General features: G+C 57.4%; 93 protein-coding genes, 1 tRNA gene and 7 pseudogenes (2 of these 101 running past the window's edge). 62 read left to right on the top strand and 39 right to left on the bottom strand.

The window, feature by feature from the left end; translation table 11 throughout:
- The 3 genes from D4A92_RS22910 to D4A92_RS22920 all read right to left on the bottom strand — a co-directional run.
- Positions 1 to 500, bottom strand: the beginning of a protein-coding gene (locus tag D4A92_RS22910; protein WP_203020162.1) for an ISNCY family transposase. It extends 928 nt beyond the left edge of the window; only the first 500 of its 1,428 coding nucleotides appear in the window; it begins with the start codon at positions 498 to 500; its stop codon lies beyond the left edge, outside the window.
- 238 nt (positions 501 to 738) lie between these two features.
- On the bottom strand, positions 739 to 1,908 hold the full coding sequence (locus D4A92_RS22915; RefSeq protein WP_203020164.1) for a GGDEF domain-containing protein: 1,170 nt from the start codon (positions 1,906 to 1,908) through the stop codon (positions 739 to 741).
- Positions 1,909 to 2,253: 345 nt separating this feature from the next.
- Positions 2,254 to 2,670: a helix-turn-helix domain-containing protein gene (locus D4A92_RS22920; protein ID WP_203020166.1), complete on the bottom strand. Its 417-nt coding sequence runs from the start codon at positions 2,668 to 2,670 to the stop codon at positions 2,254 to 2,256.
- 615 nt (positions 2,671 to 3,285) lie between these two features.
- Between D4A92_RS22920 and D4A92_RS22925 the strand changes: the two genes are divergently transcribed.
- The 6 genes from D4A92_RS22925 to D4A92_RS22950 all read left to right on the top strand — a co-directional run bounded on the left by D4A92_RS22925 (position 3,286) and on the right by D4A92_RS22950 (position 10,016).
- Positions 3,286 to 4,872, top strand: coding sequence for a hypothetical protein (locus D4A92_RS22925; protein WP_210346543.1), 1,587 nt, complete (start codon positions 3,286 to 3,288; stop codon positions 4,870 to 4,872).
- Between the two features lie 15 nt (positions 4,873 to 4,887).
- Positions 4,888 to 5,901: a hypothetical protein gene (locus D4A92_RS22930; RefSeq protein WP_203020170.1), complete on the top strand. Its 1,014-nt coding sequence runs from the start codon at positions 4,888 to 4,890 to the stop codon at positions 5,899 to 5,901.
- A gap of 110 nt (positions 5,902 to 6,011) precedes the next feature.
- Positions 6,012 to 6,515 carry a hypothetical protein gene (locus D4A92_RS22935; RefSeq protein WP_203020172.1) on the top strand — a complete coding sequence of 168 codons (504 nt, stop codon included), beginning with the start codon at positions 6,012 to 6,014 and terminating at the stop codon, positions 6,513 to 6,515.
- Positions 6,516 to 6,581: 66 nt separating this feature from the next.
- Positions 6,582 to 8,333 (top strand): vanadium-dependent haloperoxidase, encoded by a 1,752-nt coding sequence (locus D4A92_RS22940; RefSeq protein ID WP_203020174.1) that lies wholly within the window; start codon positions 6,582 to 6,584, stop codon positions 8,331 to 8,333.
- 209 nt (positions 8,334 to 8,542) lie between these two features.
- On the top strand, positions 8,543 to 9,463 hold the full coding sequence (locus D4A92_RS22945; protein WP_203020176.1) for a hypothetical protein: 921 nt from the start codon (positions 8,543 to 8,545) through the stop codon (positions 9,461 to 9,463).
- A 232-nt stretch (positions 9,464 to 9,695) separates the two neighbouring features.
- A complete protein-coding gene (locus tag D4A92_RS22950) occupies positions 9,696 to 10,016 on the top strand; it encodes a transposase (protein WP_203020178.1) in 321 nt (106 codons plus the stop codon).
- Positions 10,017 to 10,436: 420 nt separating this feature from the next.
- Here D4A92_RS22950 and D4A92_RS22955 read toward each other — a convergent pair.
- A pseudogene (locus D4A92_RS22955) lies at positions 10,437 to 11,061 on the bottom strand (isochorismatase family protein).
- 14 nt (positions 11,062 to 11,075) lie between these two features.
- On the opposite strand from D4A92_RS22955, the gene D4A92_RS25355 reads away from it, so the two are divergent.
- The 3 genes from D4A92_RS25355 (at position 11,076) to D4A92_RS22970 (ending at position 13,544) form a co-directional block, all read left to right on the top strand.
- Complete coding sequence (locus D4A92_RS25355) at positions 11,076 to 11,420, top strand: hypothetical protein (RefSeq protein ID WP_425959426.1); 345 nt, start codon at positions 11,076 to 11,078, stop codon at positions 11,418 to 11,420.
- Positions 11,421 to 11,719: 299 nt separating this feature from the next.
- Complete coding sequence (locus D4A92_RS22965) at positions 11,720 to 12,316, top strand: helix-turn-helix domain-containing protein (RefSeq protein ID WP_203020180.1); 597 nt, start codon at positions 11,720 to 11,722, stop codon at positions 12,314 to 12,316.
- Positions 12,309 to 13,544 (top strand): type II toxin-antitoxin system HipA family toxin, encoded by a 1,236-nt coding sequence (locus tag D4A92_RS22970; RefSeq protein WP_203020181.1) that lies wholly within the window; start codon positions 12,309 to 12,311, stop codon positions 13,542 to 13,544. Before D4A92_RS22965 ends, D4A92_RS22970 begins: the two co-directional genes overlap by 8 nt.
- A gap of 11 nt (positions 13,545 to 13,555) precedes the next feature.
- On the opposite strand, the gene D4A92_RS22975 is transcribed toward D4A92_RS22970, so the two are convergent.
- Positions 13,556 to 14,482, bottom strand: a complete 927-nt coding sequence (locus D4A92_RS22975) for an ArdC family protein (protein WP_203020183.1) — start codon at positions 14,480 to 14,482, stop codon at positions 13,556 to 13,558.
- 423 nt (positions 14,483 to 14,905) lie between these two features.
- Here D4A92_RS22975 and D4A92_RS22980 point away from each other — a divergent pair, with 423 nt between their 5' ends.
- Both D4A92_RS22980 and D4A92_RS22985 read left to right on the top strand, forming a co-directional pair.
- Positions 14,906 to 16,174 (top strand): metallophosphoesterase family protein, encoded by a 1,269-nt coding sequence (locus D4A92_RS22980; protein ID WP_203020185.1) that lies wholly within the window; start codon positions 14,906 to 14,908, stop codon positions 16,172 to 16,174.
- Positions 16,174 to 19,644, top strand: coding sequence for an AAA family ATPase (locus D4A92_RS22985; RefSeq protein WP_203020187.1), 3,471 nt, complete (start codon positions 16,174 to 16,176; stop codon positions 19,642 to 19,644). The genes D4A92_RS22980 and D4A92_RS22985 overlap by 1 nt, the downstream gene beginning before the upstream one ends.
- Positions 19,645 to 20,148: 504 nt before the next feature.
- On the opposite strand, the gene D4A92_RS22990 is transcribed toward D4A92_RS22985, so the two are convergent.
- Positions 20,149 to 20,904 carry a DeoR/GlpR family DNA-binding transcription regulator gene (locus tag D4A92_RS22990; protein WP_246754132.1) on the bottom strand — a complete coding sequence of 252 codons (756 nt, stop codon included), beginning with the start codon at positions 20,902 to 20,904 and terminating at the stop codon, positions 20,149 to 20,151.
- A 243-nt stretch (positions 20,905 to 21,147) separates the two neighbouring features.
- On the opposite strand from D4A92_RS22990, the gene D4A92_RS22995 reads away from it, so the two are divergent.
- The 8 genes from D4A92_RS22995 to D4A92_RS23030 all read left to right on the top strand — a co-directional run bounded on the left by D4A92_RS22995 (position 21,148) and on the right by D4A92_RS23030 (position 33,420).
- Positions 21,148 to 22,113 (top strand): ABC transporter substrate-binding protein, encoded by a 966-nt coding sequence (locus D4A92_RS22995; protein ID WP_006725442.1) that lies wholly within the window; start codon positions 21,148 to 21,150, stop codon positions 22,111 to 22,113.
- A gap of 100 nt (positions 22,114 to 22,213) precedes the next feature.
- On the top strand, positions 22,214 to 23,230 hold the full coding sequence (locus D4A92_RS23000; protein ID WP_203020189.1) for a quaternary amine ABC transporter ATP-binding protein: 1,017 nt from the start codon (positions 22,214 to 22,216) through the stop codon (positions 23,228 to 23,230).
- A 4-nt stretch (positions 23,231 to 23,234) separates the two neighbouring features.
- Positions 23,235 to 25,259 (top strand): ABC transporter permease, encoded by a 2,025-nt coding sequence (locus tag D4A92_RS23005; protein WP_246754133.1) that lies wholly within the window; start codon positions 23,235 to 23,237, stop codon positions 25,257 to 25,259.
- Positions 25,256 to 26,164, top strand: coding sequence for a choline/ethanolamine kinase family protein (locus tag D4A92_RS23010; protein WP_203020191.1), 909 nt, complete (start codon positions 25,256 to 25,258; stop codon positions 26,162 to 26,164). The genes D4A92_RS23005 and D4A92_RS23010 overlap by 4 nt, the downstream gene beginning before the upstream one ends.
- Positions 26,161 to 28,602, top strand: coding sequence for a GcvT family protein (locus D4A92_RS23015; RefSeq protein WP_203020192.1), 2,442 nt, complete (start codon positions 26,161 to 26,163; stop codon positions 28,600 to 28,602). The genes D4A92_RS23010 and D4A92_RS23015 overlap by 4 nt, the downstream gene beginning before the upstream one ends.
- A 9-nt stretch (positions 28,603 to 28,611) precedes the next feature.
- Complete coding sequence (locus tag D4A92_RS23020) at positions 28,612 to 31,029, top strand: GcvT family protein (protein ID WP_203020194.1); 2,418 nt, start codon at positions 28,612 to 28,614, stop codon at positions 31,027 to 31,029.
- A complete protein-coding gene (locus tag D4A92_RS23025) occupies positions 31,026 to 31,955 on the top strand; it encodes a phosphotransferase family protein (protein WP_203020196.1) in 930 nt (309 codons plus the stop codon). The genes D4A92_RS23020 and D4A92_RS23025 overlap by 4 nt, the downstream gene beginning before the upstream one ends.
- A 511-nt stretch (positions 31,956 to 32,466) precedes the next feature.
- Positions 32,467 to 33,420, top strand: coding sequence for an NmrA/HSCARG family protein (locus tag D4A92_RS23030; RefSeq protein ID WP_203020198.1), 954 nt, complete (start codon positions 32,467 to 32,469; stop codon positions 33,418 to 33,420).
- On the opposite strand, the gene D4A92_RS23035 is transcribed toward D4A92_RS23030, so the two are convergent.
- Positions 33,417 to 34,358 (bottom strand): LysR family transcriptional regulator, encoded by a 942-nt coding sequence (locus D4A92_RS23035; RefSeq protein WP_203020920.1) that lies wholly within the window; start codon positions 34,356 to 34,358, stop codon positions 33,417 to 33,419. The two genes, D4A92_RS23030 and D4A92_RS23035, sit on opposite strands and share 4 nt — an antisense overlap.
- A gap of 919 nt (positions 34,359 to 35,277) precedes the next feature.
- Here D4A92_RS23035 and D4A92_RS25145 point away from each other — a divergent pair.
- Positions 35,278 to 35,459: pseudogene (locus D4A92_RS25145) on the top strand (transcriptional regulator); the annotation flags it as partial.
- Positions 35,449 to 36,582, top strand: a pseudogene (locus D4A92_RS23040) (type II toxin-antitoxin system HipA family toxin); the annotation flags it as partial. The pseudogenes D4A92_RS25145 and D4A92_RS23040, both read left to right, overlap by 11 nt.
- A 64-nt stretch (positions 36,583 to 36,646) precedes the next feature.
- Here D4A92_RS23040 and D4A92_RS23045 read toward each other — a convergent pair.
- The gene (locus D4A92_RS23045; RefSeq protein ID WP_203020201.1) at positions 36,647 to 37,669 is read right to left on the bottom strand and encodes a LacI family DNA-binding transcriptional regulator; all 1,023 of its coding nucleotides are present in this window, start codon (positions 37,667 to 37,669) and stop codon (positions 36,647 to 36,649) included.
- Positions 37,670 to 37,928: 259 nt separating this feature from the next.
- Between D4A92_RS23045 and D4A92_RS23050 the strand changes: the two genes are divergently transcribed.
- The 7 genes from D4A92_RS23050 (at position 37,929) to D4A92_RS23080 (ending at position 45,305) form a co-directional block, all read left to right on the top strand.
- A complete protein-coding gene (locus D4A92_RS23050; RefSeq protein WP_203020203.1) occupies positions 37,929 to 39,272 on the top strand; it encodes an ABC transporter substrate-binding protein in 1,344 nt (447 codons plus the stop codon).
- 206 nt (positions 39,273 to 39,478) lie between these two features.
- The gene (locus D4A92_RS23055) at positions 39,479 to 40,426 is read left to right on the top strand and encodes a carbohydrate ABC transporter permease (RefSeq protein WP_006725455.1); all 948 of its coding nucleotides are present in this window, start codon (positions 39,479 to 39,481) and stop codon (positions 40,424 to 40,426) included.
- A complete protein-coding gene (locus D4A92_RS23060) occupies positions 40,423 to 41,367 on the top strand; it encodes a carbohydrate ABC transporter permease (protein WP_203020205.1) in 945 nt (314 codons plus the stop codon). Before D4A92_RS23055 ends, D4A92_RS23060 begins: the two co-directional genes overlap by 4 nt.
- Entirely contained in the window at positions 41,364 to 41,552 is a 189-nt protein-coding gene (locus D4A92_RS23065; protein WP_203020207.1) for a hypothetical protein, read from the top strand. Before D4A92_RS23060 ends, D4A92_RS23065 begins: the two co-directional genes overlap by 4 nt.
- Before the next feature lie 3 nt (positions 41,553 to 41,555).
- Positions 41,556 to 42,653: an ABC transporter ATP-binding protein gene (locus tag D4A92_RS23070; RefSeq protein WP_203020209.1), complete on the top strand. Its 1,098-nt coding sequence runs from the start codon at positions 41,556 to 41,558 to the stop codon at positions 42,651 to 42,653.
- Positions 42,646 to 43,641, top strand: coding sequence for an ABC transporter ATP-binding protein (locus D4A92_RS23075; protein ID WP_203020211.1), 996 nt, complete (start codon positions 42,646 to 42,648; stop codon positions 43,639 to 43,641). Before D4A92_RS23070 ends, D4A92_RS23075 begins: the two co-directional genes overlap by 8 nt.
- 11 nt (positions 43,642 to 43,652) lie before the next feature.
- Positions 43,653 to 45,305, top strand: a complete 1,653-nt coding sequence (locus D4A92_RS23080) for a dihydroxyacetone kinase subunit DhaK (protein ID WP_203020213.1) — start codon at positions 43,653 to 43,655, stop codon at positions 45,303 to 45,305.
- Between the two features lie 216 nt (positions 45,306 to 45,521).
- On the opposite strand, the pseudogene D4A92_RS25360 reads toward D4A92_RS23080, so the two are convergent.
- Positions 45,522 to 45,665, bottom strand: a pseudogene (locus tag D4A92_RS25360) (Zn-dependent hydrolase); the annotation flags it as partial.
- Positions 45,666 to 45,870: 205 nt separating this feature from the next.
- On the opposite strand from D4A92_RS25360, the gene D4A92_RS23085 reads away from it, so the two are divergent.
- On the top strand, positions 45,871 to 46,053 hold the full coding sequence (locus D4A92_RS23085; protein WP_203020215.1) for a hypothetical protein: 183 nt from the start codon (positions 45,871 to 45,873) through the stop codon (positions 46,051 to 46,053).
- Between the two features lie 67 nt (positions 46,054 to 46,120).
- Here the strand turns inward: D4A92_RS23085 and D4A92_RS23090 are convergent, their stop codons facing one another.
- The 7 genes from D4A92_RS23090 to D4A92_RS23120 all read right to left on the bottom strand — a co-directional run bounded on the left by D4A92_RS23090 (position 46,121) and on the right by D4A92_RS23120 (position 54,166).
- A complete protein-coding gene (locus tag D4A92_RS23090) occupies positions 46,121 to 47,731 on the bottom strand; it encodes an FGGY-family carbohydrate kinase (RefSeq protein ID WP_203020217.1) in 1,611 nt (536 codons plus the stop codon).
- A 31-nt stretch (positions 47,732 to 47,762) separates the two neighbouring features.
- Positions 47,763 to 48,410 carry a dihydroxyacetone kinase family protein gene (locus D4A92_RS23095; protein ID WP_203020219.1) on the bottom strand — a complete coding sequence of 216 codons (648 nt, stop codon included), beginning with the start codon at positions 48,408 to 48,410 and terminating at the stop codon, positions 47,763 to 47,765.
- A 4-nt stretch (positions 48,411 to 48,414) separates the two neighbouring features.
- Positions 48,415 to 49,416 (bottom strand): dihydroxyacetone kinase subunit DhaK, encoded by a 1,002-nt coding sequence (locus tag D4A92_RS23100; RefSeq protein WP_203020221.1) that lies wholly within the window; start codon positions 49,414 to 49,416, stop codon positions 48,415 to 48,417.
- A 14-nt stretch (positions 49,417 to 49,430) separates the two neighbouring features.
- Positions 49,431 to 50,462 (bottom strand): ABC transporter permease, encoded by a 1,032-nt coding sequence (locus D4A92_RS23105; RefSeq protein WP_203020222.1) that lies wholly within the window; start codon positions 50,460 to 50,462, stop codon positions 49,431 to 49,433.
- Positions 50,459 to 52,003 (bottom strand): sugar ABC transporter ATP-binding protein, encoded by a 1,545-nt coding sequence (locus D4A92_RS23110; protein WP_203020224.1) that lies wholly within the window; start codon positions 52,001 to 52,003, stop codon positions 50,459 to 50,461. Before D4A92_RS23110 ends, D4A92_RS23105 begins: the two co-directional genes overlap by 4 nt.
- Before the next feature lie 99 nt (positions 52,004 to 52,102).
- Positions 52,103 to 53,113, bottom strand: coding sequence for a substrate-binding domain-containing protein (locus D4A92_RS23115; protein WP_203020226.1), 1,011 nt, complete (start codon positions 53,111 to 53,113; stop codon positions 52,103 to 52,105).
- A 30-nt stretch (positions 53,114 to 53,143) separates the two neighbouring features.
- On the bottom strand, positions 53,144 to 54,166 hold the full coding sequence (locus D4A92_RS23120) for an ABC transporter permease (protein ID WP_203020228.1): 1,023 nt from the start codon (positions 54,164 to 54,166) through the stop codon (positions 53,144 to 53,146).
- A gap of 185 nt (positions 54,167 to 54,351) precedes the next feature.
- Between D4A92_RS23120 and D4A92_RS23125 the strand changes: the two genes are divergently transcribed.
- The 6 genes from D4A92_RS23125 to D4A92_RS23150 all read left to right on the top strand — a co-directional run bounded on the left by D4A92_RS23125 (position 54,352) and on the right by D4A92_RS23150 (position 58,796).
- Positions 54,352 to 55,431 (top strand): LacI family DNA-binding transcriptional regulator, encoded by a 1,080-nt coding sequence (locus tag D4A92_RS23125; RefSeq protein WP_203020230.1) that lies wholly within the window; start codon positions 54,352 to 54,354, stop codon positions 55,429 to 55,431.
- 8 nt (positions 55,432 to 55,439) lie between these two features.
- Positions 55,440 to 56,159 carry an aspartate/glutamate racemase family protein gene (locus tag D4A92_RS23130; protein ID WP_246754134.1) on the top strand — a complete coding sequence of 240 codons (720 nt, stop codon included), beginning with the start codon at positions 55,440 to 55,442 and terminating at the stop codon, positions 56,157 to 56,159.
- A gap of 13 nt (positions 56,160 to 56,172) precedes the next feature.
- A complete protein-coding gene (locus D4A92_RS23135) occupies positions 56,173 to 57,234 on the top strand; it encodes an aldo/keto reductase (protein WP_203020232.1) in 1,062 nt (353 codons plus the stop codon).
- 122 nt (positions 57,235 to 57,356) lie between these two features.
- Positions 57,357 to 57,635: a hypothetical protein gene (locus D4A92_RS23140; RefSeq protein WP_203020234.1), complete on the top strand. Its 279-nt coding sequence runs from the start codon at positions 57,357 to 57,359 to the stop codon at positions 57,633 to 57,635.
- A 644-nt stretch (positions 57,636 to 58,279) separates the two neighbouring features.
- Complete coding sequence (locus D4A92_RS23145) at positions 58,280 to 58,531, top strand: ribbon-helix-helix domain-containing protein (protein WP_203020236.1); 252 nt, start codon at positions 58,280 to 58,282, stop codon at positions 58,529 to 58,531.
- A 52-nt stretch (positions 58,532 to 58,583) separates the two neighbouring features.
- Positions 58,584 to 58,796 carry a hypothetical protein gene (locus D4A92_RS23150; protein WP_246754166.1) on the top strand — a complete coding sequence of 71 codons (213 nt, stop codon included), beginning with the start codon at positions 58,584 to 58,586 and terminating at the stop codon, positions 58,794 to 58,796.
- Positions 58,797 to 58,801: 5 nt separating this feature from the next.
- Here the strand turns inward: D4A92_RS23150 and D4A92_RS23155 are convergent, their stop codons facing one another.
- From D4A92_RS23155 to D4A92_RS23175, 5 genes are all read right to left on the bottom strand, one after another.
- Positions 58,802 to 59,113: a type II toxin-antitoxin system RelE/ParE family toxin gene (locus tag D4A92_RS23155; RefSeq protein WP_203020240.1), complete on the bottom strand. Its 312-nt coding sequence runs from the start codon at positions 59,111 to 59,113 to the stop codon at positions 58,802 to 58,804.
- Positions 59,110 to 59,361, bottom strand: a complete 252-nt coding sequence (locus D4A92_RS23160) for an antitoxin (RefSeq protein ID WP_203020241.1) — start codon at positions 59,359 to 59,361, stop codon at positions 59,110 to 59,112. The genes D4A92_RS23155 and D4A92_RS23160 overlap by 4 nt, the downstream gene beginning before the upstream one ends.
- A 287-nt stretch (positions 59,362 to 59,648) precedes the next feature.
- Positions 59,649 to 60,290, bottom strand: a complete 642-nt coding sequence (gene otnC, locus D4A92_RS23165; protein ID WP_203020243.1) for a 3-oxo-tetronate 4-phosphate decarboxylase — start codon at positions 60,288 to 60,290, stop codon at positions 59,649 to 59,651.
- A complete protein-coding gene (otnK, locus tag D4A92_RS23170) occupies positions 60,287 to 61,552 on the bottom strand; it encodes a 3-oxo-tetronate kinase (RefSeq protein WP_203020245.1) in 1,266 nt (421 codons plus the stop codon). The genes otnC and otnK overlap by 4 nt, the downstream gene beginning before the upstream one ends.
- Positions 61,553 to 61,579: 27 nt before the next feature.
- Positions 61,580 to 62,590, bottom strand: coding sequence for a LacI family DNA-binding transcriptional regulator (locus tag D4A92_RS23175; protein ID WP_425959415.1), 1,011 nt, complete (start codon positions 62,588 to 62,590; stop codon positions 61,580 to 61,582).
- Between the two features lie 187 nt (positions 62,591 to 62,777).
- Here D4A92_RS23175 and D4A92_RS23180 point away from each other — a divergent pair, with 187 nt between their 5' ends.
- The 8 genes from D4A92_RS23180 (at position 62,778) to D4A92_RS23215 (ending at position 70,472) form a co-directional block, all read left to right on the top strand.
- On the top strand, positions 62,778 to 63,896 hold the full coding sequence (locus D4A92_RS23180) for a sugar ABC transporter substrate-binding protein (RefSeq protein WP_203020248.1): 1,119 nt from the start codon (positions 62,778 to 62,780) through the stop codon (positions 63,894 to 63,896).
- A 73-nt stretch (positions 63,897 to 63,969) separates the two neighbouring features.
- On the top strand, positions 63,970 to 65,490 hold the full coding sequence (locus tag D4A92_RS23185; RefSeq protein ID WP_203020250.1) for a sugar ABC transporter ATP-binding protein: 1,521 nt from the start codon (positions 63,970 to 63,972) through the stop codon (positions 65,488 to 65,490).
- Positions 65,487 to 66,455 (top strand): ABC transporter permease, encoded by a 969-nt coding sequence (locus tag D4A92_RS23190; protein ID WP_203020252.1) that lies wholly within the window; start codon positions 65,487 to 65,489, stop codon positions 66,453 to 66,455. The genes D4A92_RS23185 and D4A92_RS23190 overlap by 4 nt, the downstream gene beginning before the upstream one ends.
- A complete protein-coding gene (locus tag D4A92_RS23195) occupies positions 66,452 to 67,420 on the top strand; it encodes an ABC transporter permease (RefSeq protein WP_203020254.1) in 969 nt (322 codons plus the stop codon). The genes D4A92_RS23190 and D4A92_RS23195 overlap by 4 nt, the downstream gene beginning before the upstream one ends.
- Positions 67,420 to 68,334 carry an L-threonate dehydrogenase gene (ltnD, locus tag D4A92_RS23200; RefSeq protein WP_203020256.1) on the top strand — a complete coding sequence of 305 codons (915 nt, stop codon included), beginning with the start codon at positions 67,420 to 67,422 and terminating at the stop codon, positions 68,332 to 68,334. Before D4A92_RS23195 ends, ltnD begins: the two co-directional genes overlap by 1 nt.
- Position 68,335: 1 nt before the next feature.
- Positions 68,336 to 69,103, top strand: a complete 768-nt coding sequence (gene otnI, locus D4A92_RS23205; protein ID WP_203020258.1) for a 2-oxo-tetronate isomerase — start codon at positions 68,336 to 68,338, stop codon at positions 69,101 to 69,103.
- A gap of 22 nt (positions 69,104 to 69,125) precedes the next feature.
- Positions 69,126 to 70,022, top strand: coding sequence for an SMP-30/gluconolactonase/LRE family protein (locus D4A92_RS23210; RefSeq protein ID WP_203020260.1), 897 nt, complete (start codon positions 69,126 to 69,128; stop codon positions 70,020 to 70,022).
- A 231-nt stretch (positions 70,023 to 70,253) separates the two neighbouring features.
- Complete coding sequence (locus tag D4A92_RS23215) at positions 70,254 to 70,472, top strand: hypothetical protein (protein WP_203020262.1); 219 nt, start codon at positions 70,254 to 70,256, stop codon at positions 70,470 to 70,472.
- A 205-nt stretch (positions 70,473 to 70,677) separates the two neighbouring features.
- Here D4A92_RS23215 and D4A92_RS23220 read toward each other — a convergent pair whose 3' ends face one another.
- The gene (locus D4A92_RS23220) at positions 70,678 to 72,258 is read right to left on the bottom strand and encodes a flagellar hook protein FlgE (protein WP_203020264.1); all 1,581 of its coding nucleotides are present in this window, start codon (positions 72,256 to 72,258) and stop codon (positions 70,678 to 70,680) included.
- 594 nt (positions 72,259 to 72,852) lie between these two features.
- On the opposite strand from D4A92_RS23220, the gene D4A92_RS23225 reads away from it, so the two are divergent.
- The 9 genes from D4A92_RS23225 to D4A92_RS23265 all read left to right on the top strand — a co-directional run bounded on the left by D4A92_RS23225 (position 72,853) and on the right by D4A92_RS23265 (position 84,426).
- Positions 72,853 to 73,935 carry a glycosyltransferase gene (locus D4A92_RS23225; RefSeq protein ID WP_203020266.1) on the top strand — a complete coding sequence of 361 codons (1,083 nt, stop codon included), beginning with the start codon at positions 72,853 to 72,855 and terminating at the stop codon, positions 73,933 to 73,935.
- Positions 73,932 to 75,422, top strand: coding sequence for an ArnT family glycosyltransferase (locus D4A92_RS23230; protein ID WP_203020268.1), 1,491 nt, complete (start codon positions 73,932 to 73,934; stop codon positions 75,420 to 75,422). The genes D4A92_RS23225 and D4A92_RS23230 overlap by 4 nt, the downstream gene beginning before the upstream one ends.
- Positions 75,423 to 75,442: 20 nt before the next feature.
- Positions 75,443 to 76,177 (top strand): glycosyltransferase family 25 protein, encoded by a 735-nt coding sequence (locus D4A92_RS23235; protein WP_203020270.1) that lies wholly within the window; start codon positions 75,443 to 75,445, stop codon positions 76,175 to 76,177.
- A 77-nt stretch (positions 76,178 to 76,254) separates the two neighbouring features.
- Positions 76,255 to 77,607, top strand: coding sequence for an O-antigen ligase family protein (locus D4A92_RS23240; protein ID WP_203020272.1), 1,353 nt, complete (start codon positions 76,255 to 76,257; stop codon positions 77,605 to 77,607).
- Positions 77,604 to 78,872 (top strand): glycosyltransferase family 4 protein, encoded by a 1,269-nt coding sequence (locus D4A92_RS23245; protein ID WP_203020274.1) that lies wholly within the window; start codon positions 77,604 to 77,606, stop codon positions 78,870 to 78,872. The genes D4A92_RS23240 and D4A92_RS23245 overlap by 4 nt, the downstream gene beginning before the upstream one ends.
- A 188-nt stretch (positions 78,873 to 79,060) precedes the next feature.
- Entirely contained in the window at positions 79,061 to 80,887 is a 1,827-nt protein-coding gene (gene glmS / locus D4A92_RS23250) for a glutamine--fructose-6-phosphate transaminase (isomerizing) (RefSeq protein WP_203020276.1), read from the top strand.
- 48 nt (positions 80,888 to 80,935) lie between these two features.
- Complete coding sequence (locus D4A92_RS23255; RefSeq protein ID WP_203020924.1) at positions 80,936 to 81,502, top strand: sugar transferase; 567 nt, start codon at positions 80,936 to 80,938, stop codon at positions 81,500 to 81,502.
- Between the two features lie 30 nt (positions 81,503 to 81,532).
- Positions 81,533 to 83,491: a polysaccharide biosynthesis protein gene (locus D4A92_RS23260; RefSeq protein ID WP_203020278.1), complete on the top strand. Its 1,959-nt coding sequence runs from the start codon at positions 81,533 to 81,535 to the stop codon at positions 83,489 to 83,491.
- The gene (locus tag D4A92_RS23265) at positions 83,488 to 84,426 is read left to right on the top strand and encodes an NAD-dependent epimerase/dehydratase family protein (protein WP_203020280.1); all 939 of its coding nucleotides are present in this window, start codon (positions 83,488 to 83,490) and stop codon (positions 84,424 to 84,426) included. The genes D4A92_RS23260 and D4A92_RS23265 overlap by 4 nt, the downstream gene beginning before the upstream one ends.
- 580 nt (positions 84,427 to 85,006) lie before the next feature.
- On the opposite strand, the gene D4A92_RS23270 is transcribed toward D4A92_RS23265, so the two are convergent.
- Positions 85,007 to 86,220, bottom strand: a protein-coding gene (locus D4A92_RS23270) for an IS3 family transposase (protein ID WP_203020282.1) whose coding sequence is annotated in 2 segments (ribosomal slippage) — positions 85,007 to 85,884 and positions 85,884 to 86,220 — 1,215 coding nt in all. Because the reading frame shifts where the segments join, the coding sequence is not laid out codon by codon here.
- 36 nt (positions 86,221 to 86,256) lie between these two features.
- A pseudogene (locus D4A92_RS23275) lies at positions 86,257 to 87,137 on the bottom strand (IS3 family transposase); the annotation flags it as partial.
- A gap of 142 nt (positions 87,138 to 87,279) precedes the next feature.
- Between D4A92_RS23275 and D4A92_RS23280 the strand changes: the two are divergent.
- The 3 genes from D4A92_RS23280 (at position 87,280) to tnpC (ending at position 89,634) form a co-directional block, all read left to right on the top strand.
- A complete protein-coding gene (locus D4A92_RS23280; protein WP_246754135.1) occupies positions 87,280 to 87,627 on the top strand; it encodes a transposase in 348 nt (115 codons plus the stop codon).
- Positions 87,624 to 87,968: an IS66 family insertion sequence element accessory protein TnpB gene (tnpB, locus tag D4A92_RS23285; RefSeq protein WP_203020286.1), complete on the top strand. Its 345-nt coding sequence runs from the start codon at positions 87,624 to 87,626 to the stop codon at positions 87,966 to 87,968. The genes D4A92_RS23280 and tnpB overlap by 4 nt, the downstream gene beginning before the upstream one ends.
- A gap of 73 nt (positions 87,969 to 88,041) precedes the next feature.
- Positions 88,042 to 89,634, top strand: coding sequence for an IS66 family transposase (gene tnpC, locus D4A92_RS23290; RefSeq protein ID WP_203020288.1), 1,593 nt, complete (start codon positions 88,042 to 88,044; stop codon positions 89,632 to 89,634).
- 31 nt (positions 89,635 to 89,665) lie between these two features.
- Here the strand turns inward: tnpC and D4A92_RS23295 are convergent.
- From D4A92_RS23295 to D4A92_RS23350, 12 genes and pseudogenes are all read right to left on the bottom strand, one after another.
- Positions 89,666 to 89,896 (bottom strand): annotated as a pseudogene (locus tag D4A92_RS23295) (transposase); the annotation flags it as partial.
- 187 nt (positions 89,897 to 90,083) lie between these two features.
- Complete coding sequence (gene galE, locus D4A92_RS23300) at positions 90,084 to 91,076, bottom strand: UDP-glucose 4-epimerase GalE (RefSeq protein WP_203020290.1); 993 nt, start codon at positions 91,074 to 91,076, stop codon at positions 90,084 to 90,086.
- An 86-nt stretch (positions 91,077 to 91,162) separates the two neighbouring features.
- Positions 91,163 to 93,184 carry an HAD family hydrolase gene (locus D4A92_RS23305; RefSeq protein WP_203020291.1) on the bottom strand — a complete coding sequence of 674 codons (2,022 nt, stop codon included), beginning with the start codon at positions 93,182 to 93,184 and terminating at the stop codon, positions 91,163 to 91,165.
- On the bottom strand, positions 93,181 to 94,413 hold the full coding sequence (locus D4A92_RS23310) for a glycosyltransferase (protein ID WP_203020293.1): 1,233 nt from the start codon (positions 94,411 to 94,413) through the stop codon (positions 93,181 to 93,183). Before D4A92_RS23310 ends, D4A92_RS23305 begins: the two co-directional genes overlap by 4 nt.
- Complete coding sequence (locus D4A92_RS23315; RefSeq protein WP_203020294.1) at positions 94,410 to 95,681, bottom strand: hypothetical protein; 1,272 nt, start codon at positions 95,679 to 95,681, stop codon at positions 94,410 to 94,412. The genes D4A92_RS23310 and D4A92_RS23315 overlap by 4 nt, the downstream gene beginning before the upstream one ends.
- 48 nt (positions 95,682 to 95,729) lie before the next feature.
- A complete protein-coding gene (locus tag D4A92_RS23320; protein ID WP_203020296.1) occupies positions 95,730 to 97,784 on the bottom strand; it encodes a glycosyltransferase in 2,055 nt (684 codons plus the stop codon).
- On the bottom strand, positions 97,784 to 98,851 hold the full coding sequence (locus tag D4A92_RS23325; protein WP_203020298.1) for a class I SAM-dependent methyltransferase: 1,068 nt from the start codon (positions 98,849 to 98,851) through the stop codon (positions 97,784 to 97,786). Before D4A92_RS23325 ends, D4A92_RS23320 begins: the two co-directional genes overlap by 1 nt.
- A 37-nt stretch (positions 98,852 to 98,888) precedes the next feature.
- Entirely contained in the window at positions 98,889 to 100,250 is a 1,362-nt protein-coding gene (locus D4A92_RS23330; protein WP_246754136.1) for an ABC transporter ATP-binding protein, read from the bottom strand.
- Positions 100,207 to 101,001 (bottom strand): ABC transporter permease, encoded by a 795-nt coding sequence (locus D4A92_RS23335; RefSeq protein WP_203020300.1) that lies wholly within the window; start codon positions 100,999 to 101,001, stop codon positions 100,207 to 100,209. Before D4A92_RS23335 ends, D4A92_RS23330 begins: the two co-directional genes overlap by 44 nt.
- 125 nt (positions 101,002 to 101,126) lie before the next feature.
- Entirely contained in the window at positions 101,127 to 102,260 is a 1,134-nt protein-coding gene (locus D4A92_RS23340; RefSeq protein WP_203020302.1) for a glycosyltransferase, read from the bottom strand.
- Positions 102,261 to 102,654: 394 nt separating this feature from the next.
- Positions 102,655 to 102,744 (bottom strand) — tRNA-Ser (locus D4A92_RS23345).
- A gap of 426 nt (positions 102,745 to 103,170) precedes the next feature.
- On the bottom strand, positions 103,171 to 104,061 hold the full coding sequence (locus D4A92_RS23350; protein WP_203020304.1) for a LysR family transcriptional regulator: 891 nt from the start codon (positions 104,059 to 104,061) through the stop codon (positions 103,171 to 103,173).
- A gap of 94 nt (positions 104,062 to 104,155) precedes the next feature.
- On the opposite strand from D4A92_RS23350, the gene D4A92_RS23355 reads away from it, so the two are divergent.
- From D4A92_RS23355 to D4A92_RS23370, 4 genes are all read left to right on the top strand, one after another.
- Positions 104,156 to 104,419: a helix-turn-helix domain-containing protein gene (locus D4A92_RS23355; RefSeq protein WP_203020928.1), complete on the top strand. Its 264-nt coding sequence runs from the start codon at positions 104,156 to 104,158 to the stop codon at positions 104,417 to 104,419.
- Between the two features lie 538 nt (positions 104,420 to 104,957).
- Positions 104,958 to 107,018 carry an ATP-dependent helicase gene (locus D4A92_RS23360; protein WP_203020306.1) on the top strand — a complete coding sequence of 687 codons (2,061 nt, stop codon included), beginning with the start codon at positions 104,958 to 104,960 and terminating at the stop codon, positions 107,016 to 107,018.
- 244 nt (positions 107,019 to 107,262) lie between these two features.
- Positions 107,263 to 107,805, top strand: a complete 543-nt coding sequence (locus D4A92_RS23365; protein WP_203020308.1) for a hypothetical protein — start codon at positions 107,263 to 107,265, stop codon at positions 107,803 to 107,805.
- A gap of 471 nt (positions 107,806 to 108,276) precedes the next feature.
- Complete coding sequence (locus D4A92_RS23370; RefSeq protein ID WP_203020310.1) at positions 108,277 to 108,951, top strand: LuxR C-terminal-related transcriptional regulator; 675 nt, start codon at positions 108,277 to 108,279, stop codon at positions 108,949 to 108,951.
- Positions 108,952 to 108,989: 38 nt separating this feature from the next.
- On the opposite strand, the gene D4A92_RS23375 is transcribed toward D4A92_RS23370, so the two are convergent.
- Complete coding sequence (locus D4A92_RS23375; RefSeq protein ID WP_203020312.1) at positions 108,990 to 110,744, bottom strand: flagellin; 1,755 nt, start codon at positions 110,742 to 110,744, stop codon at positions 108,990 to 108,992.
- A 362-nt stretch (positions 110,745 to 111,106) separates the two neighbouring features.
- Between D4A92_RS23375 and D4A92_RS23380 the strand changes: the two are divergent.
- Positions 111,107 to 111,712, top strand: a pseudogene (locus D4A92_RS23380) (3'-5' exonuclease); the annotation flags it as partial.
- Positions 111,713 to 111,838: 126 nt separating this feature from the next.
- Here the strand turns inward: D4A92_RS23380 and D4A92_RS23385 are convergent.
- Complete coding sequence (locus D4A92_RS23385) at positions 111,839 to 112,150, bottom strand: helix-turn-helix domain-containing protein (protein WP_203020313.1); 312 nt, start codon at positions 112,148 to 112,150, stop codon at positions 111,839 to 111,841.
- A 364-nt stretch (positions 112,151 to 112,514) separates the two neighbouring features.
- Here D4A92_RS23385 and D4A92_RS23390 point away from each other — a divergent pair, with 364 nt between their 5' ends.
- Positions 112,515 to 112,721 (top strand): cold-shock protein, encoded by a 207-nt coding sequence (locus D4A92_RS23390; protein WP_203020315.1) that lies wholly within the window; start codon positions 112,515 to 112,517, stop codon positions 112,719 to 112,721.
- A 604-nt stretch (positions 112,722 to 113,325) separates the two neighbouring features.
- Here the strand turns inward: D4A92_RS23390 and D4A92_RS23395 are convergent.
- Positions 113,326 to 114,504 (bottom strand): GGDEF domain-containing protein, encoded by a 1,179-nt coding sequence (locus D4A92_RS23395; RefSeq protein WP_203020317.1) that lies wholly within the window; start codon positions 114,502 to 114,504, stop codon positions 113,326 to 113,328.
- A gap of 539 nt (positions 114,505 to 115,043) precedes the next feature.
- Between D4A92_RS23395 and D4A92_RS23400 the strand changes: the two genes are divergently transcribed.
- On the top strand, positions 115,044 to 115,343 hold the 5' portion of the coding sequence (locus D4A92_RS23400; protein ID WP_425959434.1) for a FadR/GntR family transcriptional regulator. The gene runs 432 nt beyond the window's last position; only the first 300 of its 732 coding nucleotides appear in the window; its start codon is at positions 115,044 to 115,046; its stop codon lies beyond the right edge, outside the window.

Consider the following 115,343-nt stretch of genomic DNA (forward strand, 5'->3'; position numbering starts at 1 on the left):
TAGACGAGGAGGGCGCATTTGGGGCCGCGGCTCTCGAACCACCAGTGATGCGATCCATCGATCTGAACCAGCTCACCAAAGCAGTCGCGCCGGCCACGAGGCTGAAAAACACGCTTCTTGCGTTCCCGGCGAGAGACCCAGATGCCGGCCTCGGTCATCCATTGCCGCAGCGTCTCCTTGGATACCGAGATCCGATGCAGCTCAATCAGCTTCTCGCGTGCAAGCGTCGGACCAAAATCCAGATAGCGTGCGCGGATCAGGTCTAGCGCCGCATTGCGAAATTCCTCGCTGTGGCGCCGATTACTTGGTCGAGATCGCTTCTTCGACACAAGGCCGGCTGGACCATCAAGGTCGTAAGACCGCAGCAGCCGATGCACCTGACTTCGACTGAGGTCGAGCAACTCGGCTGCCTGGACAACGCCAAGCCTCTTGTCACGGATCTTTTGAATGACTTCGAGGCGATGCAATTCTTTCTGCGACATGGTGATCAACAAGGACATGACGACTCCGACCGCTCATGGTCTCGACCAAGCTCGAAGTCGTCATCCTTGCTCCCGACGTTGGCATTGACCAGTGCATCAAGAGGCGAGGCTGTCGCATCTCTAACTGGCCCAACTGTCGCATTACTAAATAGCCCCTACAAACAAAGATCGCATAATGTATGTTATGGAACCTACCCATGGGGAATTCGAACGGGATAGAAGACTCTGCCTTCTGAACCCCGGCGCACGTAAAGTGCTAACAAGGTGAGGCAACCGATTGCGTCACACTGGTCGCCAATTCGACCCTGTTGCGCCCCGCGCCCTTGGCCCGATAAAGCGCAACATCAGCTTCACGATAGGCCGCGTCAAGATCAGCGACAGACGAGACAGCTGCTATCCCGAAACTGGCAGTTACACGTAGCGATGGCGGCAGTCCTTCCAGTGACATCGTCGCATGACGTAACTTCAGAGCCAACCGACCTGCCTCATGCACAGAAGTCTCAGGAAGGAAGACGGCGAACTCCTCCCCTCCTAGCCGACCGAGCGCAGAACCTTCCGGCGCCTGAGAGCGCAAGGCTTCGCTAAAGGCCCGGATCACTGTATCACCCACATGGTGTCCGTAGGTATCGTTTATGCGCTTGAAGTGATCGAGATCGGTGATGATGATCGCATGCCGCCCTCGCCCATGCCGCTGAAGCGCTTCATTGACCTGTCTGTCAAAACCGCGTCTGTTAGCGAGCCCTGACAGGCTGTCAGCTTCCGATTCCGTCCTGTGAACAGCCAGTATTTCAAGGACAAGCTTCGCCAGAAGCGTCAAGCCGACGGTTACGATCAAAACAGCCGTGAGGCTTTGCGAAATCAGGGCATAGTTGGTGTGTACATAATCTTTTGCCGTCGCTCCGGAGCCAACCCACACTGCCAACCCGGCTTTACCGAGGAAATGTGCGCTTGTAATGGTCAGGAGGATACCCAGGAAAAGGTCGAGGGTGGTCCTTTGCGGCGCAAGGATCACCGACATCGCGCCCACAAGAACAACCAGCGCGAACGGACTTTGATAGAGCAAGGCTTGTAATGGCGTACCGCGCGGCAGTTCATAGATCATGTGCGCCAGCATCACACTCGCCAGAACATAAACTGAGGCGCTGAGCAGTGAAATACGACGCCCGTACATCTGACCGATACCGATAGTCAGCATGACCATACCGCATAGTACCGTGGCAAAAGCGCAGAGTGCCCAAAAGCGTGTCGGACCGGCATAGGCGACCAGTAGCTCACAGATTGCTGAAAGCGATGCGACACCAAATCCTGCGCCCAGCCAAATGACAGCCGTGCGCGAGTGACTGCGCCTTGCGACGACGACAAAAACCACACTGAATGACAGTGCGACCACAAAGTTGACGACCAAAAAAGATGCTGCGCCGTTCATCTCATCCTGCTCGAGCTTGTTCGGTTCGGTGTCCTCCCGCCCGTTAGTTTTACAAGCCATATGTAAAGGAAATGACCAACTGGTGACGCCTACGGAACAGGGAAAGCCGGTTCGAGAAAAGCGTTCGATGGATCGCTCTAAGGTGAGATCTCCAGCAGATGCCAAACAAGTCTTTCGTTCTGGTATCCTGGGAGATTGGATACTGATCGCGTGCCACGCCTGACACTGCGGGCTGCGCCATCACAAAGTCGTTCTGCCGGCCAGGAGACTGTCAGCCGCTTCAGACCAGAAGTTTCCGGGCAGACCAGCAAAAACCTGTGTTAGAAGAAAGGATCAAGACCTAGACTATACCCAATCCTCAAGCGCATCCGGGGCAGCCTTGCCGGAACCGAGCGCGCGCACGAGCGAGAGCACCTTTTGCTGAACCGTCTCGTCTTTGATGGAAACAAACGCCCGGGCAAGCGCGAGACAGTCCTTTGAGGTCAAAAGCAGAGTTGGTGTATCGTCCTGATGTGCGATTGCACAGGCCGACGGGCTAGGGGCCTCTTCGAAGAAATAGTTGATCGGCGTATCGAGGATCGCCGCGATGTGCTGAAGGCGGCTTGCACCAACGCGATTGGTGCCTTTTTCGTATTTCTGCACCTGCTGGAACGTCAGTCCCAATCCCTCTGCCAGCTTTTCCTGGCTTACCCCAAGCATGTTGCGGCGCAGTCGAATGCGGGCACCGACATGACGGTCGATAGCATCGGGGGTTTTACGCATAGATTTACTCCTAAAACAAAACATCCAATCATCGCGCGAACTGCATCAAGGTGCAATCGAAAGGCCAGAGAGACGCGAGCTCAAGCAGACGCGATGATGCACACAAGAAATCGGATATTTCCATAATTCACAACCAAAACGGGCCTCAGCATGGCAGATTGGATAAATTGCCAAGTGTCATATGGTGACTGTTCTTCGGTGACAGAAATGTCCGGCGACCGACTTAACGCTTGGCGATCAATGATTAGCGTTCACCCGAAAGCAGAACGTACGACCCGAATCTCTTTGCGGCTACGGATCATAAATCTCACCATCACGTAAAAATATCCGTTATTCTGATACCATTATCGAAAATAACGAATTTTTCTATAAGTACGAAACATAAGAATCATGGCGCATACAATAAGATTTATTTCCTATACGCCTCAGCAATTAAGACTAAATAGGAATAATTACTTTAGAAAATCAATACGGATTGGATTTCAGAATTTTTGCAATACTACGTTGCTTAGTTTGGAATTTTCATCAATGATCTACTTACCTATAGGAATAAGAGATCCTTCAATACATCCAGCGCTCAGACCAACTGATACAACACGAAACGACGAGTTCCCGATGCGATCGTCGAGACCCTTTTCAGTAAAAGTCCTTGGCGCCTTCGACCTGGTCGATCGCAGCGGGCGGTCGATCAGGCCGGCGGGCCGAAAAGACTGCGCGCTCATCGCAATGCTTGCCCTGACCCGCAACCATCGTCAGACACGTACATGGCTACAAGACAAGTTATGGGGTGATCGCGGCCCCGCTCAGGCTGCGGCCAGCCTAAGACAATCGCTGACCACACTTCGAACGCTGTTGAATGGCGAGAATGAAGTACTTTCTGCGGATCGAACCTGGATCTGGCTAGAGCGCAACCATGTCGATTTCGATCATCTTGCGCCGGGCTGCCACGGTGAAATCCTGCGCGGATTTGACCTGCGGGAGGAGGGCTTTAATGATTGGCTGCGGCAGACACGCAGCGAATTCGAGATGCGCGGCCTCAGGTGGGGTTTGACCGAGCCCCCAAGTCAGCCGGACAGACGCTGGTATGTGCATTTGTCCATGAGCCCTGCGGCCGATGAGGGGCTGAGCGAGATCGGCGAGTGCTTGGTTGAAAGGATCATCGAAGCACTTTCGATCATAGGTCTTCCCGTGGTGATTGGCGCCGAGCGCGATTGCGGCCCGGTGCGCGCGACAGACCTGGTGACACGTGTCCGTATCCTTCGCATGGGATCCGCTGGCAGCCTATCTCTCTCCGTCACGGACGGGTTTGGCTCCCTCAAGTGGCAGGTCCGACGCGAAATCGCGCCGAAGCGTTGGTATGAGATCAGGAATGTTCAGTACGAGATCGTTCACCTGCTGCAGGACTTTGCCATTCGAATTGAGGCAAAGAGCCTGAAGGGCGCGCAATGGAGCGCCCATGCCAATCGCTGCCAGGCACTCCTGGGCATGCTGGTCCCGGGATCGATGATGCCGCGCGATATCATCGGATGCGGCGAAGCAGCGCTTGCCGCAGAAGAGACCGGGCTCAGTCACGCTTTGCTTGGCATCGGGCATCTCCTGCAATTGAACGATCGCAAGGGGCATCTGGCCCCAGACAGTCATCAAGTCATGGAGTGCTTCCGCACAGCCATACGGCTATCGCCCGAAAATGGCCTGACACTGGCCATGGCCGGCCACAGCTACGGGTTTCTATTACACGACCTTGAACGGAATCTGGCTTTGACCAAGGAGGCCGTACGCTTGCTTCCAGGGCATGGTGCATGCTGGATTTTCTACGCGATTGCGCTGACCTATTGCGGCAAGGCCGGCGAGGCTGTGAGAGCAGCGAGAACGGCAGTTTTGCTGTGCCGCGGCACTGTCGCCCAGGCCTTTGCCCTGGCAATCGAACAATTCGCCAACCTGATGGCCGGTCAAATCCGCAGGGCAATCCAATCTGGGGAAGCCTCGCTTGAGCATATCCTGTTCCGCCCGACCATCATGGATCTGATGACCGGATACGCGCTGCTTGGAGAGACCTCCAAGGGGCGGGACAAGTTGAACGCGCTCATCACGCGCGAGCCAGATCTTTCCATCGATATGCTGCGCTCCAGCGACTATCCGATCGTCAACCCGGCCCATCGGGAGCTGACCTTACACGCGGCCCGGACATTGGGACTCAAGTAACGGAGGAATTCACCGATGAGGCTGGCACCCTATGGCGTCATGCATGACGCACTCAAGCTCCAGATCATGCCGCCAGAGACTGTGCCAAGGGACTGGCCCACGACCGATGACAGCTATCCGACGATCATTACCGCTTGGATGGCCGAGGTCGCAGACAAGATCTGGCCGCGTTGGGAAAATGGCGGCTGGAGGGGAAAGGCTGCCACCTTTGCGGAACATGAAACACAAAGCGAGTTGCAGCTTGCTATTCGCCTATATCAGGGCGGCGGCGACACACTGGGCATCCTGTCTGATTTGACGGGCGCAGAAACCCCTTTCGAAGGGCCGCGCCGGGACCATCTCTGGCATTATCGTGTCGAAGACGCTCGTCTCGATCATCCAGACTATAGTGGCCTTGAGCTGCCAAGTTCCGTATCGACGTCAATCGAATACCGGACGGGCAAGGACGGCACCGCGAACTACCCTTTGTATGGGGGGCCTGAGTTGGAAGCGACTGCATTTAAAAGAATCTTCTTGCAAGATGCTGCAGGCAAGCGACCAGAGGTCCTCGGGTTGAAAGAACTTTTCCAGCGACCGCGCCCCAGAGCGGCAGCGACCGCTTTGAATCTGCCTGGCTTTCGCTGGGTAACGGCCCATCGCAACGTGCATACGGGCCAGCATCCGGCCTTTCCCAGCGGTCATTGCATGCAAGGTATCCTCGGTGGTTGCACGGTTTACGACCAACTGGTCAAGGCAGGACAAAAGCCGACAGCTGCGGAGAGAGAACGGCTGCAGAAGTATATGGTCGATTGGGGCGACAGACGGGTCTTTGCCGGCGTCCACTATATGAGCGACAATATCGCCTCCTGGACGCTTCTGCGCCGCATTATTCCCCATGTGTTCGAAAGCGAGGAAATCACCGAACTCGCCGTGGAAGCCATAATCCGCCATAGTCGCGTATTTGCTGACATCACGGCCCACTTTGACAGGAGCAGTCCGGCACTTTCGATGCTTTTAGAGGATTTCCCGGAAGCCGTTGGCACATCGTGAGATCTGGTCGATCCTCGTCAGCCGATCTGATTTAACGATGTTTTGACGATAGATTGACCGTGAGCTCACGGAGCAAAGGCACAGTCGCAGCAGCTTGAAGGAGGCTGCTGATGACACCCGACAACTTTCGCATCGCAATGCTCAATAGCCTGCGTGTTGGACCGTACGACGCCCCACATCAGACCAATGCTCCCGTGGAGGAATGGTTGATTGCTGAGCGACGGGGTCCAGCGGGCGAATATCTGATCATCTCGGATACCGCCACACCGGTAGCTCGCGACACTCAAGCGGCGCCAGATAACCTCAGCGAGCAAAACTCGATCTTTGCGATCCTCGCGGAGAACAGCGCCGACAGGCCCCAGTTCCTGATGTTGCGGCATCTGCCAGCTGGCGTAACGGTACCGGGCCGCTTCTTTCCGGCAGACGGCATGGCGGTGGTGCACATGGATGGCTCAAAGCTTCAACTGACGGCCATCGGACGCCACGCGCACAGCCGGGGCTCAGTGGATGGCGAGAGCGTCCTTTACGATGTGCCCCATCCTGCCCCCAACGCCGAAGGCGCACTCAATTGGCACTTTCTCGCCCAACAGCAAGCTTGGACACCCAGTCGGTGAATGGCTCGCTGAGATCCACGCATCATTGAAACGCTTGAACAATCGAGCAGCCAGATGGAGAGACCAATGCTTGTTCTACCTGATGTCGACGAACCTGCCGGGCTTAACGCATTTCCCGTCCTGTACTGGAATCATGCCGGCCTTCAATTGAATCGTATCACGCATTCGCTTCGCGGCCCCCAAGGTGGCCCTACCATGAGCTCTCGAGCCCTGGGACTCCTTCATCTTGCCATGCACGACGCTTTCTTCGGCGCTCTAGGCCATGACGAACAGTCGTCTCCGGCAACCTGGTTGCGAGACGTCAATCGTCCGCCACTTGACCGTTCCATCCAGGCAACGGAAGCAAATGCCAATGCAGCCCTTACCGCTGCCGCCATTACAATCCTTGAGCGACTATATTGTGCTCCGGGCGAGGTTTGTGACGCGGCAAGCAATGCGCTGCGCGACGCGATGCGCAACTTCAAGAGCCCATTCGGTGTGGCTCTTGAAGCAGGATCGCCAGCGCATCACTATGGCGTGACCATTGCCGAGAAAGTCCACTCAGCACTTGCGGTATTGCCAGGCGAGCCGGGCGCCGATCAGGGCGACTACCGGCCCCGGGGAGGTCGCTATCACTTCGATGACGAGCCGCTCAACCCTGTCCGCCTTGCGGACGTCGATCCTCGAGACGCTTCAAAAGGACAAAAGGCACAGCGTGTCTACCACGGGCCCTTTTACGGCGCGACCGTGAAAACATTTGCGGCGACCGATCCGAATGGCCACCGGATCGCAGACTGGCCAAGACCACCGGACCCAGAATACATAGCAGCACTCGAGGAGGTGCAGCGGCTTGGTGGCGCACCGCTCTTGAACACAACGCATCGGACGGCAGACGAGACCGTGGCGGCCTATTTCTGGGCTTATGATGGTGCCAATCTCATCGGAACACCTCCGCGTCTTTACAATCAGATCCTGCGCCATATCGCCTGGTCGAGGAGCGATGCCTCGCTGAGCGACTTCGATCGAAGCAAAGAGTTCGTCCGGCTGTTTGCGCTTGCCAATGTGGCGATGGCGGATGCAGGGAAATTCGCCTGGGCCGAAAAATACCGCCACGATCTCTGGCGCCCATTGTCTGGCATTCGCCAACACGACGCAAGTGCATTCGCCTCTGAGACCGGAAGCGCAATGGTGACGCCGCCTGCCGATCCGTTCTGGCTTGCACTTGGTGCGCCAGAAACAAACTCCGACCGTCTGAGCTTCAAACCACCCTTCCCCGCCTATCCCTCAGGCCATGCGACTTTCGGCGCAGCATGCTTTCAGATGGCACGGCTCTACTACGCCTCGAACGGGACGGCCACTGTTGACAGAAATGGGGTCGACGACATCGGTTTCACATTTGTGTCGGAGGAGATGAACGGCGTAAGCCGCGACTTGCATCAGCCTTACGACCCTTCGTCGCCGATCGAGGACCAGCCAGGGCTTGTTCGGACCTATGTGAAACGCAACTTCCCGTCCCTCTGGCATGCAATATGGGAAAATGCCTTCAGCCGGATTTGGCTCGGTGTCCACTGGCGTTTCGACGCCTTTGACTATCAAGATACAGGAAGGGGTCCCGATGCCGACGGGCGCGAGCGCTACAAGGACCCTGCCGATGTCGGCTACTCGCATGTCTGGACTGCAAAGCGCAAGGCCGGCGACCCGCTGCCGATCGGCGGCGTCCCCTTGGGCCTCGGCATCGCCAATGACATTTTTGATAGCGGCATGCGACAGCAAGCGGAGGAGATGCCGAAAGCACGCTCGACACCTCAACAAAGCAAGATCACGGACACCACCTACTGATCGAGACAGGCCGTCTCGTCCAAACGGGGCGGCCCTTGGCGTCACAGGCAGCGATGATCTTCCATGAGGCTCCTTCGCGTCACCAAACGCATCATGCCCCCAGCCGCCATGTGATCTGCCTGTCCACCGAGATCAGGACAAAGATCGTAAGGACAGCGGGTTGCGGGGCGAAGTTGACCAAGCATGGAAAGCTTGAATCGGAGAAACCCATGTTGTTTTCTACCGCCGTGGATACAACCATCGGCTTAATGATGGTCTATCTCATGCTGAGCCTGATCTGCACGAGCATCAACGAAGCAATTGCAGGCTGGACACGATTAAGGGCTCGCAATCTTTACCGCGAGCTTTCGCGCGCGCTCGGGGACGAAAGGTTACGCAATGCCTTTTGGCAAACCAATCTGATCCGAAGTCTGTCGCGGCGAGGTCTGGATAACCCAGGACCCAACGTCGTTCCGGGCCGCGCGATCGGCGCCAAGGAGGCACCGAGCTACCTTGAACGCAAGGATTTCGCACTCGCATTGATCGATGCGCTTGGCAAGTTCGGCAGTTCGGATGGTCAAGATCGCCCAGCACGACCAATCGCCATGGCTTTGGAGAGCATCGACAAGGATTCTCCGCTTCTCCAACTTTTTCAAAGCCTTGGTTTGGATCTCAACTCCTCCATTGAGGAAGCCAAAACGGAGTTGGGTCGATGGTTCGACCAAGTGATGGCTCGTGCCTCCGGCGTCTACAAGCGTTGGATGTCGCTCCTGTCTTTCGTTGTCGCTTTGGTCTTGGCCTCAGCACTGAATGCCGACAGCCTGGAGATCGTCCGCAAGCTCTGGTACGACGAAACCTTACGCGTGGCAGTCGCTCAGTCTCTTGAACAGCTGTCACAGGGCTCGCCTACCCTGCCCTCCATCGCTGAACTCGATAAAGCCCTGCCTCTGCCACTTGGCTGGTCGGAGCCCCTGCCGTTCGGCGATTCCATTACCCAGTATCTGTCGAAATGCCTGGGCCTCGTGCTGACCGCCTTTGCCGTGACACTTGGCGCACCGTTCTGGTTCGATCTCCTGTCGCGTTTCGTTGCCCTTCGAAACAGCGGTCGGCCGGAAGGGCCAACACGCAACGGATCCCCTCAAAGACGCTGATGAGATGCTGATTATGAACGCGCGTTCATACCCTCAGCGCGGCCATGAACAAAAAGAGTTCCACTGAACTCAGCCTCGCACCAACGAATGCCTGGAATCGGAGCTCGAACCATATCCGTGGGCTCTGTCACAAATACGCCGATCGGCTTGACCTTGGCCTTTCCACCGGACCATATCACCTGGGGCCTGACCTGAGGGCAAGAGCACTCCTTATGATCGGAGGGGATCCAGCATGACGAAGAAAGATCAACACGACGTCGAAACCATGGAAATGGCGCTGCAGGCGTATGAAGAAGGCATGCCCGCAGCCCAGTTGTGTCGCAAATACGGCATAGCGAGATCGACCTTCTACTATTGGCTGTCAAAGACGACAGCCACGGGCTCTGCTCAGAAAGATCGTATGGTTGCACTTAAAGCTGAAAACGCCAGGCTGAAGATCATCCTGGCTGAGCGTGTTCTTGAAATGATCCTAGAGCAGGCCGATCTCAGCACCGACCAGAAGTGGCGAAAGACCCTGACAACACTTTTGTCTGTTGACGATATCGACCCATGACGACCAGACATCGGTACTCCCGGGCGTCGCAAGAGCCATGGACCAGATGTCCTGGCTGACGCGGCTTTCGGGATAATCACTCCAGCAAAACTTGGTACCGGTTAAAAAGCACCGCCCTCTCTACCCCGATTTCGAAGTATTGCCGACGGGGCTCAGGCGTTGATGGTTGCAATGATCAGAACAATCGTAATCGCCATCGCGCCGAGGATGCAAAGCGTAAGCAGCCGCATTTCCCAATTCATCAGCTAGGTCCCAGTTGGAGATGCGGATGTCGATCCCCGCGCCACTTGTTTCCTTCGTTTCGAAACAGTCAAGCCTGCAAACTTTACTTTGTGTCAGCCCCCTGAGGGCATTTTGACAGAATACATGTCGTGGAGCATTCATTCCAAATGCCGAAGATGGCAAACGAGGCAGCCAATCTCAAAGCGAAGCAAAGAAGTCGAGAATTTCCGCTACAGAAACCACATCGGCATATTTCGCATTCATGTCGAACAGATTTGCCTCATGCGGAGATGAATGCCGATCGCCGCAGGCATCTCGCCCACCATCGTGATAAAGCCGTGCGACATGGCATCGACGCAGCTCGCACGCACGCAACCGCTTGTCGTCAGGCCCGTGAGAATGACGTTGTCGACACCCATGGAAGTCAGAAGTGGCGCGAGCGAAGTCCCGAAGAATGCGCTTGGATACTGCTTGCCAATTACGAATTCATCGGGATACGGCTCACGCCCCTTCGGCCAGGCGCCGAGCGGATTGCCGGCAGTGAAACAGGCGAGTGGCTTGGCCTTTTGGAAGAAAAGGCACCATCAAGACCGCTTGGATGCAATACGACACCTGTGAATATGACGGACATGCCCTTGCTTCGCGCTGCGGCCCGTACACGCAAGGCGCTGGCGAGCGCTTCGTCAACACCGGCATAGAGCCGGCTTTGCGGCTCGAAATAGGCTTGCACGAAGTCAACAAGCACCAAAGCGGGCTTCTTTCCGAAGCCGATGCGATTGTCATAAGCCTTGGTATAATTGGCGGCAAGATTTGCATCGTTCATGGCAACTCCTCCGTTTGCGCAAATTTCTTCTCAAATGCTCAGACATCCTCGAAACCGAGGAGACTGTTGAATTTCTGGAAGAGATACAGAGGCACGCGTTCGGTCTTATTGCACGGTTTCTGCAATCACCAAGACTTTCTCAGGCAGCGTCGCCTTCCGCTTTGGGCGGTAAAGCGCTCGGCATGAAAACATCTTCTTTTGCCCAGGCCGGGCATCGTTGCAAACGTCACCACTTTCGCGCTGAGATCATCGCTCATGCTGTCTGGCTTTACTACCGGTTTCCGGTGGGCCTGCGTCACGTAGAGGATTTGCTGGCAGAGCGCGGAATCGACGTTTCGTTCCAGACGGTATCGAAATAGGTCGCCAAATTTGGATCCGAGTGTGCGGCTTCGCTTCGTCGGCACTCAAAAGGACAGCTTCGCGCATAAATAGTACCTTGATGAGCGCTTCTTTCTCAGAGGCTTCAAACGATAATGGCGTGGCGCCGCTCGGAGCTAGTTTGAGGAGCACCCTCAATTTCCCGAGTCTCTTCTTGATGCATTACAAATGCATCATATTTTGATTCTGATGCCGTTTAAAACATCACCTTGAGCAACCGACGATATTTTGATATCGTAAACGACATCAGATAAGAACAATGATGCAGACATAAACATCGATGAAATATGAAACCCAGGAGATCGCGGATCGCCTACGCGAAGCCAGAGAAGCAAAACAGCTCAGCCAACGCGAGTTGAGCCGGTTGGCTGGCGTCCCGCAAGCGCAGATTTCGCGGATCGAATCCAACAGCGTTGATCTGCGACTGTCGAGCCTCGTCGCGATCGCCAGCGCATTGAATCTGGAGATCGCCTTGGTACCACGCAAGGCGGTGCCTGCGATCAAATCGATTACGCGTCAGACCACCGATCGCACTGTGATCCAACCGCCCGCGATCAACAAGGAAATGCAGCGATTGCAAAAGGCGGTTCGTGCCCTTCAGATCGAAGCGCCGGGCTTGCCGGAGCTGGATGACCTGCGCAAAGCCACGGCAGCACTCCAGCGTCTCCAGATCGACACGCGGTTTTTGGGCAATCTCCGCTCACTGCGCCAAATGATCGACCACGCCAGACTGACAGAACACTGGAAGGGCATATTAGACGCGACCAACAGCATGCGAGCGCTCCGCAACCAGATCGCCCAATTCGAGCCGAAGAGCGAACAACGCAGCGCCAATCGTCCCGCCTATTCGTTAGATGAGGAGGATGACGATGCCTGACCTATCTGTTTTGAGTGTGCGCCTCTATGGCAAAGACATCGGCACCATCACCCATGTCGGAACCGAAAAGACGCTCTTTGCCTTCAACGATGCCTATGTCGAAAACCGTAAGAGACCGACCCTCGGCCTGCAGTTCAAGGATAGCCTCGGCGACCTGATCACGGACTTCAGGCCGTATAAAATCAAGCTGATGCCCTATTTCTCGAACCTTTTACCAGAGGGGCATCTGCGCCGGTATCTGGCCGACAGGGCTGACATCCATATCGACCGCGAGTTCTTCCTCTTGTGGGTGCTAGGGCAAGACCTGCCCGGCGCGATCACCGTCGTCCCGGCAGACGGTGAAGAATGGCCGGACGAAGCACATAACATCCTGGAAGGCGAAGCCGCAAAGGAAGCTGCCGAAGATGCCATGCGGTTTTCATTGGCGGGTGTGCAGCTCAAATTCTCGGCGGTTCAAAGCGCCAGGGGTGGCTTGACCATTCCGATCAGCGGCGTCGGCGGCAATCGGATCGTCAAACTCCCCTCTCGCGAGTTTGCCAATATTCCGGAAAACGAGTTCTCGATGATGAGCCTTGCGAGGATGGTCGGGATCAACGTGCCAGCGATCGGGCTGATCGATGTGCGATCGATCGGCAATTTGCCCGATGGTATTGAGAGGATCGGGCAACAGGCCTTCGTCATCGAGCGCTTCGATCGCACTGAAGATGGCAGCGTCACCCATATCGAGGATTTCGCGCAGGTCTTTAACGTCTACCCTGAGGACAAGTACAAGAAAGCCAGTTACCGCAATCTGATATCGGTGGTCGCGTCTGAATCCGATCAGGATGATGTCGCCGAATTCATTCGCCGCCTGACATTCAATGTCCTGATCGGCAATGGCGACATGCATCTGAAAAACTGGTCGCTGATCTATCCTGATCGACGAAACGCCCGCCTTGCTCCCGCTTATGACTTCGTGTCCACGATCCCATATATCGCCAATGACAAGTCCGCGCTGACCTTCAGCCGGACGAAGGAGTTTACCGGGTTCACAATAGACGAGCTGGCCCACCTGTCTGCGAAAGCGAAGCTTCCCAAGAAACTCGTCCTTGATACAGCCAAGGAAACCGTCGCACTCTTCATGGAGCGATGGGAGACCGAAAAGGCCAACCTTCCTATGCACCAAGATGTTGTCGAGGCCATCGACAAGCATCTTAAGACCTTGCCTGTCGTCACCGGCAAAGAGTGAAAGAATGGGGCTCACGCCCCATCCTCGATGTCGCGATGCTTGGCAGCCAAAGACATCAACCAATTACTCGCCTCGGAGGCTTTCGACGCTGCGGTGAACACCGCCTTCTTGTCGGACTTCATCACCGTCAACCAGTGCTTGATGTACTGGGCATGATCGAGACGCGGCTCGGGCACCAGACCGAGATCGCTGCATAGGAAGGCAGCCCCCAGTTCGGCGACAAGCTCTTCCATGGCATAGGCTTCAGTGCCAAATCTGCCAGAAAGATCGCGTGAAAGGCGTGCTTTCGAGCCCGACCAGTGGGTGAGTTCATGGCAGAGTGTGCTGTAGAAACCTTCGGCGGCGCTTGTGGTGGCCGTGCCCATAAAGCGGCGACGCTCCGGCATCCGGATGATATCAGCCGAGGGAACATAGCAGGCCTTGTCACCCCCCTCCTCGATGACGGCACCGGTTGCCGTAACGAAGGCTTCGGCGCGAGCGATCGGATCGAATGCGGGCAGATACGGGATATCAACTTGATCAAGCGGAAAGCCATCCACCTGGGCGGCGTTGAAGACCCAGCTGGCACGCAGAACCTTACGTTCGGCCGGCTCGTCCTCGCCGGTCTGGTCATTGACCTGCTCGACGTCGAAAGTCTTGTAGAAGACGACGAGGGAGGATTTCTCTTGCCTCCGCACCTGGCAACCCGCCTCCAGCCACTGGCGGTATGTGCCCCAGACATTGGAGGGATAGTCAGAAGCCTGGGCCGCGACCCAGAGACTGACAATGTTCACGCCGTTATAAGGCTTGCGCGATGCGACATTGACGGGACGTGCAAAGCTTGTCGCTGTGTTGCCGATCCAGGGGAGCTGGAACTCGCCTGCATGTTCGAGGGCATCGACGATGCGGTTGGTGACTTCCTGATGGACATCGAATTTGGATGACGATGATTTCGACATGATTGTCTCCTTTCGCTGTGGAGACCGCGACCATCGCGGCCTGATGGCGTCCGGAGAGACAGACCAAAACAGCCCATGCACCCCGAAGGGGCGGGCGAAGCGAAAAGACGGTGCATACCGTTGCATGGGATGGGCGGGGCTGTCAGGAACGCCTAAAGAAGGCAGCTATGGCCGTGGCTCTTGCGACAGGGACGAAGCTTGATCAGCAAGCATCGAATTTTTGGGCAAACATCATGAAGCATCTCGTCATGTGCACGCGTAGAGCTTAGCGTCATGACATGAGCAACAAAACAACCGACGAGGCCTTGAGACCGCATAGCGCTTGAGCCGGTTTCAGCCACAGCCTGTTGTTGACGTTCGGCAACGAGAAGAACAGAAAGGTTGCACCACACCAACCGCCAATGCACTGGATCCAGAAACGCTTTGCCATTCCGCTTCGTCCATACAGCAGACATTCATCTCGATTCGCCCCTCCGCTCGCTGGCTTTGCGCAATGCTGAGCTTGCGGAGCTTATCGGCGATGCGAGCCGTCAAGCGCTGACAGCAATCATCGATCTTTGCCTCGATGAACAGGTCGACGCCTTGATCATCGCAGGCGATCTCTATGACGGCGATCAGACATCGATGAAGACGGCGCGGTTTCTCGCAGGACAGCTGGAAAAACTCCATCAGGCGGGCATCCGCACCTACCTGATCAAGGGCAATCACGATGCTTTGTCAAAGATTGCCAAGGAGTTGGTCCTGCCGGATACGGTCAAGATATTCGGAGGCAATGCTGAGGCGATTGAAATTACCGCTGGGAGCCTGCCGGTCGCACTTCACGGATTGAGCTTCGCCAAGCCACATGCGCCTGAAACGCTACTGCCGAGATACAGACCACCGGTGCTGGATGCGGTGAACATTGGCATCATGCATACCAGTCTTGCAGGATCTGTTGGCCATGACCCCTATGCGCCTTGCAATGTGATCGATCTTCACGCATCCGGCTTCGACTACTGGGCGCTTGGTCACATCCATCAACGCACCCATCATGCCGGGAAAGCCACGGTCATCATGCCGGGCATGCCCCAGGGGCGCGACATCAACGAGGCTGGCCCGAAGTCCGTATCGATTGTGACTGTGGCAGATGATCGAACGATCACAGTGGAGGAGCGGCTGACCAGCATAGCCCAGTTTCAACGTGTCGAGGTCGATCTCACACATGTTGTGGAATGGCGCGATGCGGCCGGAGCAATCGAAACGGCACTGGCGGCCGAGCGTGAGCGAACCGCATCTGCGCACCTCGTTGCCCGGCTGCGGTTGACCGGTCAGACCCCTCTGGCCTGGCAGGTCCGCCGCGACCTCGATCTCATGCTGGCCGAGGCTGAGCAACGTGGAGATCGGATCGGCAAGACCTGGATCGAGAAGCTGGAACTGGCGATTGACACGCCGCAGTCAGCACCCGAAAGCCTTGCGGCCAATCCCGTCGTTGAACTTGGGGCTCTGATGCGCGAGGAAGTGACCACTCGCAGCAGCTTCCGCGACGAAGTGAGGGATATGGTCCGTGAGCTTCTGAGCGACCTTCCGGCCGAATGCCGAGACTTCGCCGGGCGCGACGAAGCCGCCTTCGAGCGTTTCGTGGACAGTCTTCTTGCCGAAGGGTCCATAGATATCGCGGCTAGGATGATGGCGGCCGAGCGAGGAGGCAACTGATGCGCCTTCGCCGACTTGATCTCAGCCGCTATGGAAAATTCACCGACCATTCCATCGATTTCGGTGCAGCGCGACCCGGCACACCAGATCTGCATATCATCTACGGACTGAATGAAGCCGGGAAATCGACAACCTTTGCGGCCTTCCTCGATCTGCTCTATGGCATCGGCGAACGCAGCCCTTACAATTTTTTGCATCCCTACAATACGATGAAGATCGGCGGGTGTCTCGAGTTCGATGGGGCTGAGCACGAGGTCGCAAGGCTGAAGCAAAGGAGCGGTAGCCTCGTCGACGAGCGTGGTCAGGCTTTGAATGAGGCACTGCTCCTGGGCGCGCTCGGCGGCATCGGCCGGGACGCCTATCGGACGATGTTCTCACTCGATGACCAGTCCCTCAAGGATGGCGGCAATGCCATCATCCAGAGCAAAGGCGAGCTTGGAGAATTGCTGTTCTCAGCAAGCTCTGGGCTGGCAGGGCTCAGCAAGTCACTGGCAGCGGCGGCCGACGAGGCGAACCAGATCTACAAGAAGCGATCGTCCAGCACCAAGCTTGCCGAACTCAAGAGGGCGCTGGACACACTGAAAGTCGAGCGCAACACGATCGATACTTTGGCGTCGACTTATGCAGGCTTAAAGACAGGCCATGACCAGGCCGATATGGCCTACCGCACGGCAACGAGGGAGCTTGGCGAAGCGCAAGCCAGGTACCAGGAACTGATGCGCCTGCTGAATGCTCTGCCTGCTCAGCGTGAGCTCACCAGGCTGAATGGTGAACTGGCTGCGCTCGGCGACGTTCCCCGCCCGCCTTCTGAATGGTTCAACCTGCTGCCAAAACTGTTGCAGGATGAGATCCGTCTTTCCGCAGTCGTTGAGATCGCCGACAGGTCGACTCGACAACTGGTCGAAGAAATCGAAGAGATTGTCCTGGATGACAAGGCCGCGACCATCGCGGCGCATATGGACATGCTGGATCAAGGGCGCGCACGCTACCTGGCTGCGGAAGCCGACCTGCCCAAGCGCCGGCTTGCCCTGGCAGAGCAGGAAGGTGTCCTTGCCCGGCTTCTCAGCGATCTCGAGCAGGCGAAACACCCGGACCCGGCCGCTCTTCTGTTGCCGGCCTCCTTGGTTGGCACACTGAGGGATCTCATTGAAGAGCGCTCCGGCGTCGATGCGAAGCGCACGGCCGCCGAACGGGAACTCATGCGCTCGCGCGAAAATCTCGAACGTCTCCGGGCAGAAAACAAAAGTGCTGGCATTGCCTCGCATATCAATCACGCCCACCTCAGCCGCCTCGAGGCGGCACACGCGCAACTGACCGGCTCTGATCTTCCAGCCAGGCTTGTCATGGAAGAACGCAATCTCGCTGAATACCGTCGTAGCTACGAAAACACGATTGCGCAGCTGGCACCCTGGACCGGAGACGTGGAGGTGCTCAAGCGCACCGCTTCGGCCGAACCGCGTCAGATCGAACTCTGGCGAAGTCAGGCAGTCGCGATCGAGAGACGCATCTTTGACCAAGAGGGCCGGATCCGCGACCTTGAGGTGGAACTTGCGCAAACAAAGGCGCGGCTTGCGACCTGTGCCAGCGACGCGATGCTGGATGACGGCGAGGCTGCCAAACTTCGCGCCGAACGCGATGCAGCTTGGCAGACCCATCTGGCTTCCTTGGATGCTGCGAGCGCGAAATTCTTTGAAGCCCGGATGCTTCGTGATGACGCCATATCGGCCTCACGATTGTCGCGGGCCAAAGAACTGGCTGAGCTGCGCCACATGCGCCAGAGTGAGGCGGCAGCTAACACGGCGCTGGAGCGACAACTCGCTTTGTTGGCAGAGGCGCAAGACGAGCACGACAAACTCGTACAAAAGATCAAAGCACTCTTGCCCGAGGTTATCAGTCATGACTTCAGCGCCAGCGAGGGCCTGGTCACGCTCGAAACGTGGATGGCACGACGGGCCGCAGCGCTTGCCGCCTGGCACAGGATGAACGAGAGCCAGGAGGCTATCGAGCCGCTACGTGCCGAGCTCAAGCAACTGGTCGAAGCCGTGATTGCCAGTCTTGCTGCAGCCGGCATCGAGGCCGCAGATCCGTCGGTCGCAGCGCTCATCCAGACCGCAGCCGGCGCTCTCTCCGAAGCCCGGGCTGAACGCACGGCGCGGATCACACTTGAGAAGGCGGTCGCCGACATTGAGCGTGACATCAGGGAACGGGAGCGTGACAAACAAGAGGCGGAGGTACGCAGTGACGCCTGGCACAAGGACTGGATCGATACCCTGTCTCGCACATGGTTCGCCGACAAGGCCGGCTCGATCCCGGCAGTCAGAGCGATTCTAACCGTTGTTGGCACCCTCCCCTCTGTCTTGAAAGAGCGACAGGATCTCTTGAGCCGTGTCGCGGCAATGGAGCGTGATCAGGTGCAGTTTCGCGAAGCGATGGAAAGCTTGCTGATCGAATGCAAGGAGCAAGCTCCAACCAAGGATATAGTGACTGCAGCCAATGTACTCACGCAGCGCTTTGAGGCAGCGAAGCTGGCCGACCGGCTTCGTGATGGCAAACAGGCCGAACTCGAAAAGCTAAGGGAGAAGCGGCTTGGCCTCAAGGAGGAGCTGGCAATACACAAAGCGCGCCGAAACGAGGTGACCCGCTTCTTCGCGGTGGAGGGGCTTGCCGAGGTCGAAGCCTTGCTGGCTCAGGTCAGGGAGCGTGATCAACTGGAAAAGCGCATCAGCGAAGTGCGCCACCAGATCATGGACGCGCTGAGAATGGCAAGCTTCGACGAGGCTGCGACACGGCTTAGCGAAATCGAGGCCGACCAGTTGGAACGCGATAGCATGGAGCTGGAGCGACGGATCGAGGATTTGGCCGAGCAATCCAAGCAGCTCTACGCTGAAAGGTCTCTGGCACAGCAAAAGCTGGATGCCGTTGGCGGCGATGACGCGGTCGCTCGCATCGAGGCACGGCGCCGCACCCTCCTTCTTGAAATTGAAGACCATGCCCGCCGCCATCTCATACTTCGCACCGGGACTCTTGCCGCGGACCAGGCGCTGCATCTTTACAGGGATCGACATCGCAGCGCGATGATGCGCCGCGCGTCTGACGCATTTCGGTTGATCACCGGCGGCAATTATTCCGCTCTAACGACCCAGCCGGATCGTGACCGGGAGATCCTGATCGGCGTGACGCGGGATGGCGGCTCAAAATTGGCAGATGCCATGTCCACCGGGACGCAGTTCCAACTCTATCTTGCGCTGCGGTTGGCTGGTTACGAGGAATTTGCGGCGATCCGACCGCCCGTGCCTTTCGTCGCCGACGACATTATGGAGAGCTTCGATAATCCGCGCTCCGAAGAAGTCTTTCGGCTCCTGAGCGAGATGGCGAAGGTTGGGCAGGTCATCTATCTGACCCATCACTGGCATCTGTGCGAGATCGCCCAGCGAGTGGTACCCGACGTGACGATCCACCACCTCAACTGAGACTTTGAAGCACCCAAGCCCGATTGCCTGATGAGGCGAAGTTCTGAGCCAGTCATCACATGACCTGGTGCCCCTGATCAGGATCACTCCCATTGAGAAGGGATAGATGCTTGGGCAGTCTCCTTCACGATTTTCAACGGGCGGCACAGTGAGAATGGCCGGACCAGTCCAAGACCTTTTGGTCGGCTGGTTTCTTTGGCGATGTGATCAGCCCGGTCATGATTCTGCTAACCTGGCGCCTCACCGCGCCATTCCAAGCTTGGGGGCCTATCGGGGATCAGAGATCAAAATTCACGCGGCCAATAAGAAGATAATCGTTTTTCGTTGAAAATCATCGAGTTTCACAAACGTACAGACCAACTGAGACATTGCCGGATCCTGAATGTCACAGAGAGGTGGATCGGTCCTGGTCTCAAGGTTTCCAACACATGGTCTTCCAGGCGCATGAAACATGGCTCCCGATCGGAAGTTCTTCTGCCGGCCCAAGACAAAGAGCTTTAGAGTTCAGGCAAGCAACAGACAGGTGCCCGCGGCCGCCATGGCCTCGGCAATGTCCGGTGGAGGCTGTACATCAGTCGCAAGCTCGGCGATCGCCTCGAAGCCACAGACACGGACCAGGCCCTCGCGACCGAACTTGCTCTGGTCCGTCACAACCAGCGTGCGTCGACCGCGCGTGATAACCGTGCGGGCAAATTCCGCCTCATCCAGATCGTAATCCATCATCCCCGTTGCATTGACGGCACCTGTCGAGATGATCGCGTGGGTCACGGAAAATCGGCTGATGAAATCGATAGCCGTACTCCCGAACGCCGCCCCATTGTCGCTGCGCAACTCCCCACCTGCCATGTAGACTTTGTTGTCGTTCACGGTGGCAAGCGTGCGCGCAATGTCGGAAGAGTTTGTCACGACAGTCAGACGCCGGTGACCCAGGAGCTCCCGCGCCAGGAAGCTCGTTGTCGTGCCTGTGTCCATCATGATCGAGTCACCGTCGCGGATAGTCGCTGCAACTGAGGCGGCTATCGCCCGTTTGGCCTCGCTGTTTTCACGCATCCGACGTTCGAACGGCGCCTCGCCGACCATGGAAGTGAGGCTCACTGCGCCATGCATCCTGATCAGACTGCCACCATTTGCCAACGGCTTGAGGTCCCGCCGGATGGTCTCCAGTGATACACCGAGTTTGCGCGCGAGGGTCGAAAGCGCCACGGTTCCCTCGCGATCCAGAAGACGCAAGATCTCTCGCTGCCGTGTTGAAGGGGGCATGACAATCTCCATCCTGCTCGTCACCGCATCGATAGCTCGCGATAGCACCAGCTTCAAGCAGACACCACATAATCGGTCACAAAAACACAAAATGCCACAGATTCGGATTGACAAGCTCTCGCGCTTGACCCGAGACTGCAGCCATACACGCGGACGTCATCAGATACGAAAAGTACGGGGAACGGCGACCGGGTGCCTTGCCAGATTTAAGCAATCTCAACGGGCTCTACTGGGAGAACTCGAATGCCTCACCATGACCGCATGCCGAGAACTATCGCAGCCGCATTGCTGATGAGTGCCGCCTTCTTCACCGCACCGGCATCAGCGCAGGAATCCACCGATCCGATCAAATTGACACTACATGACTGGACAGGCCAGTTGATCACCACCCAGATCATGGGCGAGGTCTTGAAGAAGGCGGGCTATTCCGTCGAGTTTGTTCAGGCCGACTATCTGGCCCAGTTTGCCGGCCTCGAATCCGGCGACCTCCATGTCGCCATGGAAATCTGGGAAACGACCGGCCGCGAGGCGATGGATGCAGCAACCGCAACCGGCAAGGTCGAGAACCTCGGCGAAACCGGCATGCAAGCCAAGGAAGAATGGTGGTTTCCCGAATACATGAAGGAAAAGTGCCCCGGCCTGCCGAATTGGGAAGCACTGAAGGCTGAAGCCTGTGCCGAAGCCTTCTCGACGGCGGAAACAGCCCCAAAGGGCCGCTATCTCGGTGGTCCGGTCACCTGGGGCGGATTTGATGACGAGCGCGTTGAAGCGCTCGACCTGCCCTTCGAGGTCGTGCATGCCGGAACCGATGCGGCGCTCTTTGCGGAGCTTGAAAGCGCCTATCAGCGCCAGGCACCGATCCTCCTCTGGATCTACGCGCCGCATTGGGCGCCGGCCAAATACAAGGGCGAATGGGTCGAGTTCCCGCAATATACCAAGGAATGCTACGAGGACGCCGCCTGGGGTTCAAACCCGGACATGGCCTATGATTGCGGCAAGCCCTTCGGTCCGATCTGGAAGGTCGCCTGGTCTGGTTTGAAGGACAAGTGGCCCGGCGCTCATGAGGCTATCAAGGCCTTCAATGTCGGCAACGACGAAATGGGTGAGATGATCACCAAGGTCGACCTCGAAGGCAAGAAGGTCGAGGAAGTCGTTGCCGAATGGGTCGGCGCCAACGAGGCCAAATGGTCTGAATGGATCAAGAAATAGCCGGACTGGCTTAGGTCGCCCGCGCACTCCCTCGGCGCGGGTGACCCTTCTTTCGAGCGGCCCCTGCGGGCCATCCGTCCTGCGATCCAGCGGAACTGCCATGTCGACTGAAGCCAAACTCGTCTGCCGCAATGTCTGGAAGATATTCGGTGCGCGCGCCCGCGATGCCGTGTCCTCGAATGGTGGCAAGCCGAACGCCGAGACTCTCTCAAGCGCCGGCCTGGTCGGCGCCGTCCGCGACGTCAATCTTGAGGTGAGAGCCGGCGAGATCTTCGTGATCATGGGCCTCTCAGGGTCTGGCAAATCAACGCTGGTGCGCTGCCTGTCGCGGCTGATCGAGCCGACATCGGGCGAAATACTCTTCAACGGGGAAAACCTGCTTTCGGCCAGCGAAGCGCGGATGATCGAAATCCGGCGCCATCAGATGGGCATGGTCTTCCAGCATTTTGCGCTGCTGCCGCATCTGACGGTGCTCGACAATGTCGCCTTCCCGCTGGAGGTTCAGGGGGTCGACCGGCCGACGCGAGTGGGTCGCGCCAGACGCATGGTCGAACTGGTCGGTCTCGCCGGCAAGGAGACCGCCTATCCGCGCCAACTTTCCGGTGGCCAGCAGCAACGCGTCGGCATTGCCCGCTCGCTTGCGGTCGAACCGGAACTCTGGTTCCTGGACGAACCCTTTTCGGCGCTTGATCCGCTGATCCGACGCGAAATGCAGGACGAATTCCTCCGCCTGCAGTCGGTGCTGAAGAAGACCATTGTCTTCATCACCCACGACTTTGACGAAGCGATCCGGCTCGCCGACCGCATCGCGATCATGAAGGATGGCGAGATCGTCCAGGCCGGCACGCCCGAAGAGCTGGTTCTGGCGCCCGCCACCGACTACGTCGCCGAATTCACCCGCAAAGTCGCCCGTTCCAAGGTCGTCAAGGTCGCCTCGCTGATGAAGACCGCAACCGGCCCTCTGCCCGCGGCCACCACATCGCCATTAGCTTCCATCGCGCAAGCAGCCCCCCTGTTCGCTTCAGCCGGGGACACACTCGGCGTCGTCGATGCCGATGGCCGGATGGTTGGTCTCCTGCGACGCAGCGATGTCGTCGACGTCATGATGCAGGGCTGAGCCGATGAGCGCGCTATCCACCCCGCCATTGCAAGCCCTTGAGACCGGAAGCGCAGCGTCTGGCAAACGCTTCGTGGACATCGCCCTGGCGCTTGCCGCCTTTGCTGTGCTCATGGCCTGGTGGCTCGGCCCGTCGATCGGAAAATGGGCCTTCGACTATCCCCGCGCCTGGCAAATCCCCGCGGCTCGGCACATCAGCGGCTGGATGAAATGGCTGGTCAACGAAGCGAGCTTCGGCCTCTTCTCCTTCACCGATCTCACGCGCTTCACCGCAGACCTCATCGACATTCCCTACAGGTTTACGCTCAGCCTGCTCTCCACCGGCTTCCTCTCGGGCCAGGGATCCGCCGCAGTCCAGATCGTGCCGCCGATCTCCTATCTGGGTGTCATCGTGCTCGTCGGTCTGATGGGATACTATGCAGGCGGCGCCAAGTTGGCGGCCCTGGTCGTCACGTGCTTCGGATTCCTTGCCGCCTTCGAACAATGGTCGAGCGCCATGGTGACGCTTTCCTCCATCCTGGTCGCTGTTCCGATCGGTGTCGTTCTCGGCCTTCTACTCGGGCTCGCCGGCTACCGCTTCGCGTGGGTGGAACGGGCGATCTCGCCGCTTCTCGACCTGATGCAAACCATCCCGATCTTCGCCTATCTCGTACCGATCCTTTTCCTCTTCGGTTTCGGGCCGACGGCAGCCATCGTCGGGACCATTATCTACGCCATGCCGCCCATGGTGCGCATCACCCTTCTGGGCCTGAGGGCCGTGCCGTCAGAGATCCTTGATCTCGGCCAAATGGTCGGCTGCTCGCGCCGACAGATGACCTGGAAGGTCATGGTCCCCTCGGCCGCCGACGCGCTGATGGTCGGCGTCAATCAGGTCATCATGCTCTCTCTCAACATGGTGATCATCGCCTCGATGATCGGCGCCGGCGGCCTCGGCTTCGACGTGCTGGCGGCCCTCCGCCGCCTCGACATCGGTGCCGGCTTCGAAGCGGGTTTCGCGATCGTGGCACTCGCCGTCGCCCTCGATCGCTTGAGCCAGGCCTTCGCGCGAAAGGCCGGCGATCCGTCTATCATGGCGACCAGCGACGACAGGCTGATGCAGCGCCACCCGTATCTCACAGCAGGCCTTGCCGTGATCGTCTTCAGCCTCGTCGCAAGTCTGATCTCGCCTGCTCTCGCAACCCTGCCCGACAGCCTCACCCTATCGACCGGCAGTTTCTGGAACGAGGTGGTGAAATGGATCAACATCAACTTCTTCGACGTGCTCGAGGCGATCCGCACCACCCTCCTCATCCACCTTCTGGTACCGATCAAGCGCTTCCTGGCCGAATTGCCCTGGCTGGGTGTCGTCGCCGTGCTGGCGATTGCCGGCTTTCGCCTCGGCGGGCTGCGGCTCGCTGTCCTGGCCGCCACCCTCTCCTTCCTGATCGCCGCCACCGGCCAATGGGAAAAGGCGATGGTGACGGTCTATCTCTGTGGCATCGCGGTGATCATCGCCTGCCTGATCGGCATTCCGATCGGGATTCTCGCCGCAGAGCGTGAGCGGCTCTGGCGCTGGCTGCAGGTGGTGATCGACACGCTGCAGACGCTGCCTTCCTTTGTCTATCTGATGCCGGCCGTCATGCTTTTCAGGGTCGGCGACTTCACAGCTCTGATCGCCATCGTTGCCTATGCCGTGGCGCCAGCGATCCGCTACACGGCACTCGGGCTCCAGCGCGTCGACCCGAAGGTCGTCGAAGCCGGACGCGCCATGGGTTGCACGCCGTTTCAGATCCTCACCAAGATCAAGCTGAAGCTCGCACTTCCCGAACTCATGCTCGGTCTGAACCAGACGATCATGTTCGCCCTGTCGATGCTCGTGATCACGGCTCTGGTCGGCACCCGCGATCTCGGCCAGGAGGTCTATATCGCCTTGACCAAGGCCGATACCGGCCGCGGCATTGTCGCCGGGCTCGCCGTTGCCTTCATCGCCATCATCGCCGATCGGTTGATCTCTGCCGGCGCGGCTCGTCTGAGGGAGCGTATGGCATGACCGACCTTGCCCCGACCCCAGGACTCGAAGATCGCATCGCGTCCTTGCCCTGCTGGAATGGAGCGCTGGAGATCTGCGTGCTCAAGGGTGGCCTCAGCAATGAAAGCTTCCTGGTGGCCGATGCCTCTGGCCGCCACGTCGTGCGCTTCGGAACAGACTATCCCTTCCATCACGTTTCCAGGGCCCGCGAACTGATGACGGCCCGGGCGGCCCACGAGGCTGGCTTCGCCCCGAAGGTGGAATATGCAGAACCGGGCGTCATGGTGTCTGCCTTCCTCGACGCGAAGACGTTTTCTGCAAATGACGTCGGAGCCGAACGCGAGCGCGTGGCACTCCTTCTCCAACGATTTCACCAGGAGATGCCGCGCTACGTCACCGGCGCGGGTTTCATGTTCTGGCCCTTCCATGTGGTGCGCGACTATGCCCGCACGCTCAAAGCCGGCAACAGCCGGATGATCCCGGAGCTGGACCAGTTTCTCGTGCTGGCGCAGGAACTGGAAGCCGTCCAGGTGCCGCTTCCCATCGTCTTTGCCCATAACGACCTCCTGCCCTCCAACATTCTCGACGATGGCGAAAGGCTCTGGCTCATCGATTTCGAATATGCCGGCTTCTCGACGCCCATGTTCGATCTCGCAGGTGCGACCTCCAATGCCGGCCTGACACCCGAGCAGTCGGAACAGTTTCTCACCGCCTATTTCGGGGGTGTGCCCTCGCTCGAGATCCGCCGCTCGCTCGCCGCGATGCAATGCGCCTCCCTTTTGCGCGAGGCGATGTGGAGCATGACATCCGAACTCTACCTCGATGCGCCGGGGGCCGACTATGTCGGCTACACGGCCGAAAACCTCACGCGCCTCCAAGAAGCGCTGGACCACTACAACTCAGTCTACGGGAACCATGCGTCATGACCCTGCCCTCCCACGCCCAGATCGTCGTCATTGGCGGTGGCATCATCGGCTGCTCCACCGCCTATCATCTCGCCAAGGATCACAAGGCAGACGTTCTGCTCCTAGAACAGGGCGCCCTCACCTCGGGTTCGACCTGGCATGCGGCCGGTCTCGTCGGCCAGCTGCGTTCATCGGCCTCGATCACCCGCGTGCTGAAATACTCGGTCGAGCTCTACAAGGGGCTGGAAGCAGAAACCGGGCTCGCAACAGGCTGGAAGATGACGGGCTGCCTGCGGCTTGCCACGAACCAGGACCGCTGGACCGAATTCAAGCGCCTCTCCACCACCGCCGGCAGTTTCGGCATGGAGATGCATCTTGTCTCCCCCGAAGAGGTGAAGCAGATGTGGCCACTGATGAATGTCGATGACCTCGTCGGTGCGAGCTGGCTGCCGACGGACGGGCAGGCAAGCCCCTCAGACATCACCCAGTCGCTGGCAAAAGGCGCCCGCATGCATGGCGCCAAGATCGTCGAAAATGTTCGGGTTACTGGCTTTGAGATGAAGAACGGCCGGATCACGGCTGTGAAAACCACGCTGGGCGACGTCGCTTGCGAAAAGGTCGTCAACTGTGCCGGCCAATGGGCGCGCCAGGTCGGCGAAATGGCCGGCATCAACGTGCCTCTCCAGGCCGTCAAGCACCAGTATATCATCACCGAGAAGATCGAGGGACTATCGACCGACGCCCCGACAATTCGCGACCCTGACAGACGGACCTACTACAAGGAAGAGGTTGGTGGCCTGGTGATGGGCGGCTATGAGCCCAACCCGCAACCCTGGCTCACCGGCGACTTGCCAAACGACTGGGCCTTCCGCCTGTTCGACGATGATTTCGACCATTTCGAACAGCACATGATTCAGGCCGTCGAGCGCGTTCCGGCTCTCGAGACGGTTGGCGTGAAACAGATGATCAATGGCCCGGAGAGCTTCACGCCCGACGGCAACTTCATCCTCGGCGCAGCCCCCGAATGCAAGAACATGTTTGTCGGCGCCGGCTTCAACGCCTTCGGCATCGCGTCCGGTGGAGGCGCTGGCTGGGTGCTGGCGCAATGGGTGGTCGATGGTGAGGCCCCCCTCGATCTCTGGGTCGTCGATATCAGGCGTTTCGCCGCAATGCATCGCGACCGCCAATGGGTCTGCGACCGGACGCTCGAAGCCTATGGCAAGCATTACACCGTCGCCTTCCCGCACGAGGAATACGACAGCGGCCGTCCTCGCCTCGTCTCGCCGCTCTTTGACCGCTTGCAGGCATCGGGCGCCGTCTTCGGCTCCAAGCTCGGCTGGGAGCGCCCCAACTGGTTCGCGCCCTCCGGAACGGAGCGCAAAGACATCTATTCGATGGGCCGGCAGAACTGGTTCGAATCAGTCGGCGAGGAACACCGCCATGTGCGGGAGGCAGTCGGGGTCTTTGACCAGTCGTCCTTTGCGAAATACGAGCTTTCAGGTCCCGATGCCCTCAAGGCACTCGACTGGATTTGCGCCAACGACGTGAATAAGCCCGTCGGCCGTCTGACCTATACCCAGCTCCTCAACACACGAGGCGGGATCGAGGCGGACCTGACCGTCGCGCGCGTCGCCGACGAAAAATTCTACATCGTTACCGGCACAGGCTTTCGCACCCACGATTTTGGCTGGATATCAGACCATATTCCCGCCGGTCTGGACTGCAGGCTCTCAGACATTACCGAAGACTGGGGCACGCTTTCGCTTATGGGACCATCGGCCCGCGACGTGCTCGGCGGCGTCACGACCGCAGATGTCTCGAATGAGGCTTTCCCCTTCGGCCATGTCCGCGAAATCGAGATCGCCGGCGCCGCTGTTCGGGCGCTCCGGGTTACCTATGTCGGCGAACTCGGCTGGGAGCTTCATATCCCGATCACGGCTCTCGGCGATGTCTATGACGGCCTGATGGCAGCGGGAAAAGACCATCACATCCGCCCAATCGGCTACCGCGCTTTGGAATCCCTGCGCCTTGAAAAAGGCTACCGTGCCTGGAGTTCCGACATCACACCAAATGACACGCCCTTCGAGGCGGGTCTTGGCTGGGCGGTGAAACTGCGGAAGAACACCGATTTTCTCGGTCGCAGAGCGCTGGAAAGCCTGGCCGGCCAGCCGCTCAAGAAGCGGTTGATGGGTTTCACCGTCGACGACCCGTCGATCGTACTCGCCGGACGCGAGACGATCCTCAGAAACGGCGAGCCGGTCGGCTACCTGACCAGCGGTGGCTATGGCTACACGCTCGGTAAGAACATCGGCTACGGCTATGTCCGCAACACTGAGGGCGTCAGCGACGATTATCTGAAGAGCGGAAGTTACGAACTCGTGGTCGCGGCGGAAAAGACGCCTGCCATCCTTCACTTCGGGCCGATGTTCGACCCGGCCATGGACAAGATCAAGGCCTGAGCTATGCCCATGTCATTTCGTGCGGATCGTCACGTCCACATTCTCATCATCGGCGGCGGGGCGATCGGCACGTCAGTCGCCTACCACCTCGCCCGCGACGGTGCCAGTGATGTCCTTCTTGTCGAAAAGGCCATGCTCACCCATGGCTGTACCTGGCATGCGGCAGGTCTGGTGGGCCAGCTTCGCGGCAAGCGAAACCTCACCCGGCTGATGCAGAATTCCGTCGCGGTCTTCGACCGCCTGGAAGAGGAAACGGGCCAGCACATTGCCTGGAAGAAAGTGGGCTCGCTCAGGCTTGCCGGAAGTCCTGAGCGCTGGAGCGAAATTCGCCGTTCGATGACCCAGGCAAAGAGCTTCGGCGTCGAATGCTACTCCCTCTCCGCGGATGAAGCAGCGAAGCGTTTTCCTTACATCGTCAAGGAGGGTATCGAGGGTGCCGCCTTCATTCCCGGCGACGGCTATATCGATCCCTATTCCCTGACCATGGCCTATGCCAAGGGCGCTCGAATGAACGGCGCCAAGATCGAGGAAGGGGTGACGGTCAAGGAGATCGTCATCGAGAACCGCCGGGCCGTCGGCGTGGTGACGAATGGCGGGACGATTTCCTGCGATATTCTCGTCAATTGCGCCGGGCTATGGGCGAAACGCATCGGCGAGATGGCCGGCGTCCCGCTGGCCGCGGGCGTCGTGGAACACCAGTATTTCCTCACGGAGAAGAAACTCACCCTGCCGCCGGATCTGACGACCTTGCGCGATCCCGACAACAATTTCTATCTGAAGCCGGACACCGGCTCCTTTGCCATCGGCGGCTGGGAAGACGGCACGAAAGGTTGCTGGCGCGGCAAGCCCCCACTCGACTTCGGCCGCGAACTCTTCGAGCCGAGCTGGGAGCGACTGGAACTCTTTGCCCTGTCCACCGCCACCCGCATTCCCACGCTCAACGAGATCGGCATCCAAACGGTCATCAATGGTCCGATCCCCGTCTCCTTCGACGGCGAGCCGATCATGGGGCTGGCTCCCGAGCTCGATAATTTCTATGTCGCCTGCGGCTTCACGGCCGGTATCGCCGCCTCTGGCGGTGCTGGCCTTGCGCTTTCAAACCTCATCCTGCACGGCGATGCCGGCATGGACCTGTGGCCTTTCGACGTCAGGCGTTTCGGGGCGGTGCATGCGCAGGGGCGTTATCTTGAACAACGCGCCATCGAGGCTTATGGCGCCTATTACAAGGTCCATTGGCCGGGCGAGGAAGCCCAGGCCGTCCGGGGTCTGCGCCGATCGCCCCTGCATGAGACCCTTGCGAAGAACGGCGCCGTCTTCGGCTCCAAGTTCGGTTGGGAACGCCCAAACTGGTTTTCCAAAGGGGGCCCCGATGATCGGGACATCCCCTCCTTCGAGGGCAAGCCGAACTGGTTCGACGCCGTTGCAGACGAGGTGAAGGCGATCCGCGAAGGCGTGGCGCTGATCGATCAGTCCTCCTTCTCCAAGTTCGAGATCAGCGGGCAAGGTGCTTGGGCCGCCATGCAGCAGATCGCGGCCAATGAGCTGTCCGGTCCGCCGGGCAAGGCCGTGTACACCCAGCTCTGCAACGAGCGCGGCGGCATCGAGGCTGACGTGACGATCCTTCATCTCGCCGACGATCTGCTCTACCTGATCACCGGGTCCGGCTTCGGGGTCCGAGACGGGAACTGGGTCTCCCGCCACCTACCAGCAGGTGTCTGCCTGCGCGACGTCACAAATCGCTTCGCCACCCTCAACATCTGCGGACCGCGGGCGCGTGACGTCCTGCAAAGCACCTCAGACGACGACCTCTCCAATGAGGCGCTGCCATTCCTCGCCGCCAGACGCATCGACATCGGCTCAGCCTCGGCGCTTGCGGTCCGCATCGGTTATGTCGGCGAACTCGGCTATGAACTCTATATCGACCAGGAATATGCGTCCCATGTCTACGACACACTGAAGACGGCCGGAGAAGCCTTCTGCATCACCGATGTCGGTTACCGGGCCATCGATGCGGCCCGCATGGAAAAGGGCTATCTCTACTGGTCCGGCGATATCAGCCCCGACTACAATCCGTTTGAGGCTGGTCTCGGCTTCTGCGTCGCGCTCGACAAGGGCGACTTCATCGGCCGGGAGGCTCTGGCGACGATCAAAGCCGCCGGGGTGAAGCGCAAGCTCGTCTCCTATACCGTCGAGGGTTACGCGCCTTTTCACGGCGGTGAGGCGGTTATGCTCGATGGCAAGGTGGTGGGCTCCACTGCCAGTACCGGTTACGGATATACGCTCGGCAAGACCATCGCCTTCGGTTACCTGCCCAGCGAGATCGCAGCTGGCGAGCAGTTCCAGATCGAGGCCTTCGGCAGGACCTATGAAGCCCGCCGGGGCGCCCGCACCCTCTATGATGCGAAAATGGAGAGGCTGAAGGCATGAGCGAAGAGGCCGAGATCGCGCTTGCCCGCGAAACAGTGAAGAGGATCCCCTTGCTGGCCGGTCACGGCGGCCCGGTCGAACGCCTGGGCGGACTGACCAATCTCGTTTTCCGCGTTGGCGATCACTGCCTGCGCATCCCGGGCAAGGGCACAGAGGAGTACATTGACCGGATCAACGAAATGATTGCGACAGAGGCAGCCGCCCATGCTGGCGTCGGCCCTGATGTGCTTTATGCGGACGCCTCGAGCGGCATCTTCGTCTCCCGCTTCGTACGCGGTGGCGTTACCATGACCCCTGCCCTGTTCCGCAGCATTGAGGGCGCCCCTGCGCGTGCCGCCCAGGCATTTCGAAAACTCCACGACAGCGGCGCGGTCTTTCCCGCGCGATTCGAACTCTTCTCGATGATCGACAGCTACCTTGGCCTCCTCGCCACAAAGTCCGTTGCTCTTCCGAACGGGTATGGCGACGTGCTCAAAGCTGCAGAAACCGTCCGAGCTGCCTTGTCTGCCCATCCTCTGCCGAATGTCGCCTGCCACTGCGATCCGTTATGCGAGAACTTCATCGACACTGGCCACATGATGTGGATTGTCGACTGGGAGTATTCCGGCATGAACGATCCGATGTGGGATCTCGGCGACCTCAGTGTGGAGGGTGAATTTGACAGCAAGCAGGAGGAAGAAATGATCCTTGCCTATTTCGGCGGTGAGCCATCTGCCACCGAGCGTGGGCGCATCATCATCTACAAGGCAATGTGTGACCTTCTATGGACGCTCTGGGGTCTGATACAGCTCGCAAACGACAATCCTGCAGACGACTTCCGCAGCTATGCCGACAACCGCTTCGCCCGTTGCAGATCTCTGATGGGTACAAGCCAGTTCGCAGAGGCATTAGAGGCTGTTGCGACATCCAAGTCGACCGACACATGACTTACCAAAAGGTGCTTTTGCCCCACGATTGTTGACGGGTTATCCAATGAGGACCGCAGCAATCTTTTCAAACGCCTGACGAAGCTAGTCTTCCAGATTTCTCGGCATCTCGCCGCCCGGCTCGCTACCTGTCATGCCTGTTAGAAAAACTTGGTCACCGGAGATGATACCCGGCGAAAGCCTCATTTGGTCAGCGGTTGCCCGCGCCCCAGCCGGAAATAGCGCCCTGCGTTGCATGGTTCCCTCGTTTGCTTTTGAATGCGACTATACGATGTCGAAACCCCGACATACCGGTCAATGACCGCTTCTGAGCTATGACGCCATAATGACGCCTGTCGACCCGAAGCCCTCACTCATTCCTTCGAAGTCGAGTGACCCAGACGCTCAAAGATTTATCCGGAAATCGGCATAATGTAATCCGGCAACAGCGCATAGTGCTGTTGAACCCGATCAGCTATCTCCTCTTATACCGACCGCAGCGACGGCGCTCGGATCAAGATTGGAGGCAGTCATGACACAAGACTCGAAACCATTGGTCGCAATCGTGGGCGCTACAAGCAAGCAGGGCCGGAGCGTCGCGGAGACGCTTCTTGGTAGTCAACGCTTCCGCGTTCGTGCACTGACCCGTAGCAGCGATTCTCCGGCGGCAAGAAGACTTGCGGATATGGGCGCAGAGATCGCCAATGTTCCACTGGAGCTTGGCCGCACGAATGACCTCGTGCGCGCTTTCGAAGGCGCATTGGGCGTTTTCCTGATGACCCCTCCTGTCGCTCCACCCGATACGAGCGAGGCACCCCTTGGCCGGCAGCTGGCTGATGCGGCAGTGGCGGCCGGCGTCCAGCACATCGTCTTCAGCACACTGGAGAATGTTGACGCGATTTCAAATGGGTCCAAGTATGCACCGCATTTCACCGACAAGGCCAAGGTCGCCGACTACATTCGTGGCCTGCCCGTTTCGCACTCTTTCGTCATGCTCGCTTTCTTCTACACGAACTTGTTAGAGTACTATGTTCCCCGCTATGATGGAGACAGGCTGCTCCTGCCGATCTATCTTCCCGAGAATTTCCGCGCTCCGTTCGTAGATCCGTTGACGGCTACGGGCCCTGTCGTACTGGAGATCTTCTCCAATCCGGCGATTTATGCTGGCAGGACGCTTCCAATTGTTGGCGACATCATTTCTCCGCGTGAGATGGTGGAGACCTTTCAGCGGGTGACAGGTATCAGGGCCGAATATCGCAATGCCTTCACTCGGGATGGGCTGCTCGAGAATTTTCCGGCTTTCGCCAGCAACGACCTGTTAGTGAAGGAGCTTCTTGGCATGGTTCAATATGCCGTCGAATACGGTTATTTCAGCGAGGCCAGTGACCTAGAATGGAGCCGCAGGCTGAACCCGTCAACGTTGAATTGGGAGCAATTCCTAAGAACAACAGGATGGCGGGGAACCCAACAGTCCTTCGGGGTTTAACTCGAACCGGTCGACGATTGGTGCGAGGTGATCCCGGGCAATTTCCTGATTTCTTCAACAAGGAAATCGGCCAGCAATCGAACGCGGGTGATCCCGGCCCGTTCCGGAACAACGAGCAGGCTGGCAGGAACCGCCTCCAGGTCGTAATCGTCAAGGACAGTTTCAAGTTTGCCTGCGTCGAGCAAATCCTGAACTAGCCATAGATGTGCCGGCGCTATGCCGCGGCCGGCGGCAACAGCGGCTCGGGCGGCTAGGCCGTGGTCCACGCGTAAGGTTCCGTTCATGGGTGCGATAAAACGTGTCCCATCGGGACCACAGATAAAGAGTTGATCGCTTCCGGCAACGTTGGACATGACGACGCCGTTGTGGTGCGTCAATTCTGACGGACGCGTGGGTCTTCCATGGTTGGAGAAGTAGTCGGGCGACCCCACGAGTTTCCGGATACTGGCCCCAACTGTGACAAGTTTCATTCCTCCGTCGATGATGGGTCCTAGGCGCAAAGCTATGTCCACGCCCTCGCGTGCGAGATCAATGCGCTCGTCTGTAAGATTGAGGTCTATCCGGATATAAGGATATTTGTCCTGAAAAGCGAAGATGATGCGCGTAACGTGCAGCACGCCGAGCGCCGCGGTGCAGGAAAGGCGCACCGCGCCCAGAGGAACCCGCCGAGCGTCTCTGACCTCTTCCGACGCCTGTTCTACGAGGCGCAGGATCTGCAGGCAGTTCGCATAGTATCGATTGCCTTCCTCCGTCAGAGTAACGCGACGAGTCGTGCGCCCAAGCAACGGGACCCCCACTGCCTGCTCAAGCTCATTAATGTGACGAGTTACTGTCGATTGACCGATCCCCAGCTCTCGTGCGGTCGCCGACAGACTGCCACGTTGTGCAACACGCACGAAGGTGCGCATGCGATCCAGGGAAACGTGATTATTATCCATTTTTCGGCAGAATGTTGCTAATGCTCCCTTGTAGTCCGGAAGACGATCGTTGGCCATAGCCGTGTGCTGACGACTGCAGATGACCGCAAGGGCGCAAAGCGGTCGTCGCGGCTGGGCGCCATTCGACCATAGTGGAAGCGAACAGCCCAAGCTTTTTCATTCGGCCCAGTCCAGATGCATGCCAAACCAATATCGCGCAACAAGTTGTTGACCAGCCGCCAAGTGAGAACATAATAGGAACATTTTCCGCTCTCACCGGCAGCAAAGGCTCGTCCTCTCATGCAACACGATTCCGCAAAGATCCTGGAACTCCATGTCGCTATTGCCCTTGGCTGCCTCAGGCGCACAACAATCAGAAGCTATGCCGGCCGCGGACCAAGCCGCCGTCGCGATCTGCACCTGATCCCGTCCATGGCTGAGGCTGTCGCTCACCACGTGACATCCTCGCTCCATTTTGAGAAAGACGGCGCCGCAGTGATCCTGAGCCGCATAACACGACATATCGAGGCCGTTTTGCAGAGCGTCTCCGATGCTGAGGCGCGCGCATGGGCAGGGATTGATGCCAATCAGCGTGACCTTGCGCGAAGTGTCATCGGCAACCGCATAAGCCTACGCCTGCAGGAGCGCTACGCGGTTCTATCAAATCGTCGGTCGGCCATTGTGCCAGCAAGCGGCGTCTGGTGCGGGCTCCCGTCTGCCGAAAGCGATTAGCGATCACAATCAGACACCGCAGCCTGATCCCGCATGTTCGTGCGGCAGGGCGATCGAATGGACATCTTGATACATGACGTGCCCGTGGCCGGCTTCCCAAAGAGGGACCTCACTTTCAGTTCATATTTATGACCTTTGAAGCGGCATTGCTTCGGCGGAATGAACACGAATTGACAGCAAACCGCTGCGCGCCACGATGTTCATAATTATGAACATAACAGCGTTATACGTTCAGCAGAATGAACACGGCAGGACAAGATGCCACGTATCAGGAGTTAGGCCAGAGTTACACGCGACGTTCTTCTCGCGCTAGGAAAACTGATCCGCGTCAACCGAACAGAACGCGGACTGACGGCGCAAGAACTGGCTGACCGCGCGGGGAATCATCGCGCCTGCCAACGGGCTGAAGATGCCAAGCTCAATCCGTGATGGCTCACCTGACGCCTGGGGGCGCCGCGTGATCATGAACAGGCTGACGGGGAAGAGGCCCGATGCCGTGGGCGTGCCTGACCTGAGTGAACTGACATTTTTGCTGCAATCCGGATCGGACCGGATTGCAGCGCTCGATTTCCAGGCATCTGCGACCGAGTACGTTCCCCGCCTTGCGGCCCAAGCAGCACTCGACGAATTGGTCGAAGTGGCGACGCTTGTTGAAAAGGGGATGCCGCTGACACCTGTGCTGGACCAGGCACTCAACCACGGCACGTCAATTGGCGGTGCGCGACCGAAGGCACTCATTGACGGCAACGACAAAAAATTCATCGCAAAATTTTCCGCCAGCAACGACACCTATAGCGTCGTGAAGGCGGAATTCATCGCGATGCGGTTGGCGTCAGCCTGCGGCCTCAAAACTGCTCCTGTCTCGATAACCCGCGCAGCCCACAAGGATGTCCTGCTGATCGAACCCTTCGACCGGCTTCACAGTGCAATGGGCTGGACACGTCGCGCCATGGTCTCGGCACTGACTTTGCTTGGGCTCGATGAGACGATGGCGCGCTATGCTTCTTACGAAGATCTGGCAGAGCTGGTTCGGCACCGCTTCAGCGAGCCGAAGCAAACGCTACGGGAACTCTATGGCCGGATCTGCTTCAATGTCCTTTGCGGCAATACCGACGACCACGCCCGCAATCACGCAGCATTCTGGGACGGCAGACAGCTGACGCTGACGCCTGCATATGACATATGCCCGCAAAGTCGCACTGGCAGCGAGGCCACACAGGCCATGCTGATCAAGGGCGACATTCGCGCCAGCACGCTTGCGGCATGCCTCGCGGCAGCGCCAGATTATCATTTGACCGAAGCAGAAGCGGCCAAGCTCATCGAGCATCAGCTTGCAACCATTGCGCAAGATTGGCAGTCGGTCTGCGAAGAGGCCGAGTTGACCGAAGTCGACCGTAAGCTGTTTGCTGGACGCTAGTTCCTCAACAGCTACGCCCTGGAAGGCCTCCATGGTCATTCCGCCCTTGGGGATGCTTACAGCAGTGCACAAAACGCATTGATTAGCCGCTCATAGGTTTGGGGGTTGGATGCGTCGTTGTCGCTGGCGCGCTCAAGGCTCCAACTCTGGATCTACTCGCTCAGAGATTTTCCTTGAGAAGAATTTCGATGCGGATCTTTTCCTGTGCCGCCAGCGGCTCGCGAGCATCCGAGCGGGCACGCATGATGCGAATGGCGCTGCGCACCGCATGGCCCGGATCCTGCGCGATGACGGCATCGATCAGCTCGTCACGAAGCGCCTGCTCGGTAAAGGGCGTACGCTCGTGTACCACGACTGCAATCCCGCTCAGTTCGACATTTCCGGCAGCAGCAAGGATCGGCACGCGAGCCTCTGCGCTCAGCACATAAATGCCTGAAACGTCGCGGTTGCCAGCCAGGACGCGGCCGATCACCTGCCGGGTGCGCGCCTCATCCGCATGGGTCTCGATCGAGGGCAGACAGGTCAGGTGCGGAAAGGCGCGATTGATGACCTGATCGAAACCGAGACGGCGCTGGATACTGTCGAGCGATTGCATGGTTTCGGCAATCACCAAGACCTTCCCAGGCTGAGGTCCGGCCAGCATGCCCATCAGCTTGCCAGCGGTTGCGCCGGCCGCGAAGTTGTCAATGCCGACAAAATCAGCCTCAGGCAGTTTCTCCTGACCCGAAAGAAACTGCACAACCTTGATATTGCGCTCGAGAAGCCTGGCCATGGCATCGCGCACCTGCGGAGACTCGGGCGCCATCACCGCAACGCCATCAACACTCTCCTTGTCCAGACTGGAGAGGAGCTTTGCTACGCCATGGGCATCGTCTGTCGCAATCTGGCGGCAGGTGATTTCAGTGAGGTCGCCCTTCAGCGCAGCGGTGAGCTCTTCTACGTGGCGCCTGAGTTCGGTGAGGTACAGATCGCCGCTGCCCGGCAGCAGGAACAGGAAACGGTAAAGCTTGTTCCGGGCAAGACTGACAGCTGCCGGGTTGCGAACGAAGCCGATCCGCTCGATCGCGTCATTGACCAGCCGGGCGGCCTTTGGGCTCACATTCGGCCGCTCATTCAAGACACGGTCCACAGTCGCAAGGCTGACGCCCGCAGCCTCAGCCAGATCCTTCGCTGTTGGACGCATAGTGACTTCCTGCTGATTTCCGTCTGGCAGAGCTTTCCTTCAAAACGCGGCAAAACGCAAGAAATGATGTGCGCACCTCAAAAACGGCTTGCTTTGAGGTGCGCACATCAATTAGCTTTGTTCTTGGGTCAGGGTAGGGCGTTCAACGCGGCCGGATCCGCTGGAGGAGGCCGGCCAGGGATGAGGGTCCGGAGCCGGCATTTTGCCCGCAAGGGCGTTTCGCCATCCGTTGGAGACCGGACGGCGCTGGGAGGATGACATGATGACATCGCTTTACGTGAAAGGCCTGCTTGCTGCCGCGACAGTTGCATCTTCAATGAGCTTTGGCGCTCTTGTGGCGCATGCCAATGAAAAGGAACTGACGCTCTGCTGGGCAACCTGGGATCCGGCAAACGCGCTGGTCGAACTCAGCAAGGATTTTGAGGCCTCGTCCGGCATCAAGATGAAGTTCGAGTTCGTGCCGTGGCCGAACTTCGCCGACCGCATGCTCAACGAGCTCAATTCCGGCGGCAAACTCTGCGACCTGATGATCGGCGACAGCCAGTGGATTGGTGGTGCCGCCGAAAACGGCTGGTATGTGAAGCTCAACGACTTCTTCGACAAGGAAGGCATCAGCATGGATGCCTTCGTACCGGCAACCGTCACGGGCTATTCCGAATGGCCGAAGAACACCCCGAACTACTGGTCGCTGCCGGCCTTTGGCGACGTGGTCGGCTGGACCTATCGCAAGGATTGGTTCGAACGCCCGGAGATCCAGAGCGCGTTCAAGGAAAAGTTCGGTCGCGACCTGACGCCGCCTGCAACCTTCGACGAACTGAAGCAGGTCGCCGAATTCTTCCAGGGCCGCGAGATCGACGGCAAGACTGTTTACGGCGCCTCCATCTACACCGAGCGTGGCTCCGAGGGCATCACGATGGGCGTGATGGACGTGCTTTACAGCTATGGCTTCAAGTACGACAACCCGGAAAAGCCCTATGATATGGAAGGCTTCGTGAATTCGGACGGTGCGGTGAAGGGCCTTGAATTCTACAAGTCGCTCTATGACTGCTGCGTCGCGCCGGGCACATCCAACACCTACATGGGTGAAGGTATCGACGCCTACAAATCGGGCCAGGTTGCCATGCAGATGAACTTCGCCTTCACTTGGCCGGGCTTCGAGGCCGATCCGAACGTTGGTGGCGGCAAGACGGGCTATCTCGTTAATCCGGCAGGCCCTGGCGGCGAACAATTCGCCCAACTCGGCGGCCAGGGCATTTCAGTTGTCGCCAATACGGACAACATGGACGGCGCGCTGGCCTACATCAAGTGGTTCGCGCAGAAGGATGTGCAGGACAAATGGTGGTCCATGGGTGGCTTCTCATGCCTTCGCGCCGTGGTCGAAGACCCGAACTTCGCCAAGAGTCAGCCCTATGCGCAGACCTTCCTCGACAGCATGGCGATCGTGAAGGACTTCTGGGCAGAGCCGGCCTATGCGTCGCTGCTTCAGGCATCGCAGAAACGCTTCCACGATTATGTCGTCGCAGGCAATGGCACCGCAAAAGAAGCGCTTGACGGGCTGATCGCCGACTGGACGGAAACCTTCGAGGACGAAGGCAAGCTCTGACACCAGCTGAGCCTGACGCCATGACTGGGCTTAGCCCTCCTGCCCTCTCCCTCGGCAATGCCGGGGGAGAGACACAAAGCCAGCGCTGCCGCCGGCACCAATCTTTCAAAGCCTTGAAGCCTGCCGGCACCAGTAGAACCTTGCCTCGTTGCGACAAGGCCTAAGGTCCCGGCTGCCCATTTGGAAACGTTAAACGGATCCGGACGATGACCGACAAAGCTGCAGCCCGCCTCGCCCGCGCGACACCAGAACCGGTTGCAAAACGAATCCGGGGTCTGAGCGATAGAGCCATTGCCTGGATTTTCGTCGCGCCGACGATCTTCCTGCTGTTGTCCATCAACATTTTCCCGCTGATCTGGACGATCCGCCTGTCGTTTACGAACTTCGCCGCCAACAAGCCAAATGCGCAAGTGCAGTGGGTCGGATTGCGCAATTATACGCGCATCCTGACAGACGCAGACACCTGGGCGAACATGCAGACAACAGCCCACTTCCTCATCTGGACGATCACCTTCCAGGTGCTGATCGGCTTTTCCCTGGCATGGCTGATCAACCGCAAGTTCAAAGGCAATGACCTGGTGACGACATTGATCGTCATCCCGATGATGCTCTCGCCCGCCGTGGTCGGCAATTTCTGGACCTTTCTCTACCAGCCGCAGATCGGCCTCGTGAACTATGCCGTCGAATTCTTAACCGGCATTCCTGCCGACAGCTTCTCGATGCTTGGCCCCGGCGGCTGGGCACGCTGGGCGATCGTCATCGTCGACACCTGGATGTGGACGCCCTTCGTCATGCTGATCTGCCTTGCCGGTCTGCGTTCCATCCCCGACTACATCTATGAGGCAGCGGAGGTCGACCGCGCATCGAAGTGGCGGCAGTTCTGGACGATCACCCTGCCGATGGCGCTTCCGTTCCTGATGCTTGCGGTCCTGTTCCGCGGCATCGAGAATTTCCGGATGTTCGACCTCGTGGTCCTTCTCACCGGTGGCGGGCCGGGGGACGAAACGCTGCTCGCGTCGATCGACCTCAAGCGCGAAGCCTTCGAGAAGTGGCGGACCGGCTATTCCAGCGCCTATGCAATCATCCTGTTCGTCACGGTATTCGGCCTCGCCTCCATCTACGTCAAGGCACTGAACAAGGTTAAGGAACGATGAGCGCACATTCCGTCACCGAACCGTCGACCGTCTCCAAGTGGATTGCCGGCATCTTGGTTGGACTTTACGCACTGATCACTTTAATCCCGCTGCTGTGGATCATTTCGACGAGCTTCAAGTCTGGCCCAGATTCGATTAGCTATCCGCCGAAAGTGGTCTTTCAGCCGACGCTTGAAGGCTATGTGAACCTCTTTACGACCCAGTCGCGCCCATCCACATCGGACCTTGCCAAACTGCCGCCGCCCACCACCTGGTATGACAAGATCACCCGTGACAGGGGCATGATCATCTCGGGTCCTTCGCGCTTCGGTCAGAGGTTCCTGAACTCTGTCATCATCGGCTTCGGCTCGACATTCCTGTCGATCTTTCTCGGAACGCTCGCCGCTTATGCCTTCAGCCGCTTCAAGGTACCGCTGAAGGACGACCTTCTGTTTTTCATCCTTTCGACCCGCATGATGCCGCCGATTGCGGTCGCGATCCCAATCTATCTGATGTTCAGACAGCTTGGGCTATCCGACACCCATCTCGGCATGATCCTGCTCTATACGGCGGTCAACCTGTCGCTGTCGGTCTGGCTGCTCAAGGGCTTCATCGATGAAATCCCGCGCGAATACGAGGAAGCGGCACTGATCGATGGCTACACCCGCTTCCAGGCCTTTTACAAGGTCGTGCTACCGCAGGCGGCGACAGGTATCGCCTCGACCGCGATCTTCTGCCTGATCTTTGCCTGGAATGAATATGCCTTCGCAGTCCTTCTGACGAGCGGCAATGCCCAGACGGCACCTCCCTTTATCCCAACCATCCTCTCAGTCGGCGGCGGGATCGACTGGCCGGCCGTTGCGGCGGCAGCCACGCTGTTCTTGCTGCCAGTGGTCGTCTTCACCGTTTTGCTACGCAAGCATCTACTCCGCGGCATCACCTTTGGAGCCGTACGCAAATGATGAACTTCCTAACCCGCCTCAGCCGGTTTCGCCGGTCCGAATGGGAAATGCTTGCCTCGGCCCTGATCGCACTCGGCGTCATCATGCTCATGCAGCCACTGTCGCTGACCCTCTTCACCCTCTCCTTTCCGGTGACGCTGATCGGAACCGTCATGTTCATCGTCGTCAGTCATTTCCCGGAGTAAGTCATGGCCCAGATTCGCGTTGAAAACCTGCGCAAGGACTTTGGAGCCTTCAATGCCGTGAAGTCGTCCACCTTTACCGTCGAGGATGGCGAGTTCTTCATGCTGCTTGGCCCCTCCGGCTGCGGCAAGACGACGACATTGCGGATGATGGCCGGCCTTGAACTACCAACCAGTGGTGAGATCTATATCGGCGGCGAGGAAGTCGGTATGAAGCGCGCCAGCGAGCGCGACATCGCTTTCGTCTTTCAGATGTTTGCGCTTTATCCGCATATGAATGTGCGCAAGAACATCTCCTATCCCCTGGTGAGCCAAGGCGTGTCACGGTCCGAAGTCGATCGTCGCGTGGCTGAAGTCGCTCGCATCCTGCAGATCTCATCGATCCTAGACAAACCGGTCGGTGGTCTCTCGGGCGGCGACCGGCAGCGCGTGGCGCTTGGCCGTGCGATCGTACGCCAGCCGAAAGCCTTCTTCATGGACGAGCCCCTCGGCGCACTCGATGCGGAGTTCCGCGAGCATATGGCCGAGGAGCTGCGTGCCCTGCATGATCGCATGGGGGCGACCACCGTCTACGTCACCCACGATCAGCTGGAAGCCATGCAGATGGGCGACAAGATTGTCGTCATGAACCATGGCGTGATCGAGCAATTCGGCAAACCCCAACAGATCTACGACTGGCCGGCGTCCAAGTTCGTGGCAAAGTTTATCGGCTCGCCGCCGATGTCCTTCCTGGAATTCGATGGGGCAATTGAAGAAGGCGGCAACGCGGTTTTGATCGGTGAATCTCGCATCGAGCTTCCCAAATCCAGAGAAGGCCGCAAGGGCGCGCTCACGCTCGGGGTGAGGCCGGAACATGTTCGTCTGTCGGACGCAGCTGACCTTAGGGGACGGGTCGCCGCCGTCGAATATCTGGGCACCACACAGATCCTCACGATCGAGACCAACCACGGAGAGATCAAGGCGCGGACAGCATCGAGCGATGTGATCAAAACAGGGGCTTCCGTTGGGCTTGAATTGGATCGCCGCTCGCTCACCCTGTTTGATGCGATGAGCGGAAAGGCCCTGCTATCCGAAGGCAATGAAGGAGTGCTGAGCCGTGGCTGACGTCATCCTTTCCAGCATCAGCAAGTCGTTCGGTGCCACCCGTGCGCTCGATGACGTGACAATGACCGTTCCCGACGGCGCGTTCGTGGTACTCCTGGGGCCCACCGGAGCCGGAAAAACCACGCTTCTGCGCACGGTGTCCGGCCTTGAAACCCAAGACAAGGGTGACGTCAGGATCGGCGGACATTCCATGGCGGGCCTGACACCGGCACAGCGCAACATCGCGATGGTCTTTCAGCAGTATTCCCTCTATCCGCACATGACGGTGCGGCAAAACCTCGAATTCCCGCTGAAGTCGCCGCTGTTGCGCACGCCCCAGTCGATGATCGACCAGAAGGTCAAGTCCATTGCCGAGGTCCTGCAGATCTCCCACAAGCTCGACAACAAGGCGACGGCCCTTTCGGGGGGGGAGATGCAGCGCGTCTCGATCGGTCGGGCGCTGGTGCGCAATCCGCAAATCTATCTCATGGATGAACCACTGAGCTCGCTCGACGCGAAACTCCGGTCCGATCTCCGCGTTGAACTGAAGAATATTCAGGCACAGTCGGGCGCCACTTTCCTCTATGTGACGCATGACCAGATCGAGGCGATGACCATGGCGACCCATGTCGGTGTCTTAAAGGAGGGCCGGCTCGTACAATTCGGATCGCCGCGCGAGATCTATGAAACGCCGGTCAGCATCTATGCCGCAACCCGGCTTGGCCAGCCGCGCATCAACGTCCTCCCCGCAAACCTCTTCCCCGGCGCACCGGCCAGGGCCCATTCCATTGGCCTGCGGCCCGAGCATATTCACCAGGGGGAAGGTCGAGAAGCCCGGGTGATCCGGGTCGAGCATCTCGGCGATCAGACGCGCCTTCATCTGACCCTTGGGGAACACCCGATCATCACTGTCACCGATGCCCATACCGCCCTGAAGGGCGGCGACGTCATCAGAATCCAGCCGCGCGAGCCGCTCTATTTCGATGCGGCCGGAATGCGTCTCATTTAAGGGAGGGTCTCATGCCTCAATTTCTCAACAGCAGGGAAAATGCCGTTACCGAAGCCATCGACGGCGTGCTCATGGCCTCGGCCGGCGCTTTGAGCCGCCTGGACGGCTATCCCCACATCCGCGTCGTGGTGCGGTCCGACTGGGACAAGTCGAAGGTAGCGATTGTGTCGGGCGGCGGATCCGGCCACGAGCCGGCTCATGCCGGCTTTGTCGGACGCGGCATGCTGACGGCAGCTGTGTGTGGTGATGTTTTTGCCTCGCCGAGCGTCGATGCCATCCTGGCTGCAATCCTTGCGGTAACGGGACCGCTCGGTTGCCTGCTGATCGTCAAGAATTATACCGGTGACCGTCTGAACTTCGGCCTTGCGGCCGAGCGCGCCCGCGCCTTCGGGCTCAATGTCGGCATGGTGATCGTTGACGATGACATCGCGCTTCCGGACCTGCCGCAGTCACGCGGGGTCGCGGGCACGCTCTTCGTCCACAAGATCGCCGGTGCGATGGCGGAAAACGGAGCCAGCCTCGATGCCGTCACCGATACCGCTCGCCGGGTGATCGCCAGTATTCGCTCGATCGGCATTTCGCTCGACACCTGCACCGTGCCGGGCTCGCCCAAGGAATCGAGAATTCCCGAGGGCCGTGCCGAACTTGGCCTTGGCATCCATGGCGAGGCGGGTGTGGAGCAGATCGAATATGACGGCGTGTGCGGCGCGGTGGCCGCGATGGTGGAACGGCTAGGCGCAGGCATGGAAGACAAGCCGCATGTCGTGCTCATCAACAATCTCGGTGGGACCTCCGTCCTCGAAATGGCGGTGGTCGTCAACGAACTGGTCCGGTCGGCGATCGGCTCGCGGATCTCTCATATCGTCGGACCTGCCCCATTGATGACCTCGCTGGACATGCAGGGCTTTTCGATCTCGGTCATGCCGGCGGAAAAAGCCGATCTCGACCTTCTGGCCAAGCCCGTCGATCTTGCGGCATGGCCCGGTGTAAGGGTTGTCCGACCGGTCAACGTCATAGCCCTGCCCGACGGACTGACCCCGATTGCGCCACTTGCCTCGCAGCATGTGCCGACGCGGCAGTTCCTGAGCGAATGCTGCAAACTTCTGATCGAGGCGGAGAAGGATCTCAACGCGCTTGATGCAAAATCCGGTGACGGTGATACCGGCTCGACCCTTGCAAGTGCCGCACGGGCCCTGATGGAGGCGCTGGACAGGCTGCCGCTTGCTGACCATACGCAGTTGCTGCGCGCCATGGGCCAGGAGCTGAGCCAGACCATGGGCGGTTCTTCCGGTGTACTGCTCGCCATCTTCTTTGCTGCGGCAGGCGATGGAGCCTCAAGTGGTCTGGGTATGCGCGATGCGCTCAAGGCCGGCCTCACCAGGATGCAGGAGATTGGCGGCGCCGAGCTCGGTGACCGAACCATGATCGATGCGCTCTCGCCCGCGCTTGACGCCTATGACAAGGGTTTCGCGCCAGCGGCAAGTGCAGCACGCGCAGGCGCTAACCTCACCGCAACCTACGTCAAGGCCCGAGCCGGACGGGCCGCTTACATCAATGCTCAGCAGCTCGAAGGACACATCGATCCAGGAGCAGAGGCTGTCGCGCGTCTCTTCGAATTCCTTGCGCGACGCCGTGGTGGATCTCAGGGCAAGGCGGCTGAGTGATGCACTGAGGCAAGGGCGGGTGCTGCGGCATGCCGTGCATCCGCACCGTCTGTGTCACACCAAGTCAAAACTGTGTTCGGACGGGGACTTCAGGCTCCAAGCTATAGACGCAGCGCTGGCCGCTGCGACCGCTGGGGCAGTGGCGTCACTCGAAGGGAGAATGATATGCCGGCTGGAGAAGCAGCACGCAGGAGGCGTTGTCTTTGGCGCAGCGGGTACCTCGCAGTCGATGACAATGTCTGACGGTTCCACATGTTCGGCTTCGTTGTGACTGAACCCATCGCGACATGGGACAAAGATCATCCATGCGGGCGCGACCAGATTGGCGGATAGGGCATCGTAAAACGCACCGGACAACATAGGCACACTCTGCGACCTTGCAGGCAGGCAGCGCTGCCATGTAAGCATCGATCCACAGATAGTGCCATTCCCCCTCGCGCCTGCATAGAGCTACCCCCATCGCGGGCGTCACATTCGCAACCCTGCCGCGAACCTGATGACAGAAATGGACGTTGACAACGAATGCAGAAAGTCCGAACATACAGTGAACAAATGAGGGTGAGTGATGACTGATACGCACACGAATGACGTCGTTGCCAATGCTCTTGCCGAAGTAGCAAAGTTGCGTGTCTGGCGGGAAAAAGTGGAAGCGGAGAGACGCAAGACCTTCGGGGCAATGGGCACTCGCCAGTCGGTTTACGTCCTTGCCCGCCAAAAGCCGGCCCCGACTGAGACCAAGTCCCAGTGAGCGCGTGCCTGATCACACGAGGTGCGTCAGAGGGATCCCACAAACCCGAACGCCAACAGACACGGTCTCAAGCGCCGGGTCGCGAAAGGCCTCGGCCGACATCTTGCAATCTGGTGAAGCTTATAAAGCGTTCCTGATGAAGATCGCCAATCTTCCCCTTGGCCGGTTCGTATACGGAGGCGATCGCCGACAGCGCCCTCATTGCCCCTTTCACATCAAGAAAAGCACCACCCGCAACGCTGCCCAGAATGGCGGAGCCGAGCAGGACCGGCTCATCGGCGAGAGGGGCCACCACAGCCAAGCCGCAGGCGTCTGCCAGCAACTGGCGCACCAGTGGGCTTGCCCCGGCTCCACCACTGATGACCACACGTTTGACACCTGCCCCATGGCTGGCTTGTGTCTCGATGATCTGGCGAAGCCCGTAGCCAATGCCGCACAGACCGGCAATGTAGAGCGCGATCAGACTGTCGAGATCGCGCTCCATGCCAAGTCCTGCAATCACGGCCCGCGCATGGGGATCGGCAAAAGGCGCGCGATTGCCGAGAAACTCGGGCACGACATGCAAGCCCTTCGCAGCCAAGACTGTCTCGGAAAGCGTTTCGACCTTTGCCGTCGCCAACCCGGCCAGAAAGGCCGGAAGCGATTTGCCGGCCGTTTGCGCCCTACCCCTTGCGTCTTCAGCTGCCGGATGAAACGACAAGAGCTGGTCGATCGCGGCCCCTGCAGCGCTCTGACCGCCTTCATTGAGCCAGAGCCCCGGCACCATGGCAGCATAATACGGCCCCCAGACACCTGGCACGAAGACCGGCTCAGTCGTCGAGGTCATGGTGCAGGACGATGTGCCGAAGACATAGGCCAGATTTTCGGTCGGCTTGCCGTCAATGCCGACCGTGCCAATACCGCCGGCATGGGCATCAATCATGCCGGCGGCGACCGCCGTTCCGGGCTTCAGTCCCATGGCTGATGCCGCCTCGTTCGTCAGGCCGTCTCCAAGTCGCGTGCCGGTCTCGACAATCCTCGTCCCGATCCGGACAAAATCCTCATCCGCGAGGTCGCCAAGCCCAATCGAGCGGAAATAGCTTTCGTCCCAGCGGGCCTCATGGGCAAGATAGGTCCATTTGCAGGTGACGGTACAGGTCGAGCGCGAAAGGTCGCCCGTCGCTTTCCAGGTGAGGAAATCAGCAAGATCGAAAAACTGCCAGGCCTCGCCAAAAACCTCAGGGCGGTTTTCCTTCAGCCAGAGCAGCTTCGGGGTCTGCATCTCAGGGGAAATCCGTCCACCGACATAACGCAGCACATCATGGCCGATCGCATTGATCCGCTCGGCCTGCGTGACCGCGCGATGATCCATCCAGACAATGATGTCGCGAAAAGGGTCCCCGCCACCAAGGCCAAGCGGTCGCCCTCCTTCACCCATGACGACCAGAGAGCAGGTGGCGTCGAAGCCGAGGCCAATGACCTGCTCGGGCGACACGCCCGCTCCCTGCACGACCTCACGGATAATCGCACAGATGGCGTCCCATATCTCGCTGCTCGACTGTTCGACGATCGAACCGCCCTCGCGATAGAGCGTGATATCGCGCTTGGCAGCCGACAACATGCGGCCCTTGAGGTCAAAGAGACCCGCACGTGCGCTTGCCGTGCCCACATCGACCCCGATGACATAGGTTTCGGTCATTTCATTCAATCCTGCGGCCGGTCAAGCAATGTCAGTGGTTCGCCGCAAACTGGCTCATGCGCCTGATCAGGAAGAACCCGACGGTCGCGCCAGCGTCTTGCAGTCCCACGGTCTTTTCCTGGAATGCCGCAGCCTTTCCGTGCTGAGCGACCATCGACTTCGTCGCTTCCAGTGCTTCTTCGGCCACCGTCTCAGCAGAAGACAACGCCATAGTCAGGCTGTCGCCCCGTGCAGCTGCAGCTTCAAGCGCCTTCGTCATGGGATCGAGCACATCGAGCAGGGTCTTGTCACCGACCTTTGCCTTGCCGCGTTCAGCAATGCCATCGGTATAGGCGCGCCAGAACTGAGCAAGCGCTTCCGTATCAAGAGCATCCAGTCCCTCGACCGCTTTGCTCGCCCTTAGGAAACCGGTGGCCGTCAACGTCCCCATGGTCGAGGGGGCCGTGCGCGCCATTGTTGCACCAGCCGTGCGCAACAGCTTGGATAAACCGGCCTCTTCGCCTTCTGCAGCGACGGCGTCAGCCGCCGCTGCAAAGGATTTCGCCATGGTGATGCCTAGGTCGCTGTCACCAACCTTGCCGTCGAGTGCGATCAGAAACTCACGCTGTTCGGCAAAAAGCTGCTGCCAGCTCTGAAACAATCCGATCAGATGACCCGCATCCAGTTTTTCAATGCTCATGATCTCAACCCGTAACGTGCTTGAAGAATGGCGTGTTGGCGGGTGCAGCCATCAGGCGGTCGAGCTCGTCATCGAGGTGCAGGATCGATATCGAGGCGCCGGCCATTTCCATCGAGGTTGCAAACTCTCCAATCCAGACATGCTTGAGGTTCACACCGCGGGCATCGAGCAGCTGGCGGACACGGCGGAAGAGGATGTAGAGTTCCTCCAGCGGCGTACCGCCCAGCCCGTTGATCAGGACCGCTACATCATCACCTGACTTGTAGTCAGTCTCGTTGAAGATGCGATCCATCATCTCGTCGACAACGGCGTCTGCTGCGCCAAGCTTCTTGCGGCTGATGCCGGGCTCGCCATGGATCCCCATGCCGATTTCCATCTCGTCTTCGCCGATCGAAAACGTGGCATGACCGATTTCGGGCACGACGCAGCTGGAAAGAGCAACACCCATGGTGCGGGTCTTCATCCGAGCCTTGTCGGCAATTCGTGCGACCTCGTCGAGCGACAGACCTTCGGCGGCAGCAGCACCTGCCGCCTTGTAGATGAAGAAGATGCCGGCCACGCCGCGGCGCTTGTGCTCTTCTCCAACAATCGAGGAGGCCACGTCATCGTTGCCGACGACCTGCTTGACGGCAATGCCATCGAGATCTGCCAATTCGGCGGCCATGTCGAAATTGATGATGTCGCCTGAGTAATTGCCATAGATGTAAAGGACACCGGCGCCCTGATCGACGGCCTTGGTCACCTGATACATCTGCTCGGCACTGGGGGACTGGAAGACACCGCCTACGGCTGCACCGTCGAGCATGCCGTCGCCGACAAAGCCTAAGAATGTCGGCAGGTGACCGGAGCCACCGCCCGTGGTGAGGCCGACCTTGCCCGCCTTTGGCTTTGCCGTCACCAGGCAACGCAGATCGTCATTCACATAGGTGACCATCGGATGAGCCGCATAGATGCCCTCGAGCATTTCGTCGACGAAGTTGACCGGATCGTTGAGAAACTTCTTCACTTTATCCTCCACTGTTACTTTTTGCGCTGACGCGTGACGAAGAAGGCAGCTGCAAGCAGGATGAAGCTGCCGACCACCAGTCGCTGCCAGGTGCTTGGGATCCCGACGAGAACCAGAACGCTGTTGATGACCACGACCAGGAGAACGCCGAGAATGGTGCCGAGAACTGTGCCGGTCCCACCGGTAATGCGGGCGCCGCCCAAGACGACGGCCGCGATCACGTTGATTTCCGTGCCGACCAGATCAAAGGGGTTTGCCTGCCGGTTGGCGCAAACATGAATGATCCCGGCAAGGCCGGCCAAAGCGCCGGCATAGCCGAATAGAAACAGATGCACCGTGCGCAGGCTGTAGCCCAGACGCTCGGCAATATTGGCATTGCCGCCTACGGCAAAGATTGCCCGCCCCATGAGCGTCCGGTTCAAAATCCACCAGGTCAGGATGGCGGCGAGCGGAAGCACAAGGAAATAGAAGGGCAAGGTGACGAGGGCGCCATTGGCGGTTTCGAACTGCAGAAGCGGCATTCGCCCGAAGGCCCCCATTTGCGGCGGCAGCGACATGATCCAGACGGTGCCAATGAAGGACAGAAGAAACCCGCGAAACAGATACTGGGTGCCGATCGTCACGATCAGCGATGGCACCCGCAGGTGATGAACGAGAAGGCCGTTGATCATGCCAAGGAGGACGCCGCCTGCCATCGCGATCAGAATGATGACAATGATTGGCAGTCCTGGCAGATAGGTCTGCACCAGAAGGGTCACCGAATACATGGTGAAGGCGGCAATCGCGGTGAACGAGACATCGATGCCGCCGGCTGCCAGAATGACGAAGACGCCGAGCGCAAAAAGTCCCATCACGACGCTTGCACGGCCGATATCGATCAGGGTCGACGGCTGAAGAAAGGCCGGATTGGCAATCGAAACGGCAACACAGATGGTCACGAGAAGAGCAAAGGTGATTGTCTCGGGCCGTCGCCGTATCAGATCTGCCAGACTGAAAGAGCGCGCATGTGTTGAAGAAGGGGCCGTGTCGGCTTTGGTCGTGTTCATTGTGCAGCCCCCTTTTCACTGCCAAGCATTGCCCGGTAGAGATCGTCTTCGGACGCCTTGTCTGCTTGGAATTCTGAAACGATCTGGCCGCCATTCATGACCATGATCCGGTCGGCGTTTTGCAAGAGTTCCGGCAGATCGTCACTGACGATGATCAGCCCCATGCCGGATTGCGACAGGGATTGGATCACCTTGTAGATCGTGTCCTTTGAGCCGACATCGACACCGACGGTCGGACCATGCAGGATGAGGAGCTTTGGCAGAATGCTCAGCCAGCGACCGATCAGGACGCGCTGCTGGTTTCCGCCGGAAAGCGAGCCAACCGGCAAGTCGATGTTCTTCGTATTGAGGCGCATCTGTGCCGAGAGATCATCGGCAAGTCCCCTCGCCCGATTGCGATCGATTACGCCGATCCCGTTTGTCAGATCCCGAAGGATCAAGGCGATCTCGTTGTCGAGGATGGATTTGTCGAGAAACAGACCTTCTGCCAGACGATCTTCCGGGACATATCCGATCCCGTGTTTGATCGCGTCTGCGGGAGAAGTCAGTCTGACCTGCGCCTCGTCGATCAGCATCTTTCCCCGCCCGATCGGCATGACACCGGCCAGTGCCATGGCAAGCTCGTTTCGACCGGAATCGGCAAGACCGGTGATGCCGAGGATCTCTCCGCGGCGAAGCGCAAGCGACACGCCTTCGACATTATCGGTGTGCAGACCGTCGACCTTAAAGAAGATTTCGCCGTCGGGCCGTCCCTCACGATAGCGGGTGGCTGTGATCTGCCGCCCGGTCATCAATTCAGACAGGTCATCCTTGGTGAAGCTTGCGATTGGACCTTGCGCCACGCATTTTCCGTCGCGAAACACGATGGCGTTGCCGCCGATCCGGTAGCATTCCTCGAGCTTGTGGGTGACGAAGAGCACGGTCACGCCCTCAAGCCGCAAGCGCTCGACGACATCAATCAGGTTGTCCACCTCTCGCCTGGTCAAAGAGGTGGTCGGCTCATCCATGATGACGAGCTTTGCCCTTGTGGCAATCGCGCGAGCGATCGCGACCAGTTGCCGTGAGGCAAGCGGCAGATCCGAGACGATTTCCTGCAGGAAGGTGCGGTCCGTGGGCAGGCCAACAGCTGCAAGCGCGCGGGCTGCTGTCTCGCGCATCTGGCTGCGGTTAAAAAGACGCGCCAGTCGTCCGCCAGCCGACACGAGCTGCTCGGTCAGGGCGACATTTTCGGCGACCGTCAGATTGGGCAAGAGCGAGAGATCCTGATAGACGGTCTCGATCCCGGCTGCCAGCGACTGGATCGCAGTGAGAGCGGCATAGCTCTTGCCCTCCAGCACGATCTCTCCAGAAGACGGCGGGTGCGCACCGGACATGATCTTGATGACCGTGCTCTTGCCGCAGCCGTTTTCACCCAAAAGGTGATAGACCTGGCCTCGGGCAAGCGTCAGGTTAATGCCCCTGAGCGCATGCACGCCACCAAACCACTTCTCGACATTGTTCAATCTGAGCAGCTCTAAAGGCTGCTCAACGCTTTTATGCATTGCGACCACGGCAACAGGATCCTCATTTTATCCGCAGGCGGTTTCAAGCTGCGGCGGTGTGACCGGGAGAAGATCTCCCGGTCACGGCTACTCGAAGGATCAGAACAGGAAGTCCTTGTAGGTCGCCTTGTCGGCGAGAACCATGCCGTTTCCGACAACCAGCAAGCCTTTGCCAGCGCCCTGCTTGACGGTCACCTTTTCATAGCCGGGGACACCGAGATCCATGCCGTCGGTGAGCTCCTTCTTTTCAAGCAGGAGCTTGGCGATCGTGTTCATCGCCATGCCGGCCTTTTGCGGATCCCAGAAACCGATCGCGGTGATTGCGCCTGACTCAAGCAGGTCTGCCGAGGGGTTCGGCAGGCCGGTGCCGACGAGGCAGACCTTGCCGCTCAGGCCGGCTTCGTCGATTGCACGACCAACACCGAGGACGTCATTGCCGGCAGAAGTCTGGAAGCCCTTGATGTCGGGATGCTTGCGCAGGATTTCCTTGGCCTTTTCATAGGTCGCATTGGCATCGTCGAAGGACTCGTTATTGGCGTCAACGAGTTGCATGCCGGCATACTTCTTGGCGTTCTCTTCGCCTGCACCGACCCACTGCATGTGGGTGCGGCTGCCAAGCGAACCGACGAATGTCGTCCACTTGCCTTCCTTGCCCATGCATTCGGCAAGGCGCTCGTTGAGGGCTGCACCATAATCGGCGTTGTCGAAGGCTTCGACATTGGCATTGGTGTTGATCTGGTTGTCGGCCTCATGGGTGACGACAACGATGCCACGTTCCATGGCGCGCTGCAGCGTGCCTTCAAGCACAGCCGGATCCATCGGAACGACGGCAAGCGCGTCCACGCCCTTGGCAACGAGGTCGTTGACGATCTGCAGCTGCTGGGCGGAGTCGGCGGTCGCCGGACCGCTCTGGCTTGCAACCACATCAGCATTGGCTTCCTGGAAGGCAACCACGCCGGTGTTCATGCGATCGAACCACGGGATACCGCTGATCTTGACCACCGTTGCGATCACCGGCTTTTCCTGGGCCACGAGCACGCCGACTGAGCCTCCCAGCGAGACGGCTGCAAGTGCTGTGCCGAGCATCATTTTTTTAACAAACGAGTTCATGCTTTCCTCCACAAATTTTCCCTCGCTTTGTTACTTCGGCGATTGAGGGACAGACGCCGAAGGATCTTCAGATCGACGCATGGGGGCGAAGAAACCCATCACGTCGTAGCGACCGACAGCCAGGAAGGTGAGCAACAGAGCTCCCCAGGCGAAGTCTCGGACGAAGTTGGAAAGGCCGCCGAAGTTCAAAAGGCTCGACATCAGCTGGAGGGCGACCGCACTCAACACCACACAAACCACGCGGCCATAGCCACCTTCGGGGCGAACACCCGCCATCACCGCAATCAGGATGGCGATCAAGAGATAGGAGCTGCCATAGTCGAACTTCACGTTGACGTTGCGAGCCGCGATGATGATGCCGGCGAGACCCGACAGCGTTCCCGACAGGGCATAGGTCGAAAGGATCACGCCGTTTTTCGGGAAGCCGGCAAAGGTCGCAGCCTTGGGGTTCGTCCCCATCAGCATCAACCAGAGACCAAAGGGCGTGAACTTCAACACGGCGCCAATCAGGGTTGCGACGACGATGAAGATGATGAAGCTGATCGGCACGCCAAACAACATGTCGTTGCCAAGGCTCGACAAGAGAGCCGGACTGCCGACCGTCACGGCACGCCCTTGAGAGACAACAATCGCAAGGCCCATGAATGCCATCTGGGTGCCAAGCGTGCACAGGATCGGCGTGATCTGGAAGCGGGCAATCAGAAACCCGTTAAAGAGGCCGCCCGCAAAGCCGACCAGAAGGCAGCCAAGCATGAAGCCCAGGCTGAATGTCGTCGGATCGGACGCCGGCCCGAGGATCGATACCATCAGAACCGCAGAGACGACGCCTGAGAGATTGGCAAGCGCGATGCCTGAAAGATCAATGCCACCATTGCCGGCACACATGGCGAGCATGACACCGATGGCCAGAAGCCCGATTTCGGGCACCTGACCTGCCATGGATTGCAGATTGAACAGCGACAGAAAGGAGCCGCCAGAGATCACCACTCCAGCAACAAGCAGCAGGGCGTTCATGATGACAAGCATCACGAATTGGCCGTCGGTTCGCCGCATGGTCTCCTCCCATGTTTAGTGAACGTTTCACGACTTCACTAAACGCTAACAAAGCAGAAACCCGGTGGCAAGCCCTATTTTGCGCGCAAATCCGATTGCGAACGGATAGCAATTGCCGTAAACATCCGGCTTAACGATTAGATTGTTTAGTAAATTATCTCGCAGATGCAGCATTTGGGACAGCGATGAAGAAGGGCAAGAACCTGACGATCAGAGACATCGCGGAGGCCGCCGGGGTCTCTGCAGCAACGGTGTCTCTCGTCTTGAACGGCAAGGGTGACATCTCAGGCGTCACGCGCGCCAAGGTTCTCGAAGCTGTGGCAAGTCTGAACTATGTGCCAAGGGCCAGCAAATCGACGAGTGAGCCCGGCGAAACCCTTCGCTTTCTCAAGATCGCCAAGCACGGCCATACCGTCAATCGCGACCACAGCGTCTTCATTTCAGACTATATCGACGGCATGTCGGCGGAAGCGACAAGGCGCAACTACACGCTCGAAGTGGTGAGCTTCGAAGGCCAGCCAATCAGCTCTGTTGCGGAATCGCTTGCCGGATCACCGATTTCGGGTGTCGTGGCCCTTGGCACCGAGTTAACAGAGGCCGACATCCGTCTCATCCAGGGCCTTGGATATCCGACTGTTTTCATCGATACGTTCTTTGATGTCATCGACGCCAATTTCGTCGACATGAACAATGAGGACGCCGTCTTCAAGGTGCTGTCGCGCTTTCACCAGCAGGGCTTCAGGCGCATCGGCTTTGTCGCCTCGCATGTCGAGACGACGAACTTCAGGCTTCGCCGCGATGCCTTTTTCAAGAATATGGCGCGGCTCGGACTTTCGGTGGACGCGGCCGATATTCTCTCCGTGGAGTCGACCTATGACGGCGCTTACAGCGACACCCGCCAGCTATTGGCCGACGGCCTGGACCTGGCCGAATGTTATTTCTGCACCAATGACATCATCGCCTATGGCTTCATCCGCGCCTTGCGCGAGCATGGGCTGACCATCCCGGATGATGTCTCGATCATCGGCTTCGACAACCTGCCCCAGAGCGCGACAATGGATCCGGGCCTGACAACGATCGAGGTCTCGAAACGAAAGATCGGCTATCTGGCAGTTACCATTCTCGATGATCTGATCAATTCGACCGAACCCCAGCCGGCGGTCAAAATCCTGGTCGGCGCTGATCTCGTCTTGCGCGGAAGCCACGAGAAGCTCGTGCAGCGCAACAAGACGCGTGCTGCAAAACTGCAGATCCCAGCGCAATGACTGGCGACATGATTGGCCAAGCCAAGGACCAGATAGTGGCCAAGCCGCAGATGCCGCAGCCGCGCAAACTAACCTTCATCCATACGGTCGGGTCCCTGGAGCCCGTCTTTGCCCTGCTTGCAGCCGAACGGTTGCCGAACTGGCACATTGCCTCGATCCTGGACGAAAGCCTGCTCTCAAGTGTGATTGCCAATGGCCATGTGGCTGAGGACGTTTCTGACCGCCTCGCAAGCCATGTCAATACAGCGAGAGCGAACGGCAGCAGCGCCATCATCGTTACGTGCTCGACACTTGGAGAGGCCGTCGACGCCCTGGCTGCCAAGAGCGCAACACCGCTTTTTCGGATCGACAGAGGCATGGCGGAACGGGCCGTCAGTCAGGCATCGACGATCGGCATTCTTGCGACCTTGCCAACCACGCTTGAGCCGACCACCCGGCTTCTTGAAAGCACAGCCAAGCGAATGGGCCGTCCATGCAAATTCGTCTCACAGCTTGTCAACGAGGCCTTTGCACAGCTGAAGAGCGGAAACCCGGAAACTCATGACCTTCTGGTGCAGGAGGCCTATGCAGCACTTTCAGCCGAAGTTGAGCTCGTTGTTCTGGCTCAGGCGTCCATGGCGCGTGCCCTGCAGGCGGGACAGCACGATCGGCCTTACCTGACGAGCCCTGAACTGGGCATGGACCAGATTGCCAGCTTGCTGCGCCTGTCGCGCATGTCGGCTGACTGAGGAGGAGGATCAAATGCAGTATAGAATGCTCGGCCGTTCGGGTCTCAAGGTGTCGGCCATTTCCATGGGCACGTTTTCCTTCGGCGGCGTCGGTGGATTCGCCAAGGTGGCAAACCAGGGCGTGGAGGAGGCGCGCCGGCTGATCGACAGCTGTATCGATCTCGGGGTCAACCTGTTTGACACGGCCAACATGTATTCGCTTGGGCGATCCGAGGAAATCCTTGGTGAGGCGCTGGGCACAAAACGCAACGACGTGTTGATTTCGTCAAAGGCCCGCATGAGGATCGGCGACGGCCCCAATGACGAAGGCGCCTCCCGATATCACATCATCAGAGAATGCGAACGCTCGCTCAAGCGACTGAAGCGAGACCATATCGACATTTATTTCATGCATGAATGGGATGGGCTTACGCCACTCGACGAGACGCTCGAAGCCCTGCATACGCTGCGCGAGCAGGGCAAGATCCGCTACATCGGCTGCTCGAACTATTCGGGCTGGCACATCATGAAAGCCCTGCAGATCTCGGACAACAAGGGTCTGCCACGTTTCGTCACCCAGCAGATCCACTATACGCTGGAGGCGCGCGAGGCAGAATATGAACTCCTGCCGCTCTCGGTCGACCAGGGGCTTGGGGTGATGGTGTGGAGCCCGCTTGCCGCCGGACTTCTGTCGGGTGCCTTTGCACGCAACAAGGCACCGGAGCAGTCGCGTCAGGCTCAAGGCTGGAGCGAGCCACCGATCCGCAACCAGGAACGGCTCTGGACCATCATCGATGTGCTCGAAGAGATTGCGACTGAGAGGGGCGTGTCCGTCGCTCAGGTCAGCCTTGCATGGACGCTGTCGCGCCCGGCCATTTCGACACTCGTTGTTGGCGGCCTCAACGAGAACCAGTTCCGCGACAATATCGTTGCAACCGACCTCACCCTTTCGGACCAGGAACTGTCCCGCCTCAACCTGGTTAGCCGCCCGCCTTACATCTATCCCTACTGGCATCAGCACAACTTCGCGGGCGATCGACTGTCGCCGGCGGATCAAGCGCTGCATCAATCCTTTGATGATCTGGGGATGGTTTGACGATCAGCAGACACCGCCGTACCGCCCGTTGCCAACGCGTTAGGCTTGCCGAAGCGCCTCGGCCTGTGCCGAGGTCAGCGGCCGTGTGTTTTCTTTGCGCAGCATCCTGCGCCGATGGCAGTTTGCAGATTGTAACCGAGGGCAAGCACCGCAAGTTCAAGAACGATCTGCAACAGCTGACCTATTCAGGCAAGCTCGCGTCAAGCGAACAGCGCAAGGCATTGTTCGTCACCGAACGCGCTGTTTTCGCCATTCAAAACGCACGCCTGCGCCTTCAGAAAATTGCCCCGGGTATCGACCTCACCCGCGATAGTCTTGCACATATGGATTTTATGAGAGAAGTTCCCGACACCCCCCTCTCATGGACCCGCGGCTCTTCAGATGCGAGAAAATGGGCCTGATCGAGAGCCCTCATTTTATGTGAAGGTCATCGCCAGTGCCCCTTGCTCTAGCGCGCCTTTGGCCCGCTCAAAAACCTACGACAAATGACGGCGAATGGCATGCTCGGCAATCGGTAGTAATTCTGCTGCCGATCGCTTTGTTGCGGTTTCAAAGCCCATTTTCAGGGTCCGGCACAATCTCCGGCACTCAGGCGCAACCGAGACAGCAAAAGGGCTTACCTGCACGGACCTCAAGACAGCCGACATACCGACGTGTTCACCTTGAGCGGGGTTGAACCTACGGTCCCGCGGTTGTTCCGTTTCGATCTCATCCGAACTCCTCGAGGCGTCAGAGACGTAGGAATCCTCGTTCTCGGTCGCCAGTGCCTTGCCAATGACATAGGAGGGGCATCTCGAGTTGCTGATAGATGTCGTCCTCGTACATCGTCTCTCGTCTCGCGGCAAAAGTCTCGATCCGCTCGGGTGAGGAATGGCCAGTCATCCAGCTCGCGACTGACAGATCGTAAAAATTGGATGGGAATGGATGGCAAAATGGAAACTCTAAATACGGCGACCGTCCGCATGACGCCTGAATCCTATCACTGATCGCAGAAAGCGACGAATTCAAAGGTGCTTGGCCAAATGTTGAAAAGGTCAGCGTTTCAATGACACCCCAGCACGCCGAGTTATTGCGTGACGCTGTCAACAGTGGCGCTTATGCCAGCGGAAGCGAAGTTGTTCGCGAAGCCATGCGCGACTGGGCGGCCAAATGGATGCAAAAGCGCGAAGATATCGCCAAGTTGCGTGCGATGTGGGAAGAAGGCAAGGGTAGTGGCCCTGCGGTTGAGGCGGATTTTGATGCGGTGTTGGATGAAGCACGCCAGGAAATAGCTGCTGCAACTCCCCATGCCCGTTAAGCTCTTTTGGACCCCAAAGGCGCGCGCCGACGTTAAGTGCATCTACATTGAAATGCGGAAAGGGCAGCCGCGCAGCGCGGAGCGGTACTTCGCCACTATTCGCCGTAAGGCGGAATTGCTGATCGAGCACCCGCGTTTAGGCGAGCGTCACCCGTGGGCTCGGCACTTGCTGGGCTGTTTAGAGGATCTGAACTGGCGACACTTTTTTGATCGCTCGGTGACAAGGGCTTATCTAGTACGCGCGCAGGAATTCCTCACGTCGTGAAAACTTCACTCGTTGAGACGATCAGCCAAACGCCTCATGAGATCCATTCGTTCGTGAAGAATCGCTACGATGAGAGCGGGCGCATGTTCTCGAGGCAGACAGAAGATGTAGTGGTGTTGGCATCGCGCCATCCGCAGCGCCGGATGGAGTGCGCTTAAATCCTTGAAGGGTACTTTGCCCGCGGCAAGGTTCCCCATTCCTCGCTCTAAAGCCGAGACGTATTGACGTACTTGGGCGGCGCTCCACTGGGCCCGTGTGTAACGGATTACCGAGCGAAGATCGGATTCTGCCTCTGCGGTCAGGATGTAAGACGTCAAGCGCGACCTTCGGCGATCTCCTCGTCAAGGATCTCAACTACGGTTCTGGTCGACAGTTTTCCAGCAAGCCCCTCACTGATGCGCGTATTCATCAACGTCTTCAACTCTTCCCAAGCCCGTTCTCCCTCGAAGTCGCCAGGAAACAGGCGCTCAAGTGCGTATTGCTTGATTGTCTTCCCCTGCAGAGCGGCCAGCGCTTTGAGGCTTTGATGTTGTTTGTCCGTTATGTCGATCGTCAAGCGGCTCATCTCACATACTCCTGAAGTAACGGACCCACATTAGCACATATGTAGTTTCGTTGCCACCTTTGCAACGTTATCTTGAGACCCTGCTTGCGGGGTTCCGCCATGTCGAGCAAACGTCAATCGGCATCTAGTTACCACTGCCACCACGGAACCCTGGGCCAATCAATTTACGGGTCGGTGCGCACAGTCCGTCGGGATAAATTTCCGCAAGATTGGTGGATCGTCCAAGCCACTTGGAGGAGCTAACCCAACTGCATCATGCCTGCCCAAAGGGTAAGAGACCACGAGCTTCAGGGTGAACGTAGCGCTTCAGCCTGATGCGTTGACAGCGGCCTAAGACGCTCACCTCGCAGCATCAGGAATAGCTTGGCGGTCTCTTCCAGTTCCTCCATCGCATACTGGGCCTCTTTTAGCGTCTTGCCGGCAATGACGGGGCCGTGATTAGCAAGCAGCACCGCGTGGCTGTCGCGAGCTCGATCTCGGACCGCCTCCGCCAAAGCAGTATCCCCCGGCGGAAAATAGGGCGCCATCGGCAAGCGCCCGACCCGCATCACGTAATAGGCCGTCAAAGGGGGCAGGACGTCATCGGGATCAAGCCCGTCAAGAATGCTGACGGCGACCGCATGGGTGGAATGCAGATGCACGACGGCGCTCGAGCTTTCTCGTGCGCAATACATGCATTGGTGCAGGAAGGCTTCCTTGGTCGGCTTATCGCCGCTGACATGCACGCCCTCGGCCGTGAACTTCGACAGCCGGCCGGGATCGAGCGACCCCATGGAAGCATTAGTCGGCGTCATCAGCATCTCGCCGGTCGAGAGCCGCGCGCTGATATTGCCGGTGGAGCCGAAGGTAAAGCAGCGATCGAAAAGTGATTTGCCAACCTCGACGATCTCGTCGCGCAGGCGGGTTTCTTCGGAGTGAATGGATGTCATGGCAGGAGGTCCCAGGCTTTGAGGAAGAAATCGGGCGCACCGAAATTGCCGGACTTGAGCGCCAATGCCATCGGCTGCCTTTGCCCGAGCGTCAGCGTCCAGGGCACACCTGGATCGATTTCCGGACCGATGAACAGTGCGTCGGGTGAGAGCGCCCCGACCACGGCGCCTGAGGTTTCACCACCGGCGACGATCAGGCGGCTTACACCGGCGGCTTCAAGGCCAAGTGCTGTCTCGGCGAGGAAATGCTCGATCAGCGATCCAGCCCTTTCGCGCCCGAGGGCTGCCTGGGCCGCTCTCACCTCTTCGGGTTCGGCACTCGAATAGATCAGCGGCGCCTTTGCCGACTGGGCCAACGCCCAGGAGACCGCCTCATCGACCCTGAAACGTCCCTCGGCGATCTCAATCGGATCCAGCTTCAAGGCGGGTACGCCCGCCTCGATCGCATGACGGATCTGGCCGCGCGTCGCTTCCGAGCACGATCCAGCAAGGATCATCGACCGGCCCGCCGGCGCTAAAAAGGCGCGCGCGTCGTCCGCCGGTCTCAGCAGCCCTGCGCGGCGGAAATTTTCGGGCAAGCCGAGCGCTATACCCGAGCCCCCGGTGATCAGGCTCAATCCGGCAGAGGCCTCGCCGATTGCCCGAAGATCGGCGTCGGTCAGCGCATCGACGACCAGCGCCTGTTCGCCCCTGGCCCGCGCCGCTTCAAAGGCTTGCAAAACCGCTGCAGCCCCCTCGCCTACCGTTGCGTGGTTCACCAGCCCCACCTTCAGCTTGGACTGCCCGGCCATCAGCCGCACCAGCGAGCTGTCGGTCATCGGCGTCAGTGGATGGTTGCGCATCGGGCTATCGGATAGCAGCTGGTCGCCGACGAAGAGATGCCCCTTGTAGATGGTGCGACCATTGGCCGGAAACGCCGGGCAGACGATTGTCAGGTCCGTACCGAGCGCCTGCATCAGGGCTTCGGTCACGGGGCCGATATTGCCGGCGGGACTGGAATCGAAGGTCGAGCAATACTTGAACAGGAACTGCGTCGCACCCGCCGTCTGCAGAAACGAAAGCGCCTCGAGCGACATGGCGACCGCTCCGGCTGCGGGATTGGTGCGCGACTTCAGCGCGACCACGACCGCATCCACTCCTGAGAGATCAAGGCCTTTTCTGGGCACACCGATCGTCTGGATCGTCCGCATGCCCTCCCGCGACAGCATCAGCGCGAGGTCAGTGGCTCCGGTGAGGTCGTCGGCAATGGCGCCCAAAAGCATGGCAGTCTCCGATGAATTGGCGCGCGGTCAGGCCGTTGCGCCGTCAATGATGGCAAATCCGGTGTCGATGATCTGTGGCTCGCCCGGCCGTTCTGGCTGCGCAAGAAGCGCTTCGACGGCGGTTTTGCCGATGTTGAAGCGGTTTGAGCGCACGGTCGACAAAGGCTTCGGCAGCGCCTGGCCGATCTCCAGCCCGTTGAAACCGAACAGCGCAAGCCGCTCGGGCACCGGTATCCCGCCGGCCAGACAATGCATGAAGCCACCGACCGCCATGTCGTCGTTGGAAAACACCACGGCATCGACAGCAGCACCCTCGGCCAAAAGACCTGCCAGCGTGTCGCGGCCGGCAATCGTCGAGCTTGGACCGTCATGGCGCTTCTCGATGGAGAGCGACAGGCCGGCTTCAGACAGGGCTTCGCAGAGGCCGTCATAGCGGGCGCGAGCGCGCCGGTCGGCCGTCCAATCGTGGCCGACATAACCGATGCGGCTATAGCCGCAACGCACCAGATGCTCAGCCGTCGCGCGACCGGCCCGGCGATGGGAGAGGCCCACTGCGAGATCGATCGGCTGATCGTCGATGTCCATGAGTTCGGCGATGCGAATGCGACTGTTTTTTAGCATCCGGCGCGCCGCGTCCGTGTGTTCAAAGCCTGTGGTGATCAGGGCAGTCGGCTGCCAGGCGAGAAGCGAGGAGACGAGCTGCTGCTCCTTGCCGAGATCATAGTCGGTGACGCCGATCATCGGCTGATAGGGCGTGTCGGCAAGTCCTGCATGAATGCCGCGCAAAACCTCAGGAAAAACGATGTTGGAGAGCGAGGGTAAGATCACGCCAATGATCAGCGAGGCCGAGGAGGCCAGCGAGCCGGCCGCCCGATTGGGCACGTAGCCGAGTGCCTCGATGGCCTCAAGCACGCGCTTGCGGGTTTGCTCGGCAATCGAGCCCTTGTTGCGGATGACCCGGGACACGGTATTCTCGCTGACATTGGCCAGCTGAGCCACATGAGTGAGCGTCGGCGTCTCCGGCTGCATTCGTTTCAACTCCTCCCTTCCCGCATTGCACTGATGGGCAATACGCGACACGCGATCTCGACTTCAGGACCGTGCCATAAACTTTATCTCAGCGCTAACACAATTCGCTTGATCGTGGCTAGAGGATGTGCTTAAAAAATTATGTTAGCGCTGAGATTGGCGCTTTCTGGGAGATACACTTCGGGAGGAGTTCACCGTGAGAACCTTTAACAAGGCCGCGCTTGTCGCGTCGGCCGCGATGCTCTGCGCCTTCAGTTTCACTTCGGCCGTTAGCGCCCAAGACACCCATCGTCCGGAGTGCTTCTCCGCAGCACCCGACAATGCCAAGGTCATCAAGTATGAGAAGCGCGAAGGTCCCTACAAGGTTGCCTTCGTCAACGGCTTTGCCGGCAATGACTGGCGCGTGACGGCTATCCAGGGCGCCAAGGCCTGGGCTGCACGCGAAGAAAACAAGGCAAAGCTCGCTGAATTCACCGTTGTTTCAGTTGGCAATGACAGTGCTGCCCAGATCGCCGCGATCGATAACTTCATCGCCGCCGGCTACGACGCAATCACCTTCATCGCCGTCAACCCGACCGCGTTTTCCTCCGTGATCAAGCGCGCCGAACAGGCCGGCACAGTGCTTGTGCCCTTCGACAACGTGCTCGACACGGATGCCATCGTGCAAGTGAATGAAAACCAGTTCGAGCTCGGCGCAATGAAGGCGGAAGCCGTGGTGCGCGAAATCGAGAAGGCCAAGGGCAAGGTCGAGGGCAGCGTGCTCGAAGTCTCCGGCCTGCCGGGCAATGCGACAGACCGCGACAACCATCTCGGCATGCGCTCTGTCCTCGACAAGCATTCGGGTCTCAAAGTCGTCCAGGTGGTTGGCAACTGGGATGCCGGCACCGTGCAGAAGGTCACCGCAGACGCGATCGCCACCAATGGCAATTTCGACGGAGTGATGGTCCAGGAAGGCACGATCGGCGCATTGAATGCCATGAAGAATGCCGGTCACCCGGTCGTTCCGATTGGTGGCGATGCTGGCAACGGTGCACGCAAGCTGATCGCCGAAGGCAAATATCCGGGCCTCACCGCCGCCCAGGCGCCGGTCATGTCGGCTGTTGCGCTCGAAGCCGCGGTCTCGCTGCTTGAAGGCAATGCCTTGCCGCAGAAGGTCTTCCTGCCGATCCCGAACAAGGACAATGCAGAGCTGAAGGAAGGCACCGACTACTTCCCGAACCTGCCGGACACCTTCTACACGACGACAGGCTATCCGAACTGCTTCCCGGTCTTCACCCCCGAAGAGCTGCTCGGCCAGACGCCCGACAATACCTGATCCTCCCGGCTGGGCGGCGGTGCCTGACACCTCATAGGGCGCCGCCGTCCGACCCATACCAGGACATGCCAGAATGACGACTGCTCCGCTCATCGAGCTTTCGGGGATTTCGAAATCCTATGGGCCGATCCAGGCCCTGAAGACGATCGATTTTTCCGCCCGGCCGGGCTCCGTACACGCCATCCTCGGCGAAAACGGTGCCGGCAAGTCGACCCTAATGAAACTGCTTTCCGGGGCAATCCAGCCGACCACCGGCGAGATCCGCCTCAATGGTCGATCGATCCGGTTTTCCGGAACGCGCCAGGCCTCAGCCGCCGGTATCGTCTGCATGTTCCAGGAGCTCTCGCTCCTGCCGACTTTGTCCGTCGGCGACAATATCACGCTTGCCCGCCCGCAGACGAGGTTCGGATTCATGCGTGCCAAGGCTTATCAAGAAGCCCGTGCCGCCCTCGACCTGATCGGGGCCGAGAGCATTTCCCTCGACACGCCAGTGGACGAGCTCTCTCTCGCCGATCGACAGCGGGTGGAAATCGCAAAGGCGCTTTATCAGAAACCACGTCTCCTGATCCTTGATGAGGCGACTTCGGCACTGGGTGCCTCCGCCGTCGAGAAAGTGTTCACCGTCATCCGCAAGCTGCGCGACGAAGGTTGCTGCATCCTCTTCATTTCCCATCGTTTCCATGAGGTCGAGGCACTTGCCGACACGATCTCAGTGTTTCGCGCCGGACAGCATGTTCGCACCTTCCCGGCCGGCACCGTCGACAACCAGAGCATCGTGTCGCTGATGATCGGCGAGACCATGGTCCGGCTGTTCCCGCCACCGCGCCCGGCTGTGCCTGCAGATGTTGCGCCGCTTCTCTCCGTCCGAAACTTGTCATTCGCCGGTGAACTCTTCGATGTCGGCTTTACGGTACGCCCCGGTGAGATCTATGGCCTTGGAGGCCTCGAAGGCCAGGGCCAGCAGCGTGTTCTCGAAGCAATCTTCGGCACACTTTCGGGCGTTACCGGTTCGATCGAGCTTGACGGCCGGCCGTACCAGAACCGCTCGCCACATCGCTCGAAATCACCTGGGATCGGCATTGCCTTGGTGCCTGAGGATCGCAAGACCGAGGGCATGATCCAGCCGCTACCGATATCAGACAATATGCGGCTTGCCGGTATCGGACTTCACGACGACCGCGAGGCGCTGGACGCCCGCTGCCTTGCCCTTCTCGAACGCCTCGAACTGACCTATGGCCAGCTCTCCGATCCCGTCATGTCGCTGTCGGGTGGCAACCAGCAGAAGGTCTTGCTTGCCAAATGGCTGGCGCTTGGGCCACGCTGCCTGCTTCTCCTCGACCCGACGCGCGGCATTGACGTCAAGACCAAAGCACAGATCTACCGCCTGCTAACCGACCTTGCCGATGAGGGCATCGCCATCATCATGCAGTCGACGGATTACGAAGAGCTCGTGCATCTTTGCGACCGGGTCGCTGTCTTCTATCGTGGCCGCATCGCGCGCGAACTGAGCGCAGACACATTGACGCCTGAGAACCTGATTTCAGCCGCCATGGGCCTGAGCTTTGCCCCATCAGCGGCGGAGACCGTGCAATGACCGCACTCCACATCCGACGCAATCTGCGCGTCATCATCCCGACCATCGCCTTCGTTGCCCTCTTCGTGCTTTACATCGCCACCCATCCGCGGGGGCTCTCCACCTATGTTCTGACGATCTGGTCCAACCAGTCGACGCTCCTGGTGTTTGCAGCCTTTGCCCAGTTCTTTGTCGTTCTGGTGCGCGGCATCGATCTCTCGGTCGGTGCGGTCGTGGCACTCACCAATGTCACGGCGTCCTTTGCGCTGGCCGGCGATGGCGGATCGCTTGTCTTTGGCATGGCAGCCGTGCTTCTGGTCGGCATGGCCTGCGGGCTCTTTACCGGCCTCTTCGTCTGCTTCGGCAATGTCCCGCCGATCGTCGCAACCCTTGCGACCGGAGCGATCTATTCCGGTATCGCGCTCTATCTGAGGCCCACTCCCGGCGGCACGGTGAACTCCGAACTCTCCGATGCCTTCACCTATGCGATCGGACCAGTGCCGACCTCCCTTCTGCTGATCATCACAACCGTGATCGTGATCACCATCGTGCTGCGCAAGACCAGTTTCGGCATAGCGCTGAAGGCACTCGGATCAAACGAGCATTCGGCGCAACTCACCGGCATCAACACAACCACGATGCGGATTTCGGCGCATATACTCGGTGGATTGATGGCCGGCATGGCCGGGCTCTATGTCTCCATGGTCACGATGACCGGTGACGCCGGAATCGGTCCGACTTATACGCTGAACTCGATTGCAGCGATCGTGCTTGGCGGCGTCTCGCTTGCCGGTGGCATCGGCACGGCGGTTGGTGTCGCCGTCGGTGCCATGCTGTTGAAGACGGTCGCCTCGCTGATGTTCTTTTCCGGCCTTCCTCCCCTCGCCCAGCCCTTCTTCGAGGGGCTGATCCTGGCGCTCGCGATTGCCTTCGGCTCCGTCGGCGTGCTGCGTGTCCGCAACAAACTGAAGCTGTTCGCCCAATGACAGACCGCGCGATATCATCAAGGCCAAGCCTTCCCGTCGATCCTGCCGTTCTCGTCGTCGTCCTTGGCTGCGGGTTGCTGCTGGCCGCCGGCGGCAGCATTCTGCCGACGTTTCTGACGGCGGGTTATCTCCTGCAGCAATTGCAGATCGCCTCTTTCCTCGGGATCATTGCGGCCGGTGCAACGCTGGTCATCCTGCTTGGCCACATCGATCTCTCGGTGCCGGCTGCCATTACCGCGATTGCCATTGTCACCACGACGATTGCCGGCTCGCAGGACCCGACACTTGCCACACTCGCAATTCCGATCGGGCTTACCACCGGTGCCCTGATCGGCCTGATCAATGGCATTGGCGTCGCCTTCCTGCGCCTGCCGTCGATGGTCTGGACACTGGCGATGAACTCCATGCTGATCGGCTCGGTGGTCTTCTTCACCGGTGGCTTCAAGCCGCGCGGCGTGGCCCCGCCACTGTCGATCACGCTGTCGCTCGAGCGCAGCTTCGGCATCCCCAACGCCTTCCTGTTCTGGCTCATTGTGATGGCGGCGATGTTTTACCTGCTGCACCGAACTGTTTATGGCAAATATCTCATCGCCATGGGCAATTCGGAAAAGGCCGTCTACCTTTCCGGCATTCGCGTTCGGCTCGTCACCACCCTCACATTTGTCGTCGCTGGCGTCTTTACGGCGATTGGCGCCATCCTGCTCGCCGGCTATGCCAACCAGGCCTATCAGGGCATGGGCGACCCCTATATGCTGCCTGTCATCACCGCCGTGGTCATCGGCGGCACGTCGATCATGGGAGGCCAGGGTGGTTATGGCGGCACGATCGTCGGCGCCATCTTCATCACCCTCCTGTCCTCCATCCTCTCAGTCCTGCAGATGCCGGAAGCCTTCAGACAGATCGTCTTCGGTGTCATCATTCTGGCCATGCTTTTGATCCGTGGCTACAAAAGGAGCTTCCGCTGATGTCTCATCTTTGCTCTGTTGCCGTGGTCGGCCTCGGCTCCATGGGCCTCGGCATGGCGCGCTCACTGCTGAGGGCCGGCCATGCGGTTCGTGGCTTCGACATCAGCGCCGATGCCGTAAAAGCTCTAAAGATTTCCGGCGGCACCACCGCCAGCAATCCAGGCGATGCTGTAGCGGGCGCCGATATTGCCGTCATCGTTGTGGTGAACGCTGCCCAGACAGAGACCGTGCTCTTTGGCGAAAACGGTGTGGTTGCTGCCATGAAGTCCGGCGGCGTCATCATTGCTTGCGCCACCATCTCGCCGGCTGAGGCCAAGCGGTTTGCAGCCCGTGTCGAGGAAGCAGGGCTGCTCTATGTCGACGGCCCGATCAGCGGCGGCTCGAAGAAGGCGGATGCTGGCCAATTGACCTTCATGGCCTCGGGCTCGCCTGCCGCTTTTGCCGCTGCCAAACCAGCGCTCGATGCGATGGCGGGGACCGTCTACGAACTCGGCGATCAGCCTGGCATCGGATCGTCATTCAAGATCGTCAACCAGCTGCTGGCAGGTGTGCATATCGCAGCCGCCTGTGAGGCGATCACCTTCGCAAAAAGCATGGACCTCGACATTTCCCGCGTCTTTGACGTGATCACCAAATCGGCCGGCAACAGCTGGATGTTCGAAAACCGCATCCCGCATGTGCTGGAAGGCGATTACACACCGCATAGTGCCGTCGCGATCTTTACCAAGGATCTCGGCATCGTCTCGGATATCGGCCGCCAGTCGAAATTTCCCCTGCCGATTGCAAGTGCAGCACTTCAGCTCTTCATCATGACCGAAGCTGCCGGCATGGGACGCGACGACGACAGTTCGGTGGCGCGTCTCCTGGCAAAGATTGCCGGTCTCAAGCTGCCTGGCATGGAGGACGAGGACTGACATGCCAAAGTTTGCCGCCAACCTGTCGATGATGTTCAACGAGGTTCCCTTCCTCGACCGTTTTCAAGCCGCAGCCGATTGCGGGTTTACGGCCGTCGAATATCTCTTCCCCTATGATCATAAAGCCGAGGTCGTGGCTGAGCGCCTGCAGGCGGCCGGCCTTGTCCAGGCACTGTTCAACATGCCGCCCGGCGACTGGGCAGCCGGCGAACGCGGCATGGCGGCCCTGCCGGGCCGCGAGGGCGATTTTGCATCGGCACTCGACACGGCAATCGCCTATGCAAAAGTGATCGGCACACCACTCCTGCACATGATGGCGGGGCTTGCACCAGCCATGGATCCGCAAGCCATCATGACCTACCGCGAGAACCTGAAGCGCGCCACCGACCGCACGGGCGAGGCCGGTATTGGTCTCGTCATCGAGCCGATCAACGGTCGCGACATGCCGGGCTACTTCCTCAACGACTTCAACCGCGCGGTCGACTTCATTGCTGACACGAATGCGGCCCATGTGAAGCTGCAATTCGACGTCTATCACCGGCAGATCCTGCATGGCGACGTGATCATGGCGCTCCGACAGATGGCGCCGGTCATCGGCCATATCCAGATCGCCTCTGTGCCCAATCGACACGAACCGATGACGGGCGAGCTCGACGACCGCAGGATCTTCGCCGAGATCGATGCGATCGGTTACCAGGGCTATATCGGCTGCGAATATCGTCCGGCGGCCGGCACTCGTGCGGGCTTAGGCTGGATGAACAAACTCTAATCTCGTCGGGGGCTTGGCTGCTATGCGTTACACGGAATGGTTTGAGATCATTGACCCGGCGTTCAAATCGCTGATCCTGCCAAATGTGCATGTCGACCTGCTCTACACCGGCGGACGCTGGCTTGAGGGACCGGTCTACGTGCCGGCCGCCCGCCACCTTCTCTTCTCCGACATTCCGAACAACCGGGTGATGCGATATGACGAGGTCAACGACACCGTGGCAAGCTTCGAAGCCCCCTCCAATTTTGCCAATGGCCATACGCTCGATCGTCAAGGACGGGTGATCGCTTGCGAACACCTCACGCGGCGTCTCACCCGCCGCGAACACGACGGCAGCCTGACAATCCTTGCCGATCGTTTTGAAAGAAAGCGGCTGAATTCCCCGAACGACGTGATTGCCGACAGCCGAGGCAATATCTGGTTCACCGATCCAAGCTATGGCATCTCGACCCCTTATGAGGGGTCACGCGCGAAAAGCGAGATTGAAAGCCGCAATGTCTACAGGCTGCGTCCTGACGGACAACTCGATGCCGTGGTGACCGACCTGGTTCAGCCCAATGGGCTCGCCCTGTCGCCGGACGAAGCGACCTTGTTCGTGGTCGACAGTGGCACAATGCCTGCTCGCCTCATGAAATATGAGCTTTCATCTGAAGGCAGTCTAAACCCCGGCAGTCTCTTCAGCGAATGTAGCAATGGGATGTATGATGGTCTGCGCCTGGATAGCGCTGGATACATCTGGACGAGTGCAGGCGATGGCGTGCATTGCCTGGATCACAATGGCCGCGTGATCGGAAAGATCCTGATCCCCGAAACGGTGAGCAATGTCTGTTTTGGCGGCCCTGATCGCAACCGGCTCTACATCACGGCAACGCGGAACCTGTATGCTGTTTATCTAAACGCGACAGGCCTACGGCCCTAGCGCCGCGGAACGGTTTAAAGCTGACCAACGGCGTCAAAAGCTCGCCGGCTCAAGCCATGGCGGGACGTCAGCATAAGTTGCTGCTTACGCACAGCATCAAACGGAATAGCGAGCCGTTTCCTTCGCCTGCACAGCTGCAACCGCGCGCTTCGCCTGCCAATACATCCACAAGCAGGCGCAGGTCGCAACCGGTCTCCCTCGCGAGCGCTGCGGCTGCCTGAAGCGTCTGGCGTGGGCGAAGTAGGGTCCTCGCTGATCGTGCAGGCCGAGCATCTCCAGCGATCCCTCGAAACCACCCCGGCAATCATCTCGCCACTCTTGAAGCCACAAGCCGCAGACGCCCTGCAAGCTGATCTCGACCCGGATCAAACCCACACCCGCATGGCCATCGAAATGGGTGCGGGACTAGGCCACCGGTTCAACTCAACCGGTCCATCTCACTTTGAGTGACTGAGCGCATTCCGCTGATGCCGACCTGCTACAAAAAGGCTGCCGGGGACCAAGCTAGCTTTATGCCAACAGTGGTCCTTTAGAGACCCGTGGCATCTGGCTTCCTCCGTGAAGCGTCGGTCGGCACGGCTGGTTGCTCAAGAAACACATAAATGATCGGAACGAAGGAGCCGCGTATGCCTAAGACAATCTAGAAGGCAATGCCTCAGCGCTTCAGGTTGACCAGGACTTCCATCAGTTCGGAGCCGGTCTGAAACACCTTCGAATTGGCTGTGTAGTTTCTTTGCGCCTCGATCATGGCCGTCAGTTCCTCGGCGATATCGACGTTCGAATCCTCCAGCGCACCGGATAGAATACTGCCGTAGCCGCTGCTGCCGGCATAGCCCATCACGATGACCCCAGACGAATTGCTTTGCGAGTAGACATTGCCAGAGACAGGATTGAGATTGTCCGGGCTTTGCACGTCCGCGATTGCAAGCCTGTATTTCGGCTGAAGATCGCCGTTTGAATATTTCAGGAAGACAATTCCCTTGTCATTGATCTCGTAGCCGACCACGTCGCTGGCAGCATTGCCATCCACACGGCCACTGGTCACGGCAAAATCGGAAGCCAATTGTGTCGAACCACTGATGTCGAGCCTAAGGCCGTTCAAGACCGCGCCGTCAATGGTCACAGCTTCGGTTTCAATTTCTGAAGGGCTCACCAGCTGGCCATTTGCATCGAAGGTCAATTCGATCAGCGACCCGGCAATCGCCGGGGTCCCGTCTATTGCAGCGGTGAGCGAAAACGGCGCAGCGACCGAGGTCAGGCCGGAGAAGAACATGTTGATGGTGCCGGTCGACCAGGTGCCCACGGTGATTGGCGGGATGACTTCCGGCAAAGGATCGATGTAGTTGCCAGCGCCGTCAAACTCGCTGTCATCGATATAATCCGTCGCGAACACTGTTCCCGCATGGTCGAACTCCAGATCCCAGCCAGTGGCTGTGCGGGTGTAAGTCACGCTGAATGGGCGTGTCACACCGTCGGTGTCGACAAGCGAATAGTTGCCCGTCACCGTTGACCCAACGACAGCCGACATATCGAGATTGCCAGCGATATCGATCACGGATGTCGGCGCAAAGGTAGGCGTCAATACCGAAAGGCCATTGAACTGAACATCCAGCTCCCAGGTGTTGTCGGCAGTTTTCGTGTAGATGTAATCAAGCAAGCGCGGGCTGCCCTGGCTGTCATAAGCGACAAGCGAAGTTGCCTTGGTATAGCCGACGGCGGCCGTCGCCGGCAGGTTCACATCAAGAACACCGCTCCGCGTTGGTGTGGCGGTCAGCGTCGCCGCTGACAGGTTGATCTGGGTCAGCCCGTCAAATCCATTGACGACAATTGTCGGATCTGCCGTGGACGAGTATTCGTAACCCATCAGGGTGAAGCCCGCAGCATTCTGAAGCGTGCCGTCATCCTGTGGAACAAAGCTGCCGGCTCTAGTGAGGTATTCGGTCCCGTCAGCTCCTTCAACGACAAAGAAGCCCCGGCCGTTGATGGCCAGATCGGTTGAGGAGGTCGTGTAGCTGAACGTCCCTTGGCTGGAGATTGCATAGCGCACATCTGTCTGGACGCCGCCGGAATTGTAAGCACCGTTGGTTGTGGGCAGGATCATCGAGGAAAACTGCACCGACGCCTTTTTATACCCCGTCGTCGAGGCATTGGCGATGTTTTCGCCAACAGTACTCAGCCGGTTCGCTTGGGCAGACATTCCTGAGACGCCCGTCCGCATGGTCCCATAAAGGCTCATAGCAACTCCTGATATGCAATACTGATTGTTTCGCCGCCTTAGCTTACGCGAGGCTTGCGATGAGACAGCCGCAACTCGAATCCTCAAGATAACTGGTGACACTCCTCTTTCCCGTCTCTTTGCCGGCGTCCCGAAACCAAGGCTTCGAGGCTCAAGAAACTGAGATCGTTTGAGGATTTCTGCAAGTGCAAACCACGATGCAGGCGAGAGAGGACTGTCACGATCATGCGACAGTTCGCCGATCCGCGACCCAGTGATAGCCCGGCCCCCACGCGAATGCCTCGCTGGACAGATCCCAACCGCGCCACAACCACTGTCAACCTATGGGACATGTTGTCGATTGCAAAATAGGTTTGACATGCATTGCCCAGGCGAGAAGCCAAGCGTCCTCAACAACCAAGCATGCTACAGCCTGTTGCTGCATCAGCGCCCAGATGCTACCGAGCCCGTGGGAACGGGGAATGCGGCTTGTAAAATCCCGGACGGGGACTTTGGAGTATGAGTATGATCACTCAGGACAGGCAGGTCAGCTTCGAGGGAGAAGGTTCCCCGCATGAGCTTCGACCATCAGCGAACCATCGATAGGCTGAACCTGTGCTGCCAAAACATATCTCGATCATTGCGCCGACCTACAACGAGGTCAAAAACGTCATCCCCTTCGCCGAGCGCGTGAAGACGGCACTCGCAGACCACGACTGGGAACTGCTCTTTGTCGACGACAATTCCGCCGATGGTACAGCTCAAAAGGCATTTGACTACGGCAAGATTGAACCGCGCGTTCGCCCCATCATTCGGTTTACCGATCGTGGTCTTGCCAAATCCAGCATCCAGGGCTTGCTGAGTGCCAGGGGCGATCTGCTTTGCGTCATGGACGCCGACGGGCAGCACGATCCAGCTGTCGTCATCGAAATGGTAGAACGCCTGGAGCGCGAGGGTCTCGATATCGTCAGTGCCGCCCGCCGGCTCGAAGACGACCAGGCTCTGGAAGGACTGTCCCCGCTTCGCCGCAAACTCTCGCAGATCGGCAATGCCTTCAGCAGTTTTGTGATCGGCAGAAAGCTCTCCGACCCCCTGACTGGCTTCTTCCTGATCCGCCGCGATCGTTTTCTGAAGCTCGCACCCGAGCTTGGCGATCCGGGTTTCAAACTGCTCCTGGACATCCTCTATACGGACAAAACGCTCCGCCATGGCGAAGTCTTCTTCGACTTCGGAACCCGCCTACATGGCACATCGAAGCTCGACAGCCACGTCCTTTGGAAATTCGCGACCTTCCTGATGAGCAAGATGACGAGGGGCATCCTGCCGGCGAACCTCATATCATTCCTGTTCGTCGGTGGCTCGGGTGTGTTCGTCCACTTTGCCGTGCTTTACGCAGCACTTGGCCTGTCTGCATCCTTTGCGACCGCCCAGACAGTGGCGACACTGGTTGCCGCGACCAGCAACTTCCTCCTGAACAATCTCCTGACCTTCCATGACCGGCGTCTTCGCGGGCCGCGTCTTGTATCAGGCTATCTCAAGTTCTTGGCCGTTTCAGCCGTCGGCATCGTCGCCAATGTCTCGGCAGCCACCCTTGCCTATGAGAACCTCATCCACGTGGTCTTCATCGCGACACTTGCAGGCATTGCCATCGACACGGTCTGGAAATTCGTCATCGCCAACAGGTTTATCTGGAAATGAGCAACAACTCCGCTCAAAGCCCCCTGCCCTCACAGACAGTCATCAACGCCGTCTGGATCCTCCTATGCGCTGCGGTCTGCCTGCAGATCCTTGTTCAGCTCGTGCATGTTTCGATGTTCTTCGATGGAGGCATCTACGCGACCGTTGCCAGAAACCTGGCAGAGGGACGCGGGACGATGTGGGCTCCCCATTTTTCAGAAACGCTCTTCCCGACCTTTGCCGAACATCCGCCGCTGATGTTCTGGCTGCAGGCAATCGGCTTTTCCATCTTCGGTGACACGATCGCCGTCGAGAAGGGATTTTCGCTTCTAACCTTCATCGTTTCAGCCACACTGCTGTTCAAGCTCTGGATGCGGCTCAACAAGGATGATGTCGTCGTCCAGAAGGCCTTTCCCCTTGCCCTTGTGATGGCGCTGATTGCCGGGCGGGTGAACTGGGGCTTTGCCAATGGCCTGCTCGACAACCTGCTCGCCGTCTTCTCCCTGACTGCGGTTCTGCTCGTGGTCATCGCCTATGATCGACCGGCCCCAGCATTGTCCGCAAAGCGCCTGGCGCTCGTCGCAACGGCGGGCCTTGCCATATGCTTCTCCCTGATGACGAAGGGACCGGTCGGGCTCTTTCCGCTCGCAGCCCCCGCCATTTACTGGCTGGTATTTCGTCGGCCGGCATTCCTCGTCATGGTGCTCGACAGCTTGATCATTCTCGCTGTAATCGTCCTGTTTGTCGCAACGCTCTACGCATTTGAAGCGTCACACGAGGCCTTAGATCGCTATGTTACAGCTCAGCTCGCCTCAAGCTTGAGCGGGGCCCGCGGCCAGTATGGCGGCGGGCTCTACGTCTTCCGCAAGATACTAGGCGTCAACGGCTACTCTCTCGCCATTCTCGCGCTCACGGCCCTTGTAAGCTGGCGCTTCGGGCTGGGGCGCAGCATTAGCCTCTACCGGGATCCGCGCTTCAAACGGGCCGCATTCCTGATCCTGATTGGGATGTCTGCATCTTTGCCGATCGCGCTTAGCCCCCGCGTTGCCAACTTCTATTTCAACACATCGCTGTTTTTCTATTCAGCAGGTTTTGCAATTCTCGTTTCGCCAACGATCATGGAAGCTCTGTCGCGACTGAGAGACGAGCGGGCAAAGATCTTCAGCATGGCGGCATTGGCAGTGTTGGTGGCTTCCGTTGTGATTGTCATCGCCAATATCGGTCGCTCAGGGACAGATACACGGACAATCGAACAAGCTACGGCTATCGAAAGGACTGTTTGTGCTGGTCAGAGTAACTGCAAACCGTCGATCAGCGCCTGCGAAAACGCCTGGCAAGACTGGGCACTGCACACATACATGCAACGCTTCTACAAAATCAGCATTGCCAAACAAGCAGAGGTGGTTGCCGACTTTATCATCGCCGATGCGAGCTGCGCTGATCTACCCGGATATCGACCGTTAAAGACAGACATCACACCATATGTCCTCTTGAAGCGTCAGGTTTGAGGACGAGCAGGAACACCTTCATGAGCATTCGATTATTCGCGATCAATCTCGATCGATCGACCGATCGCTGGCTAAGACTGTCGAGCCGGGCAAACGAACTCGGCCTCGGCGTGACCAGGGTCTCCGCTGTCGATGGCAAATGGACAGCGAAAGATGAGCGCGAAGCAACCGATGATCTCGCTTTTCGCCGCAACACCGGGCGCCTGATGCTCGCTGGCGAATATGGTTGTTACCGAAGCCATATCAGAGCGCTGCACACTTTCCTCGACAGCGGTGTCGATGTTGGATTGATCATCGAGGATGATGTCGAGTTGACACCCGATCTGCAAGACCGGGCAATGGCGGCCTTTATAGCCATGCCAGAGGCCGATGTGATCAAGTTTTTCAATCATCGCGTGGTCGGCTTCAAGCGAAGCGCAGCCTCGGCCCTTGGAGATCAGTTCGGTCGTGCCATCCACGGTCCTCTGGGGTCGTCGGCTTGCTACGGCGTGACGAGACGAGGCGCCATGCAGCTGATCAAGCACTTGACCATCATGCGCTATCCTTGGGATGCTGCGCTTGAGAGAGGCTGGGACCATGGAGCAAGGGTCTATACATCGCGCGACAATATCGCGACGATTGCACAAGGGGGGACTACAATTGCAACCCGAGACATCTACCGGTCTGTGAAGTTTCCCAAATGGAAACGGCTTGGCACTTATATTCGAAGGCTGCGCGATGATGTCGTGAGGCTCCAATATGCTTTGCGAGCGTGAATGATGACTATCGACCCTGCTTGAAGTTTCCGACAGAAACGGCAGAAAATAGGCACTAGACGATCCGAAACGGCATCATGAACACCCACCTCGACCGACTCTGGCGCTTGACCGACATGTTGTTCCTCACCGGGCTTGCCGTTGCATTGTTTCTCGGCAGCCAGGTCACGCCGCTTCTGGTGATCGCTGGTGTGTTGCCTATTCCCTTCCTCCTACATGCTCTGAAGAACAGGCACTATCACGTGTCAATCTGGAGCCTATTGATCCCCTTCGGCCTCTATTTCGGCTACTGTCTTTTCGCGCTCTTCTTTTTCACAGGCCTTGAGACTTCAGATCCAAGGCCCGTCAATCCAAGCCTTGAATCCTATGCGATTGCCATTGCCATGCTGGTCGTCGGACTGGTTCGCGGTTTGCAGATCAGAAACCTCGCATTGCTTTTTCAAAGGGTCATGCCCTGGCTGCTGATCGCGTGCTTCCTTGTCTTGTCCTATATGATGTTTGCCGGCATCCGTGATGCCTGTCGGGTCAGGGGACTTGCGCCATGGCCGTTCATCCCTGCCCTGTTGTTCTCGACGCTGACCTTCATTTGTCTGGTCGGTTGGGAGAAGCTGACCGGGTCTGAGCGTTGGCTTCGCGTCACCCTTATGGCATTCAGCATCGTCATCTCGACCACCTATACTGGATCCCGGGGCGTGGCCCTTGCACAAGTTGGGGTCTTCGGCGTCTTCCTGATCCTTGGTTTTCTGCCTTCGTTAAAGAGCAGAATCCCAAGCTGGTATCATATGGGCCTAGCCGCCGGCGCCGGTCTGCTGGTCTCGTTCTTCATCGGCGTGATGACCGACTGCGGCCCTGCGAGCCGCTTTTCATCGACTTTCGAAACCTTCCAGACCATGGCGTCACAGCTGACGGAGACTGAGGAGCAAACTGCCATCAACACCGTCCCGGCGCCGGAGACCGGGGAAGTTTTGGCAACCACACCGCCGCCAGCTGAAGTTGAAGTCAAAACCGATCAGGCAGCCTCAGTCACGAAGGATGAGGCCATCAGTCACCGCCTTGCCATGTGGGAGACGTCGGTCGCCGCAATCAAAGAGAGCCCGATATTCGGGCATGGCTCACTTTATCTGCAAAAGCTGATCCATGCGACCTATGGCTATGAGCACAACCACAATCAGTATCTGACCTGGCTGGTCACAGGCGGATTGATACAGCTCACGCTCGGGCTGGTTTTCCTTGCAATCCCCTGGTTCATATCAAAGGGGTTGTCGACTGCCGACAGGCTCGTTCTGACCATTGGTGTGTCGCTGTTTTGGGGCTTAGCGATGATGTTTGATGCGTTCTTGAACCTGAAATTCTACACGCATTACTTCTGTCTGCTCTCAGGTATACTCTATGCTTTATCAAACAGCATGCAGGACAAGGGAAGTAGATGAGCGCCACCCTCTATTTCGATCTCACCGAGGCGCTGATCTCAACCTCCGGCAAGCGCACGCAGTATTACGGGATAGCCCGGACGGTGCACGAAATCGGCCGGGAGTCAGCACTTCTGAAGGACGATATTCGCTTCGTCGTCTTTTCCTTTGGCACAAAGCAGTTCTACGAAGTGACATGGCACAAGCGAGCAGACGGAAGTGTCGAATTCGATCTGCCAAAGGATGTCGGCCAGAAATGGGTGAGGTCCTATTTCGGCAAGAACCCAATCCTCCCGTTTATCTTCCGTTTCTCGAACCTGATGACACAAAAGAAAAACAGGGATCATTGGCTGAAACATGCCGGACATCTCAAGCCAGTGGCAATCGAAGCCGGCACCTTCTTCTCCGCAGCCCGCCCGAAACTGATCGTAGACATGGTCAGGGTGCTGAATGACAGAGGATCAAAAGCGGCCATCGTACCATTGCTGCATGATTTCATGCCGCTGCATGACGGCGCAACGAAACGCTTTCGCAAGCTCGATCGCAACTTCCTGGCCGACAACTGCTTCCTGATCGAGCGGGCCGGCCAAATCTTGACGAATTCGAACTTCACGGCAAAAGAGCTCCAAAGCTTTGTGGACAAGGGCATGCTTCCCAGACCACGTGGCCCCGCGAACGTGGTACAACTCGTCCACCACTGTCCTGACGGCATCGAACCCTCAGAGATCTCCATACCGGCAGAACCCTATATTCTGACCGTTGCCCTTAATCTCGGCCGGAAAAACATTGAGGTTGTTCTCGAGGCCCTGCGGCAACTGCGTGCGAATGGAAAACTGGTGCCTCAGCTCGTGATTGCCGGCTCCCACAGAAAGCGCTTGCGTCGCTACGCATCTAGATCGGAATTTCATGCCATCCAGGATCGACTGATTTTCATCGACAATCCGAACCAGACCGATCTCGTCAAACTCTACAAAGGCGCACTTGCCTTGGTGATGCCAAGCAAGCTCGAAGGCTGGGGCCTGCCTGCGGGTGAAGCGCTCTGGTGCGGCACTCCGGCTGCCTGTTCGACGGCTGACGCGCTGCGAGAAGTTTGCGGCGATCTCGCGCTCTACTTCGAACCCGACAATGCTGCTGATTTGGCGATCATCATAAATGATCTGGAGGAAAAGGTTGAGTTTCAGCGCCGCATTCGGCAACGCATCAGTGAAGCAAAATCAAGTTTGAGGACCTGGCAGACAGTCGCCCGTGAAGCACTGGGGATCCTTGGTCATTTACCCCCCCGCTAAAAACCAATTCCGCTTTTCACTGGGCCGAACTGTCGCATCAAAACACATCCGATCGACAGCGCTTTACGACCCATTGAAAAGCGAAGACTGCCTTAAGACACGAAATGCAATTTGACCTCACGCACAATTGCCTATTGCGATGAAACCGCTAGGAAAAGCCGCGTGATTGTTATGGAACGGAGAATTTCATGTGCGGCATCGTCGGCATCGTCGGTAACAAGCCTGTGGCGGAGCGTCTGGTCGACGCCTTGAAGCGGCTCGAATATCGCGGCTATGATTCCGCCGGTGTTGCCACTATCAACGACGGCAAGCTCGATCGCCGCCGTGCTGAAGGCAAGCTCTTCAATCTCGAGACGAAGCTTGCCGGCGATCCGCTTCCCGGATCCATCGGCATCGCTCACACCCGCTGGGCAACCCATGGCGTGCCGAACGAAACCAACGCTCATCCGCATTTCGTCGAGGGCGTCGCTGTCGTTCATAACGGCATCATCGAGAATTTTTCCGAGATCAAGGAAGAACTGGCGGCCGAAGGCGCCACCTTCACCACCCAGACCGACACGGAAGTCGTCGCGCAGCTGCTCGCCAAGTATCGCCGCCAAGGCCTGGGCCGCCGCGAAGCCATGCACGAGATGCTGCGCCATGTGACCGGCGCCTATGCGCTCGCCGTCATCTTTGAGGACGATCCGTCGACGATCATGGCGGCACGCTCCGGTCCGCCGCTTGCGATCGGTTTCGGCGACGGAGAGATGTTCCTTGGGTCCGATGCGATCGCGCTCTCGCCCTTCACCAACCGCATCGCCTATCTGCATGACGGCGACTGGGCGGTCATCGGCAAGCAGGGCGCCCACATCTTCGACATCGACGGCAATCCGGTCGATCGCCCGGTGCAGATCTCCTCGGCTTCCGCCTACATGATCGACAAGGGCAACCATCGTCACTTCATGGAAAAGGAGATCTACGAGCAGCCGGAAGTGATCTCGCATGCGCTGTCGCATTATGTCGACTTCGCCAACCATACCGTTCGCGATGCAGCGAACGAGATCGATTTCGCCAACCTCCGTGGCCTCGCCATCTCCGCCTGCGGCACCGCCTATCTCGCGGGCCTCGTCGGCAAATACTGGTTCGAGCGCTATGCCCGCCTGCCGGTCGAAATCGATGTCGCCTCGGAATTCCGCTACCGCGAAATGCCGCTGTCGAAGGATCAGGCAGCCCTTTTCATTTCGCAGTCCGGTGAAACCGCCGACACGCTGGCTTCACTCCGCTATTGCCGTGACAATGGTCTGAAGATCGGTGCGGTGGTGAACGTCAAGGAATCGACGATCGCCCGCGAATCGGATGCCGTCTTCCCGATCCTCGCCGGTCCGGAGATCGGCGTTGCCTCGACAAAGGCCTTCACCTGCCAGTTGGCCGTGCTTGCCTCCTTGGCGCTCGCCGCCGGCCGCGCTCGCGGCACAATCACGGAAGCGGAAGAAAAGCAGCTGGTGAAGAGCCTAGCCGAGATGCCGCGCATCATGAGCCAGGTGCTGAACGCGGTGCAGCCGCAGATCGAGGCGCTGTCGCGCGATCTCTCCAAGTTCAAGGACGTGCTCTATCTCGGCCGTGGTACCAGCTATCCGCTGGCGCTTGAAGGTGCGCTGAAGCTCAAGGAAATCTCCTATATCCACGCCGAAGGTTATGCTGCTGGCGAGCTGAAGCATGGGCCGATCGCGTTGATCGATGAGAACATGCCTGTGATCGTGATCGCGCCGTTCGACCGTTTCTTCGAAAAAACCGTGTCAAACATGCAGGAAGTGGCCGCCCGCGGCGGCAAGATCATCTTCATCACCGACGAGAAGGGCGCTACTGCCTCAAAGCTCGAGACCATGGCCACCATCGTGCTGCCCGAGGTCGCCGAGATCATCTCCCCAATGGTCTATTCCATCCCGATCCAGCTGCTCGCCTATCACACGGCGGTCTTTATGGGGGCCGACGTCGACCAGCCGCGCAACCTGGCCAAGTCGGTCACAGTCGAGTAGCACAGCGTTGGACCTCAGATGCGAGCCTTGGGTACGATCGGACTTAAAATGACTGCGAAGCGAATTATTGACATACTTGCCTCAATTGCAGTGCTACTCGCATTCTCTTTGCCTATGGTTGTTATCGCCATTGCTGTGCGAGTAACATCACCTGGCCCAGCACTCTATTGGTCCAGCAGAGTGGGGAAAAATAACGAGCTTTTCCAGATGCCAAAGTTTCGAACTATGCGGACCAACACGCCAGCCGTTGCAACGCACTTGCTAGATGATCCATCCCGGCACCTCACCCCGATCGGCAGCTTCCTTCGCAAGACAAGTTTGGACGAATTGCCCCAATTATGGTGCGTTCTCATCGGACAAATGAGTCTTGTTGGTCCTCGTCCGGCACTCTTCAACCAGGACGACCTCATAGCCGCGAGAACTATGGAAGGCGTGCACCAGCTCTCGCCCGGTCTCACCGGATGGGCGCAGGTGAATGGTCGCGACGAATTGGCGATACCAGAGAAAGTTGCGTATGACGTCGACTATATGCGTAGATCCAGCTTTCTGTTTGATCTAAAGATTATCGCCATGACAAGTGTTAAGGTTCTAGGCTTCAAGGGTGTCTCCCACTGAAAAGCCTCCCCTTGGAAATAGTAAAAAGAGATGCGTAGAATTCACCTGCCGGAACACCCGCTTGTTCGTGCGTTGAGAGACAGGATTGTCCGGACACCACGGAGCTGGAAGCGCGTCTTCCTTGTGGCCTTAGACACCACTTTGCTTCTGGCCGCTCTCTGGGGGGCTTACGCGCTTCGCCTGTCTGAATGGACACCTGCGATTACGTCCGAACGACTTCTTCTCGCGTTTTTTGCGCCGATCGTGGCCATCCCGGTTTTTATTCGCCTTGGCCTCTATCGGTCGGTCATCCGCTATTTACCGGAGGCTGCGATCTGGACGATCATCATGGCGATGGCGATCGCGACAATGAGTTGGGTCATTGTCGTCTTTCTCCTTGAGATGTCAGGCCAGGGCATCGTTCCGCGTTCAGTGCCGCTGCTCTACTTCATGCTTGGCACAATCATCATCGGCAGCTCCCGCTTCGCTGCGAAATGGATCTTGAATGTCGGGACGGGCATGCGGCGTGACGAAGAACCAATCTTGATCTATGGCACTGGGCCGTCGGCCGCATTGCTGGCTCGCGCCCTCAGAGGCCATGGCAACCGCTATGTCATGGGCTTGGTCGATGACGACCCAGCAAACCAGGGCCGTGATGTTGCTGGCTACCGCGTTTTTCCCGGACACCAACTACCAAGCCTCATCGAGCGATATGGCATCCGCGAGATCGTCCTTAACCTCTCGTCTCTTTCACAAGAAACACGCCACTCAATCGTTTCCAGGGTGACCGGCCTTGGCGTAAAGGTTCGCAGCATACCGGATTTGTCCGACATCGTTGACGGTCGCTACATTGTGAATCAGATCCGAGAAATCGAGATTGACGAACTGCTCGGCCGGTCTTTTGTGCCACCGGACAGAGGGCTCCTTGCAAACGCTGTTACGCATAAGACGGTAATGGTCACGGGTGCCGGCGGTTCTATCGGATCGGAGCTATGCCGCCTGATTTCAGGGTGGAATCCAGAAAAACTGGTACTTCTGGAGGCAAACGAGTTTGCGCTTTATTCGATCGAGCAGGAGCTTTCGCAAAAAACAGGCTGCCAAATCGTTCCAGTCCTTGGCTCGGTGACCGATGAACGTCTGATCAAGAGAACGATCTCGTCACACGGCGTCAATGTCGTTTATCATGCCGCAGCACACAAGCACGTGCCCCTGCTCGAGGCCAATACACTGGAGGGCATCCGCAACAACGTATTTGGAACCCTGACAGTTGCAAAAGCTGCAGCCTCAGCAAACGTCGAAAGCTTCGTTCTCATATCTTCTGATAAGGCTGTTCGCCCCACCAATGTGATGGGGGCGACAAAGCGCTGGGCCGAACTGATCGTCCGCCATATGTCGACTGAAGCAAACAACCACGGAACGGGCCAGACCTTCTGTGCCGTTCGCTTTGGCAATGTCATCGGCTCGAACGGTTCTGTCGTACCACTGTTCAAGCAACAAATTGCCAGAGGTGGGCCGGTCACCGTCACCGATCCTGATATGACCCGCTATTTCATGTCCATACCCGAGGCGGCAGAGCTGATTGTTCAGGCCGGAGCTTTGTCATCCGGCGGCGATGTTTTTCTGCTCGACATGGGCGAACCGATCAGGATTGGCGACCTCGCCGAGAACATGATACGACTTGCTGGCTTCAACATCCGCCGAGCCGGCACCGACGAACCCGGCATAGCGATCGAGGTTGTCGGCAAGCGCCCAGGCGAAAAACTGTTCGAAGAACTATTTTACGACCGTCAGAACGCCAAGGACACTAAGCATCCAAAGATCCTGCGCGCCGATGCATCCGCGATCGGACATTATGAACTGACGTCAGCTCTGAAACGCCTTTACCAGGCGGTCGAGGGCGAGGACGAAGACGCAGCCAGAGAAATTCTGTTTTCAGTCATCGACGCCGAGAGAAAACATAAATTACCGTACTCGGCTGAAACACCGACCATTCTGGATGTTCAACCATGAGCTTGATCATGGTAACAGGTTCCTCAGGCTTTGTCGGATCAAACCTGGTTCAGACTTTACGCAACAATGCCATGAATGTGCGGGCAATTTCACGTAAGAACGGCCCAAACGCGGAACGCATTCAGTCATACGGTCCGGAAACGAATTGGTCAAAGCAGTTGCAAGGCGTAGATTGTGTCGTTCACTTGGCTGCAAGAGTGCATGTCATGAGGGAGACCGCGTCGGATCCCCTGGAAACTTTTCGCCAAGCCAACTGCCATTCGACGCTGAACCTGGCACGCCAGGCCGCAGACCTTGGCTTACGCCGCTTCATATTCGTAAGCACGATCAAGGTAAATGGCGAGCGGACGGAAGAAGGCCAGCCGTTCAACTCAGCCTCACCGGCAAACCCTCAAGACCCCTATGCGATTTCGAAGTTCGAGGCCGAATGCGGACTGTTCAAACTTAGCAAATCCACCGGCATGGAAGTGACCGTGGTTAGACCCCCTTTGGTCTACGGTCCAGGTGTAGGCGGCAACTTCAGACTGTTAATGAAATGGGCAAAAAGCGGTCTCCCGTCCATCTTCCCCAACGTGAAAAACAAACGGTCGATGATATTCATCGACAACCTGACAGATTTCCTGCGCGTGGCAATCAATCACCCCAACGCCGCCAATCAGTTACTTCTGGCGAGCGACAACGAGGCACTGTCTACCCATGAGATTCTACGCCATCTCGCCACAGCCTATGGGAAGACTCCTCGATCCATCGCGGTACCTTTGACCACCATGAAATATGCAGGAGAGATCCTCATGCAGCGACAGGCTGTGCTTCGATTGACCGAAAACCTAGAGGTGGACGTCAGTGAGAGCATGCAATTTTTGGGATGGCAGCCGCCTTACGGCACGAGTGATGGTCTCCTCAAGACAGTCAGAATACAGACCGCTCAAGCTTGACTGAACAGGCTCACGTTAACCTCAACTTCACCATGTTCCATAATTATGGATGCTAGCTGAAGGTAATGAGAGCAGGAGCGGGACATGAAACCTTGGCAGGTAATTGCGACGCTAGCCCTAGCCGTTATGCTTTTGAGAGGCGCCATCTGGGCGTTTCCTGAAGCAATGCACACCCGACAGCATATAAGCTGGATTGTAGAACGTCTTCCGACCGTTGAAGCATAGCGAGCGGCTGGAGCGTGTCGCGGAAAATGGGACTGGAGCGGTTCCCTGACTGAGTGGTGAGCGTCCTGTGAGATCACATCCCGCCCTCAGCCAGCACGGCCGAGTAGCTGAAACCGAAAAATCAATGGGGCGTAGACGGCGCATACTGAATGTGAGCGTCCGGCGAACCCATTTTCGGGTGTGGAGAGATGGAAGAGGTGGCTCGGTTTGTCTGAACAGCTTCGGGCGTTTCGCTAAGTGGATTTCCGCCTCGATTATGCCGCCACCATCATTGGTGCCAGCGCGTTGAAGTAGGCCTTATCCGGCGTCTGCCGGTCAAGGGATGGAGTGCTCCCCGTTTCACCGGACATGTCGGCTAGTTTGATTTAGCCCTGATGAACTGCCGAGGGGAAGCCATCTTGAGCGCGGAATGGGGATGGATTTCGTTGTAGTCCTCGATCCATCCGTTGATGAGCCGGAGCGCCGTTTCGGCGTCCGGTAGTGCTGCGATGCGGATATAGTCCCGCTTCAGTGTTTTGACGAAGGCTTCCGACATGCCGTTCGACTGCGGACTGGCCACCGGCGTGAAGCAAGGCGTCAGATTGAGCGCCTGGGCAAACAGCCTCGTGTCCCTCGCGGTATAAGCCGAGCCATTGTCGGAGAGATGCTCGATTGCGTGCGGGGCTCGGGTGGCTGCGAACCGCTTCTCGACGGCCTCCAGCATCATGTCGCGCACGTCAGAGCCGGAGATGCCCGCGTTGCCGACCGCCGTCCAGGCGATGATCTCCCGGTCGAAGGCATCGATGATGAAGGTGAGACGGATGACCTCGCCGTTCCAGCAGGTGAACTCCAGACCGTCCGAGCACCAGCGCAGGTTCGAGCGCATGACCATCACCTTGCCATCGTGGAGGCGGCCCTTGCGAACGGCCGTGTGTTTCTCCAGCAGCATGGCATGGTTGCCCATGATGCGATGAACCCGCTTGGCGTTGACGATAGGCTTATCGGCGGCTCGCCTCTCGCGATTGAGGAGCGCGGCGATCCGCCGATAGCCATAGGTTGGCCTTTGATCCACCAGCCTGCGGATGATGGGCAAAAGCTCTGCATCCTCGGCCTTGTGATAGGAGCCGCGCGGCTTCGATCTGCCTTTCAGGCGCTCGATCAGATTGGAACGGGACACGCCGAGCGTGTCGGCGACAGCCTTCATCGGGAACCGTCCTTCGGCAACAAGATCGGCCGCGATATCCGTTTTTTTGAGTCCGCTTTGGACAAGGCTTCCCGCAGGATTTCGACCTCCATCGTCTTGCGGCCGAGCATGCGCTCCAGCTCGCGAACGCGGTCCTCCAGCTTCTTCACTTCCGAATTGCCGACAACCGGCTCGTCAGAATCCACGGCTGCAGCACCTCCCTCGCTCAAGAGCCTGCGCCACCGGTAAAGCAGATTGGGCGCAACACCATGGCGGCGAGCGGCCGAAGACACCGTCTCGCCTGGTTCGAAACTCTGCTCAATGATTGTCAGCTTCTGCTCGGTTGTCCATCGTCTACGGCGGACATCACCCGTCAGCAATTCAACGTGTCGATACTCGTTAGACATAAGCCTGTCCTCAAGCCTGTGCTTGAGCCTTTCTGCTTATGCCGACTGTCCGGTCGAAATGGGGGGCAGTTCAAGGGATGAATGCGGGCGTCGGCTATTGTAAAAGGTCAGATAGCCGCCAATGCCCAGGCGGGCCTCAGATGCGGTCTTGTAGGCGTGGAGGTAGACTTCCTCGTATTTGATCGACCGCCAGAGCCGCTCGACGAAGACGTTATCCCGCCACGCCCCCTTGCCATCCATTGAGATGGCGATCTCCGCCTTTTTCAGCACGGCGGTGAAGTCGATGGAGGTGAACTGCGATCCCTGGTCGGTGTTGAATATTTCTGGCTTGCCATAGCGGGCGAGCGCCTCCTCGACCGCTTCGATGCAGAAGTCCGCTTCCATCGTGATCGACAGCCGCCACGACAAAACCTTCCGGCTGAACCAGTCCACGACGGCGCAGAGATAGACAAATCCTCGCGCCATAGGGATGTAGCTGATGTCCATGGCCCAGACTTGATTGGGTCTGGTGACGGCCAACTTGCGCAAGAGGTAGGGATAAATTTTGTGACCTGGCGCTGGTTTCGAGGTGTTCGGGCGGCGGTAGATCGCTTCGATACCCATCTTCTTCATCAGCGTGGCGACGTGTAGCCGCCCGGTCTCCAGACCTTCTCCTTTCAAAAGCCCTTGCAACATCCGACTTCCGGCAAACGGGTAGTCGAGATGCAATTCATCGATCCGCCGCATCAGGGCAAGGTCGCCATCAGGCACCGGGCGTGGAGAATAATAGACGCTTCCACGGCTGAGGCCGAGAAGCTTCGCCTGGCGCACGACGGATAGCTTGTGCTCACGGTCGATCATTTCTTTCCGCCCAGCAATCCCGCCTTGCCGAGCGCACCGGATAAAAAATCGTTCTCCAGTGTCAGTTCGCCGATCTCCGTGCAAACGCAGTTTATCACGGTAAGCGACAAGCAGACCCCATCTGGCGAAGCAGCTTAGCGGTCGGGTATCGGTAGCGGACAAGATGAACCGCTGTGAGCTTCTATGTCTGCGCCTAGCTCTGGAACTAGAACTTTCCATATGATCGAGGCTGTTGCGGACCGCTTTGAGGGCGCGCCCCGGCAGCTTCGTCGACGCTGGTCGGATGATTTCAAAGCGCGGGCAGTGGCAGAGACACTTGAGCCTGGTTCGAGCGTCTCAGCGATTGCACGTCGGCTCGATATCCACCCGTCACAACTTTTTGGCTGGCGTCGCGCCGCGCTTGGCCCTCACAAAGAAAGCACAGGCTCGAGCGGTCATCAGGCAGTCACGCCATCCGCAGGCGTTGCGATAATCGAAGTTCTGATTGGCGATGTCGTCGTGCGCGCTCCCGTCGATGCTGACGAAGCTCATCTGCAGCGCGTGATCCGGGCGGTTCGTTCAGCATGATCCCCGCGGGTGTAAGGGTTTTCCTCGCCAGCCATCCCATCGACTTCCGCAAGGGGCCGGACAGCCTGCTGTCGCTGGTGCGTGATGCTGGCAGTGATCCGTTCAATGGCTCGCTCTATGTCTTCCGGGCCAAACGGGCAGACCGGGTCAAGATCGTCTGGTGGGATGGATCAGGGGTCTGCCTCTACTCGAAACGGCTGGAGAAGGCGCAGTTCTGCTGGCCTCGGATCGGGCACAACCGGGTGCAGCTCAACCATGCCCAGCTCATGGCGCTCGTTGATGGCATGGACTGGAAACGGGTCCGCTCGGTGGCGGTGAAGCCGCCGGAGATTGTTGGGTAAAGGCCTGCGGCGAAGTGAATCAACTGTCTGAAAGGGCAGGAAAACTGGAGCAAAATGTGCTCTGGTAGGCCTTATGACGCCGCCCGATTTGCAGCTCCCGGATGATGTAGAGACCTTGAAGGCCATGGTCCTTGCCATGGCCGAGAAAGCTGCGCGCACCGATGCTCTCGAGAGCGAGGTCGCAGATCTGAAGGCGAAAAACGCCGATGCTGATGAACGCATCGAACGACTGACCCAGATCTTGAAAGCCTTCGATCGTGCCCGCTTTGGCCGGCGATCGGAGAAGCTCGCATCTCCAACGATCGACGATGAGCAGCAAGCCTTCGTCTTCGAGGAAATCGAGACCGGCATCGCTGCAATCCGAGCCAAGGTGAACAAAGGTGCCGCTGATCCTGATGGGAAACGTGCACCCCGGCCACGCAAGGGCTTTGCACCTCATCTGGAACGGGTCGAAGTGGTGATCGAGCCAGATGAACTGCCCGAGCACGTCGGCAAACAGAAGGTGCTGATCGGAGAAGACGTCTCGGAGCGGCTGGACGTCGTGCCGGCGAAGTTCCGCGTCATCGTCACCCGGCGGCCGAAGTATGCCTTCAAGAACGAAGACGGCATCGTTCAGGCAGCCGCACCCGCGCACATCATCGAGGGCGGCATTCCAACCGAAGCGCTTCTCGCCCAGATCGCGGTCTCGAAGTATGCCGATGGCCTGCCGCTCTATCGGCAGGAGGCAATCTATGCCCGCGACAAGGTCGAGCTTGACCGGAAGCTGATGGCTCAATGGATGGGTAAGCTCGGCTTCGAGCTTGATATTCTGGCCGACTACATCCTCGCCGAGATCAAGAAGGCGGAGCGCATCTTTGCTGACGAGACGACGTTGCCAACGCTCGCACCCGGATCCGGATCGGCCAAGACGGCCTGGCTATGGGCTTATGCCAGGGATGACAGACCCTTCGGTGGCTGTGGTCCGCCGATGGTCGCCTATCGCTTCGAAGATAGCCGCGCGGGTGATCGGGTCGCCCAGCATCTGAGTGGCTATCGCGGTATTCTTCAGGTGGACGGGCACGGTGCCTACAACAAGCTGGCCAGATCCGACGGCGGCAATGATGGCGTAATACTCGCAGGCTGCTGGTCCCATAGCCGGCGCAAGTTCTACGAGCTCCACGCCTCGGATAGCTCCAAGATCGCCACCGAGACGGTGGAGCTGATGGCGAAGCTCTGGGAAGTGGAAGCAGCAGCGCGGGGGCAGAGCCCTGACGCGCGTGTCGCGGCGCGCCAGGCGACATCTGCTGCTGTTGTCACCGAGCTCTTCGCCCTCTGGCAGAAGACCCTGCCGCGGATCTCTGGCAAGTCGAAGCTCGCTGAAGCGATCCGCTATGCCACCTCGCGTCGCTCCATCTTCGAGCGCTTCCTCACCGACGGCCGCATCGAGCTCGACTCCAACATCGTTGAGCGCGCCATCAGGCCCCAGACAATTACACGAAAGAACAGTCTCTTCGCTGGCAGCGACGGCGGCGGAAGGACCTGGGCGACAATCGCCACGCTCCTTCAGACGGCGAAGATGAACAACGTAGATCCGCAGGCTTGGCTCACCCAGACCCTTGAGCGCATAGCCAACGGCTGGCCGAGCAACGATCTTGAGGCACTCATGCCGTGGAGTTACGCGGGCTGAACGGCCTCAGCTTGCCGCTTACTTATCACGCGGCATGAAGCGTTTTGACATCGACGGTTGGTCCCGCCGGCTCCGCCTTCGCTTCATCGCCGAAAACGCCCGTCGCCCCCTCAAGGAGCTGATCTTTCCACTGTTTGATCTGGTTGGCGTGCACATCGAACTGCTGGGACAATTCCACCAGCGTCTGTTCCCCTCGGATGGCGGCAAGTGCCACCTTCGCCTTGAAAGCCGGGCTATGGTTCCGGCGCGGTCGTCTCGTCATGGTCTCTCCTGTTTACGGCATCTAAGCCGAAGTCAGGCAGAAATTCCACTTATCCTAGCTGTGCAGATTTCCCGAGCCACCTCTTGCCTCCGACCAAATCACAAGTCGGAGCGACGGAATCAGAATTCGGCGAGCAAGGGAATCCTCAACCCGATTCCGCGTTCAATGGACGCGCTCTAGCTAGGACTTACTTGTCATTCCGCTTGCTAAGGAGGTCTTCCCAAGCAAGCGCCGTCTGCACTATGAGGTCAAGATCGTCGTACTCTGGCACCCAGTCGAACTCCCTACGGGCGACTTCTGCATTTGCGATAACAGAGGCAGCGTCACCTGGCCTACGATCAACTAAACTGACCTCGAAATCATTACCGGATACCCGTTTGACGCAATCGACCACATCCAACACAGAGAAACCTCGTCCGTATCCGCAGTTGGCAACAATCGACCGCCCACCGGCGCGCATACGTTTGAGAGCTTTGAGATGAGCCGAGGTCAAATCAGAAACGTGAATGTAGTCCCTCACACAGGTTCCGTCGGTCGTCGGATAATCCGTTCCGTAAACGCTGAGCCGCGAACGTTTACCTAGCGCTACCTCACATGCCACCTTAATGAGGTGTGTTGCTCCTGCTGTAGATTGACCTGTACGCCTTTTTGGATCTGAGCCAGCCACGTTGAAGTAACGTAGCGCTGTATAGGTAAGGGGCGTCGCGGCAGCAGTATCTCGCAGCATGATCTCCGTCATCAACTTCGACCAGCCATATGGAGATTCTGGATTAAGTGCGGCGTTCTCAGCAACAGGCTGACTATCTTGAGGTGTTCCGTAAACAGCGGCAGTCGATGAGAAAACGAAATGCGGAACACCGGCTGCCACTGCGGCAGCGATTAAGGCACGCGACTTGACGGTATTGTTCTCGTAGTAGCTCAAAGGATCGGAAACGGAATCAGGCACTACGACAGAGCCGGCGAAATGAATGATCGCTTCGATCTGATGATTCTTGAAAATAGAATCGAGTAGATTAGGATCGGCTACATCACCTACATAAAGCCGCGCTTCTGGTGCCAAAGCCCACCTGAAACCGGTCGAAAGACGATCTAGCACAACAACGTCCTCGCCGTTGTCGAGCAAAGACCAGACCATGTGACTTCCGATATACCCCGCCCCACCGGTTACGAGAACTGTCATAAATCTATCCTCACAAACATAATTGCGTACTGTACGCCGACGGATCGCTTGTCACAGCCGATCTCAAAGTACCGGCTGATATACGTCTAGCGGCTTCTTGCTTTTAGCCTTTTGTATTGATGAGCTAACCAGAAAACAGCAACCAGTACCCATCGGTTCACCATGCTTATCTTTAGGCCGTCCAGCGCCGCAGACCACTGGGTGCGCCTCACGTACTGAATAACCAACTGGCGTTGACCAGGCAAAAAAAGTGCCGAAAAGAGCATGCCTAGCGACGGAGCCTTTCCTCGGTCGAAAAACCCTCCAAAACCGAAAAGATCGTGCTGAGGTGCGTCATAATAGGCTTTCAGCAATTGGCTTGGGGGTCGCGATGCGAGTTCTCTCCAAACCCTCAGTGCTGGCTTAAGCAATTCTGCAGAGCACACTGAATGACTTGCTATCAGTGGTCGCTGCACACTAGCGGCTGCAATAACACCGTCCTGAAAATGTCGGGTGAAGCTTTCTATCACCATATTTTCCCGGTCGTTTACTTCGCGAACCGGGATAACATGATTGTCCTGTTTCTGATAACCGGACACACTACCGTTTGCAGAATTGCATATTAATTCCAGCGGCTCGAAAGTCTCAAAGAACTGCATATCCGTCGTATACCGTTCATCCGGGCCAAAAGCTAGCTTGCGCACATTGCGCGGCTGTTCGTTCAAAAATCTTCTAAGCGCCAGATAGTAGCCGACGGTGTCATTTCCGGGCAGGACACGAGCGATATTGTCTTGAATAGTTCCTCGCCAGCCAATGTCCACAAACCCGAGTTTTTGGCCCGCTCTCACGCCACATTGATACAGATAGGCGGTTAGTTCCTCACGTTTTGATGACGCTTTCGAACGTGCTTTCGCGAGAAATTCTTCATTTTTGAAAAGCGCTAGGATCCGATCGTCTTCCTGAGGATTAACAACCAATTCATTCAAACGGAGCCGCAGCCTCTCCAGAAGTGGAACAAACATTGTGGGCTCGATGTCGAGAATTGAAAAAAGAGTAGATACTTTCTGCTGAGTGTTGAGTGACCACACTCGCTGAAGTTCGCCGATATCGACTTCTCCGAGTGAAGCTGCAAAAGTCGCTTGACGGCTGACAGCAAGGATCGACGATGGCGGCAGTCTGCACCCAGCATGCTTGTTGTCGGCGAAAAGGGTGTTGTAGACCCGATAAAAAAACTCACCTTCGCGCGTGAAGAAAAACATCTGATCCGGCGCTTCTATTAGCGCTTGTTCGGCGATGAAAAGCGCGAAACCGATAAAAAGTGGCGCGGCTTGAACACCGATCTGAAACGCTGCAGCTTCATGTTTTTCGAATGAATCAACGGCTTCCTTAGCCAACTGTTGAGAAGATGAATGCAGTTCGAAGAAGAGCGCTTCACGCGAGACAAACAGCGATTCGCGCAATCCGCGCGCAGCATGAGCCTCTTTCGGCACGTATGAGACCGCCTCAACACCCAAACGACGCGGCGTTTCCACATCAGCGTAAGGATTATCGCCTATGTGGACATGTTGATGTGGCTTCACCCCGTAGAGCTTATGGACGTAACTGAAAAGCCGACCTGTGCGTTTGTTCAACATGAAATCGCACGATACAAGCCCTTCCGGGACGATCTTATCCAGCCCATGATAAGCCAGCAGTCGGTCCAACATTTCTGACCCCATATAGAAATCAGAAAGATAAAGTGTCCTTTCCGCTGGATACTTTTTGATGAATTCTTGAATGTCAGGATCGGGGAAGGTCATCGCCATTTCGAATGACAATTCCCCTTCAGCAACGTGCAAAACTTCTTCTTCTTTTGGCGTCGTATTCAAAACATCGCATAACAACACCCGCAAGACGTCTGTCAGCTGATATTCGCCGTCATGCGACGCGTTTTCAGCACGCCGGGCCATCTGGGCCTCGATCACATTTCTTCTCTCATAGATCGACGAAGGAGTTATGAAATTAGCAGACAGATCCGCGTGAAAACGCAAAAAAATCCGATGCGCAGTCGCAAACTTGACCGCTTCAGGATGGCATTTCCTCCTAAGCAACGTATCCCAGACGTCGATCGTTCGCAGTTTATACATCACGACGCTTTTCTCGGTGGAAACACAACCTCTTTGAGGGTCAATAGCTGTTTCACACGATCTTGCGCCCAACTAGGCAACCGGCGGGTGATAGCTTTGAGTTTGTAACCCCAGACGATCGAGCGCCCCTGCTTCAATCTTTGTTGCTCGTCCGAGGCATATCGTGACCACGCTGCTTCCGTCAAAATGTTCAAACTCTCGCGATCGACTTGTGGCCCAACAAGCGCATTTCGAACCCATTGAGCGAACATTTCCGACGAATGCTCCCAATCCGGCCAGGCTGCAGCTGTAGCCTGGCCGCCTTGTTTAAGTGTTTCTAGATGTTGTCGGTCTGACAACATCAAACGCAACGCTGTGATGACTTGCTCGGTGTCACGGTCTCTGACAACGGTCGCATTCACCCCGTCCTCAATATACTCATCGTGGCCGGTTACATCGAACACAATTGCCGTCCCTCCACAATGGAACATTTCCAGAGGAGGTCCAAACATGCCCTCTACAGTACTCAGTTTAACCAAGATGTCACAGGACCTATAGATTTCTGGTGTTTTGTGGATCGGAATCCTGGAAAAAACACGCGACACCCCCGGCAGTGATTTCACAGGAGATCCTGTCAAGACCCAGATATCCTTCGCCCCCGCCCGCTTCGCCAATTTCAAGGCAAGTGCTGTATTTTTGAACGCGATATTGAAGTGGCCTTCAATAAGAACCCTTGGGTTTCCTGCCGAACGCGCCGCTGCAGCGGGTCCTGTAGCAGTATAAATATCCTTTCTTATGCCATTGCGAACCAGAGCTGCCTCCTGTCCAAACGAATCTTCAAGGTGCCGCAATATCCAGGTCGCTTCAGTAATGTATCTAACGGGTAAACGGTAAGTCGCATCAACCAACGCCCTCAAAGGGCGCTCACGCTCAGGATAAAACCGAGACTCGATGGACTGTACGAAGTAGCCACAACGCGGCGCATCAAACGACGCAAGCTCTAGGGCGGTTTTCCACCACGTGGCAATCACCAAATCGAAGGTTTCTGCTCTCGCCTGACCAAAAGAGATGCAGCGTAGCGATTTTCCCTGATCATGCCAGGAAGCTGTCGTTTCGGTAAATGGTTCCTGCACAGCCAGTGTTACGTCGTAGCCACTATTTTGAAGATGGCAGGCATGTTGGAAGATTACATAGGTCCCACCGCTGATCTCAATCGAGCCGACCAAAAAGCATATTCTTGTTTTCTCCGTCATTTTGCCCCTCGTGCGAAACGGTTTTGCCACACGCGGAATGTTCGATAGAGAATGTGGACACCGAACAAGGCGCGGCGGCGTAATGTAAGATACGGCCAGAAACCAGGATCTCCGAGCCGCCGATGCCTCAGAAGCTGAATTGTGTACCGCAATCGCTGAGGCAGAGCATCCCTTTTCGCGCCGCCTCCAAACTGAGATTGTTCGAAAACGCCGAAATTCTCGACGTGAGATACTGACAGCATCCATTCGATCTCGTCGTCGGTTGGTGAGAACACCATGCGAGCGTGTTGTTGGAGACTTCGTTGGAGGAGCCATCCATCGGAAACGTCACGCCCGGCGAACTCTTCCGCGAGCAGAAGAAACCGTTCCATGATCACTTCCGCAACAGGCTGGACGTACTGATCGATCATCTGCTGTTCGTTAAACGGATCACGAACGACCACAGCCCTGCCCTCTGCGTCGATCTCATAAGCCCTTGGACCGCCATGGCGCGCAGGAAGTAGAACCTCGTAAAGAGAACGGTTTTCGTTGAATGTTCTAAAACCCGCAGAAAGGCGCGGGATGCTAGAAAACAATAATCCCATCTTACGGTTATGTACGTCGGCCAGCCCGGGAGATACCAATCCTATGTAATAACCATCAATGCGTGCCTCCGGCCCAGCCACGCGCCGAAACCAATTGAACAAATTATCTTGGATGGATCCCTTCCAGCCGACATCAACGACGTGGAGTGATGTCGGCAGCTTTCCATCCGTAAAACAGGAAAGGTAATCCGCGAGCGCAGCACTTCTTTGCGTACGCTGGCTTTCGTAGAGAGACTGGAAGAACTGCGACCCGAGAAGCTTACGAAACAGCGTGGAGGTAGGAAAGTCTTTTTGAATGCTTCGTGCTTCGGCTTCACTTATCTGAGCGGCCGCAAGTACTTCGAGTTCGTGACCGTCCAAGGCAAGGCTTTTTAGGAAGGAGGAAAGCGACATCCTCCTGTACTGACGAAACAAGACGTCGAATTTCTCTTGATTCAACGGGCCCAATGACGGCATGAAGGTCGAGCGCCGTGAGACTTCAAGGTAATGAGTGCGTATCGCAGCCGCATTAGTTGATTTTTCCGAATAAACGTCAAACATGTCCTTCAACATCGCGCCTTCACGCGAGAAGAAATAGATATCTTTGACTCCCTCGCTCGTCAGTCGTTTATGTAGTCGCGACGTGAATAGGTAAAGACTGAGCGCCAGGTCGAGAAATGGCGTATATGTCCTCTCGCGTGTCATTTAGTTGCCTGCTCTCAAAAGTGTTCCTGTCAGCGAGAAAGATCACGCTCATGATTTCGTATACCGTTCTCGGTGTTTTTCGACCATAGATGACAAGAATTCTTCAAACCTGGGCGCGACGCCTTTCCAGTCCCATGGTTTGATCGAGATAAGGTTTTCTTCCGAAAGTCCCGGAAAGAGGCTTCTGTCTGCGTGAAGACGGCGCAGGCAATCCTTCAATGCATCGACAGATCTCTCTCTGAGAATGAACTCTCTTTGCAATGGACCAAAAATCTCAGGGACTAGTCCCACATCCGTTGAAATGACAGGCACTCCTGATGCCATTGCTTCCATGACAGGATTGGGCGTGCCCTCGATTTCCGAGGTGCAGACATAGAGATCAATCGTGTGGTAGTAGGCAGGCATTTTGTGGTGCGGAACAAATTTGTCCTGTCGATCGGCAAATCTGGTGACGAATTCGAGTCCTTCTGCCCTCAGCTGTTCAAGAGCGGGTTTCAAAATCGTGTTGACACCCTTGATGTCTCCGAGCTCCTCACTCCATTTGCTGTTTCCAACCCATCCCACTACAATTGGGCGAGTGTTTAGCTCGCGGAAACGCTCTAAATTTACAGGCGTAAAGAGATCAAGATCCACCCCGTCGGGGAAAACAGTTGCAGGTTTGGGATAGGTTTCCAAGGTCTCATATATTTGGGCGAGGCGTTTTGAACTGACAGTGTAACCGGTGACCTGTGAGAAAATATGAGAACGGGCGGCCACCTCTTCGTCTTTTAAGAAGAGATGGTCATAAACTGCCGTTGTAACTGGCCTGCCACTAAAGAAACGATTCAGAAAAACTTTCAAATCGCAACCGAGTTGCCCGGCATAGGACGCATTAAAAGGCGTGTCCAACGCCGCCAACACCTCACGCCAGAAAATATGAACAAAATCATAGCTATCCAGCACGACCAGGAGTTGGAAATAGTTATCGAACGCCGTATGAGGGATAATTTCAAACTGGTATTTATGCCCGAGTGCCTTGACGATCTGACGAGAGATATTGGCGAAGGCCCAGTCATCGCTGTCCACTACGAGTGCGACACGCATGGGACGTGTAACGACAGGCTGAGCTGCGTAAGGTTTCGCTTCTTTCAGTCTCGGCTTTTCTCCTGTCATTTTGTTGGTTTGGCTTTCCAGCCATTGTTCAACGACATCACTCCATATGGAGAAACCATATTTCTCCTGAAGATGGTTCGCAGATTTCTCGATAATTTGCCGGGAGAACCGGGTGCGTTCGTAATCAGCATCAGAATTGTTCTGCGCTGGGGGATGATCGTGTACCAACGCGGTCAAGCCCGAGCAACCCACCTTCATTCCGGCCCGGAAAATGCGGATGGACAAATCCAAGTCTTCGAAGCCAATGAACATGGCTTCGTCATAACCGCCTAGCCGCTGAAAACTTTCTACCTTTAAAAGGGAAGAGCCTCCGAAGAGAAACGTACCCAGAAAAACGTTCTCTTCCAGCGGTCCCGTCTTGTCCTGTTGATAGGCGCTCCCAGCGCCTAGCCAAAATCGTCCATCGGCATCTGCATTTAGATACAGATGTCCGCCTAGAGCAAACAAGGTCTGCCTGTCTGGATCCATAAGTGGCATGCTCATGAAGTGGCAACCGGTCACGCCCAGCTCCCACTGCAGGCGCTGCAGAGGATTTGCAATAAAGTAAATATCGTTGTCGAGACACATCAACCATTCGGTTCGCACATGCTCGATCGTTCTGTTGCGCCCGCCTGCTACACCGAAATTCTGGCCAAGCCGCACGATACGCGACCGGTATGGCATCTCGGCAAGAATGTTAGTCAGTGCTTCAATTTCACTTTCTGACGAACCATTGTCAATTATGAGAACTTCGCCGGCAAATTCCGGGATGAAATCGCTGATGGAACGGCAAAGCTTTTCCGAAAGATGAACTCGACCTAGCGAAAGAAACGAAATGGTGAGGTTCTCACCATTTAGTCCGATGTTTGGGCCGGCAGGACGCTCGATGTTTTCATTCAGTTGAAAATGGGAACTGTCATAAATCGCTGACATCTCACTGAGGCCAGCTACTTTTGTAGGAAGTACCTTCATTACCGACGAGCCTTATCGATTAAATTGGCTGCGAATTTTAATACCCTTTTAGGAATAACTCTATGAACGCGTCGATATACCCCGACCATTCGCCACGGCACAGCAGCCAAAGTAGCTTCGCTCTCGGTCGCCCTTGCCGTAAGTTCTCGAATACTCTCCTTCGCTAATGCATTTTCCGCGAGGAGTGCCTGGGTCCGAAGCGCTGCGGCGCGAAGACTTCGATGCATACTCTCCAAATTCTCGGCTTTCTCCGACATCTCATGCGTACGTCGAAGATCCCAAAGCTGAGTACGCAGGCGTCCAACTTCATCCGCCAGATCTGCCTGAGCAGCAGACCTTAAATCACACGGATAAATAGTGACGTTTTGGTCTTCATCGTTTACGTCAGTATTTCCCCAAATTCCGACGTAGTATGACGAGCTATCCATCTCCAAAACATCGTCCGGAGCCACCATTAGAGCAGCGACACCAGGAAGCAAATCGCCTCGAACCATATCGACCGGATTGTGACCAACTTTCAGGCCTTCGGTACCAATCGCATAATTTCCAAAGCCCGTGACAGGAGTGCCAATGAATCGTCTGCGGGCTGGACCGAGAATAGAATCGACCAACCCGAAAAACTCGGATGATGTGAAGGTCCGCATATGAAACGGATTACCTTCGTCACCTTCTTCATAGTGACGCGGGTCGTTAGGGCAGGAAATTATGATAGTCGCATCCGGAGCGGCGACCTTTTTTACCTGCATCAGAAAAAGCTCTGGATCTTCCAAATGCTCAATTGTCTCGAAAGACACAATCAAATCAAAGGAGTTTTCTGGGAAAATCTTAGAAAGATCATACGCGCTGGCAACGTCAAATTTGATATTGCTTGTTGAGAAGTTGAGTTTGGCTGAAGCGATTGCTTCTGGTGCGATATCAAGAGCCGTCACATGTGCCGCGTTCCACCGTGTGGCCAGAGCATAGGCACCGTAACCCTCACCACAGGCAATATCTAGAACACGTTTTCCTGCGGCAAATGGGCGTGCCATCGAGTAACGCGCTAAATGCACAGCCGCCTCGATAGCCAAATATCGCTCGTTAGATCCAAAATGGAGCCTCTCCATATTAACTTTCTCCTCCGCGGTCAGATACTCGCCATTCGCGAGGTAGGTCAATCAGACCATGAGACACATATGTGTCCTTGACTTGAAATATGCAGGCTTCCAAACGCTCAGCGAGAACACCCCACCCGAAAACATCATTGATAGCAAAGCGGATCTTATAGTGCCCAGCCAATAGGTTGAGGGCCGGGAAGATAATCTGAAACTCCCCTTGTCTCTCCAACTTATACGGAGGTCTTTTCTCCATCAGCGTGGTCGCTCCGCAGACGTAAAAATCGTCATGGCGCTTCAGATTGAAGACAAATGAGCCTTGTTTCGGGGCGTCATGGCGCAATGACCTATAGCGGACCGTAAACTCAACACGTGCACCGCTTTTGATTTCCTTCGGTGAGGCAACGCCGTCCGCAACCATATGAACAGATGTGATTTCAAAAGGAGGCATGTCGCCGTTTTCAGCTGGCCGCAGTTCTGCGTCGTCCAAGATAAACGCATCGTTTTCGGCCACTGGCTTAACATCGCGTTCCGCGTCTCGCGTGCTCGAGTGATGCTCGTCCTTGACCGGCATCTCACCAGTCAATGAGATAAAGCTGTCTATCTTCTCCACGTCGTAGGTGTAAAGATCGATGATATCGCTCGCAGGGCCGTACCCGATTGGCGCTCCATTCTTCAGGTACAATGCACGGTCACAAATCGTTTTCACCTGATAAGCGTCGTGCGAAACAAAGAGGATCGTGCAGCCACTTTGTTTAATCTGGAAAATTTTTTCGACGCATTTTCTCTGGAATGCCATATCCCCAACTGCCAAAATCTCGTCAATTATCAGGATCTGGGGATCGACGTGAACGGCGACCGAGAAAGCAAGCCTAGCAAACATTCCGCTTGAATAATATTTCACCGGCTGATCAATGTAGCTACCAATTTCCGCGAAAGCCAAAATCCTATCCATTCGCTCCGCAATTTCATCAGGCGTTAGACCCAGAAGGCTTGCGTTAAGATGGATATTTTCTCGGCCGGTGAACTCGTTGTTGAAACCAGCGCCGAGTTCAAGCAGAGCGGAGATACGTCCCTTGACCGATATCGTTCCGGTCGTTGGTCGAACTGTACCGCATATCAGCTTTAACAGAGTGGATTTTCCTGAGCCGTTACGCCCGACTATGCCGACAGTCTCGCCCCTGTCGATATCGATAGACACGCCGCTCAACGCCCAAAAATCGCTGGAGTATCGGCGCTTCCCGCGAAACAGCCACTCCTTTAGCCGGTCTTCTGGTCGCTCGAACTTACGATAAAGCTTCGAAATGTTATCAGCATGAATTACACAGTTATCAGAGTACATCGGCAAATGCCCGCGCTCCACGGTGGAAAACATAGAAGCCGAGGCCAAACACGGTGAGGCTGATAAGCCAGGCTACCGCTATCCCGCCCAGGGACGGCCATTGGTCAAAGAAGAGCGCACCTCTCGCTGCTTCGAAGAAGAAAGACAACGGATTGAGGTCGAAAAGGTACCGTATGGAAACCGGTGTGTTTTGCACGGGATAAAGAACGGGGCTCAGATATAGAAGCGCGGTCAAAACGAAAGGAACTATCATACGCATGTCACGAATAAAGACACCCGCGAATGCGAGCAAATAGGTGCCACCAAGCACGAGAATGACAAAGGGGACAAGTACAACCAAGAAGGAAATCGCTGTGGAGGAGGGTGCGCCAAGGACTACAAGCGACGCAATTATCACGATCAGAAAGTTCGCCGCGAACTGCACAAGTGATGCAAGGACGACCACCAACGGAAGCAACTCGACGGGGAAGACCACCTTGGTCACGTATGTTGCATTGTCTGTGACGAGTGATGTGGCGCGAGACCAGCATTCGCTCGCAAGTGTGTACATGGATAGTCCGGCGAACAGAACAATCGCGAACACTTCCACCCTGTCAGCTTGCATTCCAGGCCAGCGCGAAACAAATATCACGTTAAACACAAAGGTATATATTCCAAGCATTAACAGGGATGACAGTAGTATCCAGAATAGGCCAAGTGCCGACCCCCTATATCGCTGCTCAATTTCACGGCGCACCAGAAATATGGTGAGATGACGATGGCCCCAAGCCTGTTTCAATTTCAACCTATCCACTTTCCGCTTGATCTCGAGTGGCGTGTTGCGCCTACGCGGATATGTTAATCTGGCCGCCGCCATATCATGGGTTGACGTTCGGCAGTAGCGATTTTTCCATTTGTCCCCAAGCGCTGTCATTGGGAATATATGCGATGGAAAGCGGATTTCACTGCATCGGAAGCGAAGCCCTCCTTTCGAATGTGCTCAATTGCATTGTTCCCAATTACCTTAATCATCGTAGGATTTTTTGACAATTTTTCGATGATCGACACGATTTCATTCGCTTGGCTTTCTTTGGTGGACCGCTGCAGGAAGAAACCCGTTACTCCCTCTTTGATTAAGGCCCGACTTCCAGGGAAGTCAGTCGCAACGGTAACACATCCACAAGCGGCGGCCTCGATGAGAATTCGAGGCACGCCTTCGTTGTAGCGGGACGGCAGGACAACAACATCTGCTTGTCCGAGGAGACGAGGCATGTCGTCCACTCTTCCAAGAAACAATACTTCAGGATGTTCACGCAAAGTGTTTTCTGAAACACCATCTGGATCGGCCTCCGTCTGCCCGGCTACAATCATATCGACATTTTCCATGCCGCAGGTTTTCGCAGCCGCAAGAAAAACATCTAGCCCCTTGGCCTTTAAGAGACGTCCGGCATAAAGTACCTTCAGACGTCTGTCGGAATGACGCTTTTCTGGCGGATGGAATTGTTCCAGGTCAATGCCGGTTCCATTCGTCAATTCGGTTCTATCTATTACTGTTAGCCTGCGTTCTATCCAAAAATCGCGGTCAGAACTTGTTTCAAAGCAAATTGTTGCATCACGCAAGCATGCCCTAAGCACCAGCTCAACTACGCGCAATCGCATTTTTTTGGCTGCTGTAAGGTTTTGAGTGTCATATAGGCGCCCTAATCCGGGGACGGAGACCACAAGATTGCCTCGCCACCCTAGTAATTTCGCCACCTGCGCCGCAACCCCTCCGTACAAATATGGCTTCAGGTTAATAAGATGTAAAATTTCTGGACGATAATACAATATACTCTTAATAATTGAAAATATAATATTGAAGTCACTCCAATGCAGTCTGAATCTATTTATCTCAATTTTCTTGTGATAACAATTAGCCGGAGGGGTACCATTGCCGCCAGCCATTACAATTACATTTTTATCCATTTCAACAGCAACATCGACAAGATGTTTTCGATGATGACGAAAATTGTCAATGTCGTTGGAAACAAAAACAATCGTCTGGTTTGCTTTATCCGTTTTCATATCAAGACTTTTTCTAAGGATTTTGTTTTTCTTGAAGTCACAGACTAGAGAATTATTTAACCACTAGCCCGTCCTATATCTATTTTGGAATGGAGAGGCGGTCGAGATCTGCCTATGGAAGGCAGACTGATTGGTTTTCACGCACAATTGTTGTAGCCTCATCTACAGTCACCTTCCGCCGCGCCCTTGACGCAGATCCATTGCAGACCAGAAACTCGGCACAAAGGGAGTCTACCACTGCAATTCGATGGTCGGTTTCATACGTCGCGATCTGGGATACATCGATCTGGAGCAAATAAAACTGGAGATCATCGACAGCTCGTACGTACGAGGTAGTCACCAACGCCTTAGGTGTAGGATGTTACCTACATCGCCAGTCTTGACACATCGACAATGGCGGAGAGGGTGGGATTCGAACCCACGATACCCTTGCGAGTATGCCGCATTTCGAGTGCGGTGCTTTCGACCACTCAGCCACCTCTCCGGTCACATTGGTCGGCGCTCAGTGGCGCGGGCTGTCTCATAGCGGCAAGTCACCCCTCATGCAAGCGCGAATGTGACTGTTTTTCATTTCCTTGAACGGAAATGCCGCGTACGTCAAAGACGCAGCAAGAAATGCAGCAATCCCCTCATTTGCCGTCAACCGCCTGCCTCGACACCGCCTCGGATCATAGCCGCGCTTGCGCGAGATCCGGGTCAAACAACGAAGAGCATCGGAGGCGTCAGAATAGCGCCGGGCCAAGCCCGGGACGCCGGGAATTCTCGTCACGTCAGGGCCGGAGAAAGGGAAGCCGCAGGAGCCTGAGCATAGTGACCCCTTGGGGTCAGGCGGGACCGCCTTCCCCCGGCCATGGCGTTCCGCTTGAAGGGGCAAAGAGCTTCGTGAGAAAAGCTCCACCCATAGCCGCCCTCACCTCCCCGACCGTCCCAATGTCTTCGCAATATCGATGATGTCATCTCGTGCTGCTGTCGGATCATCCTTGCTCCAGGCGACACCCAGCCCGATCTTCAGATCGATGCCCGTCACCTTCTTCAACACCACGTCCCTGCCCGGCAGTTCGCCCGTCCACTCCGGCGCAAAGCCGACACCAAGACCTGAGGATACAAGCGAGATCAGCGAGAAGGTGTCGTCACAGGTATAGGCGACATTATCATTCAGCCCATGCTCATCGAAGGTCTCCGCAAAATAGCGCTCGGTGAAGGACAGGTTCTGCCGCTTGAAGGCGATGATCTTCTCGGCCCTCAGATCCTCGATCGTCACCTCGTGCTTTAAGGCAAGTGGGTTTCCCATCGGCACGGCCAGCAGATACCGCTCATGGGCAATCGAGAAGAAGCGCAATGAGCCAATGTTCTCGACCGGCCGAATGAAGCCGAGGTTCAGCTTGCCGCATTCGAGCTGCCGGATGATCTCCGACGTCGAGCCATTCGAGACATGCAGGCGGATATCTGGAAACTTCCGGCCGATCCGCGCCAGAAATGCCGGCAGCACGCCTGTCGTTGCCGGATAGATCGTGCCGATCCTGATCTCCCGCATGGTCCTGCCTCCTGCAGCCCGCGCCATCTCTGCAGACAGATCCAGTTCTCCCAGCATCCTGACACAGCGATCGTAGAACACCTCCCCTGCCCGCGTCAGCTCCACCTTGCGTGTCGAGCGCGTCAGCAACTGAACCCCAAGTCCGCGCTCCAGTGCCTGGACCTGGGTGCTCAGTGCAGGCTGGGCAATGTTTACCCGCATGGCGGCACGGCCGAAGTGCAGTTCTTCGGCGACAGCGACAAAGTAGGAGAGTTGGCGGAGTTCCATCTAATCGCTCCCGATCGATCCGGCGAAGACGATTATGCCCTATATGTATATAATAGCCAGTTATTTTATTTGTGACGATTTCCCATGTTGCCGTATGACACCGCGCGAACTGTTAGCCTGGAACATACGGAAACTGAGGGTGGAGCGAGGTCTCTCCCAAGAGCGGTTAGCTCTGGAGGCCCAGATTGAACGCGTCTCCATCTCGCAGATCGAGCGAAAGCAAGTAAACTTGGGCATAGATTCATTGGGGAAGATTGCTCAGGCGCTGAACTGCGCCGTATCTGACCTGCTGATGAGCCCGTTGCCTGGAGACGAGATGCCTCCCGTTCTACGCCCCGGTCGCAAGAGCGGCAGCTGATCCCACGATGGCTAGGTAGAGAAGGAGTGGCCACGAGCAGCCCCCGAAGGCGCATGAAATTAGAACGCAAAAGACATGGGCTTAAAGAACGAGCGCCCGCTTTGGCTAAACAGACTCAACGCAACAAGAAATTGGCAATCTGTACGGCTGACAACGAACCTGTCCTAGCGGGCAGTTGGCAGGGGTCGACCAATCGCCTTCCCGCGGCGATCCTGCCGTTCAACGCACCTCACCTACGCGAAACATTACCGGCGACCATCTCACCAGTCCGCCTCCCGTAAAGGCTGCTCGCAGACACGCCGCCTGACCCGGTCACAGGACCCCCGGCTCCCACTTGCGCTGGCCGTGACCTGCTCCGCAAGCGACGCGCCGCTCCCGACCTCATACCAAGCCAACGGGCCACTCCTCAGATCCATACGCCGCTTGAACAGCGACCCAGACCTGATATTTTCTATCTTTGTTCATGCAGCATGCAACCCCGCAGCAGCGGCCACAGAATGAGCATCGCACGCCTGCTTCAAACATCAGACGAGACCGCATGACCGCCCATCTCGAAAGCCTCAACGAACGACAACGGGACGCGGTCACACACGGCACCGGCCCGGGCGAGCCGTCAGCAGCAGGCCCGCTCCTCATCATCGCAGGTGCCGGCTCAGGCAAAACCAACACGCTCGCTCATCGTGTCGCCCATCTGATCCTCAACGGCGCTGATCCCCGCCGGATCCTCCTGATGACCTTCTCACGTCGGGCAGCCTCCGAAATGGCGCGCCGCGTTGATCGCATTTGCCGACAGGTGCTTGGCGACAAGGCGCTTGCTGACGGTCTTTTGTGGTCGGGCACGTTTCATGGGATCGGCGCAAGACTGCTGCACCTCTATGCCGAACAGATTGGCCTACCCGTCGATTTCACGATCCATGACCGGGAGGACAGCGCCGATTTGATGAACCTTGTGCGCCACGAGCTTGGCTTGTCGAAAACTGAGACCCGCTTCCCGACCAAGGGGACCTGCCTTGCGATCCATTCGCGCGTGGTCAATGCTGAAAGCTCGATCAGAGAGGTGCTCAAATCCGCCTATCCCTGGGCGATCAACTGGGAAACAGAGCTGAAGGAGCTGTTTGCGGGTTACGTCGCGGCCAAACAGACGCAAGGTGTCCTCCATTACGACGATCTCCTGCTCTATTGGGCGCAGATGGTCTCACATGCTGAACTGGCCGACGATATTGGCAATCGCTTTGATCATGTGCTGGTCGATGAATACCAGGACACCAACCGGCTACAGGCACAGATCCTGATGTCGCTCAAACCCGGCGGCCGCGGCCTGACCGTCGTTGGCGATGATGCCCAGTCGATCTACTCGTTCCGAGCCGCAACCATCCGAAACATCCTCGACTTCCCGACTGAGTTTTCGCCAAAGCCTGCCGACGTCATCACGCTTGAACGCAATTACCGTTCGACGCAGCCGATCCTGGTCGCAGCCAATGGTGTGATCGGTCTGGCGCGCGAGCGCTATACCAAGAACCTCTGGACCGACCGGTCGTCCGAACAAAAGCCGCGTCTGGTGACCGTCAAGGACGAGAACGATCAGGCGGGCTTTATTGTAGAGGAGGTCCTTGCCAACCGCGAAGTCGGCATTGCGCTGAAGCAGCAGGCGGTGCTCTTCCGGACATCGAGCCATAGCGGCACCCTCGAGGTCGAACTGACGAGACGCAACATTCCCTTCGTCAAGTTCGGCGGCCTGAAGTTTCTCGACAGCGCGCATGTGAAAGATCTTCTGGCCATCATCCGATTCGCCCAGAACCCGCGTGATCGGGTCGCCGGGTTTCGGGTGCTGCAGATGCTGCCGGGCATCGGACCACAAAGGGCCGCCACAATCCTCGACACGATTGCCGCGGACCCACAGCCGTTGTTGTCGCTTGCCGAGATCCCCCCGCCGCCCAAGACCGGCGATGACTGGGCGCCTTTCGTCACATTGCTTTCCGCCTTGCATAAGGACGAGCATGGTTGGCCTGGTGACATCGAGAAAGCGCGGCTCTGGTACGAGCCGCATCTCGACCGGATCCACGAGGACCCCGAGACTCGCAAGGCAGATCTCCTGCAGCTCGAGCAGATCGCGTCCGGTTATCCGAGCCGCGAACGCTTTCTGACCGAACTGACACTGGATCCGCCGGACGCAACCAGCAATCAGGCGGGCGTGCCGCTGCTTGACGAGGACTATCTGATCCTCTCCACTATCCACTCTGCCAAGGGCCAGGAATGGCGTGCTGTCTTCATGCTGAATGTCGTTGATGGCTGCATGCCCTCTGACCTTGGGGCCGGAACGACGGATGAGCTCGAGGAAGAACGCCGACTGCTTTATGTCGGCATGACCAGAGCCCGCGACAGCCTCAGCCTGATCACACCGCAACGCTTCTACACCCATGGACAGAACAGCCGGGGCGACCGGCATGTCTATGCATCCCGCACGCGGTTTATTCCCGCCATGCTCTTGCAGTTTTTCGAGCAGGCAAGTTGGCCGAAGGCCTCCCAGTCCACGCCCCAGCGTAGTGCAAGCCAAATCCGTATCGATGTCGCGGCAAATATGCGCGGCATGTGGAAATAGAGCCCAGTCAACAAGGAAAATTCGGCGGGGCGACACCGCAGTCCTGTTTCTCATCGAATTGAATGTGGCGGCAGGTGTACCACCTGAACGCGGTAGTGACAGCCAGCCAGAAGACATCGACAGGTTCGTGACCCTGCTCGCCGTTTTCCCGAGATGGCGCCTGATGAACTGCCCCATTTGCCCGGAAAGGCACTGACACCGCGGCCCCTCAGCAAGCGGGGACAACACCTTTCCGCTTCAATGCTTGACCGCCATCGCTCTTGACCTCGACCGATTTGAGAACATAATAGGAACAAATTCCGTTCTCTCGCCATTGAAGGCAGGCGCTGTCATGCAATATCACCCTCGAGAGCGTCTTCAGCTCAATGTCGCCATTGCGCTTGGCTGCTTCCGTCGCACGACAATTCGGGGCTTTGCTGGATATGGCCCAAGCCGTCGCCGTGATTGGCATCTGACCCCCACCATGGTAGATGCAATTGTCCGTACCGTGACGGCATCGCTCAGCTTCTACAAGGACGATCGCACCGTGATCCTCAGCCGTGTTGCCCACCATGTCGAAAAGGTCCTGAATGATGTGGCCGACAATGAGGCACGAGCCCTGGCTGGGATAGATGCGAGGGAGCGCGACCGGGCAAGGCAGGCAATCGCGGGCCGCATCACAGAGCGGCTTTGTCAACGCTACACGATCCGCTTAACCCCTCGACCAGTCATGGTCCCGGCCACCGGCGTATGGTGCGGGCTCGATCGCGATCAAGGTGACGAACAAGACGGTGGGGGGAAAAAATGATGAGCGAGAAGTATGAAAGAGGAAACCACAGGCGATAGCAAAATCGTCTGTGCCCCCATTGCTCTTACCGAGAAGCATAAATGGCCATTGCGCGGCAGCTCACCCCAAGTAGACAGCTTGAGCGACGCTTCATGTATAACAATGCGCTAAAGCAGCCTTACTGGCTCCCGGTCTTGGACATGTAAAGCGCATTGATCACTAAACGTCGCTAGCCGCGTACATTTCCGTCATCAGCTGCGAGACGACGCTGACACACGCGCTGCGACAACACTTTTGGCTCAGAGGTCGCCTAAATTTCGCAATTGGAGAACGTGTCGGCAAATGGAATAAAGCTTGCCAACGAAGATACTATCGACACGCTGCGGTTTAATTTTTTCTCAAAATCGTCAGGGGTTGAAAGAAAAAATTTGCAGGCTTTGGTTGTCGCCTGTAAGCACCATTGTTCAATAAACTCTTTTGTTGCAAGTGCTTATGGATTCGTTCAATTTACTGTCCCGCGCCCTGATAGACACCTGGCTGACGTCCTCCGGCACAACCTCTACCGCAGAGATCTGTGCAGACGTCGCCAACAGGCTCAACGCCAAAATGGCGCTCTTCGTCATGAATACAGAAGCGGACGATCCCTATGATTGGCAATTGCGTCGGATCCGTAATTTTAGCTTCCGCAGCTCACTTCTTGCGCAGCTCGCCCCAGCTTTTGCCGACACGACATTGCGTGTGCTTGACCGAGACTTTGTCGATCAATCAATGATCCCTGCCTACACACGGGCCTTGATGCTGAGACGCCCAACAAAGGAGATGGTCAGGTCACAGATCGGTGCAATCCAGGTTGGATATGAACGTCTCATCCTGCCCCAAAAGGCCGCGGAAAGACCAAACTGGTGCATCAGTCTGGTGGTTACGCGCTACCTGCTTCCAAAAATGCTCGAGGCGAAGACGGATGCCATCGATGAAAATGTTATACAGCTTCTGATCGAAGGCCACACGACCAAGGAAATCGCCGACTGGCTTAACTTATCACCGCGGACGATCGAGCATCGCCTTGGCCGGTTGAAGGACCGCTTCGAGGCTGAGAATCTCGTTCATCTCGTTGCAAAGATCGTCGCCGCACAGGTCAGCGAGAACACTTCCCAACTCAAGAGATAAGGTGAGAAGTCACCCGCTGTCACGTCAACGGACTGGAACTAGCGGAAGAGTGACAGAATGATCTCGGGCTGCGTATTGGCAATCTGAAGGCTTTGTAAAGCAAGCTGCTCCTGGGTTTGAAGCGCCTTCAACCTAGTCGACACCGCATTGAGATCGGCGTCGACGAGACGACCAACACCCTTGTCGATCGTTGCCATCATCTCTTCGGCAAACCCGGCTTGGAGATCAATTCTTGACTGCAAAGCACCAAGTATCGAGGCACCAGAGACAACAGCTTGTGACATAACGTCGAGAGCGGAAATCAGGTCATCAATATCGGCACCTGGATCGGTTATATCGATGGATAGGAAATCAAACCCGCTTAAGGTCACATAGGTCGAGTTCGTCTCGACTGTGAGTATGTCCGTCACACTGGTATTCGAGATGTTGAAGACCGCATATCGCCCGACATGCGGTCCGGAGGTATCCGGGCTAATGCTAAGATTGCCGCTATAAGACGAGAAATTCAGTTCGCTGACAACAGAATTCAGCACTGTCGCGAAATCAGCAACACTACCGACAAGGCCGTCGCTTGTGCCAAGAGCTGCATCCACATCGGCCTTGGTGACCGTATAGGTCTGACTGGTTCCGGCTGACGGAAAGTTGACGTCAAATGAGAACTGCGAAGACGGCGTCAGCTGGAACTGGAAGCCTGCCGTAAACGGGACGTAGGCGGCGGGCCGAATATTGACGTGCTGATAGGCCTGCGACAGGCCAAAACTGTAATTACTGGCAAGCGTCGAACTGACCGATCCAATTGCGATGCTTGACCCCTGCCCTGGAGCGGTCGTCTCCAGCGAAAAGACATCGATCAGGCTGCCGCTACCGGAAGTCGGTGAGAAGTGAAAATCATGCGAGGTGTCTGCGGGCACGCCAGCGGCAGTCAAGGCAGCCCTCATCACGGTGACCATCTCAGCGGTACCCGTGATAGATCCGTCTGACTTTCCAAGCGCGGAATTCACCAGCGCTTGATCAATCACGACTGAGTAATTGCTGCCGGCGGAATAGGGCGCGTTGGCGTCGACCATCACATTGAAGGAGATCTGATCGGTGGGCCCGAGACTGCGGGCACCGGCGAATGTAAACCATGAATGGCCATAATGCGGCGTGTCAGAGACTGCACCATTTTGCAGGCCGCCAATATCGGAGGGAAGGCCACCTGGGGTGATGACCTGCTTTGTGATCTTGGCTGATTGGAGCAGGCCCCCACCAGTTCTGTTAAAAAGCGAGATTTCGTCGAGTGCGACCTCTGTCGTGTCCACTGACACGCCACTGCCGGCCGATCGGATGAAAGAAGAGACGACAGAGACCCTGTTTTGTGTGGGCTCATCAAGTTCGGCGATATCAGTATTCAACCAGTTTTGTCCGCCAAAGCTCGACGCCTCAGCGATGCTAACGACTTGTTGCTTGAATTGCTCGAGCTCGGCTTGGATCTTTTTCTTATCGACGCCATCTTCCTTGGATGCGACAAGCTTCGCCTTGAACTCTGCAAGGACGTCAACGACCGCTTCCATTCCGGCATAAGCCGTATCGACCTTGGCAGCACCAAGGCCAAGAGCGTCCGAAATCGCAGAAACAGCGCGCCTGTCGGAACTCATCGTCGTGGAAATTGACCAGTAGGCGGCATTATCCGACGCGGACGCGACCCTGAGCCCCGATGATGCCTGACTTTGTGTCGTCTGCAGCGATGCAGATAGGCTTCGCAAAGTTTGCAAAGCGGCCATGGATGCGGTGTTTGAAAGGATGCTTGTCATGACACGTCGCTGAAAATTGATTTCGATAAGCGGGCGTCATCATGAGCCAAGTAGCGGAAACTCCGGCCGCCAACATGCTAAACAATGTCTTAACAATCGCGCCAATATGCAACGGGGATTTCCCCCTCATCTTAGAAGGGCAAATAGAAATTTGTGCTCGATGAGACGCTCGTCAATGGATCCAGCGCCATATTTTTGGATGGCGAATCTGGATTCTCAATCAAGAAATGATTCCGTGTTTCATGTAAGGAATGGTGGCCGCTCGAAAGAACCCAGGGCCATGGAAGCAAGAGCTTGGGTGAGAGAGGCTCCCTACTGTGAAGTTCTAAAAGGTGCTCCTCGAAAAACGCCGTCGCAGACATGAACATGGCTGGCCCGGCGAGATCGAACAGGCACGGCTCTGGTACGATCCGCATCTCGACCGGATCCATGAATTACCCGAGACCCAGAAGGCCGACCTCCTGCAGTTGGAACAGATCGCCTCAGGCTATCCAAGCCGGGAGCGCTTCCTGACCGAACTGACGCTCGATCCGCCGGAAGCAACAAGTGATCAGGCGGGCGTTCCGCTGCTTGACGAAGACTACCTGATCCTCTCGACCATCCACTCTGCCAAGGGTCAGGAATGGCGTGCCGTCTTCATGCTGAATGTCGTTGATGGCTGCATGCCGTCCGACCTTGGGGCGGGAACGACGGATGAGCTCGAGGAAGAACGCCGACTGCTCTATGTCGGCATGACCAGAGCCCGCGACAGCCTCAGTCTGATAACGCCGCAACGCTTCTACACCCATGGCCAGAACTCCAGGGGCGACAGACATGTCTATGCTTCGCGGACGCGCTTCATTCCGGCCATGCTCTTGCAGTTTTTCGAGCAGACAAGTTGGCCGAAGGTGGCAGCGACCACCACGGGACGCAGTGCAAGCCAGATCAGGATTGACGTTGCCGCCAAGATGCGCGGCATGTGGAATTGACGCCCAAAGAGGCGACCAGGGCGATCATGCGTCTCAACCAAAGGGATCGCCCGTGAAGCGATGTTTCCTGGCCTCAGTAAAGCGTCAATGAGCGCGGGGCCAGATCACTGGCGACCAGCAGCCTTCTCAAGCTTCATCATCATCAAGTTGGGTAAAGACAAGGCCCGGCGTGTCATCAACAAAGTTATCCGGCCTCAACAGCGCAGTGACGGCCGGCACCCAGACCTGCGGAACAAACATCAATTCGAGGCCCATGGCACGGCCGATATTGATCAGGGTCGTCGTTCGGGCGGAGCTGCGACCTGCTTCGATGTCCTGATAACGCAGACGCGAAATTCCCGCCTCTTCTGCCACCCGCTTTTGCGAATAGCCGAGCTCTTTGCGAGTTGCCTTCAGTTTCTGACCGATGAGCAGGAGGTCTTCTGATTCAGTTGCCACCACAATGCCTTATGCAGTAAATTTCATGAGCCACGATGTTCAAGACAGGCTTAAACTTGTCAAGCAAGTCCCCGGAGCGCAGCCAGTCTTTCGTTAGGGCGGTGATGGCTGGTACTGCCTATGCGGACCGATCGGAAGGCGATGCCGCGTCAGAGCTTCTGGAATGCACCAGGCGCTGGAATTCAGACCGAACGCGCAACTGCCTCTCAAATGACCTGACCGGGCCTTTCGTAAAGCAACCGAACCCAGACGCGCATCCGGCGTCGATGCCCCCAAAGATCTGCAGCACGTCTCTGGCGACTTGCCGTATCGGGCCTCAACCGTTATGCGAATTGTGCAAGAATGCATCTAGGAGAGCACCATTATGGCAACCGGCATCGTCAAATTCTTCGCCCAGGACAAGGGCTTCGGCTTCATCACCCCCGACGCGGGCGGCCCTGACGTCTTTGTCCACATTTCTGCGATTAGCACGGGCAGCCCGCTGCAGGATGGTGAGAAGGTGAACTATGATGTCGGCCAGGATCGCAAGACCGGCAAGTCCAAGGCAGAGAACGTCACCGTTCTGCGCTGATACTATTGAGCCCAATGGCGACGCGCGCGATTGGCCAAATCAGGGCAAAGTGCGCGTCCCTTCAACCTGCAGGGGTGGCGTACGGCTGCGCCTTATATGCCTCTGCCGTTTCGCGGCCAAAGCGCGTCTTTCAAGCGACCATTTCAGACAATCGCATTCGGCAACAGAACGCTGACTCGACGAGGGTTGCTGCAGATCTCTGCAAGGTCCACTCTCGAACAGTGACCTGCCGTCGCCTGCACTCTGGCCCGCGTGGCGATGACAACTTTAGCGTGTTCACGCCGTGCGATCGGGTGACCTCCCAAGCCTCTCAACTGCACCTGAGATACGCAATCTGTCCTACTGCCAGCGCTTGGAAAGCCTGCCTGCTCGACCTTCTTCTCGGTACCCCGAACCACGCGCTGCTAAGTCGAATTTGAGGACTCCAAGACCCTGCAGCGAGCAGCCTGCCAGCTGTGACCAAGCCTGTTGTCTTCAGTCCTCCGGCCAAACAGTGGCTCGGCCGGTCGAGGGGTAAACCGCGAGAAAAGTTGGAGGGATATTGAAGCTTCAGACAGGCTGTCGCGCTCAAATCCGAGCTCTCGATCAGGCAGCGCATGACCGATCAGGCAAATGAGGTAACCTGAGCCCGGCTATCAACAGAGCGTTCCCTGACGGTGGTTGCGCATTCGACACGATCCCGACCATTACGCTTGGCAAGATAAAGTGCTTCATCGGCGCGGCCGATCGCCGTGAGGACATCATGTTTCAGGTCGGCGACTTCGCTGACCCCGAAACTCGCGGTAAACGACTGCCCGTGAAGCCTGGTGATTGAAGTGTCCTTCAGACTTTTGCGCATCGTCTCTGCCCAGTGTTTCGCGTCCGCTTCTGAGGCACCGGGCAAAAGAATAACGAATTCCTCTCCGCCGAAACGGGTCAGCAATGTGTTTTCGCCGGCCATCTGCTTGAGCCTTAATGCCATGTCGATGATCACCTGATCGCCGACATCATGCCCGCGGGCGTCATTGATGGCCTTGAAGTGATCGATGTCGGCAACGACGACAGCGCCTGCGCATTTGCCGCTTTTGGCCAGTTGCTCGACGGCCATTTCAAATCCACGCCTGTTCAACAATCCAGTCATGGGATCGCGGGCTGCTGCAAGCCTATGCTTGTCCACCGATTTCAGGGCAAGTGCTGTGATCGCAGAGAAGGGGAAGAGCAGACAGATCGTCAGCGTCGTTACATGGACCGAAAGATTATAGGCGGACTCGACGAATTCGCTCATCGCTTCACCGGTAGGAAAGATGAAGGTGAAGACAACGCCCCGTACCAGACTATCGAGCACCGCCAGGAAACTGGCAAAAATCAGAAAACGATCGGCTGTATTCTTGCTACGGCCGACCACCTTGAAGACCGCGATTGCCAGCAGGCTCGAAAAGACCATCTCGATCACGAAAAGGACAAGCCGGAGATTGGGATCGATGAAGATAAAATAGATGTGAGGGGCAAGGAAGGAGAGTGCCAGGCAGCGTCTCACCAGAGCAGCTCGGTCCACGCCGAAATGGATCATCAAGGCGCTGCCGTAACAATAGGCGGCACCAATGAACAAGATCCCAGATGCCAGCTGATCAAATCGCGGTTCCACCGGAAATGTGGAAAGGGCAAAGCCGAGCCCGGTTTGCAAGAAGCCCACCGACCAATGCCAGGATGATGCCAGGCCCAGGCGCCACAAGAGCAGAAAAAACACCGAAAGGCCGATAAAGACGGTCAGTGGCAAATAGAAAAGCAGGTCTTTGGCATCCATCAGAACTACTCAGAAAAAAGCTGGCATCGTGGGAAGATTGGTGTGATCGGCAACCGATTTTCTTTATCCCCTTGATTTTCAGGGTGAATATTACGCGCAAACGTTAAATATCGGTGCTTGAGACGAACCTTTCCCTACAGTCCGTATCACGTTTCTGACATCGCTCAGTTGCAATCAGTCCCTCACTCGCCTGGGGTGGCCACACCTGACATCGGGCCCCGCAGGAGCCGCAGGAGCCGCAGGAGCCGCAGGAGCCGCAGGAGCCGCAAGAGCCGCAGGAGCCGCAGGAGCCGCAGGAGCCGCAGGAGCCGCAGGAGCCGCAGGAGCCGCAGCTTTCAGCCTCCTTTGCACGAATTTAACCGCCTTTCGACACATCACGGCAGAACTGTTGCACCTCAATGAAAGTGCAGCACACTCCTTTCGCAGGACGCGCGGCGAGTGAGTTCTCGATCCTCTTTCTTGGACAATGTGCTCTCTCTTGCTGTGCTCGCGTTTGTATGCTCGTCGGTTGACAAGACTGATCCCGCCTGATTGATATGATGTCAGACCAATTTTTGAGGCCTGACGTGGTTTCATCTCTCACCCCTCTCCCGCCCGCAGACCGTGGCCGCCAGGTGTCGGAATCGCTGGCTGCCTATATTCAACAGGCCGAGCTTGCGGCCGGTGATCGCTTGCCAGCCGAGCGTGAACTGATGGCAGCACTGGGCGTTGGTCGCTCGACAATCCGCGAGGTCATCAGGCAGTTTCAGGCGCTGGGCGTGATGGAAACGCGCAAGGGCAGTGGTACCTATCTCGTGAAGCCGATCACCTCAGCCACGATCCATATGCCGCTCTCGGTC

This window comes from Rhizobium rosettiformans (assembly GCF_016806065.1).
Taxonomy (GTDB): domain Bacteria; phylum Pseudomonadota; class Alphaproteobacteria; order Rhizobiales; family Rhizobiaceae; genus Allorhizobium.

Coding starts and splice junctions, on each gene's coding strand:
- D4A92_RS23135 (WP_203020232.1), top strand. CDS start 56,173: ATGCAGTATAGAATGCTCGGCCGTTCGGGTCTCAAGGTGTCGGCCATT.
- D4A92_RS23370 (WP_203020310.1), top strand. CDS start 108,277: ATGGATTCGTTCAATTTACTGTCCCGCGCCCTGATAGACACCTGGCTG.
- otnI (WP_203020258.1), top strand. CDS start 68,336: ATGCCAAAGTTTGCCGCCAACCTGTCGATGATGTTCAACGAGGTTCCC.
- D4A92_RS23395 (WP_203020317.1), bottom strand. CDS start 114,504: ATGGATGCCAAAGACCTGCTTTTCTATTTGCCACTGACCGTCTTTATC.
- D4A92_RS23260 (WP_203020278.1), top strand. CDS start 81,533: ATGCGTAGAATTCACCTGCCGGAACACCCGCTTGTTCGTGCGTTGAGA.
- glmS (WP_203020276.1), top strand. CDS start 79,061: ATGTGCGGCATCGTCGGCATCGTCGGTAACAAGCCTGTGGCGGAGCGT.
- D4A92_RS23350 (WP_203020304.1), bottom strand. CDS start 104,061: ATGGAACTCCGCCAACTCTCCTACTTTGTCGCTGTCGCCGAAGAACTG.
- D4A92_RS23245 (WP_203020274.1), top strand. CDS start 77,604: ATGAGCGCCACCCTCTATTTCGATCTCACCGAGGCGCTGATCTCAACC.
- D4A92_RS23210 (WP_203020260.1), top strand. CDS start 69,126: ATGCGTTACACGGAATGGTTTGAGATCATTGACCCGGCGTTCAAATCG.
- D4A92_RS23045 (WP_203020201.1), bottom strand. CDS start 37,669: ATGCGTCCAACAGCGAAGGATCTGGCTGAGGCTGCGGGCGTCAGCCTT.
- D4A92_RS23055 (WP_006725455.1), top strand. CDS start 39,479: ATGACCGACAAAGCTGCAGCCCGCCTCGCCCGCGCGACACCAGAACCG.
- D4A92_RS23315 (WP_203020294.1), bottom strand. CDS start 95,681: ATGACACGCGAGAGGACATATACGCCATTTCTCGACCTGGCGCTCAGT.
- D4A92_RS22990 (WP_246754132.1), bottom strand. CDS start 20,904: ATGCCCCCTTCAACACGGCAGCGAGAGATCTTGCGTCTTCTGGATCGC.
- D4A92_RS23375 (WP_203020312.1), bottom strand. CDS start 110,744: ATGACAAGCATCCTTTCAAACACCGCATCCATGGCCGCTTTGCAAACT.
- D4A92_RS23090 (WP_203020217.1), bottom strand. CDS start 47,731: ATGACCGAAACCTATGTCATCGGGGTCGATGTGGGCACGGCAAGCGCA.
- D4A92_RS22930 (WP_203020170.1), top strand. CDS start 4,888: ATGAGGCTGGCACCCTATGGCGTCATGCATGACGCACTCAAGCTCCAG.
- D4A92_RS23105 (WP_203020222.1), bottom strand. CDS start 50,462: ATGAACACGACCAAAGCCGACACGGCCCCTTCTTCAACACATGCGCGC.
- D4A92_RS23030 (WP_203020198.1), top strand. CDS start 32,467: ATGACACAAGACTCGAAACCATTGGTCGCAATCGTGGGCGCTACAAGC.
- D4A92_RS23035 (WP_203020920.1), bottom strand. CDS start 34,358: ATGGATAATAATCACGTTTCCCTGGATCGCATGCGCACCTTCGTGCGT.
- D4A92_RS23230 (WP_203020268.1), top strand. CDS start 73,932: ATGAGCAACAACTCCGCTCAAAGCCCCCTGCCCTCACAGACAGTCATC.
- D4A92_RS23320 (WP_203020296.1), bottom strand. CDS start 97,784: ATGAAGGTACTTCCTACAAAAGTAGCTGGCCTCAGTGAGATGTCAGCG.
- D4A92_RS23050 (WP_203020203.1), top strand. CDS start 37,929: ATGATGACATCGCTTTACGTGAAAGGCCTGCTTGCTGCCGCGACAGTT.
- D4A92_RS22925 (WP_210346543.1), top strand. CDS start 3,286: ATGCGATCGTCGAGACCCTTTTCAGTAAAAGTCCTTGGCGCCTTCGAC.
- galE (WP_203020290.1), bottom strand. CDS start 91,076: ATGACAGTTCTCGTAACCGGTGGGGCGGGGTATATCGGAAGTCACATG.
- D4A92_RS23330 (WP_246754136.1), bottom strand. CDS start 100,250: ATGTTTTCCACCGTGGAGCGCGGGCATTTGCCGATGTACTCTGATAAC.
- D4A92_RS23265 (WP_203020280.1), top strand. CDS start 83,488: ATGAGCTTGATCATGGTAACAGGTTCCTCAGGCTTTGTCGGATCAAAC.
- D4A92_RS22965 (WP_203020180.1), top strand. CDS start 11,720: ATGAAATATGAAACCCAGGAGATCGCGGATCGCCTACGCGAAGCCAGA.
- D4A92_RS22995 (WP_006725442.1), top strand. CDS start 21,148: ATGCCTCACCATGACCGCATGCCGAGAACTATCGCAGCCGCATTGCTG.
- D4A92_RS23060 (WP_203020205.1), top strand. CDS start 40,423: ATGAGCGCACATTCCGTCACCGAACCGTCGACCGTCTCCAAGTGGATT.
- D4A92_RS23095 (WP_203020219.1), bottom strand. CDS start 48,410: ATGAGCATTGAAAAACTGGATGCGGGTCATCTGATCGGATTGTTTCAG.
- D4A92_RS23115 (WP_203020226.1), bottom strand. CDS start 53,113: ATGAACTCGTTTGTTAAAAAAATGATGCTCGGCACAGCACTTGCAGCC.
- D4A92_RS23160 (WP_203020241.1), bottom strand. CDS start 59,361: ATGAGCCGCTTGACGATCGACATAACGGACAAACAACATCAAAGCCTC.
- tnpB (WP_203020286.1), top strand. CDS start 87,624: ATGATCCCCGCGGGTGTAAGGGTTTTCCTCGCCAGCCATCCCATCGAC.
- tnpC (WP_203020288.1), top strand. CDS start 88,042: ATGACGCCGCCCGATTTGCAGCTCCCGGATGATGTAGAGACCTTGAAG.
- D4A92_RS23340 (WP_203020302.1), bottom strand. CDS start 102,260: ATGAAAACGGATAAAGCAAACCAGACGATTGTTTTTGTTTCCAACGAC.
- D4A92_RS23255 (WP_203020924.1), top strand. CDS start 80,936: ATGACTGCGAAGCGAATTATTGACATACTTGCCTCAATTGCAGTGCTA.
- D4A92_RS23070 (WP_203020209.1), top strand. CDS start 41,556: ATGGCCCAGATTCGCGTTGAAAACCTGCGCAAGGACTTTGGAGCCTTC.
- D4A92_RS23360 (WP_203020306.1), top strand. CDS start 104,958: ATGACCGCCCATCTCGAAAGCCTCAACGAACGACAACGGGACGCGGTC.
- D4A92_RS23390 (WP_203020315.1), top strand. CDS start 112,515: ATGGCAACCGGCATCGTCAAATTCTTCGCCCAGGACAAGGGCTTCGGC.
- D4A92_RS22950 (WP_203020178.1), top strand. CDS start 9,696: ATGACGAAGAAAGATCAACACGACGTCGAAACCATGGAAATGGCGCTG.
- D4A92_RS23280 (WP_246754135.1), top strand. CDS start 87,280: ATGATCGAGGCTGTTGCGGACCGCTTTGAGGGCGCGCCCCGGCAGCTT.
- D4A92_RS23120 (WP_203020228.1), bottom strand. CDS start 54,166: ATGCGGCGAACCGACGGCCAATTCGTGATGCTTGTCATCATGAACGCC.
- D4A92_RS23195 (WP_203020254.1), top strand. CDS start 66,452: ATGACAGACCGCGCGATATCATCAAGGCCAAGCCTTCCCGTCGATCCT.
- D4A92_RS23185 (WP_203020250.1), top strand. CDS start 63,970: ATGACGACTGCTCCGCTCATCGAGCTTTCGGGGATTTCGAAATCCTAT.
- D4A92_RS22940 (WP_203020174.1), top strand. CDS start 6,582: ATGCTTGTTCTACCTGATGTCGACGAACCTGCCGGGCTTAACGCATTT.
- D4A92_RS23005 (WP_246754133.1), top strand. CDS start 23,235: ATGAGCGCGCTATCCACCCCGCCATTGCAAGCCCTTGAGACCGGAAGC.
- D4A92_RS23190 (WP_203020252.1), top strand. CDS start 65,487: ATGACCGCACTCCACATCCGACGCAATCTGCGCGTCATCATCCCGACC.
- ltnD (WP_203020256.1), top strand. CDS start 67,420: ATGTCTCATCTTTGCTCTGTTGCCGTGGTCGGCCTCGGCTCCATGGGC.
- D4A92_RS22935 (WP_203020172.1), top strand. CDS start 6,012: ATGACACCCGACAACTTTCGCATCGCAATGCTCAATAGCCTGCGTGTT.
- D4A92_RS23355 (WP_203020928.1), top strand. CDS start 104,156: ATGACACCGCGCGAACTGTTAGCCTGGAACATACGGAAACTGAGGGTG.
- otnK (WP_203020245.1), bottom strand. CDS start 61,552: ATGCTTTTGGGCGCCATTGCCGACGACCTCACCGGAGCCACTGACCTC.
- D4A92_RS22915 (WP_203020164.1), bottom strand. CDS start 1,908: ATGAACGGCGCAGCATCTTTTTTGGTCGTCAACTTTGTGGTCGCACTG.
- D4A92_RS23020 (WP_203020194.1), top strand. CDS start 28,612: ATGTCATTTCGTGCGGATCGTCACGTCCACATTCTCATCATCGGCGGC.
- D4A92_RS22975 (WP_203020183.1), bottom strand. CDS start 14,482: ATGTCGAAATCATCGTCATCCAAATTCGATGTCCATCAGGAAGTCACC.
- D4A92_RS23085 (WP_203020215.1), top strand. CDS start 45,871: ATGACTGATACGCACACGAATGACGTCGTTGCCAATGCTCTTGCCGAA.
- D4A92_RS23110 (WP_203020224.1), bottom strand. CDS start 52,003: ATGCATAAAAGCGTTGAGCAGCCTTTAGAGCTGCTCAGATTGAACAAT.
- D4A92_RS23125 (WP_203020230.1), top strand. CDS start 54,352: ATGAAGAAGGGCAAGAACCTGACGATCAGAGACATCGCGGAGGCCGCC.
- D4A92_RS22920 (WP_203020166.1), bottom strand. CDS start 2,670: ATGCGTAAAACCCCCGATGCTATCGACCGTCATGTCGGTGCCCGCATT.
- D4A92_RS23220 (WP_203020264.1), bottom strand. CDS start 72,258: ATGAGCCTTTATGGGACCATGCGGACGGGCGTCTCAGGAATGTCTGCC.
- D4A92_RS23025 (WP_203020196.1), top strand. CDS start 31,026: ATGAGCGAAGAGGCCGAGATCGCGCTTGCCCGCGAAACAGTGAAGAGG.
- D4A92_RS22970 (WP_203020181.1), top strand. CDS start 12,309: ATGCCTGACCTATCTGTTTTGAGTGTGCGCCTCTATGGCAAAGACATC.
- D4A92_RS22985 (WP_203020187.1), top strand. CDS start 16,174: ATGCGCCTTCGCCGACTTGATCTCAGCCGCTATGGAAAATTCACCGAC.
- D4A92_RS23010 (WP_203020191.1), top strand. CDS start 25,256: ATGACCGACCTTGCCCCGACCCCAGGACTCGAAGATCGCATCGCGTCC.
- D4A92_RS23015 (WP_203020192.1), top strand. CDS start 26,161: ATGACCCTGCCCTCCCACGCCCAGATCGTCGTCATTGGCGGTGGCATC.
- D4A92_RS23240 (WP_203020272.1), top strand. CDS start 76,255: ATGAACACCCACCTCGACCGACTCTGGCGCTTGACCGACATGTTGTTC.
- D4A92_RS23000 (WP_203020189.1), top strand. CDS start 22,214: ATGTCGACTGAAGCCAAACTCGTCTGCCGCAATGTCTGGAAGATATTC.
- D4A92_RS23310 (WP_203020293.1), bottom strand. CDS start 94,413: ATGACGGAGAAAACAAGAATATGCTTTTTGGTCGGCTCGATTGAGATC.
- otnC (WP_203020243.1), bottom strand. CDS start 60,290: ATGACATCCATTCACTCCGAAGAAACCCGCCTGCGCGACGAGATCGTC.
- D4A92_RS23130 (WP_246754134.1), top strand. CDS start 55,440: ATGATTGGCCAAGCCAAGGACCAGATAGTGGCCAAGCCGCAGATGCCG.
- D4A92_RS22945 (WP_203020176.1), top strand. CDS start 8,543: ATGTTGTTTTCTACCGCCGTGGATACAACCATCGGCTTAATGATGGTC.
- D4A92_RS23150 (WP_246754166.1), top strand. CDS start 58,584: ATGCGGAAAGGGCAGCCGCGCAGCGCGGAGCGGTACTTCGCCACTATT.
- D4A92_RS23145 (WP_203020236.1), top strand. CDS start 58,280: ATGACACCCCAGCACGCCGAGTTATTGCGTGACGCTGTCAACAGTGGC.
- D4A92_RS23235 (WP_203020270.1), top strand. CDS start 75,443: ATGAGCATTCGATTATTCGCGATCAATCTCGATCGATCGACCGATCGC.
- D4A92_RS23080 (WP_203020213.1), top strand. CDS start 43,653: ATGCCTCAATTTCTCAACAGCAGGGAAAATGCCGTTACCGAAGCCATC.
- D4A92_RS23065 (WP_203020207.1), top strand. CDS start 41,364: ATGATGAACTTCCTAACCCGCCTCAGCCGGTTTCGCCGGTCCGAATGG.